Source organism: Pseudoalteromonas rubra (genome assembly GCF_005887115.1).
In the GTDB taxonomy this organism is placed as follows: domain Bacteria; phylum Pseudomonadota; class Gammaproteobacteria; order Enterobacterales; family Alteromonadaceae; genus Pseudoalteromonas; species Pseudoalteromonas rubra_F.
Genome location: NZ_PNCJ01000011.1, coordinates 1 through 105,024, shown reverse-complemented (window position 1 = coordinate 105,024; position 105,024 = coordinate 1). Strand labels below are relative to the sequence as shown.

General features: G+C 46.5%; 97 protein-coding genes and 2 pseudogenes. 37 read left to right on the top strand and 62 right to left on the bottom strand.

Going from position 1 to position 105,024, the window contains the following annotated elements:
• Positions 1-13: 13 nt before the first annotated feature.
• Complete coding sequence (locus tag CWB98_RS07725) at positions 14-196, bottom strand: helix-turn-helix domain-containing protein (RefSeq protein WP_138544336.1); 183 nt, start codon at positions 194-196, stop codon at positions 14-16.
• A 94-nt stretch (positions 197-290) separates the two neighbouring features.
• Here CWB98_RS07725 and CWB98_RS07720 point away from each other — a divergent pair, with 94 nt between their 5' ends.
• From CWB98_RS07720 to CWB98_RS07705, 4 genes are read left to right on the top strand one after another with little or no spacing between them, the layout of a single operon-like run.
• A complete protein-coding gene (locus CWB98_RS07720; protein ID WP_138544335.1) occupies positions 291-1,865 on the top strand; it encodes an Eco57I restriction-modification methylase domain-containing protein in 1,575 nt (524 codons plus the stop codon).
• Complete coding sequence (locus tag CWB98_RS07715; RefSeq protein ID WP_138544334.1) at positions 1,865-4,399, top strand: sensor histidine kinase; 2,535 nt, start codon at positions 1,865-1,867, stop codon at positions 4,397-4,399. Before CWB98_RS07720 ends, CWB98_RS07715 begins: the two co-directional genes overlap by 1 nt.
• A gap of 2 nt (positions 4,400-4,401) precedes the next feature.
• Positions 4,402-5,049: a response regulator gene (locus CWB98_RS07710; protein WP_138544333.1), complete on the top strand. Its 648-nt coding sequence runs from the start codon at positions 4,402-4,404 to the stop codon at positions 5,047-5,049.
• Positions 5,042-5,626 (top strand): HNH endonuclease, encoded by a 585-nt coding sequence (locus CWB98_RS07705; protein ID WP_138544332.1) that lies wholly within the window; start codon positions 5,042-5,044, stop codon positions 5,624-5,626. Before CWB98_RS07710 ends, CWB98_RS07705 begins: the two co-directional genes overlap by 8 nt.
• 443 nt (positions 5,627-6,069) lie before the next feature.
• Here the strand turns inward: CWB98_RS07705 and CWB98_RS07700 are convergent.
• The 3 genes and pseudogenes from CWB98_RS07700 to CWB98_RS07690 all read right to left on the bottom strand — a co-directional run bounded on the left by CWB98_RS07700 (position 6,070) and on the right by CWB98_RS07690 (position 9,241).
• Positions 6,070-7,197 (bottom strand): annotated as a pseudogene (locus CWB98_RS07700) (IS3 family transposase).
• 176 nt (positions 7,198-7,373) lie between these two features.
• Positions 7,374-7,880, bottom strand: coding sequence for a hypothetical protein (locus CWB98_RS24720; protein WP_138544331.1), 507 nt, complete (start codon positions 7,878-7,880; stop codon positions 7,374-7,376).
• A 461-nt stretch (positions 7,881-8,341) separates the two neighbouring features.
• Positions 8,342-9,241, bottom strand: a complete 900-nt coding sequence (locus CWB98_RS07690) for a sulfite exporter TauE/SafE family protein (RefSeq protein ID WP_138544330.1) — start codon at positions 9,239-9,241, stop codon at positions 8,342-8,344.
• A gap of 215 nt (positions 9,242-9,456) precedes the next feature.
• Here CWB98_RS07690 and CWB98_RS07685 point away from each other — a divergent pair, with 215 nt between their 5' ends.
• Positions 9,457-9,798 (top strand): hypothetical protein, encoded by a 342-nt coding sequence (locus CWB98_RS07685; RefSeq protein WP_138544329.1) that lies wholly within the window; start codon positions 9,457-9,459, stop codon positions 9,796-9,798.
• 208 nt (positions 9,799-10,006) lie between these two features.
• Positions 10,007-10,843 (top strand): hypothetical protein, encoded by an 837-nt coding sequence (locus CWB98_RS07680; protein WP_138544328.1) that lies wholly within the window; start codon positions 10,007-10,009, stop codon positions 10,841-10,843.
• 110 nt (positions 10,844-10,953) lie between these two features.
• Here the strand turns inward: CWB98_RS07680 and CWB98_RS07675 are convergent, their stop codons facing one another.
• From CWB98_RS07675 to CWB98_RS07665, 3 genes are all read right to left on the bottom strand, one after another.
• Positions 10,954-12,876, bottom strand: coding sequence for a GGDEF domain-containing protein (locus CWB98_RS07675; protein ID WP_138544327.1), 1,923 nt, complete (start codon positions 12,874-12,876; stop codon positions 10,954-10,956).
• Positions 12,877-13,022: 146 nt separating this feature from the next.
• Positions 13,023-14,066 carry a type III polyketide synthase gene (locus tag CWB98_RS07670; protein WP_138544326.1) on the bottom strand — a complete coding sequence of 348 codons (1,044 nt, stop codon included), beginning with the start codon at positions 14,064-14,066 and terminating at the stop codon, positions 13,023-13,025.
• Between the two features lie 404 nt (positions 14,067-14,470).
• Positions 14,471-16,705, bottom strand: a complete 2,235-nt coding sequence (locus CWB98_RS07665; RefSeq protein WP_138544325.1) for a hypothetical protein — start codon at positions 16,703-16,705, stop codon at positions 14,471-14,473.
• Positions 16,706-17,089: 384 nt separating this feature from the next.
• On the opposite strand from CWB98_RS07665, the gene CWB98_RS07660 reads away from it, so the two are divergent.
• Positions 17,090-17,275 (top strand): hypothetical protein, encoded by a 186-nt coding sequence (locus CWB98_RS07660; protein WP_138544324.1) that lies wholly within the window; start codon positions 17,090-17,092, stop codon positions 17,273-17,275.
• An 85-nt stretch (positions 17,276-17,360) separates the two neighbouring features.
• Here the strand turns inward: CWB98_RS07660 and CWB98_RS07655 are convergent, their stop codons facing one another.
• The 6 genes from CWB98_RS07655 to CWB98_RS07630 all read right to left on the bottom strand — a co-directional run bounded on the left by CWB98_RS07655 (position 17,361) and on the right by CWB98_RS07630 (position 25,063).
• Complete coding sequence (locus tag CWB98_RS07655; RefSeq protein ID WP_138544323.1) at positions 17,361-18,626, bottom strand: S41 family peptidase; 1,266 nt, start codon at positions 18,624-18,626, stop codon at positions 17,361-17,363.
• Positions 18,623-19,573, bottom strand: coding sequence for a GlxA family transcriptional regulator (locus tag CWB98_RS07650; protein ID WP_138544322.1), 951 nt, complete (start codon positions 19,571-19,573; stop codon positions 18,623-18,625). The genes CWB98_RS07655 and CWB98_RS07650 overlap by 4 nt, the downstream gene beginning before the upstream one ends.
• Positions 19,574-19,707: 134 nt before the next feature.
• Entirely contained in the window at positions 19,708-20,454 is a 747-nt protein-coding gene (locus CWB98_RS07645; protein ID WP_138544321.1) for a substrate-binding periplasmic protein, read from the bottom strand.
• Positions 20,455-20,618: 164 nt separating this feature from the next.
• Complete coding sequence (locus CWB98_RS07640; RefSeq protein WP_138544320.1) at positions 20,619-20,846, bottom strand: hypothetical protein; 228 nt, start codon at positions 20,844-20,846, stop codon at positions 20,619-20,621.
• Positions 20,847-21,036: 190 nt separating this feature from the next.
• Positions 21,037-23,487 carry a YbcC family protein gene (locus CWB98_RS07635; RefSeq protein ID WP_138544319.1) on the bottom strand — a complete coding sequence of 817 codons (2,451 nt, stop codon included), beginning with the start codon at positions 23,485-23,487 and terminating at the stop codon, positions 21,037-21,039.
• 1 nt (position 23,488) lies between these two features.
• Positions 23,489-25,063: an NADH-quinone oxidoreductase subunit L gene (locus CWB98_RS07630; RefSeq protein ID WP_138544318.1), complete on the bottom strand. Its 1,575-nt coding sequence runs from the start codon at positions 25,061-25,063 to the stop codon at positions 23,489-23,491.
• Positions 25,064-25,165: 102 nt separating this feature from the next.
• On the opposite strand from CWB98_RS07630, the gene CWB98_RS07625 reads away from it, so the two are divergent.
• From CWB98_RS07625 to CWB98_RS07610, 4 genes are all read left to right on the top strand, one after another.
• Positions 25,166-26,041 (top strand): LysR family transcriptional regulator, encoded by an 876-nt coding sequence (locus CWB98_RS07625; RefSeq protein ID WP_138544317.1) that lies wholly within the window; start codon positions 25,166-25,168, stop codon positions 26,039-26,041.
• Between the two features lie 73 nt (positions 26,042-26,114).
• Positions 26,115-27,587 carry a dGTPase gene (dgt, locus tag CWB98_RS07620; protein ID WP_212751127.1) on the top strand — a complete coding sequence of 491 codons (1,473 nt, stop codon included), beginning with the start codon at positions 26,115-26,117 and terminating at the stop codon, positions 27,585-27,587.
• Between the two features lie 277 nt (positions 27,588-27,864).
• Entirely contained in the window at positions 27,865-28,074 is a 210-nt protein-coding gene (locus tag CWB98_RS07615) for a cold-shock protein (protein ID WP_010385841.1), read from the top strand.
• 169 nt (positions 28,075-28,243) lie between these two features.
• Positions 28,244-29,380: a hypothetical protein gene (locus CWB98_RS07610; RefSeq protein ID WP_138544315.1), complete on the top strand. Its 1,137-nt coding sequence runs from the start codon at positions 28,244-28,246 to the stop codon at positions 29,378-29,380.
• Between the two features lie 90 nt (positions 29,381-29,470).
• Here CWB98_RS07610 and CWB98_RS07605 read toward each other — a convergent pair whose 3' ends face one another.
• The 7 genes from CWB98_RS07605 to CWB98_RS07575 form a co-directional block, all read right to left on the bottom strand.
• Positions 29,471-29,965, bottom strand: coding sequence for a GNAT family N-acetyltransferase (locus CWB98_RS07605; RefSeq protein ID WP_138544314.1), 495 nt, complete (start codon positions 29,963-29,965; stop codon positions 29,471-29,473).
• Between the two features lie 143 nt (positions 29,966-30,108).
• The gene (locus CWB98_RS07600) at positions 30,109-31,467 is read right to left on the bottom strand and encodes a DUF3526 domain-containing protein (protein WP_138544313.1); all 1,359 of its coding nucleotides are present in this window, start codon (positions 31,465-31,467) and stop codon (positions 30,109-30,111) included.
• Positions 31,454-32,893 carry an ABC transporter permease gene (locus CWB98_RS07595; protein WP_138544312.1) on the bottom strand — a complete coding sequence of 480 codons (1,440 nt, stop codon included), beginning with the start codon at positions 32,891-32,893 and terminating at the stop codon, positions 31,454-31,456. Before CWB98_RS07595 ends, CWB98_RS07600 begins: the two co-directional genes overlap by 14 nt.
• A 39-nt stretch (positions 32,894-32,932) precedes the next feature.
• Positions 32,933-33,655 (bottom strand): ABC transporter ATP-binding protein, encoded by a 723-nt coding sequence (locus CWB98_RS07590; RefSeq protein ID WP_138544311.1) that lies wholly within the window; start codon positions 33,653-33,655, stop codon positions 32,933-32,935.
• Positions 33,656-33,817: 162 nt separating this feature from the next.
• Positions 33,818-34,270 carry a hypothetical protein gene (locus tag CWB98_RS07585; protein WP_054015755.1) on the bottom strand — a complete coding sequence of 151 codons (453 nt, stop codon included), beginning with the start codon at positions 34,268-34,270 and terminating at the stop codon, positions 33,818-33,820.
• Between the two features lie 9 nt (positions 34,271-34,279).
• A complete protein-coding gene (locus CWB98_RS07580; RefSeq protein ID WP_249364638.1) occupies positions 34,280-35,539 on the bottom strand; it encodes an MFS transporter in 1,260 nt (419 codons plus the stop codon).
• Between the two features lie 11 nt (positions 35,540-35,550).
• Positions 35,551-36,372: a nicotianamine synthase family protein gene (locus CWB98_RS07575; protein WP_138544310.1), complete on the bottom strand. Its 822-nt coding sequence runs from the start codon at positions 36,370-36,372 to the stop codon at positions 35,551-35,553.
• A gap of 166 nt (positions 36,373-36,538) precedes the next feature.
• Between CWB98_RS07575 and CWB98_RS07570 the strand changes: the two genes are divergently transcribed.
• Positions 36,539-37,711: an efflux RND transporter periplasmic adaptor subunit gene (locus CWB98_RS07570; RefSeq protein ID WP_138544309.1), complete on the top strand. Its 1,173-nt coding sequence runs from the start codon at positions 36,539-36,541 to the stop codon at positions 37,709-37,711.
• Entirely contained in the window at positions 37,708-40,812 is a 3,105-nt protein-coding gene (locus CWB98_RS07565) for an efflux RND transporter permease subunit (RefSeq protein ID WP_138544308.1), read from the top strand. The genes CWB98_RS07570 and CWB98_RS07565 overlap by 4 nt, the downstream gene beginning before the upstream one ends.
• A gap of 140 nt (positions 40,813-40,952) precedes the next feature.
• Here CWB98_RS07565 and CWB98_RS07560 read toward each other — a convergent pair whose 3' ends face one another.
• The 5 genes from CWB98_RS07560 to CWB98_RS07540 all read right to left on the bottom strand — a co-directional run bounded on the left by CWB98_RS07560 (position 40,953) and on the right by CWB98_RS07540 (position 46,893).
• Entirely contained in the window at positions 40,953-43,076 is a 2,124-nt protein-coding gene (locus CWB98_RS07560; RefSeq protein ID WP_138544307.1) for a TonB-dependent siderophore receptor, read from the bottom strand.
• Between the two features lie 192 nt (positions 43,077-43,268).
• Positions 43,269-44,495: an NAD(P)/FAD-dependent oxidoreductase gene (locus CWB98_RS07555; RefSeq protein ID WP_283241198.1), complete on the bottom strand. Its 1,227-nt coding sequence runs from the start codon at positions 44,493-44,495 to the stop codon at positions 43,269-43,271.
• A gap of 5 nt (positions 44,496-44,500) precedes the next feature.
• The gene (locus tag CWB98_RS07550) at positions 44,501-45,889 is read right to left on the bottom strand and encodes an NAD(P)/FAD-dependent oxidoreductase (protein ID WP_138544305.1); all 1,389 of its coding nucleotides are present in this window, start codon (positions 45,887-45,889) and stop codon (positions 44,501-44,503) included.
• Positions 45,882-46,202 carry a 2Fe-2S iron-sulfur cluster-binding protein gene (locus CWB98_RS07545; protein WP_138544304.1) on the bottom strand — a complete coding sequence of 107 codons (321 nt, stop codon included), beginning with the start codon at positions 46,200-46,202 and terminating at the stop codon, positions 45,882-45,884. The genes CWB98_RS07550 and CWB98_RS07545 overlap by 8 nt, the downstream gene beginning before the upstream one ends.
• Before the next feature lie 331 nt (positions 46,203-46,533).
• The gene (locus tag CWB98_RS07540) at positions 46,534-46,893 is read right to left on the bottom strand and encodes a winged helix-turn-helix transcriptional regulator (protein WP_138544303.1); all 360 of its coding nucleotides are present in this window, start codon (positions 46,891-46,893) and stop codon (positions 46,534-46,536) included.
• Positions 46,894-47,001: 108 nt separating this feature from the next.
• On the opposite strand from CWB98_RS07540, the gene CWB98_RS07535 reads away from it, so the two are divergent.
• The 4 genes from CWB98_RS07535 to CWB98_RS07520 are packed head-to-tail and all read left to right on the top strand — an operon-like array spanning position 47,002 to position 49,626.
• Complete coding sequence (locus CWB98_RS07535; protein WP_138544302.1) at positions 47,002-47,583, top strand: NAD(P)H-dependent oxidoreductase; 582 nt, start codon at positions 47,002-47,004, stop codon at positions 47,581-47,583.
• Between the two features lie 9 nt (positions 47,584-47,592).
• The gene (locus tag CWB98_RS07530) at positions 47,593-48,141 is read left to right on the top strand and encodes a redoxin domain-containing protein (protein ID WP_138544301.1); all 549 of its coding nucleotides are present in this window, start codon (positions 47,593-47,595) and stop codon (positions 48,139-48,141) included.
• Between the two features lie 23 nt (positions 48,142-48,164).
• Positions 48,165-48,722, top strand: coding sequence for a carboxymuconolactone decarboxylase family protein (locus tag CWB98_RS07525; protein WP_138544300.1), 558 nt, complete (start codon positions 48,165-48,167; stop codon positions 48,720-48,722).
• A gap of 34 nt (positions 48,723-48,756) precedes the next feature.
• Positions 48,757-49,626, top strand: a complete 870-nt coding sequence (locus CWB98_RS07520) for a phosphotransferase family protein (protein WP_138544299.1) — start codon at positions 48,757-48,759, stop codon at positions 49,624-49,626.
• Between the two features lie 26 nt (positions 49,627-49,652).
• Here CWB98_RS07520 and CWB98_RS07515 read toward each other — a convergent pair whose 3' ends face one another.
• Positions 49,653-50,177: a hypothetical protein gene (locus CWB98_RS07515; RefSeq protein ID WP_138544298.1), complete on the bottom strand. Its 525-nt coding sequence runs from the start codon at positions 50,175-50,177 to the stop codon at positions 49,653-49,655.
• Between the two features lie 523 nt (positions 50,178-50,700).
• Positions 50,701-51,210, bottom strand: coding sequence for a hypothetical protein (locus CWB98_RS07510; RefSeq protein WP_138544297.1), 510 nt, complete (start codon positions 51,208-51,210; stop codon positions 50,701-50,703).
• A gap of 567 nt (positions 51,211-51,777) precedes the next feature.
• On the opposite strand from CWB98_RS07510, the gene CWB98_RS07505 reads away from it, so the two are divergent.
• The gene (locus CWB98_RS07505) at positions 51,778-52,005 is read left to right on the top strand and encodes a hypothetical protein (RefSeq protein ID WP_138544296.1); all 228 of its coding nucleotides are present in this window, start codon (positions 51,778-51,780) and stop codon (positions 52,003-52,005) included.
• A 28-nt stretch (positions 52,006-52,033) separates the two neighbouring features.
• Here the strand turns inward: CWB98_RS07505 and CWB98_RS07500 are convergent, their stop codons facing one another.
• The 5 genes from CWB98_RS07500 to CWB98_RS07480 all read right to left on the bottom strand — a co-directional run bounded on the left by CWB98_RS07500 (position 52,034) and on the right by CWB98_RS07480 (position 56,806).
• Positions 52,034-52,438 (bottom strand): GFA family protein, encoded by a 405-nt coding sequence (locus tag CWB98_RS07500; protein ID WP_171045607.1) that lies wholly within the window; start codon positions 52,436-52,438, stop codon positions 52,034-52,036.
• Between the two features lie 151 nt (positions 52,439-52,589).
• A complete protein-coding gene (locus CWB98_RS07495; protein WP_138544295.1) occupies positions 52,590-52,943 on the bottom strand; it encodes a DUF1428 domain-containing protein in 354 nt (117 codons plus the stop codon).
• A 677-nt stretch (positions 52,944-53,620) separates the two neighbouring features.
• Positions 53,621-54,412 (bottom strand): alpha/beta hydrolase, encoded by a 792-nt coding sequence (locus CWB98_RS07490; protein WP_138544294.1) that lies wholly within the window; start codon positions 54,410-54,412, stop codon positions 53,621-53,623.
• Positions 54,413-54,868: 456 nt separating this feature from the next.
• Positions 54,869-55,426 carry a hypothetical protein gene (locus CWB98_RS07485; protein WP_138544293.1) on the bottom strand — a complete coding sequence of 186 codons (558 nt, stop codon included), beginning with the start codon at positions 55,424-55,426 and terminating at the stop codon, positions 54,869-54,871.
• Between the two features lie 444 nt (positions 55,427-55,870).
• Complete coding sequence (locus CWB98_RS07480) at positions 55,871-56,806, bottom strand: LysR family transcriptional regulator (RefSeq protein ID WP_138544292.1); 936 nt, start codon at positions 56,804-56,806, stop codon at positions 55,871-55,873.
• A 93-nt stretch (positions 56,807-56,899) separates the two neighbouring features.
• On the opposite strand from CWB98_RS07480, the gene CWB98_RS07475 reads away from it, so the two are divergent.
• Positions 56,900-57,832, top strand: a complete 933-nt coding sequence (locus tag CWB98_RS07475; protein ID WP_138544291.1) for a DMT family transporter — start codon at positions 56,900-56,902, stop codon at positions 57,830-57,832.
• A 462-nt stretch (positions 57,833-58,294) separates the two neighbouring features.
• Here CWB98_RS07475 and CWB98_RS07470 read toward each other — a convergent pair whose 3' ends face one another.
• The 4 genes from CWB98_RS07470 to CWB98_RS07455 form a co-directional block, all read right to left on the bottom strand.
• Positions 58,295-58,702 carry a HEAT repeat domain-containing protein gene (locus tag CWB98_RS07470; RefSeq protein WP_138544290.1) on the bottom strand — a complete coding sequence of 136 codons (408 nt, stop codon included), beginning with the start codon at positions 58,700-58,702 and terminating at the stop codon, positions 58,295-58,297.
• A 630-nt stretch (positions 58,703-59,332) separates the two neighbouring features.
• Positions 59,333-60,496, bottom strand: a complete 1,164-nt coding sequence (locus CWB98_RS07465; RefSeq protein WP_138544289.1) for a serine hydrolase domain-containing protein — start codon at positions 60,494-60,496, stop codon at positions 59,333-59,335.
• A 78-nt stretch (positions 60,497-60,574) separates the two neighbouring features.
• Positions 60,575-60,913, bottom strand: a complete 339-nt coding sequence (locus CWB98_RS07460; RefSeq protein ID WP_138544288.1) for a hypothetical protein — start codon at positions 60,911-60,913, stop codon at positions 60,575-60,577.
• A 113-nt stretch (positions 60,914-61,026) separates the two neighbouring features.
• Positions 61,027-61,383: a hypothetical protein gene (locus CWB98_RS07455; protein WP_138544287.1), complete on the bottom strand. Its 357-nt coding sequence runs from the start codon at positions 61,381-61,383 to the stop codon at positions 61,027-61,029.
• 418 nt (positions 61,384-61,801) lie between these two features.
• Here CWB98_RS07455 and CWB98_RS07450 point away from each other — a divergent pair, with 418 nt between their 5' ends.
• Genes CWB98_RS07450 through CWB98_RS07430 form a run of 5 tightly spaced genes read left to right on the top strand, consistent with a single transcriptional unit; the run spans position 61,802 to position 68,871 of the window.
• Positions 61,802-63,049, top strand: a complete 1,248-nt coding sequence (locus tag CWB98_RS07450) for an HlyD family secretion protein (protein WP_138544286.1) — start codon at positions 61,802-61,804, stop codon at positions 63,047-63,049.
• A gap of 10 nt (positions 63,050-63,059) precedes the next feature.
• Positions 63,060-63,767, top strand: coding sequence for an ABC transporter ATP-binding protein (locus tag CWB98_RS07445; RefSeq protein ID WP_138544285.1), 708 nt, complete (start codon positions 63,060-63,062; stop codon positions 63,765-63,767).
• Positions 63,764-66,151, top strand: coding sequence for an ABC transporter permease (locus CWB98_RS07440; protein ID WP_138544284.1), 2,388 nt, complete (start codon positions 63,764-63,766; stop codon positions 66,149-66,151). The genes CWB98_RS07445 and CWB98_RS07440 overlap by 4 nt, the downstream gene beginning before the upstream one ends.
• 27 nt (positions 66,152-66,178) lie before the next feature.
• The gene (locus CWB98_RS07435; RefSeq protein WP_249364637.1) at positions 66,179-67,579 is read left to right on the top strand and encodes a sigma-54-dependent transcriptional regulator; all 1,401 of its coding nucleotides are present in this window, start codon (positions 66,179-66,181) and stop codon (positions 67,577-67,579) included.
• Between the two features lie 2 nt (positions 67,580-67,581).
• Complete coding sequence (locus tag CWB98_RS07430; protein WP_138544283.1) at positions 67,582-68,871, top strand: sensor histidine kinase; 1,290 nt, start codon at positions 67,582-67,584, stop codon at positions 68,869-68,871.
• 8 nt (positions 68,872-68,879) lie between these two features.
• Here CWB98_RS07430 and CWB98_RS07425 read toward each other — a convergent pair whose 3' ends face one another.
• From CWB98_RS07425 to CWB98_RS07410, 4 genes are all read right to left on the bottom strand, one after another.
• Positions 68,880-69,371, bottom strand: a complete 492-nt coding sequence (locus CWB98_RS07425; protein ID WP_432765879.1) for a lipocalin family protein — start codon at positions 69,369-69,371, stop codon at positions 68,880-68,882.
• Positions 69,372-69,447: 76 nt separating this feature from the next.
• On the bottom strand, positions 69,448-69,696 hold the full coding sequence (locus CWB98_RS07420; RefSeq protein ID WP_138544281.1) for a hypothetical protein: 249 nt from the start codon (positions 69,694-69,696) through the stop codon (positions 69,448-69,450).
• A gap of 317 nt (positions 69,697-70,013) precedes the next feature.
• Entirely contained in the window at positions 70,014-70,349 is a 336-nt protein-coding gene (locus tag CWB98_RS07415; protein WP_138544280.1) for a zinc ribbon domain-containing protein YjdM, read from the bottom strand.
• A gap of 115 nt (positions 70,350-70,464) precedes the next feature.
• On the bottom strand, positions 70,465-71,334 hold the full coding sequence (locus CWB98_RS07410) for a LysR family transcriptional regulator (protein WP_138544279.1): 870 nt from the start codon (positions 71,332-71,334) through the stop codon (positions 70,465-70,467).
• A gap of 94 nt (positions 71,335-71,428) precedes the next feature.
• On the opposite strand from CWB98_RS07410, the gene CWB98_RS07405 reads away from it, so the two are divergent.
• Positions 71,429-71,935, top strand: a complete 507-nt coding sequence (locus CWB98_RS07405) for a lactoylglutathione lyase family protein (protein WP_138544278.1) — start codon at positions 71,429-71,431, stop codon at positions 71,933-71,935.
• 43 nt (positions 71,936-71,978) lie between these two features.
• Here CWB98_RS07405 and CWB98_RS07400 read toward each other — a convergent pair whose 3' ends face one another.
• Positions 71,979-72,173 carry a hypothetical protein gene (locus CWB98_RS07400; RefSeq protein WP_138544277.1) on the bottom strand — a complete coding sequence of 65 codons (195 nt, stop codon included), beginning with the start codon at positions 72,171-72,173 and terminating at the stop codon, positions 71,979-71,981.
• Between the two features lie 136 nt (positions 72,174-72,309).
• Here CWB98_RS07400 and CWB98_RS07395 point away from each other — a divergent pair, with 136 nt between their 5' ends.
• From CWB98_RS07395 to CWB98_RS07375, 5 genes are all read left to right on the top strand, one after another.
• Entirely contained in the window at positions 72,310-72,993 is a 684-nt protein-coding gene (locus CWB98_RS07395) for a response regulator transcription factor (RefSeq protein WP_138544276.1), read from the top strand.
• Positions 72,986-74,368 carry a HAMP domain-containing sensor histidine kinase gene (locus CWB98_RS07390; protein ID WP_138544275.1) on the top strand — a complete coding sequence of 461 codons (1,383 nt, stop codon included), beginning with the start codon at positions 72,986-72,988 and terminating at the stop codon, positions 74,366-74,368. Before CWB98_RS07395 ends, CWB98_RS07390 begins: the two co-directional genes overlap by 8 nt.
• A gap of 269 nt (positions 74,369-74,637) precedes the next feature.
• A complete protein-coding gene (locus tag CWB98_RS07385; RefSeq protein ID WP_138544274.1) occupies positions 74,638-76,533 on the top strand; it encodes a DUF1800 domain-containing protein in 1,896 nt (631 codons plus the stop codon).
• Positions 76,534-76,543: 10 nt separating this feature from the next.
• Positions 76,544-77,896: a DUF1501 domain-containing protein gene (locus CWB98_RS07380; RefSeq protein ID WP_138544273.1), complete on the top strand. Its 1,353-nt coding sequence runs from the start codon at positions 76,544-76,546 to the stop codon at positions 77,894-77,896.
• 119 nt (positions 77,897-78,015) lie between these two features.
• On the top strand, positions 78,016-78,786 hold the full coding sequence (locus tag CWB98_RS07375) for a MipA/OmpV family protein (RefSeq protein ID WP_138544272.1): 771 nt from the start codon (positions 78,016-78,018) through the stop codon (positions 78,784-78,786).
• Between the two features lie 53 nt (positions 78,787-78,839).
• Here CWB98_RS07375 and CWB98_RS07370 read toward each other — a convergent pair whose 3' ends face one another.
• Positions 78,840-80,270, bottom strand: coding sequence for a glycerophosphodiester phosphodiesterase family protein (locus CWB98_RS07370; RefSeq protein WP_138544271.1), 1,431 nt, complete (start codon positions 80,268-80,270; stop codon positions 78,840-78,842).
• A 240-nt stretch (positions 80,271-80,510) separates the two neighbouring features.
• Between CWB98_RS07370 and CWB98_RS07365 the strand changes: the two genes are divergently transcribed.
• Complete coding sequence (locus CWB98_RS07365; RefSeq protein WP_138544270.1) at positions 80,511-81,062, top strand: hypothetical protein; 552 nt, start codon at positions 80,511-80,513, stop codon at positions 81,060-81,062.
• A gap of 230 nt (positions 81,063-81,292) precedes the next feature.
• Positions 81,293-82,279, top strand: a complete 987-nt coding sequence (locus tag CWB98_RS07360; RefSeq protein WP_138544269.1) for a hypothetical protein — start codon at positions 81,293-81,295, stop codon at positions 82,277-82,279.
• Between the two features lie 55 nt (positions 82,280-82,334).
• Here the strand turns inward: CWB98_RS07360 and CWB98_RS07355 are convergent, their stop codons facing one another.
• The 5 genes from CWB98_RS07355 to CWB98_RS07335 form a co-directional block, all read right to left on the bottom strand.
• Complete coding sequence (locus CWB98_RS07355; RefSeq protein WP_138544268.1) at positions 82,335-82,808, bottom strand: DM13 domain-containing protein; 474 nt, start codon at positions 82,806-82,808, stop codon at positions 82,335-82,337.
• 63 nt (positions 82,809-82,871) lie between these two features.
• The gene (locus tag CWB98_RS07350) at positions 82,872-83,318 is read right to left on the bottom strand and encodes a hypothetical protein (protein ID WP_138544267.1); all 447 of its coding nucleotides are present in this window, start codon (positions 83,316-83,318) and stop codon (positions 82,872-82,874) included.
• 147 nt (positions 83,319-83,465) lie between these two features.
• Complete coding sequence (locus tag CWB98_RS07345; RefSeq protein WP_138544266.1) at positions 83,466-83,906, bottom strand: hypothetical protein; 441 nt, start codon at positions 83,904-83,906, stop codon at positions 83,466-83,468.
• A 135-nt stretch (positions 83,907-84,041) separates the two neighbouring features.
• Positions 84,042-84,650 carry a TetR/AcrR family transcriptional regulator C-terminal domain-containing protein gene (locus CWB98_RS07340; protein ID WP_138544265.1) on the bottom strand — a complete coding sequence of 203 codons (609 nt, stop codon included), beginning with the start codon at positions 84,648-84,650 and terminating at the stop codon, positions 84,042-84,044.
• Between the two features lie 97 nt (positions 84,651-84,747).
• A complete protein-coding gene (locus CWB98_RS07335; RefSeq protein ID WP_054015711.1) occupies positions 84,748-85,212 on the bottom strand; it encodes an Lrp/AsnC family transcriptional regulator in 465 nt (154 codons plus the stop codon).
• 145 nt (positions 85,213-85,357) lie between these two features.
• Between CWB98_RS07335 and CWB98_RS07330 the strand changes: the two genes are divergently transcribed.
• Both CWB98_RS07330 and CWB98_RS07325 read left to right on the top strand, forming a co-directional pair.
• Entirely contained in the window at positions 85,358-86,398 is a 1,041-nt protein-coding gene (locus CWB98_RS07330; RefSeq protein ID WP_054015710.1) for a zinc-dependent alcohol dehydrogenase family protein, read from the top strand.
• Positions 86,399-86,704: 306 nt separating this feature from the next.
• Positions 86,705-87,649 (top strand): endonuclease/exonuclease/phosphatase family protein, encoded by a 945-nt coding sequence (locus CWB98_RS07325; protein WP_138544264.1) that lies wholly within the window; start codon positions 86,705-86,707, stop codon positions 87,647-87,649.
• Positions 87,650-87,695: 46 nt separating this feature from the next.
• On the opposite strand, the gene CWB98_RS07320 is transcribed toward CWB98_RS07325, so the two are convergent.
• Together CWB98_RS07320 and CWB98_RS07315 are read right to left on the bottom strand one after the other, a co-directional pair.
• The gene (locus tag CWB98_RS07320) at positions 87,696-89,123 is read right to left on the bottom strand and encodes an MATE family efflux transporter (protein ID WP_138544263.1); all 1,428 of its coding nucleotides are present in this window, start codon (positions 89,121-89,123) and stop codon (positions 87,696-87,698) included.
• A 168-nt stretch (positions 89,124-89,291) separates the two neighbouring features.
• Positions 89,292-90,332 (bottom strand): acyltransferase family protein, encoded by a 1,041-nt coding sequence (locus tag CWB98_RS07315; protein WP_138544262.1) that lies wholly within the window; start codon positions 90,330-90,332, stop codon positions 89,292-89,294.
• A gap of 367 nt (positions 90,333-90,699) precedes the next feature.
• Between CWB98_RS07315 and CWB98_RS07310 the strand changes: the two genes are divergently transcribed.
• Both CWB98_RS07310 and CWB98_RS07305 read left to right on the top strand, forming a co-directional pair.
• Positions 90,700-92,238: a choice-of-anchor A family protein gene (locus CWB98_RS07310; protein WP_138544261.1), complete on the top strand. Its 1,539-nt coding sequence runs from the start codon at positions 90,700-90,702 to the stop codon at positions 92,236-92,238.
• 182 nt (positions 92,239-92,420) lie between these two features.
• Complete coding sequence (locus CWB98_RS07305) at positions 92,421-93,077, top strand: VC0807 family protein (protein ID WP_138544338.1); 657 nt, start codon at positions 92,421-92,423, stop codon at positions 93,075-93,077.
• A gap of 93 nt (positions 93,078-93,170) precedes the next feature.
• On the opposite strand, the gene CWB98_RS07300 is transcribed toward CWB98_RS07305, so the two are convergent.
• The 13 genes from CWB98_RS07300 to CWB98_RS07245 all read right to left on the bottom strand — a co-directional run bounded on the left by CWB98_RS07300 (position 93,171) and on the right by CWB98_RS07245 (position 104,545).
• Positions 93,171-94,061 carry a DUF1444 family protein gene (locus CWB98_RS07300; RefSeq protein WP_138544260.1) on the bottom strand — a complete coding sequence of 297 codons (891 nt, stop codon included), beginning with the start codon at positions 94,059-94,061 and terminating at the stop codon, positions 93,171-93,173.
• A 40-nt stretch (positions 94,062-94,101) separates the two neighbouring features.
• A complete protein-coding gene (locus CWB98_RS07295) occupies positions 94,102-94,584 on the bottom strand; it encodes a hypothetical protein (protein WP_138544259.1) in 483 nt (160 codons plus the stop codon).
• A 425-nt stretch (positions 94,585-95,009) separates the two neighbouring features.
• Positions 95,010-95,759, bottom strand: coding sequence for a type 1 glutamine amidotransferase domain-containing protein (locus CWB98_RS07290; RefSeq protein WP_138544258.1), 750 nt, complete (start codon positions 95,757-95,759; stop codon positions 95,010-95,012).
• A gap of 147 nt (positions 95,760-95,906) precedes the next feature.
• Positions 95,907-97,175, bottom strand: coding sequence for an endonuclease (locus CWB98_RS07285; RefSeq protein WP_138544257.1), 1,269 nt, complete (start codon positions 97,173-97,175; stop codon positions 95,907-95,909).
• Positions 97,176-97,877: 702 nt separating this feature from the next.
• Entirely contained in the window at positions 97,878-98,285 is a 408-nt protein-coding gene (locus tag CWB98_RS07280; RefSeq protein ID WP_138544256.1) for a VOC family protein, read from the bottom strand.
• A gap of 71 nt (positions 98,286-98,356) precedes the next feature.
• A complete protein-coding gene (locus CWB98_RS07275; protein ID WP_138544255.1) occupies positions 98,357-98,776 on the bottom strand; it encodes a helix-turn-helix domain-containing protein in 420 nt (139 codons plus the stop codon).
• A 152-nt stretch (positions 98,777-98,928) separates the two neighbouring features.
• Positions 98,929-99,423 (bottom strand): hypothetical protein, encoded by a 495-nt coding sequence (locus CWB98_RS07270; protein WP_138544254.1) that lies wholly within the window; start codon positions 99,421-99,423, stop codon positions 98,929-98,931.
• 97 nt (positions 99,424-99,520) lie between these two features.
• Positions 99,521-99,841, bottom strand: a complete 321-nt coding sequence (locus CWB98_RS07265; protein WP_138544253.1) for a hypothetical protein — start codon at positions 99,839-99,841, stop codon at positions 99,521-99,523.
• A gap of 124 nt (positions 99,842-99,965) precedes the next feature.
• Positions 99,966-100,370, bottom strand: a complete 405-nt coding sequence (locus CWB98_RS07260; RefSeq protein WP_138544252.1) for an MAPEG family protein — start codon at positions 100,368-100,370, stop codon at positions 99,966-99,968.
• Positions 100,371-100,794: 424 nt separating this feature from the next.
• Positions 100,795-101,145 carry a hypothetical protein gene (locus tag CWB98_RS07255; RefSeq protein WP_249364636.1) on the bottom strand — a complete coding sequence of 117 codons (351 nt, stop codon included), beginning with the start codon at positions 101,143-101,145 and terminating at the stop codon, positions 100,795-100,797.
• An 892-nt stretch (positions 101,146-102,037) separates the two neighbouring features.
• Entirely contained in the window at positions 102,038-102,388 is a 351-nt protein-coding gene (locus CWB98_RS07250; protein WP_138544251.1) for a hypothetical protein, read from the bottom strand.
• Between the two features lie 1,077 nt (positions 102,389-103,465).
• Positions 103,466-103,612: a hypothetical protein gene (locus CWB98_RS23905; RefSeq protein WP_171045606.1), complete on the bottom strand. Its 147-nt coding sequence runs from the start codon at positions 103,610-103,612 to the stop codon at positions 103,466-103,468.
• Positions 103,613-103,621: 9 nt separating this feature from the next.
• Positions 103,622-104,545: a hypothetical protein gene (locus tag CWB98_RS07245; protein WP_138544250.1), complete on the bottom strand. Its 924-nt coding sequence runs from the start codon at positions 104,543-104,545 to the stop codon at positions 103,622-103,624.
• A gap of 153 nt (positions 104,546-104,698) precedes the next feature.
• On the opposite strand from CWB98_RS07245, the pseudogene CWB98_RS24400 reads away from it, so the two are divergent.
• Positions 104,699-104,863, top strand: a pseudogene (locus CWB98_RS24400) (IS4 family transposase); the annotation flags it as partial.
• Between the last annotated feature and the right edge of the window lie 161 nt (positions 104,864-105,024).

Genomic DNA, 105,024 nt, shown 5'->3' with positions numbered 1-105,024 from the left:
GATTAGTTGACCACTACAAACATTGCTTTTCTTGCTCTCTGATCCACTTCTCAATCTCAGCTTTTCGAAACCTCCAAGAACCTCCGACCTTAAAACCCGGTATTTCCCCTTTAAGCGCCAATCTATAGGTTGTTTTTTCAGCAATTTTTAAAAATTGAGAAACTTCTTGAACTGTGAATATTTCTTCGCTACCCATTGTCTGATTGCGCCCAAGTGCCGTGTGATATATATTGAAAATAAGTGAAAATTGAGGAAATGACAAGCATTGTTGTTTAAGTGGGATACGCTAATTGAATACTAAATTTAACGGTTCTTTCTACACACCGGTTGAAATAGCCGAGTGGCTAACAGAAAGAGTCAGCAAAAACTATACAGCGTATAAAAAAGTTAAAGTACTCGAGCCAAGTTGTGGTGATGGAGTTTTTCTTGATACGTTTTCTGCTGCCTTTGGTGATACAGTTTACACCGCAGACGCAGTGGAATTGAACTCACATGCGCACCAATTGGTGCTGGACAAAAAAACGCCAAACGTTAACGTGTATAATGGTGATTTCCTTTTTTGGGAAACCAGGTCCAGCTATGATTTAATAATCGGCAACCCGCCCTATATAGCAAGAAAAAGATTAGATGACAAACAGGCTGAGAAGTGTAAGCAAATACATATATCAAATGGCTTAGAAAACAAAGAAATTTCTAATATATGGACTTCCTTTCTAATAAAGTCCGCATCACACTTATCAAATAAAGGAATATTAGCGTTTGTTCTTCCAACAGAGCTTTTACAAGTAAATTATTCCAAAGAGATACGAAAATACTTATTGGATAGATTTGAACGACTCGAAATAATTTCATTTAAGTCACTTGCGTTTGAGGATATCGAGCAAGATACTGTAATTCTTATAGCATATAAAAAAACCGAAATGGAAAATGGCCTTTACTTCGCCGAAGTGTCTACTGTCAGTCAACTACGCTCTCAAAATTTGACTTTCACTCGCCACCATGGAGATCATAATGCGAAGTGGTCTTCATATATTTTGACTGAAGAGGATATGTCATTTTTAGAGGGAGTTTCAGAAAAATGCAAAAAAGTTTCAGATTTTTGCACCTCCGTAGCAGGCATAGTTACGGCTGCTAACTCTTACTTTATTTTGACTAGCGATGACGTTAAGAAATACAAACTGGAAAAGTATGCAAAGAAAATTGTTCAACGGGGAATATTTATAAACGGCTCTGTTGAAATATCCGAGTCTGACTATAATGAAATATCAAATAGTGGCAAGCCATGCTACTTGATTGATTTGAATAGTGTTAAAGAAAGCGAATTTTCGGATTCATTAATGCAATACCTAAAAAAGGGACGGGAACTAGAAATACATCAAAGATACAAGTGTAAATTAAGACCTCGGTGGTTTGATGTTCCTTCAATATGGAAAAGCGAAGGTTTATTCTTTAAGAGAGGTCACAAGTACCCCAAACTGGTCGTAAACAATGCCGATGTATACGTTACTGACTCTGCTTATAGAATAAAAATGAAAAGTGACTATAACATACAAGCATTTGCCTACTCATTTTACAACTCATTGACACTTTTATATTCCGAACTAAACGGACGGTATTATGGTGGCGGAGTATTAGAGCTAACCCCAAATGAGTTTAAAAGCCTACCCGTACCATATGTAGATATAGAAAAAGAAGAATTCTCTCTTTTTTCACAGAACTTCAAATCAAAGAAGACAATAGAAGACTTAATTAAAATAAATGATGAGAAAGTTTTATCTTCAATTAAAGGCCTGTCACCAGATGACATAATCAGGGTTCATAACATTTACCAAAAAGTTAAACGTAGAAGGCTAAGGGAAAGCTAATGCCTAAAGAAAAATTAGAAAAAAATTTTGTTGAGTTTAGAGTTTCTGCAAAAACAGCTAGATTAATAGGAAGGGAAAGTATTTCCTCGGCAGAGGGGGCTATTATAGAGCTTGTAAAGAACAGCTATGACGCAGATGCCTCACAATGTCAAATTTTCATTCTCAGCAAATTTGAGCAAATTCCCCCACTCTTAACAAACAAGGAGTTTTTAGATGTTGAGTCTACTTTAAATGCGGATATAGAACGCAACTGTTTAAAAAAAGCTTATGAGTATTCCGATTTAGATCAGACATACCTTTTGAAAGACACGCTATCTAGCGCTAACAGGGAACTTCTTTCATCTATCTTTTCTAAAGACAATATGATTGTCATTGCAGATGATGGAGAAGGAATGACATCCAAAATAATTGAAGAGCATTGGATGACCATTGGGACAAATGCAAAAGAACTTAGCGCAATTTCTGATAGAGGTCGTATAAAGTCTGGAGCAAAAGGGATTGGACGCTTTGCCTTAGATAAACTCGGCAAGTCATGTGAAATGAAAACGGTTCAAGAAAGCAACCAGCCTTGCATCTGGAATGTTAATTGGGATGACTTTGAAGACAAAGAAACACTAGACCAAGTACAAGCCTCTCTTGAAATAAGGGATTTTTCTTTTTCAGATAGTTTGGAGAGTCTAACAGAACTCAAATCCCACCTTTACAACAATCCCAGCTCATCAGGCACATTGATTTGCATCAGCAATCTGAGGGAGTTTTGGCCTAAAGCGCGGATATCGAGGTTATTTGAAAACTTAAAATCCCTACTCCCGCCACTGGAAGAGAGCGACTTTAAAATCTCTCTCTATGCGAACAAACATGAAGAAGACTATGGTGAACTGACTTATAGTGATTATAATGAATACGACTGGAAACTTTCAGCAAAAATAGCCAATGGTTCAGCTGAGTTAACTTTCTACCCTGCTGAATATGATAAACAAAGCTTTGATTATGATTTCTTTAAAACTCAGGGTTATATTAATGAGCCGCTATTTTCAGAAGAAGAGTTCAAGAACGGTGAGTACAAAAGAGTAGTAAAAGTTGACAACCTTATCCCAAACTCGAACGAAAGCTCAGAGCTAAAACAAACCCTTGATAATCTGGGCGACTTCGAATTTTCTGCCTACTTTTTAAAAAAAGCATCATCTAATGATGAGAAGCTCAAATATTTTTATAAATCAGTAAATCAAACCTTAAGGAATAAGTGGCTAAGCCTCAACGGTGGAGTAAAGATCTATCGTGACAATATGAGAGTCAGGCCCTATGGTATTGGCAGTAACTTCGACTGGCTCAAGCTTGATGAAAGAGCTGCTGCTAGCCCTGCTGCTCCAAGTAGAAAAGGACAATGGAGAGTTAGAGCCCATCAATTAGCTGGCATCGCTCATATATCTCGGTTGAAAAACGTAGGGATTGAAGATCAGTCCAACCGTGAAGGACTGATTGACAATGACTACCTGGCAGTTTTTAAAAACCTGCTGGTTGCTCTAGTTAAGGAACTCGAATATCAAAGAAGCTACGTTGCGTCAATTCTGGATAGTTTGCACAAACAAAAAAATGTAGAAGAGCAAATTGTCGAGCAATCTAAAAACATCATAAAGTCTCATAAGCCCACAAAGCCCAAAGAACCGGATTTATTCACAACTGACGAAAAGTCACAAGACGAGGAAAAAATCGATGTTTTAGTTCAGCATGCTAAGATCCAAGATGAGAAAATTGATAATCTAACAGAAGAGAATAAGCTGCTAAGGGTGCTTGCTGGCTCTGGAGCTATGATCGCATCATTTGCACATGATTTTAAAAAAATGAGCAATAACCTATCTGCGCGGCATAAGAAATTGATAAAAGTCTTAAACCTCTTCGATCTAGACGTTTCCAAAGTAGACCCTTCACTAGATCCATTTTCAATGATCGCTGACATGCAACAGCAAGACGATAAGTTAAATGCTTGGCTAAAATTGACATTAGATACTCTGAAGCAAGATCGCAGAAAAAGCAAAACCATTGATTTGGAAGATTACTTTTCTACATTGCATAACTTTTGGGAAGCTCATTTATCATCAAAGAATGCTGAGCTCTCTTTTGATATCATTCCAGGAACAGCCATTAAATGTTTTGAAATTGAGTTAGATGCTATATTCAACAATTTAATTTCTAATTCATACGAAGCCTTTAAAAACCTAGGTTTTAGAGGAGAAAAAATCATTAGTATCAACGTGCTACTTAACGGAGAGGAATTAGAGTTTATCTACAAAGATTCAGGTCCAGGCCTGTCAAAGACAATCTCCAATGCTAATAAAATATTTGAACCTTTATTTACAACTAAAACTGATAACCAAGGAAATATAATAGGGACTGGTTTAGGGATGTCACTGGTAAAAGGAAGTATTGAAGATTTAGATGGAAATATTAGCGTCCTTTCTAAGCCAGGAGAAAGCGGCTTTTCTGTCAAAATAAGTATTCCAAGTAAAGTTGAGCAACCTATTTCAAGGAAGTAAATATGAATATTGTTTATATTGACGATGAGCAAACTGAAATTAACTCTTTCAAAAGCTCAATCCTACTTGTAGATATGAATGTAACTATTACGGGTATTCAGCCACTCTATAGTCTAGAAGAAACATATGAGTTAGTCATGTCGGGCCGAGAGGTCGATGCTGTCGTTACAGATTATGAGTTATCGGATAGCTGTGATGTTTCATTTACTGGAGCTGATTTAGTTAAAGAGTTGAAAGAACGGCAACCTTTTCTGTCATGCTTTGTTCTTACTGCGTTTGAGGACAACGCCGTTAAGTCAGACTCTGTTGATGTTTATCAAGTCTATCCCAAATCTGTTTTAGACAAACTAGATGATACATCATTGGAACACGAAGTATCGTTTTATGACCGACTTCAACAGCAAGTTGAAAAGAATAAACGAAGATTAATTTCTTTAACCTCAGAGTACCAAGAACTCATCAAGTTAAGAGACTCAACAAGCTGGACTAGCGAAAAAGAATCTAGATTAATTGATTTAGATAGCCTCTTAGACTTGCACGCTGGAGGAGAGCAAATATCAAGGGTTTTAAAACAATCCAATTGTACATCTCAGATCATAGAACTGATTGAAGTAACAAAAGACTTACTGAGTGAGACAAAAAATGGTTAGCATCCATAGAGTAAAGCCTTCATATTCAGATGTTTCAAAAAAGAAAAACTATCGAGATTATAAGGACTCACTGAAAAGTGATTTTTCAGGCTGCTGCGGCTATTGCGGCTCTCCTGACTTTGTATTTGGCGGAAAAGCTGGCTTCCAAATCGACCATTTTGCCCCTCAAGATAAGTTTAAACATCTTGAAAACGAGTATAGTAATTTAATTTACTCATGCCCTATTTGCAATCGAGGAAAGTCAAATAAATGGCCTACGGATGACCCTAATATCCACACCAAGGATGACGAAGGCTTTATACACCCTTGCTCATTGGAATATGACGATAATTTGATGCGAAATAGAGACGGAACTATTGATGCTAATTCGGACGTTGGAACATACATGATACACGTCCTCAAGTTATATCTTTTTCGACACCAAGTCATCTGGATAAGGGAAGAACTGAGGGAGCTTATAGGTCAAGTAAAGCTGCGCATTGATGAGTCATCTGAACTTGGACAAAAGTACAATGCATTAACAGCAGCCTTTTATGAGTACGATGAAATACTTAGGGCAAATATAGATAAGCGGTGAACCACCCTGTACTATATGAATGAGTGTGATTACCAAACGATGTTGACGTAATCACACTACTACAGTAGCTAGCACATTAGATCAGAAGTAACACCTTTAGCTAACGTAGCGACTTCTTTTTGGCTCAAATCTACGCTTCTTATGACCAAGTGAAGTGTCCTGCAAAATGTCTTCGATTCTCGCCATTTCATCGAACAGTTGGTTCAACTCATTTTCCGTAAGTACCACCACTTTAAAGTGTTATAAAACAGACAGTTAGAGAGATAATCTTTAACTGGCTTTTTTGTACCTGATGGAAAGTGTCCTGTTGTTGTCCAGTTTTTTTCAGCTTATCAGGGGGCGAACCTACTTTTCTGTATCGATTAAAATCGGGCTATAAAGGAAGAGAGCTGGACCCCATTGGTTAGACACACTCAGCCATTTTTTAGATGAACAATCTTCCTTTATGCTGCGAACTTCTGTGTCGCATGGTATACCTCATCAGGCGTTTGCTTTTCCAAACTCTGATGTATTCGTTCCTCATTATAAAATACGAAGTAGTTGCCTATCTCTCGCTCGCTCCGCTTCTCTGATTGAGTCGTATGCTTTCAGGTACACTTCTTCATATTTCAGGCTTCGCCATAGCCGTTCTATCATGACGTTATCGACCCAGCGGCCCTTGCCATCCATGCTTATCTTGATGCCGTTCTCTTTCAGTTTGCCCGTAAATACATCGCTAGTAAACTGGCACCCTTGATCTGAGTTAAATATCTGGGGCTTACCGTAACGCTGTAGCGCTTCGTCCAATGCTTCGAGGCAAAAATGCGTATCAAGCGTGTTCGATAGTTTCCACGACAATACCTTACGACTAAACCAGTCTATGATCGCAACAACATACACGAATCCTTTGGCCATCGGGATATAGCTGATGTCTGTTGCCCACACCTGGTTTGCATACGTTACCTCTGTATCCCTGAGCAGGTAAGGGTAAATGCGGTGTGCTTTGTCAGGCTCGGTGGTTTTCGGTTTTGGATACAAAACCAAGATCCCCATTAAACGCATCAGTCTCGTCACCTTCTTACGGTTGACCTGGTAGTTTAACTTGGCCAGTTCGTCGACGAGCCGCCGGCTACCCATGAATGGATACTTCAGGTGTATGTCGTCAATCACCTTCATAATGTCGAGCGTTTCCTGCGATTCACCCTTGGGCTTGTAATAGGCAGAAGCACGGCTAATTTCCAGCAATTCACACTGGCGTTTTAATGCCAGCGAATGTGTTTTGTCGAGTTTATTTTTCTTATGTGCTCTTGCTAACGACCGAGCACTTTCGCCAAAAAATCATTCTCCATTGTCAGCTGACCGATTTTAGCGTGCAATTTCTCGACATCTTCATCTGATTGCTGACCAGAGTTAGATTTTCCGGTAAACAAGCTAGCGGCATTTTGTATCAGCTCGTTTTTCCAGGTAGTGATCTGGATCTGATGAATATTGTAGTGGGCTGCCAACTCAGCGGTTGTTTTATCGCCTCTGGCAGCTGCAAGAGCTACTTTTTCCTTGAATTCTGGTGAATGGTTTCTGCGTTTCTTGCTCATAATCTGCTCCAATTTGTATTGGTCTATTAATAACAGATTATTCATCTAAGTGCGTGTGCTAAATTTGGGGACCATTTCTATACGAAATTTTGTAAAAATAAGCAACGTGAGAAGCAAAAATACAAACGAGAATTCGCTGCCCATGATAATTCTTCTGTTTTATGAAATCCGCATGATTACTTCTTGGCCTGAGGGTAAATCAGAGCAGACAACGCTGGTCGTATAACAGCCAGTACAAAGACTATCATTACAAGTGCACCCATAAGCAACCTCTGGGACTGCATAAACCAGGGTTGCTCCCACAAAGGTTTCACTTTTTTCTCCCCGGCCTGCTCTTCCAGTAAGGTGCATGCCTCTGGTAATCCGGTGAATCGATCTTTTTCAGGGTACTCGAACACGAATCCGGCTCTGGCCAGTGCCAGGCGCGCCTGATCGGCATCTCGCTTAAGAACATATAAAATATGCTGAGACAGTTCTGCCCTGTAGGAAATATCATTCATTTCAAGGATGTCGACTATTTTAACGGCATCAACCACCCGCATATCCTGCACCAATGGCCTGTATTCAGGTGTGCGTGCCCAGCTAACAATGAATATGCATATAAAAATAGATACAGCCAATACTGCAAGTAGTAGATATTGCCTGGATATAGTAAACGTATGGGTGGGATTGGAGTGTTCCATGTTTAATCCTTGGAAAAATAAAAGCCATTTGCTTTGTTTGATATTTCACGGCGTTATTCGATTGACCCGATAGGTGGCTTACGTGGAAACCTGATGCTGTCTTTAGCACGTCTACCGCTATTTATCTGACCCCTCAGCTATGCGTCTGATTTCTATCAATGCTGCATCCTTAATGGAATCTGATATCTGCCTACTATCAAGATTGCCGTAAAATACCATCGTTGAGCGTTTTTCGCTATTGGGTCCTGCCTCATAAGAAGTAATGGGCGCTGGGTTAGGCTTCATTGCCTGATATTGGCTCGCTCTCGACGTCTGGTTAACCATAAGCGGAGATAGTTTTAAAAAAACCAGTGCACTTCCTTCTCACACTTATACTTACTGCCACTCAGCAGCTAAGTGTTTTATCAGTACATTCTCGTAGTACGAAACTCGTATGTCAGCTCTACACAGGCTATTTCTACCTACAAATACAGTCTGACACACTCATACGCTGTGAAGCCGGTCTCCAGTGCGATAAGCAGCAATAACATATTAACCACGCCGCGCTCAGGTAGTTTTGCACACACCAGTGCCCCCAGCGGTGCACCGAGGATCACCACGGGGATGGCTGCATGCACCATCAGCTGGATCTCGGGTGTGAGTGTGTCCAGTACCAGCATATTCGTCATCGTGCCCACAACAGAGGTGATGGCCATAATGATCACGCTGGTTGCCGTGGCAACCTTGATGTCTTTTTTCAGCATTAAAACCAGGTAGGCAAAAATAAAAATATCGGCTCCGGATCCCACCAGGCCACTTGCTAGCCCACCAATAAATCCAACCAAAGGGATAAACTGATAATCAGTCGAGCTCTCTGTCAAATGAGACTGAATACCAACTCTGAGCTGCTTTATCAGGGTCACCGCAAACAAAATCAGCAGTACGCTGAATAAGGATTTAATTGCCAGTCTTGGCAGCAGGTCGCCCAATAGGGTCAGGCTAATGATTACGCCAGGGATCGCCCCCAGCAGCGCCGAATATACAACCCTATGATAAAAACGGATCTTAAAAAACAAGATAGTCAGTGTCGCGGCAACCATGCCAAAGGACTGAATACCCAACGAAAACACCTTCGCAGTCGACGGCTCAACAGACAGTACTTTGGTCATGACGGGAAAGGCCACTGCCCCGCCGCCAAGCGCCGTGCCGCCGGCGATAAATGAACCAAACACCATGGTCAGCGCTATCTGTATCTGCTGATAAAAGTTACTCACAGCCAGATCCGGTCCAAGGCTTAACAGCCAGCAAAAAAGCAGGCAGGGGTAGACCAGCAAAGGTACAGAGCGTTTTGATATTTTCTGACGGATGGTGTTTTGCAGCATACTTTCTCCTTAAGCGGCCACATTGTATCCTTGATGTCTGCCAGATTGGAACAATCACGTTCAACGAAAACCAAAATATTCTGCGCAAGCAACAGGGTTTGTAACCACTGGCAAGCGCTTTGCACAAAAATTTAATGCCAACACAAACAACTGGGTGTTTTTTGAGCACAATATTTTGTGTATCATTGCTTATTTAACGCTAAAGAACTGACACAATGAAAACCTGGATTACCCTACTTTTAATCATACTTTGTACTTTCAGTAGCTTAACTTTTGCTGCGGTCAAGGGTTCAAGCAAAACAACGGTCGCCACCTTAATTACATACTCACAATATGGTCAGGGTGATGTGGTATTTAAACTCGCGGCCCCTGAGGAATCTTGCCCTGACGGATATTGGATGAAAAAGGCGGATCCTGGTTTTGAGGCCAATTTATCTGTTTTATTGTCTGCATATCACGCCAAATCAAAAGTAATTGCACGCGGCCATGACGATAAGGTTTGGGCCGGTTCAGCTGGTAAGTACTGTTTACTCTATTCAATTGAACTTTATCTTTAGCCTCCGGAACACTCAGCACCCGCGATGCAATTGAACATGCAATAGGGGCCTTATGGCTCCCTCACCTATCTCGTATTGAATGGCTTTTTGAAAATACGATGCTGCCAACTGTGACATAAAGCAAACTTTATACCCTTAAAGCCTTCTTAATTACTCATTTGTCCCTTAAAATGGGTTACTGGAAACAAGGATAATTTAAGGAATAACGATGTTTACCAATAAAAAAACCCAATTTTTACTGAGTGCGCTGGCACTGGTTGCCTGCTCTGCAACAGCGCAAAGCGATGGACTGATCCTCAAACAGGACAGCCTCAGAGACAACCTGCTGACTCAGGATAAACTGACAACCTTTACACCTGAGTTTCGTGGTACGCATTTTATTGCCACTGACAGCCAGGGCAGCATCGTCTCGGGCAGCCAGGTACACAGTGCTCAACCTCAGATCAATGCACCAGATAGCACTAAGTATATTACCTTTGATGTGATCAACAACGACGGAATAAAAGCCACCTACTATGGCACCCCGTCACTGGATTTCAACGGCTGGTACGGACACTGGGTCGATGTCACTGAACAAAGCGGCGATTTCGAGCTGACCATAGGAGATGGTACTGTGCCCAACCGCGCCTGCCAGCTGGCAGATGAAAAAGTTGATATCAGCGCATTTGAGGTCGCGACCACCAGCCATGGCAGCATTAATCACCTGAATGATGGGGTCGTGGTCTACAGCTACAACCACGTCTGGTTCTCCAAAGAAAATCAGGAATCTATTTATGTGACTTTGCCTCAGGCAGAAGCGGTATCAAAAATCGCACTTGCTCAGGGCTACAATCACACCACAACCTGGATCACCACCAGCTGGAAACTGTTTGGCAGTAACGATCAACAGGTTTGGACACCCATTGGGTCAGGTGACAAGCCCGACTTCCCGGCTATGTCTGAATACTGTCTGGACTCAAAGGCACACTATCAGTACTATCGCCTTGATGTCTCAAATGATCTGGGCAATTACCTGAGCTTAGGTGAACTGGAACTGTTTAAGTAACAAGTACAGAGTACAAAACTTGCTGGCCCCAGCCGCGTGGTCAGCAAGTCGTCAGGCCGTCAAATAGCTGCATTTTGACTTAGCCTGACATCTGCAACCTATTAACGACTCTATAGAGGCATCACAACTTGATCCCGGCCATTTTGTTTAGCCTGATACAAACATTGATCGGCACATTTAAATGCTGCATCTGATGTACCCAGCTGCTGTATCTTCATCGCATGGCTGACACCAAAAGAGGCGGTCACCTGGAGCGTGGTGTCCCCAAGTTTAAACGGTGCCTCTCTCAGTGCATTCACCATATTTTGAGTAAAAGCCCGAAAGTCATCACGTTCTTTAGCCACCATCAGGAATTCCTCGCCGCCCCAGCGTACAAACAACTCATCATCGGCAACAAACTTTTGTAGCCGGGTTGCGGATTCGGCTAGCACCGCATCTCCCTTGTCGTGGCCAAAATTGTCGTTGATCTGTTTAAAATGGTCGAGATCAATCACCACCAGACGGTATAGTGTATCGGTTTTCAGTCTTTTCGGTTTTGCCATTTCCTGCTGATATAAACGACGATTGGCCGCTTTGGTGAGGGGATCAACAAAGCTCAAATCGTACAAGCGGCGGTTATCTTTACTTACCGCTCTGGCCCTCAGTGCCAGCCATCCGGCCCCGGTGAGCGCCAGAACTAACCATAAGACCAGTAATCTGAAGCGTTGTTTATCAAGTAAAAGCTCAAGGTTAGATAACCGGCTTTGCGCACTTAACAGGTCACGCTCTTGAGCAATTTGTTGCACTTCCAGGGCTGTATCCAGCGCAATCAGCTCATTCATGATCATGGCTTTTTCCTCTACCCTCACCTCTTTAAGCAGTGCCAGTGCCGCTGCGGCCTCGCCCTGACTTTCCAGTACTTGTGCCAGAAAAAGCCGACTTTTGAGCAGCCAGCGCGTGTGTTTAAGCAAGCTAAAAACCGCTACCGCAGACTGAGTTGCCGATTGTGCAGCATCAATTCGCCCGCCTGCATAATGTGCCAAGCCCAGCTCCAGTAGGCAGATCCCATGCTGCATCGGGTATTGCTCAGTACTGGTCATACTGGTACAGCGGGTGGCTTTTTCAGTGGCTCCATCGAGATCTTTCTCCAGATTAAGTAGTCGGGCCTCATTTTTGAGTGCAACAACCCGATAGAAATCGCCGGAATTCTCGTTCAGGTAACTCAACGCCTGCTCAAATTTCTCTCTGGACTGGCTGGCTTGGCCGGCACGGTTGTGAGCAAAAGACTGATTAAACAAAATCATAGACATGTATTCAGGGGTGGCGCCGGCATAACTTCCATAGAGCGCTTCTGCCTGACTCAGATACTTTAACGCGTTGTGCCATTGCTCCAGGTGTACATACAAGAGCCCAAGGTTATTATGTAAAAGGCCATGCAGCCGGTTATCAGGCCATGCGTCGACCTGTTTAATCCCTTTGAGAAAATACTGCTGCGCTTTAACCAGTTCATTGGTTGCGTTAAGAACCACACCCGCCGTATTGTAAAGCTCTGTTAAAAGAAACCCCACACCGTGCTTTTGCGCGAGCGTCACCCCTTCGACAATCGCTGTACGCGCCGCTTCGAGGTCACCAAGCCTTAGCGCTACTTTTGCCCGAGTCTGTGCAACCCAGGCTTGCAGCCAGAAGAGCTGATGTTTTTGTGCCAGCTCAGAAAGCTGCTGGTCCAAGGCAGCACGTTCGTTATCGTCGCTCGCTGCGCGCCTGCGAATCCACATCACATACACCGTTTCGATTGGCTTTAAACCTGAGTTATCTTGTTGCCACTGCGCCAGTTGCTTTAACGCAGTCTTCGGTGAGTGAGCAGCCAAGCCATAAATGTCAAGCAGCGGGTGCAATGGGTCCTGCTGCTTTAATTGTTCCCCGGGTGGTAATACCGGGAGTTTGTGAGCTGGCCGCTGCGCATTGGCGCTGTGCAACCAAAAGGTATCCAGTGTTGCAACTATCAGCATAGAGACAAAAAATACACTCAGCGCGAGAAAGGCTTTTTTATACATGACCCAGGTCACTCAGGGATAATTGCTAAAGTATACAATAAAGTGACTGACTGGCCATGAAACCGCGCTGTCTGTTAGCTGATGGCCAAAGCCAACCTGCATTGCTTATCAAACAGGCGATTTTGGCTTTGTACCTTGAGTATCAATCAGTGCCACACCCCAACGCTCATCTCTGAGGTAAATCCGGGCCCAAATGCAGCAAGCAGGCTGGCATCGCCGCGTCTTGCAGAATCAAAAGTCCGCTTTAAAACATCAATGACAGCTACGCTGGAGGTATTACCCGTTTCAGCCAGGCAAGCCCGGGAGCGGGCCACCATATCTGGCTCAAGCGACAAACACCGCACCAGCTCATCGAGAATGCGTTTTCCACCGGTGTGAAAAATCGTACTATCAACCTGGTTGGCATCGCGCGACAGACTGCGTCTGCAAAATGATTGCAGATAAGGTGCAACATGGGGAATGGAGTGCATGACCTGCTTATCCAGAGAAAACTTAAAGCCCTGATGGGTAATATCATATTCGATGTAAGGCAGTGTATCTTTGATGGTAACACTTTGATTATTGGTCAGCTTCAGGCCAGATACCTGGCTGTCACCACGCATGACCACAGCGGCAGCGCCATCGGCAAACAGTGCATCACTAATAAAGTCCTGTAAGCGGTTGGCTTCTCGATGAAAACACAATGAGGAAGTTTCAACACAGACGATCAGCACATTACTGTTTTTACGGGTCTGGCAGTATTCAAATGCCCGACCAATCGCCGAGGCCCCTGCCACACAGCCTAGCTGTGCAATCGGGATTTGCTTGGTTTCATTAGGTAAACCCAGTCGATTGATCAAATGCGCAGTCAATGAGGGCATCATAAAACCAGTACAAGACGTGGCTATCACCATATCGACGTCTTCCGGCTGCACCTGCGCGTTTGCCATCGCTTCTAATGCAACGGCTTCGGCCATATCAATGGCTGCTTCTTTGTAGCGAGCGGCACGCGCGCCAAAGTCCCCGAGTTTCACGACTTCTGTGAGCGGCAGGATCAGGTGGCGGTTTTTGACCTCTGTATTTTGGATCATTTCAAAGGCCCGCTGCTTGTAAGGGCTATCGGGGTGACAAACTTCAATGACGGTCATGATGTCATCAGCATTGACTAGGTGCTCTGGGTAAAAAGTCGCGGGTTTGCATAATGTGGTCATGTTGTATCTCCTTTTGAATTCATACAAAAAGACCCGACCCACACAAATAAATTTCACAAAAATAAAAAATAAAATTAACAATTGCTTCTTTGAATAATTACTTTTACCATTTTAAATCAGATAATTAGACAGAAACACACAATAAATAACTTTTTCCAGTTAACAAGTAGGTACAATTCTAAATAGTACGAAACGTGCTGATTACAATGAATGATGTTGATCTGACTATTGATTGTCACAAATCCTGTCGTCTTTGTTTAGCAATCGGATTTTTCAATTCTTTGCAATGCCACATACAATAATGACTGGTTTTATCACGCAATACTGCTGCGTCATACACCTAAAAACGAGTACGGCGCCATCAAAAAATAGCGCCGATACTAAGCCACAAGTAAACTAAGTGACTACTTGTGGCCAAACTGAAGGTGGTCAAGCTCCAGATCATTTTCGGTGTTTTCAATAAAGATCCGGTAAATTCCCTGACTGCTCTCAATACCAAAGAAATGATCGTCTTCAACGGTACTGTAGAATGAGTCATCAGCAATTGATACATAACCCGAATCACCTATCATGTTCCCTTGTTCATCGTAGGCTATAAAGCGGGTTAGCCCTTTACCATCAACCCAAACCAGGCCTGCATAACTGGGGAGCTTGCCGAGTGAATTCTTATCAAATGTAAAGCTGACTCCCGCTTGCGTGGACTGGTTAACATAATAACTTCGACAGCCTGTACAGTACCCATCTATCTTTCCATCGTCCGCGTCCACAGAATCAACATACCGAGCAGTATTACGCACCAAACCACGGCTAGCACTCACGCCTGGTACACTAAGGTGACCCGATTCAAATGTTTCCAGATGACTGTAAAGCGCACTCTGAGCATAGGAGTAAAACGGACTGTCACGTTCAAAATCTCGATAAGATAATGGCTTAATGGCCTGCGGTGCCCCCAGATAACCATATTGCAGATGATCTATCTCCAGGCCATCGATTGTATTTTCAATGTACAGCCTGGCGATGCCTTTGTGCGCAGTCACGCCAAAAAAGTGATCATCTGCAACAGTGCCATAAAATGAATCATCAGCAATAGATACCTGACCAGAATCAGCAATCACATTGCCAAACTCATCATAAGCTTTAAAGCGTGTTTCGCCTTTGCCGTCAGTCCAGACAATTCCGGCATGAGTCGGCAATGTACCTAACTCTGCTTTATTGAAGGTAATCATCAGGCCCAGCTCGGCTGACTGGTCAACATAAAAACTTTTACATGACGCGCATTTGCCATCAACAACCCCATCGTCACCATCAACAGAGTCGACAAAACTAGCTGGTGCACGCACCACTCCGCGTGAAAAGCTCGCTCCTACAGCATCACCCATGCCATGCTCAAATGTTTGCAAATGAAAATACCCAAAAACATCTTTGAGCGCATAAAAAGGGCTATCCTGTTCAAAACTCAAATAAGGGGTTGGACCAAGCGGCAAGGCGGGTTGAAGGTTTTGGTAACCAAACTGAACATGATCAATTTCCAGATCATCTTCACTGTTTTCGATATAGATACTGGAAACACCTGTCTCTGAAATCACACCAAAAAATGTATCATCCGCCGTGGTGCCATAAAATGAGTCGTCAGCAATATTAATCAAGCCAGAGTCTGCTATGACAACGCCTTCGTTGTCATAGGCAATAAAACGCGTTAACCCCGCACCGTCTACCCAAACAACACCCACATGTGTAGGTAAGTGCCCCAGGCTCACAGCGTCAAACGTTATTGTCACACCCTGCTTGTTACTTTGGTTCACATAAAAGCTATGGCAGCTTACACACTGCCCGTCCAGTACACCATCGTCAGCATCTACGGAGTCGACAAAATTGCTGGGCGTACGAACATAGCCATCTGAGAAAATAGCGCCTTTTTCAAGATCTGTGCTGCTTTCAAAATCCAGCAGGTGGAAGTAGTCGAATGCACTCTGTTCGCTATAAAAAGGGCTATCCTGTTCAAAGCTTGCGTAATTCAGAGGCCCAATTGGCTCTTGGCGTTCCTGTAATCTATGGCCAAATTGCAGGTGGTCAAACTCCAGCGCATCAATGGTGCTTTCAATATAGATACGCGCGATACCCTGCTCATAAAAAGTACCAAAATAGTGATCATCTCCAGTGGTTCCATGAAATGAACTGTCCGAAATGTCCTGAGGCTCAGACTGAGCTATCACATTACCAGCTTCGTCGTAGGCAATGAATTTTGTCAGCCCCTTTCCATCGGTCCAGACCAGACCCGCATCTGTAGGTAGTGCACCAAGTGCATCGCGGTCAAACGTAATGTTGACCCCTAACTGGTTCTTCTGAGAGACAAAGTAACCACGGCAACCACCACAGCGACTGTTTATTACGCCGTCGTCACCGTCTACCGAATCCACATATTTCGCAGGTGCACGAATATAACCTTGATCAATTGTAACACCGGGTACTGACACACTACCTGATTCGAAATCATCGAGGTGGAAATACGATAAATGTGGTATGTGCTTAATTGGGCTATCTTCATCAGACAAGTAACGCTTGATAATCACTTGTTCCGAAGCAAAGGCGCGCAGCGATAGCATCAACAACGCAATCCCAAGAAGTTGAGTTAATTTCATTATTATTCCTTTTATTGAGTAGATACTGACAGCAGAATTCAGATATGCATGTCGGCCAACACTATAAATTGCAATTATATGGATGGCCACTTTTCCCCAATGGTAATCTCATTTTAGTAACTTGTTTTTGATCTACACCACCTCAGGGTTAAGCCCCCTTTAAGCATGCTGTTTCAAAAAATAATGCGATGAAATTCAATCGCAAAATGGTAGAGACCATAGTCGGCGCCAGTCAGCTAACGCCACAGAGCAATTTCAGGATGTCACCACATCAGTAACAGGCGGTGCTCTGCCACAATTGCATTTTTCTGTTGCACAATTACCTATTTAAGGTAATTTATTACTGTGTTCAATTGGGTGAGCACATAACTTAAAGGAATAATTATGAAACTTAACTTCAAAAAGAAAGCGGTTAAAAACCTGACGCACGCGGCAAACCAAATGCCACACCATGCAACACACCAGGTTGCAGGAGGTGCCTTGCCCGGACTGACAAACCATCACTGCTCTGCACTGGATCTGTGTATGACAACGGATTGCTTCACGCTGGAGTGTAACTTGCCTTTATAAACGTTTGCTTCAGCACTGCCTGTTGGGCGTGTTGTGAATACAAGGCACTGGGACACTGATCCCATGCCTTGCATAATCTTAGTGTCTATTTATTAACAGATGCAGGCCACTGAGTGTGTGCACTCAATTGTGATAGAAGATGTATCAACACGGTATCCTTCCCTGCGCGGTAGTCCTCCCAGCTCGGTGCTATATGTATGTCCGGATACACGGCATCACTTTGTACATCTGAAAATGGATAGTACCGTTTCGACAAGCTAAACCGACGCCCCGAGTTTGGTAGCGAGAACACGCTATTTTCTGAAAACTGATTTGGGTCTCCTCCGGTTGGGGTGCCAACCACTGTGGCATTGAGGATTTGTCTGAATTGCACGGTATTGGTCATGGCAGCAGAAAAGGTTTCTCCATCTGATAACACATAGACTCCCTGCATCCAGTCAATTTGGTCCAAAGGCTGCAAACATGCTGACAACGCCAGGCCCGAGTAGAAATTACCGCCACCATTACCTCTGAAATCTATAATCATGACACGCGAGCCAGCCGCCCTGAGGGTCGCTTGTAAGTCCTCACAGTGTGCTATCACCTGCTCAGGTTCGGGATAGGACCTAAAATCAAAGTAAGCGGCTTTGTGCTGTCTGAACAGGCTCAATGTGATCCCAGGCATGCCAGTATCGTGTGTGGTCAGTTCGGGCTCAGTGCGCGAATAAGCAGAGCTGAGCTTACCAAATTCACTCATACTGATGGGCGAAACCGGTACACTGCTCTCCTCTTTCCCTGTGACAAATTTGAACAACGCAGGCTGTTCCTCTTTTACTATCTCAAGCCCCAGCAATAATTTATGTAAAGACAGGTAGTACTCAAAGCTGGCTTTTTCACTGTACTGATTGTCTACGCCCGGCAAAGTAGCCGCCAACTGAGTGTACAGCTCAGCCACACTCACCCCGTTGATTGAGCTAAGCTGAGCCCCCAGTAAGTTGCGATATGCTGACGTGGTGTCGATAACGCGCAGGGTATCGCCAAAAAATTTAAACCGAAATGGAAAGTGCTGGTGTGGCCCAGACATCATAAAATAATTGCTGTGTCCGTCGCCTATTGCCCGGCTTATCGCCATTAGCCGGGTTTCTACCTGCGCTTCGGTGAGCCCTTGCAGTTGTGCTTTTAGGCGCTCAACCTTGCGGTCAAAGTCCGCTTCTGCCAGGGTATGAAATGGCTGAATGTGTTGCGTTTTCACCTGGTGGGCATAAAAGTCAATGTCTTCCAGCCAGGCTTGCTGCTCTGTCTGGGTAAGCGGTGAAGCGGCGCCACAAAATGTAAAACAGCCAAATATCAGCGCAATCAGCTTGTATTTCATCGGTTAATTCCTTTTGTATAGTGTGACGGGGATACCCCAAACTGCCTGATAAATGCACGCCTGAAACTGTCATAGCTGTTAAAGCCAAGCTTGCCCGAGACATGTTGCAGACTGATATTTTCTTCACAAAGCAGATCGCGTGCATGATTCAGTTTCAGGGTTTTAAAGTAGTGGCTTGGCGTACAATTCAGATGCTGCTTAAACAAGCGTGTCAGTTGCCGCTCGCTCAGATTGCAAAACTCTGCCATTCTGGATACCGTGACCGACTGATTAAGCTGGGTGCTCAACCAATCCATTAACGGAGAAAGCTTTAAACTATCGCCGGATTGCAGTGCCAGGGCATCTGAATACTGATGCTGGTTTCCTGAGCGTTGCAGATAAACCACCAGATCTTTCGCCACTTGCGCGGCAATACTGTTACCGTGATCCTCTCTCACAATGGCCAGTGCCAGATCAACGCCCGACAGTACCCCTGCCGATGACCAGACATGCTGGTCCTGTATATACAGAGGATCCGCAGAAACGGTGCAATGTTGATGTTGCCGGGCCAGGTTCTCGCAATAGCGCCAGTGCGTCGTCAGGGTTAATGCCTTGTCAGGAAAAAGCTGGGCCAGAACAAACGCGCCGGTACAGATGCTAAATACCCGTTCAGCTTTGTCTGCCAGCGCCGATAGCGCCCTAAGTTGCTGAGCCTCCAGCGTTAATGTCCGCATACCACTGCCACCACAAATGATTAAATCATCCAGGTCGACCTCATCACCCAGTCCAAAATCGGCATGAACCTGTTGACCATAAGCCGTCCTGACCAGGCCGGGTACTAAGCTCAATAGCTTGCTTGCATAGGCATTTGGCACACAGGCGTTAGCCTCCATAAAGGTGTCCAGCGGTCCAAATAGGTCCAGGGCCTGAAACCCATCCGCGATAAAATATACTTGTTTTCTGGTCATACCTTACTCCTTTGATGTACATCTTAACCGAACAAGCAGTGTCACTTAAGACACAAAATCGACAAAATCAGACATCATAACTGAACGTCAGTGACAACAACCGGATTGCGGACAGGCGTGAAAGGTGAGCAGGCTTATTGCAGGAATTGATATCGGCTCAGTAACTTTTGATAGGCGGGGCTGTTTTTGAACTGTACCATCTTGAGGTTAAAGGCCTCTTTAAGCTCGGGATCTCTGAATGCTATGCGATAAGGTGACGCGGGAAATAAATGATGCACCGATACGTTGACCATCTGGTCACGACCAAGGATAGCCTTGCTCAGATAGTTAAATATATTAATATCCATAACGACTACATCGACTTTGCCCTGCAAAAGCAGCTCAACCTGCTTTTGCTGATCGGGCAGCTCTATGTACAGAGGGCTATTGGCAGTTGCAAGCTGATACTCCATTCCCAGGACCAGCGATGCATTTTGAAATCCAATTACGGCGTAATTCTCCAGTGCACTGATATTGTGCAGCTTTACGTTACGACTTTTTAAGCTAATTGCGGTGTTGTGATAGGTAATGTAGGGCTCAGACAGGACTGCACCAGCTAAATCCATGCGCCGGTTCATGGTCAGTGCCGCATCAACTTTGCCGGTTTTCAGCAGAGAATTCGAACGACCGAACGGGACATAAACGAATTGCAGATCATGGCCCAGCGCAGCAAAAATCGCTTTCACCATATCCAGTTCAAAGCCGGTGTCTCCCTGTTCTATAACGTAAGGCGGTTTGGTCCATCCGACTGAAACATCGAGCATATCGGCCACCGCGACTTTGCTCAAAGTCAGCCCGGATACCAAGATGCTGCAGATTACAAGACATTGCGATATATTCATATCACCTACCAACTTCCTTCTATGTTTATTATTCTAGAGCCGTTTATACGAGCTGCAATGACAATTCAGGGAAAGATATGATCTTGTACAATCTGATTTTGCCTTATCCGCTTCAAACAAAAACGCCCCCGCATGGGCAGCGCTTAGGTTGAATTCCATACTGGTTATTTTGATTGTGGTACTGCTTCACCGTCTTTAGACAGCGCCTCTTTCAGACGTTGTGCCAGTGCCTGACGTTGACCCGCATCATAACTGCAGCTGTGTGGATCGAGCTGCTCGACCGCTTCCAGGATTAAAGGCTCCAGTGCGGCCATCTTTTCATTGAGTGCTTTTAATTTAAGCTGAGTTGCTGACCAGTGTTCAGCCTGAATTTTGACGATATCTCCCGCCATGCTCACTCCGTATTATTGCCTGTTGTTTTGTATGTTAAGTCACTCATACGCATAGTAAACTGTCTATGGTTACTGTAACTGTGGCAGATCCACACGAATATACCAAGCGCCGTGGTAATAAAAAAGCGGCAACCCGGAGGTTGCCGCTTCGTGCCCCACAGCTTTGTTCTGGTAGTCCAAATACCAGAAATCAAAGACACTGTACTATGTTTGATTCTTCATCTGATTCGGGCGACCCAGCCGACACCGGCCACCAGCGATTTTGATAAAAGCGACTTATCTCGCCCGTCTGTTGCCACTGAAATACGTACAACCACTCATTATCGATCAACTGCCTGACCACCTCATGACGCTCGGCAATGTTTTTAATCGCTGATTTAGGTGCCGCCAGATAAACAGACAGGCGTAACACCTGATGCATCCAGTCATATCCATTGTGCAGCGACTGCATTGCAAGACCAGTTCGCAAGTCGCCGCCATTGCCCTCAAATACCCCGATGTTACCGCCAACGGCGTTGTGCAACACCTTATTGCCACTGCCGAAGTGCAGATTATCTGTGGTCGAGGCGTTGTATTGCATGTTGATCCAGTGGGTCACCAGCATAGGGGCCGTCACAATGGCTTCCAGAATTTGATAGTCTGGATCCTGCTGATACTGATAATCATGCAAAAAGCTGCGCCCCTGTAAATCAATGCCCTGGGTCCAGCTGCGGGGTGCAACGATAAATGCAGCATTGTTTGCCAGCCCCCACTCTGGACGAGTCTGAGACCAATCCAGGCTGCGTGCTATCAGGGCCTGATCCAGCGCTTCCCGACTTGCATCAGCTAACTGAGTATCCAGCTTTGCCGCCCGCTCTTTTTGTGCCACCGCCGTAGCGCTCTCAAGCCATGACGTAATCTGAGCATCCGGCTGTTCATCATAACAACGAATATGATCTGTGGTGGTATTGTGCAGTGCCGCTACAAATTTTGTCTGCTCTGGGATCTCAATCCCCAGCTCAGGTAATGCCGCACGCACCGCTTTGTCATTGAGTAACCAGGCCAGCACTTTGACGTTTACTTCCCCACTTTGTCCACCGCACGCACCGCACCCAAGTCCCGCTTCCTGCAAGTTATTGGTAGAGTGGCTGCCATGCCCAACCAAGAGCACAGTGGGAGCGAACTGCTCAAACCCCATTGCCTTCAGCACGCCAGCGGCCAAGCCGGCCTTTTGTTGAGCGCTCAGCTCCTCTCCACCTTGTGTCAACGACCAGTCCTGACTGTTCGTCAGCTTATCAACCGGATGGGCCTGTTCAGATGCAAAGAAGGCTTTTTTCAGTAATTTAAAGGTATCCAGCCAGCCTGCCGACTCCACCATAGAGAATGAGGCCGTGGCCGACTTAGAAAATGCCTGCCAGCGGGCGCCTGCATTGAGCGAAGCGGCGCCATGTTTATCCGCCTGGCCATGAGACGCCACCAGACTTGGCAACAACAAACCCGGACATTGAGGGCGGTTCACATCTGCCTGTTGCACCTGGTATGAAATCGGCAGACCAAAGAAGCCCGCAAACCCCATCGTCTGTACCCCATCGCTTTGCGCTTCAAGCGCGCGACGATAAACCTCAGAACGTACATCGATACAAAATGCGGCTTGACACTGTATGGCCTTTGCCGGCTGATTTGCCCGGCGACTCAGTGCCTTGTGCAGTTGCTGCTGATAGCTCAGCTCTGCTGCTCTGGCCCAGATCCACAGGGGCTTTTGTTGCGATTGATGTTGCGCTGGTTGCGCTGACAGCATTGCGAGAGATTGCTTCCATTTATGCGCCAAAGTAGTAAAAAATGTTGGAAAATGGGCTTGCTGATATCGCCACAGTACCAGCTCCCACGCCATACGAATGGCAAGCAGATCCTGCATTTGTTCCTGGGGCTCGCCTTTGAGCTCGTTCTGCCAGCGCAAATAAGCGACCCAGGCGCCCCATCCGCTCACATCCAGCAACAGCGCATGTGCGTACAACTCAACCTGGTCGTCCTGCACCCCAAAGGTATCCAGCGCTTGCGCTATCAAAACACCCGGGTCGTCTGGTAGCTGTTTAAAATAGCGGTGCAGATCAGGCTCATCCAATACGATACTGAGACCGCGATCACGCTGACTAACCGCCAGCCAGTGCGTGTACAGAGCAGGCTGCGCATTGCTGTGTTCACGATGCAACATGGGCTGAGCTTGTTGAAAATGCGCAGCACAGAACTGGCTGATCTGATGAATGATTTCATCTCTCCAGGCCATTTTGTGACGCGCTCTGTGCTCATCCAGTAACGCTGACAATGACTGCCAGGGGACCTGCTCTGGCGCACGTTCCAGTGCCTGAATCAGCTCAGCAGCACTCATGCCTAGCCCTGACTCTGCCAGCGCCATGTTCAGTGCCTGCTCGCTGATCATGCCCCGTCGATACCAGTCCAGATAATCGCTGGCCGGCATCAGCATCGAAATACCCGCCAACGCGCTGAGCCGTGCGCTGACCTGTTCAATTCGCTCGTGACGCATTGGCCAGTAGGGGCTGACTGCTATCATCTGGTCCAGCGGCCAGCTGGGTGCCAACCTCTGGCAGGCAGCCTGGACAGACACCCGTTGTGCCTGAGTAAGTGTGCGAATATCACTTGCCATGTTAAGACTCCTGAATTAATCCATACGGGCGCTTGACGGCGCGTTGCGACTTGACTGGGTCCGGCAGTTTCACCGGCCACACTTTCAATGTCAGCCGGGTCCACCACTCATCCAGATACAATCCGGCAAACAGCACCACAGACAGGCTTTGTACCTTAGGGTGTGCTGCTCGGTAGGTTAGTAGCCAGTTCAGTACAAACAGGCTTGCAAACAGCGCCAGCACCACACTATCCGCCGCACTCAAAGGCGCTTCATGCAGCGCCACATTAGCAAAGACGGTCTGCGCCAGCAGGGTTTTCAGGGCAGCATAACTGGCCAGCAACAGCACACTGAGCGCCACCACACCAGCCCATGGCAAACTGTGGTGCGCACTGCTGCGCTGTGCCAGCAGCAAGGTCAGCGACATGGCCAGTAAGGCCCACATACTCAGGGCTGTACCCTGGCCCACCAGCCAGTAGGTTACAGCAACCAGACTGACACTCAGTAGTGCTGCGCCCAGCCAGCGTGTCAGAGACGGTGTGACAGGGACTGCCAGACGTGCCTGGAGGTTTTCGCGAACAGCGTTGCCTGAATTAAGAAAAGCATGGGCCTTGTAGGCAGAGTGGGCCAGCAAATGTAGCAGTGCCAGCTCGTACAGGCCCAGTGCACATTCAACCAGCATCAGACCCATCTGTGCACTGGTTGACCAGGCCAGGCGAACCTTTACACTCACCCGGGTTGTCATGATCAGCGCCGCCAGGACCGTTGTCAGACCGCCGGCAAGCAGCAAGATCCACTGTGCAATGGCGACCTGCATAACCACAGGCGCAAACACTATCATTAAAAAGCCACCCAGATTGATAACACCCGCATGTAACAAAGCACTGACTGGCGTAGGCGCTTCGACCACCTGCATCAGCCAGCCATGTACCGGCAACTGCGCACATTTGATAAGCGCAACGAGTACCAGCGATACTGCGGCAATCTGGGTGTAAACACTGACTTCAGGGTTGGGAGCCTGATAATGTGCCAGAATATCAGTCAACAAAAAGGTGCCGTGAGCCTGATATAAACACAACACGGCAATACACAGCGCCAGCTCGGCCAGACGTGCCAGAATAAATTTTTTGTGTGCGCCCAGGGCTGCCCGGGGACGCTCAGGATAGAAAAGTAACAACTGATGCAAAGCCAGGCTGATCAGCGTCCAGCCCAGTAAAAGCAGCAGCAAGTGATTGCTCAACACCACCAGAGACACCGCTGCCAGGGTGCCAAGCAGCCAGCGCCAGTAAACATTCAGGCGCGGCTCACCAGCCATATAGTTAAGAGAAAAGCGCATCAGAATGATGGCCATAAATATCACCAGGGCAAACATGAACAGTCCCAGTGAAGTGACATGAACCCATTGGGTGAAGGCACTGTCGGGAAGTATCTTCGTGTCAACGCCCTGCCCTGCAAGGGCTGCGACCCACAAAACCAACAGCCAGCCTGAGAAGACGGTTACAAACCGCTTGCCAATGCGTTCGGCACGACCACAGTACCAGGCACTGAGCGCAAAACTGAGCGTGATGACGAGCATCATCATTAATGATATTGACATAATTATCCCACTCCATTCAGAACGGGCTCAGTATGTCAGACGTTGAAAGATATAAAAAATATATATATTCTAACTAAATCATATATTTTTTATAACTATTGAATGAGCCGCCTCAACTATCACCACCTCTACTATTTCTGGCGTGTTGCCAAAGCTGGCAGCCTGACGCAGGTTGCTCAAGATGTGCACATTTCTCAGTCTGCCCTGTCAATCCAGATTAAGCGGTTGGAGCACACGATGGGCGTCTCATTATTCGAAAAACAGGGCCGCAGACTAATCCTGACTGATGCAGGCAAACAAGTGCTGGTGTACGCAGACGATATTTTTTACAAAGGCGAAGAGCTGGAGTCCTTTTTATTGAAAGGTGTAGCGACCGAACGACAACACCTGTCCATTGGCGTACAGACCACCTTGTCGCGAAACTTCATAGAGAGCTTTATCAGTCCCTTGCTCAGTGATCCTCACATCAGTTTTACCCTGACTACCCGGGATATGGATACTTTGCTGCAAGGGTTAAGTAATCATGAATTGGATCTGGTTCTCACCAATCGCCTGGCCAGTCAGGATGAAGCGCGCTGGCACACACAGCTGGTATCGCGGCAGCAGGTTGCCATCGTTGGCCCAAAAGGTGCCAGTATCAGCAGTGAATTTCCAACAGGATATGAAAAGGTTCGCTGGGTACTACCGGGACCCACCACTGAGATCCGCTCAGCTTTTAATGCCCTGTGTGCAGTACATGAGTATAAACCGGATATTCAGGCCGAAGTCGATGACATGGCGATGCTGCGACTGCTGGCCAGAGACAGTGGCGCCCTGGCGGTGTTACCCCCGGTGGTTGTCAAAGATGAAATTGCCCAGGGCCTGCTGGAGCAGTATCAAAGTAAACTGCCCATTTATGAGCACTTTTACGCCATTACCACATCCCGAAAATTTGTCCCTCAGGCCTTGCTGGACTTGCTCAAACAGCCTCTGGCATAACGAACTTAAGGTGTTGCTTTATGGATATAAAACAGACAACATAGCCATATCTACACAGTCATAAGGACAGATGATGGCGGCCTTAAGCAGTAAGATCCGAGCGGATCGTCCCTACAACTTTAAAAGCGAAAAGCTGTATAAACAATTTGAAAGCGACCGCAACCGCATCATCACTTCGGCTGCCGTGCGTCGGCTGCAACAAAAAACTCAGGTGTTCCCGCTTGAACGCAACGCCGCTGTTCGCTCCCGGTTAACCCACTCTTTGGAGGTGCAGCAGGCCGGTCGTTATATCTGTCAGTTGATCTGTGAATTACTCGAGCCACAAAGTAACCATCAGTCTTTGAGCAGCGAGTATCAGCGTATGCTGGAGTCCATTGTGGAAATGGCCTGCTTAATGCACGACATAGGTAATCCGCCCTTTGGCCACTTTGGCGAGGCTGCTATCAGTGACTGGCTGGACGGCCACATTGATGAGCTCTTCAAACAGCTTAGCGGACGTGCAATGCACCCCGATATACTGAGAGATCTGACCCACTTTGAGGGCAATGCGCAGGGGATCCGTCTGGTGCATACCCTACTTAACCTGAACCTCACCTACTCACAGGTGTCAGGCATTATGAAGTACACCCGTTGTGGTACCGAAGCACCGCCAGAACAACAGCAGCCACTGGGCTATCTTAAGAAAAAAGTGGGCTTCTACCTCAGTGAACAGGGTTATATTGACAAGCTTGCAGAAGCATTACAAATTGCGCCAGGATGTCGGGCACCTTTTTCCTATATCATGGAGGCCGCCGACGATATCTCATACGGTATGGCCGACCTAGAAGACGCTGTAGAAAAGAACATATTAAGTTATCCGCAACTCCAAACCGCTCTGCTCGACACCTATGCAGCGCTCAGTGCAGAATTACCCGAGTCAGATCGGGGACTAATGGCAGACATGATCCGGGTAGCTGCGCGCCGTAGTGAAAAAATCGCAGGCAATCAGGGTCAGTTCTTTGTCTTTTTGCGGGTTGAGGTAAACCAAAAACTGCCAAAGCATGCGGCTGAACAGTTCGTCAATAATCTGGATGCGGTGACAGCCGGGCACTTCAATCAGGCGCTGATTGAAGATGGCAGCGCCTGTCACCTGCTCATCAAAACCTTTAAGCAGGTTGCCAAAAAGTGGGCCTTTTCTCACCCTGAAGTCGAAGGACGTGAGTTGCAGGGCTATCGGGTTATCAGCGGTTTGCTCAATATTTATGAACCACTGCTTCATCTGAGTAAAGCGCAGTTTGCACAGCTGATGGACATTCCACTCCCCACAGATACGCAACTCCCTGCTATCTCAATCTATTCCGCCAGGCTATTTAAAAAGCTCCCCGAAAAACACAAGCAGGCATATCGAAGTGCGCTTAACAGCGACACCATGACTGCCGCCATACCCGACCCCGCAGAGCAGGAATTTTACCTCAGAGTCCGATTGGTCATTGACTATATCAGCGGCATGACCGACCAATTCGCCTTCGATGAATATCGGGCTTTTCAGGTTATTGACGAAATCTAAGTGGGGACCAATGTCCTGTACGCTCTTTGTACTGTTTTGTTATGGTCAGCCGAAGGTGCGCCACAAGATAAATTTAAAATTTGTACAAATAACACTAGACAGACTCAATGAGTCCCTGTAGAGTGAAGGCCGCTAGAAAGAAAGTCGATATTTACATCCTACAATTCGTTGTTTTACACCGCGTAACACAACCTGCAGTATTTAAGTTTCACCTCTACTTTTGATGCATTCACACCTATCGAAGGTTAATTTTTTATTTATATTACAGGTTAATACTATGTCTAACACAGTTACTGGTACAGTTAAGTGGTTCAACGAGTCTAAAGGTTTTGGTTTCATTTCTCAGGAAAATGGTCCTGACGTATTCGCTCACTTCAGCGCTATCCAAGGCGACGGCTTCAAAACTTTGGTTGAAGGCCAGAGCGTAGAATTCACAGTGTCTCAGGGTCAAAAAGGTCCTCAGGCTGACAAAATCGTAGTTCTTTAATTACTACGCATTTTGCAAGAAAAGCGAGCTAAGGCTCGCTTTTTTCGTTTCTGCCCTTTCTATCTTTCCCCTGTTACATGAAAAGCTGCATGAAAAATCTGCACCTTAATAAATTTGTCACACCCCTCTGAGCTGCTAGCCTTGAGAAGACAACTCAAGGAGAGACATCATGAAAGCACGGATTGCGCTCATTAGCGCTGCACTGGGTTTATGCTGCCCGGTTTTTGCAAATACCCCAGACACTTCAACCTTATCCAGCCAGTTTTATTATGATGGTTTGATCATGGCGCCTGATGGCCGTGGCTACTTTGGCCAGCAATGGTTCGAAAACGCCGCCGAGGTCACCCTGTACCCTAAAAATGGCAATACCGCCATATGGACACTCACGTTAACCAACGGCCAGGGCCTGCCCATCGTAGGCGAGCCGGTTAAGATAAGTTCAGCGCCTCACACCCTGACCACGCCACAATGGCGCGATCCGGCAGGTATGGCCGCCCGATTTAGCAGTAGCGTGCGCGCCAAAGTTCTGACCCGGATTGAACAAGGTCTGTTTCGTTTGAAAGCGCCCTATCACGTATCTGCTCCCCTAACGGATGCCAAAGGCCAGGTTGTTGTCTCGATTGACAATTTTCATAGCTGTGGCAACGACACTACGCCAGGCACAGACCAATTTATCGCTCAGACCAGCACCCAACAGCTCGAATTACAAGTAAAATGCGCGGTCACCGGGCTGGTTGCCATCCCGGACACGCCGTCGCAGGGTCTGACGACATCAGGGCTGGTAGGTCGCCATTTACACCCAGACTTACTCACGGCACTGAAAAACCTTGGACGAGCCTGGCATGCACAGCCCGATAAGCCAGCAAGTATGCCCGATCACTTAACCATTACTGGTGCCACCATGCGCTGGGGTGGTATAAATCCGCCGCACTTTACCCATAAGTTTGGTGGTACAGTGGACATTCGCCCGATTGGTACGCAAAGTGGCCCCATCAGTGTCGGCGATGCGGCGTATGACCGTCAGGCGACACAAAGCCTGGTAGATGCACTGATCCAGCTGGGCGCCACTCAGATCATCTTTGCCGATAACCTTACTGGTGTAACCCAGGTCAAAGCCAATCACAAAAACCACCTGCATGTAAGCTTTCTGCGCGAGCCACTGGAACCCTGGCATTATGACGAGTCAGATAGCGATGACGAAGGCCTGCACTGGCACGATTATGAAAGCATCTATGATACCCGATATTTCATTCCCGAGGTAAAACCGCTTAAACCTGACGCATTTGAATTCAACCTGAAGAGATAGTCAGCGAAGACGGGCTGCGGTTAATCCGGCCCGTCATTGCTTTATTATTGCCGATAGTATGTTGCCGATAGTATGTTGCCGATAGCGATTTCAGCAGATGAGCAGCTTGCCAAACAGGCGCGCGTCAGAAAAAGAACCGTTTTTGTAGATTGCCTTACGACGTACCCCTTCAAATTCAAAGCCTGCTTTTTCCAGTACCCGCTCAGAACGAGCGTTTTGTGCGAAAACCACCGCTTCTAATCGAACCAGGTCTGTGGTGGCTTCAATCTCGTCTGTCAGCAACTGCAATGCCCGCCCGGTAATGCCTTTGCCCCAGTATTCCTCGGCCAGCCAGTAACCGATTTCTGCACTGCGACAATACTCAAAGGTGCCCTGACGCGCACCGATGCATCCAACCAATGTACCGTCCAGAATAATCGCTCGGGTGATCCCTTCTTGACTGCCCGTGCTGATCCACCACTGCGCATCTTCCAGAGTGTAAGGAGAAGGGACTTTTGGTGACAAAAAGTGCACCGTCGCCGGATTATTTAAATAGCTAACCAGGCTTGATTCATCGGCAGGTTCAAATGGTCTGATTGATAACATGACAGTCCCTTAGCGAATGGATGAAAATTAGAAACATCCATCCTACTTTGCATTACCTGAGACGACAACTGTCTTTTTCAACAATTACTTATGCTGTTGGCCAAAGCATACGGGCGAGTGCCGCCCGTATTAACTAGGAGGGGTTACAGTGGCCTCACTTTTCGGATCCTGACAATCGCCAGTGCGGCAATAACCAACACAAATACAGCACTGACCAGCAATTTCCACAGACCATTTTGTGTCTCCATGGCTTGTGCTTTAAACAGCGGAAAGTCTTCCACATCCTGACGTGTCACCGGCTTATCGAAAAACAGGAAATCATAGAAGAAATGGCGAATAGTCTGATGATATTCAGCCACCTGTTGTCGATATTGCAGCTGATAACCACTACTGGTATTGGCAAGTTCGTTCAGTGTGAGCTGGAAAAACAGTGCCGGAGACAGCACGCTGAGTGATTGCAGGCGCGCCTGACGTGCCTGATTGTTTCTTATGTTCTCCTCAACAATACTCTGTACTGCAAGGTCACTCATGTGCTGCTGCGCGTAGTACCACTTCCAGTCAAATGCCTCACCCAGCGGGGCCGTATCCTGCCATGAGGGTTCGTGCGTCAAAAACTCATTAAGCGTGGCTTGTTTGTCTTTGTCCCAACCATCATTGAGCGTCATACGTTGTTGCAGTGTTATCTCAAGGGGTGCATCACTTTGGTACTGTGCAGACAAGTATAAGTGCACGGCTCCCGGCACCAGCAGCGCCAGAACGACCCAGCTGCTTAGATAGGCCAGGCTATTGACCACGCTGTTTTTGCCAAAGCTCATGATCAATGTAGCCAGCGCAAACCAGAACACCATATACAGGCTGGTTGCCCCCAGTACAATCCAGAATAAGGTATCAAAAGGCAAAGACAGTATCATAGCGGCACTGACCAATAGGATAACCACCAGCAACCAGATCACCACAAACCTCAGCGCGATTTGTTTGCCAAGCAGCCTGAAGGCGCTGTTAGGCAACGCATTGAGCAATCGCCAGCGGCCAGCATGCTGCTCGTCTGAGATCAGAGTAACCGTCAGTATTCCTATCACCAATGGCAGAAAGTAAACCAGTACAAAGCCAAGGTCCAATCCGCCAGCCCGTTGCTGAGCCGGGTTGACAATTTCGCGATTGAAGATCTGACTTTGCAGCGCCGTGGCACGCACTTTAGACGCCACCATAGAGGACGGTGTTTCCCCTACGAACAGCGCAGCCCAGGGGCTCAGCTTCCACTCTGTCGGAGCACTGGCGTAATATGCCAAAGAGCCCGCAGCTGGCAGAGTTTCTCGGCTGTTCACATGTTCACGCTCCTTCTGAAATACCACCATTGATTTATACTGATCGATGCGCACCGACTTGTAACCAAGCGCGCCCTGATAAATGGCAAATACACCCGATACGATAAATAACACCAGAACCAGCTTATTGATGGTACCGGCAAACAAGCGTTTGCATTCAAGTTTAAACAGCAGCATAAATCCTCCTCTGCATTCCATTTGAGTTCAGGAAAATATACAGCGCCATCACTGCCAGCAGCGGTAAAACCCAGGCCAGAGAAAAAGCACTCAGTGACCAGCTTAGAGTTGGCATAGTGTAGTGAAATGCATCAAACTCCTGCCAATAGGACTTATCAACGCGCTGTGCTCTGTCGTTGTGATGATGGATCTCATCGGTGTGCAACTGATTGAGTTTTTGAATTCGCGCGTATCTGTGTGCCTCAGCCTGCTGTTCAAAGTCCAGGAAATGGCGAGTATCAGTGCGCGTCAGTGCCATGGAAAAATCCCGCACAAACAGATAGGGATTAACCCAGTAAAACTGGCTGACAAACTGTCGCTGTGCATCAAACTGAGCAACCTGCTGTTGATAATGCTTTTTGTAAATCTCAGCGTTGAGTTTCTCTCCTTCTTGCATCACCAATCCTTTGTAGTTAACGGGTAGCTCTTCGATTGAAGACACACCATATTTTTTCAGCGTTTCTTCGCGGAATTTACTAAAGTACGGGTCGTCCGGGTTGTGACTGTCGCCCACTTTACGGTTATCCAGTTTAATCGCCAGCTCAAAATCATTACGCTTTTGATGAGGGTTTTGGTGGTGGGCGAATTCCGCCAGCATGCGCGGCATCAGAATAGTCAGGATAAACCACACCGAAGTTAACAGCACGAGTGCCTGCTTTGGGGCTTTCACCAAACTCGACACCAGCAAAGTCACGGCAATCCAGAACAGACAGTAAAGCAGATAAGCCCCCAATAGCAGCAACAGCCTTAACGGTGCTTCTGAAGAAAATTCCGCACCAGCGCTGGCCGCCAGGCCCAGTGCTAACACAAACACGGGTAAGATAAAGATCACAGATAACAACAAGTAACTGAGGCATTTTCCTGTCACCAGCGCACGGAATGACACGCCCATCGACATCAGCTGACGTAATGTGCCACTTTTTTGCTCGCCACTGACACTGGCAAAGCCCAGTGCAATGATAAGCAACGGCCAGATGATCAGCAAAATATTAGCACTGCTAAGTTCGGAAAAGCGCAGCAGGGTCCCGCCGTCCTGATCGTTTGCAAAGTTAGCACTATTTTGTTTATGTGCTTCTAAAAAGATACTGTCGCCAACCCAGGCGTTCACACCCAGATCAAAAAAACTCAGTGCGCTGGGCGGGCGAAATGCAAAGTGGCCAAAATGCGCAACCCGATGCGGGTGTCTGTCGGGCTGAGCATTCCACTGCTGCTCGACAATTTCCTGCGCTTTGGTTTGGGTTTGGACACTTTGCTGGTACTGCTGCCACCCTGTAAACAAGGCAACCGCCAACAATAGCTGAGTCATAACAAAGAGCAACCACAGGCTCGGGCTTTTGCGCTTACTGGCCAGTTCATGGCGACAGATCTGCATTATTTTATTATTCATGTGTCAGACAATTCCTGTTTATACATCGACAAGTCAGCCCTAGCTGGCTGCTCGCATGACGGCTTTCCCTGAAATGAGTTCATGGTAGGTGGTTTCTAAACTGCTCAGAGGCAATTTATTGTTATCCAGCAATGTCAGTAACTGACCCTTATCCATAATACCGATTTTATTTGCCAGCGTGTGGGCACAGTAAAAGTCATGCGTTACCATCAATATGGCCGCGCCTTTTTTTGCCAACCGCTCAATAATGCCGATGAATTCCAGCGTCGCACTTGGATCCAGACCAGAGGTTGGTTCATCCAGCAACAGAACTTTGGCCTGACGCATAATTGCAAATGCGATGCCGACCTTTTGTCGCATGCCTTTCGAGTAATTTTTTAATGATTGTTTGCGGGCATTTGGCTCCAGGCCTGTTTCATCCAGTGCTGCGTGGATCTGTGCGTCACTGACCGTTAATCCGGATAAGCTGGCAAGATACTTAAGATTATCGATGGCATTAAACTCCTGATACAGGTTTACCTGCTCAGGCAAGTAAACCAACTTGTCTTTACAGCTGGCACTTTGGTGCACATCGATACCATCGATCAGTGCCTGACCACTGTCAGGCTGAAGAAAATTAAGAAAAATATTAAGTGTGGTACTTTTTCCTGCCCCATTGGCACCCAGCAGGCACATGATCTCACCCTGTGCCACTTTAAAGCTCAGATCGGTGATCACCTGCTTATCCGCAAAGGATTTGTTTAACTGTATGGCTTCTAACACTAAGAATACTCCCTGATACGATAAAAACCGCGCACGCCCAAGCCAGCTAGTGTGTCAGCCTGGTTGAGCATGAACGGTTCGAATAGACGCAATCAACGCCACGTTTAGTTATAACATAACATCAAAACACTAAATAGGAACAGTTTTTATTTACTTGTCCCATTAACCAGTTGGAACCAGAAAGCTCGCTGTGCCTGTGAAGGCGCCGCCTTCAACATGGATCTGGCCATTCTTGTAATAGACGAGGTTGTCAGATAGTCGCTTCTTACAATGCTTAGGAAAGAACCCTTCAAAGCGGACTTCTTCAGTCGTATTGATAGTACGTTTAAACTTAATGTCTAAGTCTCTGAGGTAGACTTCCCCTACCTTTTCGGTCAACTGGTTATCCCAGCATCCGTAAATAATGCCCAGCTGGGAAATCCAGATCATGGCGCTTTGAGCACTAAAATGAAAACGGCCATCTCCGGGCATTTGAAAATGCTCAACATTAATGCGACCGTCAATATAACCGGGCTCGAGAGAAACAGAGCTAAAAGACATACGCTCTTCACGCCAGCCATTTTCGAGATAGTCTGACATATAAGCGCGCTGCTGCGCTTGGGTTAGTTGAATCATGGTTAATCCTTACTTTGATGTAGATGGACTGGTTGTTTGAATTTGAGAATTAGCGCCGGGCGCTGCCATGAACACAGTGTTTAGCACTGCAGTTAAGACACCGATGGCTATCAGGCAATACCAGGCGAGATTGGCATTGAGTGCCGCATAGTCAAATGCAACCCCGACCAGGGCGCTTCCTGCAATCAAGCCGATACCGGCAAACAAATAGAAAAAACCGTAATGCGTTGCAACAGATTTCCCCTCAGCCAGTACCGAAATCTGGCTCATGATAAACGGGAAGCTCACCATAGTACCGAGCGTAAATAGTATGGCCAGCAAGCTCATGGGCAGGTAATACAAAACGCCCGACTGATATGCCCAGTTTGGTATCAAGGTTACGAATGACAGTCCCATCAGGGCAATCCCTATGCTGATCCACTTTTGGGGTGACAACCTGCGCTCACACAGGCGTGTTACAGGAAATTGTAAAACAATGGCGATAAGTGCACACAAGGTCAGCACCCAGGCTACCTCTTTGGGCTCTCCTGACTGCGTCACCAGGTGCAGCGGTATAGCAAAAGAGATCTGATTAATCAGCATAAAATATCCGGACATGATGATGGAAAATAACAAAAACTTCCGATTCCCCAGTACACCTGCAATCATTGCCGATATGCCTCCCCCTTCAGATGCTGATTTGACATTGCTGCTGCTTGCCTGAGCCTGTTTGCCCGGCAGTAACACCACAAAGAGCAAGGCAAAAAGCGCAAAAGGCAGTGCAGATACCACACACAACACATCAAAGCTGACGCTCAATAGCATAAGTCCACATACGGGCCCCAATAGTTCACCACCATTTCTCGCCACCCCGACCAGGGCAAACATCTGGGCACTGCTGAGCTCAGTTTGCTTAGAAAAATAAGACTGCGCCGCGGGTGTAAACAGCGCCCCTGCAAAACCGGTTAAAAAGGCGGCTAAAAACAGTAACTCTGTCACCTGTGAAAATAAAAACAGGCAAAAACCCAGTGCTCTCAGCAAACAGCCGGCAACAATGGGCTTTTTTACCCCAAACAGATCGGCCAACAGTCCACCGACCAGAAACAGACCTTGCTGGCAAAAAGAGCGCACACCCAAAACCAGTCCAACCAGGGTGGCGCTCAGAAGCAAGTCTTGCTTAAGGTAACCCGCTAAAAACGGGATCAGCATGTAAAAGCCCAGATTAAATACGAATGCCGCTACGAGCATGCAGCGGTACTCAACACTGAGCTTGAGATAAGACGTAAACATGGCCATAGTCGCTAAACCGGTTTTTGCGCAATCAAAATAGAATGGAAATTATCGGCGTAAGTCTGGATTTTTAGTTTCAGTTGAAATGGCGCCAGACCTGCCTCATCGATACTCGGATACAACAAAGTGCGCAGATTGAACGCGGTGCGAACAACCAGCTGAGCCCCCGGACGCATTTGCTCGTACAAGTGCGCAATGATTTTGTCTTTTAGCTGTTCATCTCCGACCAAAGCAGCAAGCCAGATCACATCATATCGGGCCAAATCGGCCTGTTCACAGATATCATTGTGAATAAACCCCATCTGATTGCCAGCAGATAGCGCGCTACACACCTGCTTGCCAAGCATCAGGTCATCGTGCTGAATGTCCAGGTTATCGACCTCTAACCCGGCATCATGCAATGCCTTTGAAGTCAGCGGCAAAGCACCAGAGCCAACCATCAATACCCGCTTTACCGGCTCATCGGCCAATGAGTGTATAGCGTTAATTTCCAGACCTGTGGCACGCCGATAATGCTTGAAATAAGGGTACTCTTCTCGCAACACCTGTTGCGGCGTAGTGCTGGTCACAATACGCTGTGCCCAGTGCCGTTCATACATGCTGGATGCCAGACTAAACAAGTGCTGTATCTGAGGTTTGATGGCCTTGATGTTTGCCTGCGCAAGTACCTGCTCGGCAAATTCACTGCCATGTTCATTGGACAACAAACCTAAAAACCGATCGAAGACAGCCATTGACTCGTCATTGATGGTCAACCTCTCCATGGTATGAATTTGTTCATAAACGTCCACAATTTGCGAGGCGTGGATCCCTACCTGATTCGCTATAGTCATAAGTTAGTCACTGCTGTACTGTTCCGATTTTATGTTATAACATAACCCACAGGTTATTTATGTGTAAACCCATTTATTCAATAAATTTTAATTAACTTAGCCACTTAAAAAACCATTGAAACAAATAATTTACCATTACAGGCAAGTGACACCCCGAGAATTTATTATGGATGCAAATAAAAATAAGTCTTCTTTTCATCAACTTAAACGGCGTTATGCGGCCCTCTTAGCGGTACTAATTATTGGCGGTACCGCATGTGCAGCCTTGCTGACTCTGGCAAGCCCGGCAAAGAAAACTCAACCACAAGATGTGCAGCTCCCACTGGTATCAAGCACTCCGCTGGTACCAATAGATCATCAAACAACACTATCGTTGTCTGGCATTTTAAAACCCGCTGAGCAAACTGATGTCGCTTTTGAGCTGTCAGGTAAAATAGCCTGGCTCAATGAAGCATTTATCGAGGGGGGCATTATTAACAAAGGCGATATACTGGCCAGACTGGATCCCTTTGATTATCACACTCAGTTGCTGAACAAGCAGGCTGAACTGGCGCTGGCTCAGGCACATTTGTCTGAGCAAATCGCCCTTGCCGATGTGGCCAAAAAAGAATGGGCACACAGCCCCCATGTTACAGAGCTGGCTCTGCGCAAACCTCAGGTCGCCAGTGCCAGAGCACAACTTAAGGCGGCCGAAGCACAACTGGCACAGGCAGAAAAAGACCTGGCCCGTACTCAGTACTACGCGCCTTACGATGCACTGGTAACACAGCGTGATACTGGCCTGGGCCAGGTTATCTCTGCGGGCCAATCGCTTGGCCGACTGGTTAACCTGAGCTATGCAGAACTCCATGTGCCTGTTGCCCAGTTTGAGCGGCCTTTTCTGCCAGTGTTACCGGTACCAAACGTAAAGATCACAGCCGAGAATGTACACCGTACAGGCACACTTGTCCGTCATACCGGTCAGCTCAGTGACACAACCAGAATGGCCTACTATGTGATCCGAGTAGATGATCCGTATGCACTGCATAGCGCAATGCCCGCAGTCTATTTTGGCCAGTTTTTGCAGGCACAGGTTGCGGGGATCACCCTTAAGAATGTGCTGAGAGTGCCACAAGAGTGGATTAAGAACGACACATTCTGGTTGACAAGTCCACAGCAAAGACTGGTGCAGTATTCTGCCAACATACTCCGCCAGGAGCACAATTACATTGTGCTCAGCGCCCCACCGCTGTCAGATCACCAGGTTGTCACGCATTTACCTGATTACCCTCAAACGGGCATGCAGGTACGTAACAATTTGACTCACACTCAGCTGGCGGTCAAAGGAGAAAAGCAATGACCCAGCGACACGGATTAATCGGTTATTTTGTCCATCATCCGGTGGCTGCCAACCTGCTAATGCTATTTATCGTCTGCATGGGATTGCTCAGCTATCAGGGGATCCAACGACAAACCTTCCCGGTGTCTGACAATAACAGGATAGTTGTGACTGCTACCCAACTTGGCGCGTCAGCCAGAGAAGTCGAAGAAAACATCCTGCTTAAGATTGAACAGGCTTTAAAACCACAGGTAGGCATTAAACGCCTGACCAGCCAGGCAACACCATCACGCGGATTAGTCGATATTGAGCTGGAGCACGATCAGGATCTGGCATACCGGCTGGATGAAATTAAAATGAAGCTGGATGCCATTGCAACTTTCCCAGCAACCATGGAACCACTGCGCATTACCGAGCGTGCACAGCGCCAGCGTGCCCTCAGTGTTGTGTTATCTGGCCCTGATGACCCGCTGGCGCTGAGCAAACTTGGCAACGAATTAAAAGATGAGTTGCTGCAACTCGATGGAATCTCTCATGTTGACCTGTCAGCCATTCCCGACTACGAAGTTGCCATCGAGCTTTCTCCCATTCGCTTGCAGAAGTACAAGCTGAGCCTGTCTGACGTAGTAAGTGCAATCCAGACCCACGCCGATAACCTCTCCGCAGGCCAGATTAAAACCGCCCGCGGTAACATCTATCTCAGACTTGAGCAACGGGGCTATCAGGGCAGCGCTCTTGCCAATACGCCAATCATTACCGGACCTCTGGGTGAAACTGTGCTGCTCAGAGATATTGCCATCATCAGGGATGGTTTTCGCGAGACCCTGGATGCAGGTCGCTTTAACGGCAAACAGGCGGTTTATATCATGGTGCTGGCAGCAAAAGAGCAATCATTAACCGCGGTAGTTGCACAGGTAAAGGCCTATATTGAATACAAACGCAAGGCGTTGCCCGAGCACATTCATATCCACGAGTTTGTTGATGTAACCCATTATTTGCAGGGGCGTCTCAATATGATGCTGGAAAACCTCGCCCAGGGTGCCATTTTAGTGTTTATTGTACTGGCCGTATTTCTGCGCACCCGCCTGGCTGTCTGGGTGATGGTCGGTTTACCTGTTTCTATGCTCGGCGCTTTTTGGTTAATGCCACTCCTTGGTATTACCATGAATCTGGTGTCATTATTTGCCTTTATTATGGTGCTTGGGATTGTAGTAGATGATGCCATCGTGATTGGCGAAAGCGTCTGTGAGCAAGTTGAGTCCAATGGACACACACCCGTTCAGGTGATCCGGGGGGCACAAAAAGTCGCAATGCCAGCCACCTTTGGCGTGCTAACCACCATTGCCGTGTTTATGCCTTTTATGTTCAGCAGTGGGCCCAACTCAGGACAATTTATCGCCATCGCCGGGGTATGTATCTTATGTTTATTCTTCAGCCTGATTGAATCAAAGCTGATTTTACCGGCACACTTGGCCGCAACCCGGTTACCACCCAAGCCGAAAGATCACTGGCGTAACCGTTTCAATACCCGTCTTCAGTACCTGCTACACAGCTATTATGCGCCGTTGCTAAATCGCTGTATTCACTATCGTTATGCAGTCATCACTGGCTTTATTTGTATGCTTGCACTGACCGTCTGTTTACTTGTCAGTGGTTTGTTGCGCTTTACACCAGTACCCAAAGTGCCGCATGACTATCCGTCAATTAATATTCAAATGCATCACACAGTCTCTGAAGCACAAACGCTGAACGCCGTTGAACAAATAGAGAGCCTGATCAATCGGGTTGAACACACAATCCAGGCGGAAACTGGCAAACCTATGATGGACGTGATGTATACCCGCATCGATCACCTTACTGAGGCGGAAGTGGTTGTCCCGTTAGTACCAGAAGCACAGCGCCCCTTCGACACGTTCGAGCTGGCAAGGCGCTGGCGTGAACAGCTGCCCGACATTCCAGGCGTTAAAAAGCTCACCATTGAATCAGATGTCATCGACATCGCCGAAAAGAGCGATCTTGAATATCGCCTGTTCGCCAAAGACGCAGAAACATTGTCCCGGGCAAGTCGGGACTTTATTAATCAGCTCAACACTGTTCGCGGCGTACACAGTGTCTATTCTACGCTGGACAACGCTCAAACTGAGTACCAGATCCAACTTAAACCACTGGCCTACCAGCTTAAGCTCAGTGCGAAGGAAGTGACCCGGCAGGTCGGTGCCCGTTTCTATGGTCTGGAAATACAGCGCATTATGCGTGAGGGACAGGAAGTGGTGTTCAAGGTCCGTGGCACTCAGTCAGACCGCCAGCAACTGAGCGCACTGGCGCATACTTTAATCACTCTGCCAAACGGTGAACAGGTGTTTTTTGGTGATATTGCACAAACTGTTGCAGTACCTGGCTTTTCTAGTATCCAACGGGAGCAGGGCCACCAGGTCGCAACCATCAGTGCCAATATTGACGCGCAGTACACGGCCGTTGCCCACGTGGCAGATTACATTGAATCCCAGCTCCTGCCCGAGCTGACACACACTTACCAGGGGCTCACTACTCAACCAGGCGTGGCCCTGGAAGCACAAAAACAAGAGCAAAGCCAGGTGATGGCGTTTGGTATCATAGGCTTATTGGTGGTTTATTGCTTACTGGCACTGCCAATGAAGAGCTATCTGCAGCCGCTGATTGTGATGTCGGTGATCCCATTTTCTGCAGTTGGAGCGCTGTGGGGGCATTACTTGCTGGGATACAGTATAAGCATGATGTCCGTCTTTGGTATCGTTGCCGCAGCGGGGGTTGTTATCAACGACTCGCTGGTTATGACTGATGTCATTAACCGACAAAGAGCTGTCGGGCAAGATATGAAAGCTGCGGTAGTGCAGGCTGGTATTGGACGCTTCAGAGCCATCTTACTTACCTCGCTAACCACTTTTTTAGGGCTGGTGCCCATCATGTTTGAATCGAGCCTGCAGGCCCAGTTTGTGATACCAACCGCCATTTCACTGAGCTTCTCGGTACTGTTTGCAACCGCGGTAACGCTGCTAATGGTTCCATGCCTGTATGTGATGCTGGAGGATCTTAAACGGATCTTCACCTCATACAAACCAGCAGTGAAAACCCGTCAGCTTTAAATGTAAAAACCCGGCAGAGATGCCGGGTTTTATTCGTCAGTGCTTCATGCATTCGCTTGCAAGAATTCAGATAAAAAAATGTGCCCAGGCAGGGAGCGCAAGGGCACATTAAACACTTCTAACAAGTCGAAGGGCAAAAGTTAGAACTGATAGGAAGTCGACAATAAGACCTTGCGCGGCTCCCCTGGCTGCACCCACATCTGAGAGTATGAATTGGTAAAGTGTTTGCGATCAAAGGCATTGTGCACCTGCGCCTTCACCGACCAGCGATCGCTAATGGCATATTCGGCAAACACATTCACGGTTACATATGAAGGCAGATAAAAATCGGTGCCGCGCTGGCCCAGTCGCTCATCGACGTACTGTGCACCAACCCCAGCTGACAGCGCATTGCCATACAGGGTGTATTGCTGGCTGAGCTGAATACTGGCAGCATTTTCTGGAATATTCAGCAGGTCGTCCCCTTTTTTAATGGCTACGCCAAGGCCAGTATCAATAGAATCTTTATCTACCTGCGCATCCAGATACGTGTATGAGAACTGAACCTGGATATCTGCCGGCAGCTGACCAACAACATCCAGCTCTATCCCCTCACTCGTTGCTTCACCAATGGCGGCACTGAATCCGGGGTTAAGAATATCTGCAACTATAATATTGCTCTGCTCACTGTCAAAATACGCTAACGTAATATCCAGATGATTGTCTAACAACGACCATTTACTGCCGAATTCAATTGATTCGCTCTGGTTAGGATCAAAGCCGTCACCCTTATAATCGGTACCAAAGTTCAGGCGATAACCCTCGCCATAGGTTGAGTATAATGACCAATTATCGCTAAGCTGATAGACCACACCCAATTGCGGACTAAAGTGCTGTTCAGACTGATCGGCACTCTTCATTGCGATTTTGTCGTCGGTGGTTTGCTTCAGCCAGTCAAAACGGCCACCAATACGGACCTGCAGCGCATCAGTCAGGGCGATTTGATCCTGAATATACAGACCTGTAGCCCACTGATTTTGCTGGCGAATAATAACTGGATTAGGGGTTGGTGGCGTATGTTGACCATAGACTGGCTGATGAATATTAATGGCATAAAGCTGCGCATCGGTTGGATTCGTGCTCAGCTTAGGTGCGCGAGCAACCCGGTAATCTCGGTCAAATTCAAATCGGTCATAATCCAAACCCATAATAATATGATGCTTAATTGAGCCAGTGGTGATATCGCCCGCCAGTTCAAAGCGTGCCACATACTGATCGGTGTCATAAGCACGTTGTCTGTGCTGACGCGTCAGGGTCTGAAAGTCCAGGTAAAGTTTCTGCCTTGAAGGTGCAATATCGGCATCACTAGACAGACTGTCCAGCTCTGTTTGTCTGAAAGCCAGTGCTGAGCTTAACTGCCAGTCGCTGTTCACATCATATAACCATTGGACCTGATGACCATGGACCATAGTGGTTGTTGGGCCGTCCCCCGGCTCTCCCAGAAAACGCTCAATGGGCATAAAATCAAAGTTGCCATTCGGTGCAATGATACCACGGTCAAACGGGATCTCCTGCTCGGCATATTCAAAGTCATAGTGCCAGGTTGAATCGGCACTCTGGTCAAACACAAATGACGCCATCAGGCCGTGCTTTTGCGTTTCTATGGTGTCGCGAAAACTGTCTTCTTCCTGATAAAAACCAATAAAGCGGCCCGCAACTGAGTCCGACAGCACAGTGTTAATATCCCCCACAAGACGCCGGTGCGCACGGCTGCCAGCCGTCAGTTCAAACTCGCTGGATGACTGAAAGGTTGGCTTTTTAGTGACCAGATTGATTGAGCCACCCGGCTCTCCTCGGCCAAACAAAGCAGCTTTTGGTCCCTTTAACACCTCAACCCGTTCAATGCCCGACACATCCCGGGGACCAGAGAATCCACGACCTGCGTTAAAGCCATTCACCAGATATCCGCTGGGTACGTTTTCGTCCCCAAAAAAACCGCGGATAGCAAAACTGTCCCACAAACCACCCAGGCTATTCTGCCGGCTAACCGACGCAGACATATCCAACACCTGAGTTAATCCTGTTACGCCAGTTTGTTCAATCAGTTCAGAATCAAATTCGAACAATGCTTCTGGTGATTGCAGATGAGTGAAGTTACCGCGATATGCCTGGCGCTCCCCCGTTACTTCAATTTTTTCAATGGCACTGTCAGCATGCGAAGCAAACGCCGCAGCAAGAGACAAAGAAAGTACACTTAAACGACACGCAGAGTGTAAGGGTTTCATTATCAGTCCTTCATTATGATATATTATAACAACTATGCGCGTGGACTGTACCACGAATGTGGCCAGCTGTTAAGACATAAGCTATGAAGTTTTTCGACCGTTCAGTACTTTGTTTTTTATTAAGAATATCGACACTGTTAAGGTTAAAATCGGGAGCCTCCCTGCCCCTCGAGTTTCTTCCCGTAATCCGGTTTAACCAGCTTTTTGCTCGGCCTCGTCAAAACGCGTGACGCTGAACGGAGTCAGGTCCAGCGAAGGGGTTTTGCCGGTTATCAGCTCAGTCATCAACTGCCCTGTAATCGCAGACGTCAGAATACCAGTACGGAAATGACCACAGGCATTCAGATATCCTTCTATCCCTTCAACCGGGCCCAGAATTGGCAACTCGTCCGGCGTGCCCGGTCGCAAACCTGCCCAGCAACGCTTTATGCTCGACTCTTTGAGAATTGGCAGGCACTTCATCGCCCCCTGTGACAGCTCCTGGATCTTGTCCAGACTGTTAGTGGTATCAAAGCCCTTTTCTTCGGTGGATGAGCCAATCAAGATCTCGCCGTTGTCCTTTTGTGCAATGTAACAATCGCTGGTGCTGATACAGCCATTCATGATCTTCGGCATCCGCTCTGAGAGCACAATTTGTCCTTTCACCGGATAAACCGGCATAGTGCGTCCTGTTGCTTGTTGGTAAAGCTCATTTGCCCATGCACCGGAAGCATTGATCAGCGTATCGCAGAAAAACACTTGATCACGGGTTTTCACCCCTTCCACGACATTGCCGTTGCGGATCACGGAGGTGACTTCGGTATTCAGATATAAAGACACCCCATTCTGACGGGCCCCTTCCAGGTAAGCATCAACCAGACGATACGGGTTCACCTGGTGATCACAAATAAAGTCAATGGCTCCAATGGCATCGTCCGTCACATAGGGTTCTTCCTTTTTGAGCTCTTCAGCATCCAGCCAGCGCACCTGATCGGCCAGATGCGGGATCCCCTCAGTGATCTGCTCAGCGTATAACCTGTCTTCTTCGTTATACATAATGAATTTCAGACCCGTGCGCTCAAATTTAAAGTCCACACCGTGTTTTTCAAGCATCTCCTGATGTAATGCCGGATACATATTGTTAGAGGTCAGGGCAAATTCAAAAAAGCAGTCTGGTAACTGGTGCGGGCGCATCACGGGCACTTCTTTACCCTGAGCTTCGCTGTGCAACTTGGACAAGGTCTTAAAAAAGATCACACCACAGCCCAAACCGACGGATTCTCCGATAGCCCACAAACCACCGGCAGAAGCCCGTGAAGCATTGCCGGGTTTCTTTAAATCAATTAGCGCGATTTTTAAATCTGTATCGCGACTCAAAAAGTATGCGCACGCTGCACCTACTGCGCCGCCACCGGCGATGACAACATCATATTTTTTCATTGTATTCATTCCATTAAAGTAAAGGGGATAGGATCAAGAGGAAAACGGGGTTTGATCACACCGATGTTTTCCGTCAAACCTGCCTCGTGCAGGTAATCCAGCGCATATGAGCTGCAGGTTTTCCCCTGACAATCCCCCATGCCGATCCGGGTGCGCATCTTCAGGCTGGTGATGTCTTTCACACCCTGCGCAATGGCTTCGTCCAGTTGCTCACGGCGAACCTGCTCACAACGACACACCACAGTTTCAGGTGCTGCCAGCGACAATAAACCGGGCTGCCTGTCTGAAAAGCGATCAAAGCCAAAGCGGAACTTTTTGATCCGGGCAAGCTTATTCGTTACTCTAGTTGTACGACTAAGCATTTGAGATTCGGTAATTTTTCCGCATTGCCAGGCAAGACGTAGCGCTGCCAGCTGCCCCTCACAAATGGCCGCATCGGCACCCAGCAGACCATTACTGTCGCCCACCACAAATGCGGCATGATTTTGGCTCTGATGCCATTCATCAAGCACCGGTACATAGCCACTAACCTTACTGTAGTGATGCTCAAGACCCAGCAACATGGCTAGCTGGGTACGAGCGACAAACCCATAGCCAACCCCGATTGCATCCACTTCTACCTTAACTGCCAGGTCACGTTGAGGACGCCACTGACTGTCATAAGGCGCAACCTGGATGCTCTTAAGTTGCTCATCACCCTGAGCGCTGACGATACCCCAGCCATATTTGAAAGGAATTTTGTGTTTTTTTAGGTAACTCATCATGCTCATGCCTGAGAGCGTTAGCTTAGGCTTGTTAAGCAGCGCCACCGCTTCTTTTGCCAGTTTGGCAAACGGGCTGGCTTCATAGACACCCACTACATCAACACCCGCTTTGTGCAGCTGACAGGCAACCAGAGGTAATAAAGGCCCGGTACCCACCAGTGCCATGCGCTGCCCCGGCCTGACCAGACCACTTTTTAGTTGTAGCTGGACACCGCCAAGCAGCATAACACCCGGTAATTGCCAGCCGGGAAACGGTACACTGCGCTCGTGGCAGCCCGTTGCCAGGATCAGGTGCCCATAAGGCTGACGGCTCAAACCTGAGTTATCGCTCAGCAATAGCTGATTGCTGCCTTCCGGACCCAGTACCCGTGTTTGCGTTTTAACTTCAATGGAATCACTGTGGGCCTGATAACGTGTTTGCAAGGCGGTCATGGCGCGCTTCAGGTTGTCATCGAGGTGTGGCAATGAGTCTGTCTGACGCAATGGTCCGCGATAGATTACCCCACCCAGTTTAGGCGCTTCGTCGATGATCACTGACTTTAATCCATGTCGTGCCAACTCTGCTGCCGCTGCCGTGCCAGCCGGGCCGCCTCCCACGATCACAACCTGGTCATGTGTCTGACTATTCATGTTTGATCCCCTCTTCCTTGAAACGATTCGTCAGGGTTTCAACCGACATGCGTGGCTCTACTAATGTCTGGCAGGCCCGCTGCTTGTGCTTTGCATTGATTTTTACCTGACAACAATGACATACACCCATGCCACAATAGGCACCTGAGGCCACATTGCGGTCATTTTCCATCACTCTGGCATAGTTTGCCGCGAGTAACACAGACAACACGGTCTCACCTTCACAGGCTTCAACAGGTTGATCATCGACGGTAATTTTGAAATTGCGCGAAGGCAGAGGTGTAATGTCTCTGGTACGCTTAAGTGATTTCATAGCTTGTCTCTCTCGTGTAGTGATACATCATCAACCGCAAAACCAGTACGATTGATAAACAGGACAGGCGGAGAGCCACTGACGCTGAGGGTAACTTAAAATGATAATTAAAAGTTAACTGCTTAAAAGTGTGTAACCGTTTTCCCGGTTCCTTTCGCTCGTCTATGCCCTATTTTAGGCACATTTAGCTCATCTCCTGTGAACGAGAGAAGATTAACTCGGAATAAACAATTATTCCATATTTATTTACATTGAATAAACAAAACTTGATCTGGATCTGGGCATGCCGGTTTTTAAAGCACATGCCGTTGTGTTTTCCCGTACTTTAGCACTAGCTCACCTGGTGAGACTCAGACCAGACGCGCAGTTGCTCCAGAATATGCAATGCCGAGCGACCAAACTCAGTCAGTTCATAGGTCACTGCGACGGGTCGTTCATTCACAACGGTACGCAACACCATGCCCTGAGCTTCCAGCTCCTTCAGGCGTTGATCGATCATTTTTTTGCTGGCTCCTCCAAGCATTCTGGCCAGATCGTTAAACCGCACCGGCTCATCTTTGAGATGATAGATAATGGATCCCGTCCATTTTCCTCCGATCAGGCGCATGCCCTTCTCAATAGCACAAGGTTCCTCGCATGCATTTAGAACTTTTTTTCTTCCCTTACTATCTGTTTTAACGACACTTTCCACAATCTGCACTCCAAAATAAGGGTGGTTACTAAAAGTAAACTAATTGAATAATGATTACAGGTTACTATTATAAACCAGGTTAGTAATTAAGCCTATCGGAGAATTAACATGAACAAAGCCCTGATCATTAACGCCCATCAGTATTACCCGTTTTCTGAAGGAAAACTCAACGCAACCCTGGTGGATAAAATGGTGTCTCATCTCAATGCCAAAGGATTTGAGACTCGGGTTGTGACTATGGATGCGCCGCTGAATATTGAACAACAACTTGAGCTGCACCGCTGGGCAGATGTGGTACTGCTTCAGTCCCCCATCAACTGGATGGGCCTGCCCTGGTCGTTTAAAAAGTACATGGACGAGGTATACACCGCAGGCATGGGTGGTGCTTTGTGTAATGGCGATGGCCGCTCGGCAGACAATCCCAAAGCCAATTATGGCCGTGGCGGCACACTCACTAACACACGTTATATGCTGTCTGTGACCTTTAATGCCCCGGCTGAATCGTTTAATGACGAGCACGCGTTTTTTGAAGGCAAAAGTGTAGATGACTTGCTATTTCCGGCCCATATGAACTTTAAGTTCTTTGGCATGCAGTCTATACCTACGTTTAGCTGTTTTGATGTGATGAAAAACGCAGACATTGAGCGCGACCTTGCTCGCTTTGAGACCCATTTAAATACCTACTTTTAAGGAACACCTATGAGCCAAGCGTACCAGTACACTCAAAAACTTCACCCCGGTAGCCCGTTTCCGGCTATTCAGGTCACTCTAGCCGACGGCAGTACCCGCCCTCTGGCACAGGCCAATGATGACGACCGCTGGCAGCTGGTGCTGGTTTACCGTGGCCGCCATTGTCCTTTGTGTACTCGCTATCTCAATGAACTTGAGCAATTCAAAGACAAGCTCGCCGACATCAAAGTAGACATTGTCGCTGTCTCGGGAGATAGCCTGACGCAATTACAAAGCCACAGTGAACAACTGAACGTATCTTTTGCACTCGGCTATGGCCTGAGCCTTGAGCAAATGAAAACACTGGGCTTGTTTATTTCTGATCCGCGCTCCGCACAGGAAACCGATCATTCGTTTGCGGAACCCGGATTGTTTGTCATCAATGAAGCCGGCAATATCCAGGTGGCGGATATCTCTAACAACCCATTTGTTCGACCTGATCTGACCTCGCTGGTCAACGGACTGACCTGGATCCGAGACCCGGATAACCACTACCCTATTCGCGGCATGCACCGCTAAGCCGAATTGCGCAGGAGAAAACCATGTTTACCTATTATGAGCCCGATACGGCACCAGAAGAATCAAAGCCGCTGATGGAACAGTCATTGGCCAGCTTTGGCATGCTGCCTAATCTGCACAAAGTACTGGCTGAGTCGGCAGTTACCTATAAAGCGTATAACGACACCTTTAGCGCCTTTATGCAGGATAGCAGCCTGTCGGCGGTTGAACAGCAGGTGGTTTTTATGACCGCCAACTACGAAAATAACTGCCACTACTGTGTACCCGGCCATACCTGGATGATGAAATCTGCCTGTATGCCCGAGGCGCTGATCACCGCACTGCGCGAAGGCACATCGCTGCCCGATAGCAAACTTCAAGCGCTGCAGGACTTTGTAAAAGCCTTGCTGGCTAAACAGGGCCACATTGGCGATGACGCATTGAATGCGTTTCTGGCTGCCGGATACAACAGGCAGCAAGCATTGGAAGTATTGACCGGTCTGGCCGCAAAGCTTATCTCCAATTTTACCAATGCCCTGGCCAAAACCGAGTTGGATCCGCCTATGCAACCCTACCAGTGGACGCACCCGGATCTACGTTAATCAACAGCGCTAGTTTGCAAAATAAACCAACAGTGTGAATGCATTGCCAGAGCTGCGCGACAAGCGTACACAGCACAGGCCGCTGAGCGGCGGCCTGACACATAACAACACTCTGTTTAACAGAAGTGACGGAAGCCTTTGGGTATGTAAACGCTCACTAGGCCGCAATCATTCAGGGCTGGAAACGGAGGCCTTCGTATACACCTTGCTGACACCTACCCGCTTTGCGCAGCCGGTTGAACTCCACCAAAGTGAAAATGGCCATCAGATGTTATTGCGCCCTTATCTTGAAGGAGCAAGCATGACTGACTGGGCAGCATTAGATATCGAACAGGTGATCTGCCTGCTTAAACAAGTCCACCAGATAACTCATGCGCGTCACGGCAAAGTCAGTGCACCAACCGGCCTTACCCTGAACCCGGCAAAACACCTCACCGCTGTCTGGCGATACTTTCGCAACCGCACCACTGAACGTACCAAACTCACCGAGCTTTACCACAGCCTCTATTCGGTACTGCTGGCACATCAGCCCAATTTTGACAGGCTAAGCACCTTTGTGCTGAATCACGGCGACTTTCACCCCGGCAATCTCATTGTTACGCCTGCTCAGCAGCTCATCCCCATTGACTGGGAGCGCGCCCACTTTGGCGACCCCGCATTCGATCTGGCCCTGCTCAACTGGCACGGCCACGGCCCCATCGCCGACCCAGCATTACAAACCCACGCTATCGCGCTTTACAGCGACAATCCGGCAGAAAAAATACAACTGGAACAACGCGTAATCTGCTGGAGCTTACTGCGCCTGTTTAATGATTATTTGTATCTGACGCACAACAAATTGACAGTGGATAAGCTGACGCGGTTTGAAGAAGAGCTCAGCCTATACTTAGCGGTGCTAAACTGACCGTTTTTTATTATTACAGCTTCTTTTTAGTGTACGTCTTTAGATTCCAAAAAACGCTTTTCATACCTATACTTGACTGCTTCCATTCCCTTGGATATCAACTCACCATTTTGAAAGTTAAATATGAATACGTCTTGGTCATATCCTATTTGAACGCCATTTTCATGACGATAACTTTTCTCTCCTACCATAAGAGTGATCTTGCCTGTAAACCAATCTGCATGTATTGGGTATTCTTGAGTACCGAAAAAGTCTCCTGAACTCACTGGGTTAAATTTTCTCTCGCAAGGATTTTTTTGCATAGAGTTGAGCATGAGTTTTCCATCGAGAAGTTGCCAACGCGCTTTGTAACCCCGCCAACTTGCAGTACAGAAATCGGGCTCCAATATTAATCTAATGGTTGCATTATCAAATTTTTGGCTTAGGGGTCTTTCAGTTATAGGATAAGTTTTTCCTTTAAAGCCAATCGTAAATATGTCATCAATTTGCTCGGTTGCAAAGGAATGAAAGCTGAGTGTGACCAGGATAGAAAAAAGAAATAGTCTAATCATCTATAAATTTCCCTTAGACCGTAGGTGTTTGCTGGGCCCTACTTACACAATAAACCCAGTTCGCATTTTTTTGACACACAAACAGGCATAATAACTCTTACCACTCTATCATTTACTTTATAAAGCATTCCACCTGTAATTTTTTTAAAAAATTTATCTACCTGGACCGTAACTGTCACAGTATTTCCCGATATCGAAAGTAAGTATTCGAATGATTCAGGCTTCACTTCAAACTTACTTGAACAACCCTGATTCTCAACACACTTAAACTCGGCAATAGACCTTCCCTCAGAATCCTTATAGACCTCTAAGATCATCTCTTGAGAAGTTTCATCTGCATAACATAAGAAAGACAAAAACAAAGTACAAATTTGGATTAATATGCGCATTTCTTTACACTTCCCTAGGCCTTACGCCTCAAAATTCAAAGCAAAAATCAAAGGACATCCATTCAAAAACTTGTCCGCCATACTTCATGGGTTTCTTTGGTCTAATTTCAACACTAATTATTCTCAATAGTGAATTACCGCTTAAACGGAAGCAAGTCTAGCGCAAGAGAAATAAAAGAAAAAATTTGCTCAGATGACAGGTAGTTATATGGAGGCCTATTTTTCTCCGGAGCACCTGCGGGAAGAAAGCTAAAATGAGATTCAACTTCCTTTCGGTTTTTAATCTCCTTTGACCCCTTACACCCTTTAAATATGAGGTGTTCGCCTGATAGTACAAAATTATGAAACAACGGCTCTCTACCTTTAGGACTACCTTTAAACTTCAAAATTGCATATATTTCATTCCTACCAAAAACGATTTGATTTATATTCCCATGATACCCGACTGGCTTCCCGATGCTTTTATCTGAAAAATACAAAGTGGCATTAGTACTAATTGGATCAAAACTATATGCTTCACACGAGTTCCCAATACTCAAATGAACGAAATAGAAAAGATACTCCCCATTTACTATTTTATATTTTAGATCTAGTAACTTTTCTTTATTTACTGAATACTCATTGCTATCTATCCAAGCATTCAAAATTTCGCTAGACAGATAAGTAACAGTTTGCCTACTTGTACCCCAAATCTGGCTTGAACGATGCGACCACTTATTCCACTTTTTTTCTACTTCATCCGCAATCGCTGTAAGAGGCTTTACAGAAAATAAAAAAAATCCATATTAATAATAATTTATATAAGTATCTCATTCTAATACCTAATTAAGCTTGATAGTAAACACCTGCATCTGAGAGATTTAGAGATTTAGAGATTTAGAGATTTATATTTAAAATCAATATGATGGACGAGAAAATTGTCTACTCCAATTTATTTCGCCAAAAAATAACTAGATCGTAACTCCACGCGTGATACCGCAGTCCTACACTACAAACTCAGAAAAACGTCCTCTACTTTTAACTACCCCATCGGCATCACATCGGTTTGGTGCTGGGTGTCGACCAAAAAACAGCCTTAAAGGGACGACCAAAACGAGCGGGACACAACTAAATATTGAACAGACAACCCTCATGCTCAAGGGTATCCATCAGATCACGGCGACACGCAACGGTATAGTAAGTCACCCCACCAGCCTCTCTCTGAGCCCGCTATGCAGCTAAAAGCCATCTGGCGATATTTCAGCAACCGCACTACTGAACGCCACAAAATGACGAGTATCTATGGCAAGCTCTGCACTATGTTGCATGACCGCCAGATCCCCGTTAATACCCCCAGCACTTTTACACTTAACCATGCAGACTTCCGACCTGGCAACCTGATTGTTAAACTGGCGCGCTTTGACGAGATCACATCAATGCTTCTGAATGTGGCCAGCTGAAGATACATTGCCAGTACTACATGTTGGATTACGTTCGTGCGTTTTTAAAGGTTGGAATATCAGCCTGTAGCGAGCACCAATTCGCTTTGCTGCTGGTAAAAATCTGTGCATCCACCTTTACTGGAATATCTGTGTCGAATGTGGATATGGCGACTTCTATGCCTTCTGGTGGCACGCCCTTACTTCGAAAACCAAGACTAGAGCCACAGGTATAGCAAAAAGTACGCGTGGTGCCATTGGGAGCCGTGTACTCTTTTAAGTATTCTTTTCCCGATAACCAGTTTAAATCTGTCACAGACACCAAGGTACCAAAAGCAGCGCCGTGAAATTTACGACACATAGTACAGTGACAATTCGCCACTCTGGTACTGAAACCGGACACATTGAAGGTAACCTTTCCGCACAAACACGAACCACGATATTCATTTCTCATCCGTTTCAGTTTCCCGGCTACAAACCACCAAATTCAATTCAGACAATACCACAAAACTCAAGATTACACTGCGAAACCACTAGTTAGCTTCGTTAGTGGAGGGGTTTCACAATGTAAGTACTTTGCATGAGCTGTTTGCCTGGCCTGGTAACTATGCAGTAAGTATCGTATTAAACCCGCCGTAAATTAGGCGCTTGCCATCAAATGGCATCGGGTTATTTTCCGCAGACATTCTTGGGTCTTCCATAATGGCACGCCAACCTGCGTCACGTTCCTCTTTAGTCGGCCAGACTACCCAAGAAAAGACCACAACTTCATTATCCTTCGCCTTAACCGCCAGAGGCAGAGAAGTCACTTCTCCTTGCGGTACATCGTCACCCCAATTTTCTACAACTTCTAACGCACCATGCTCTTTAAATACGACCGCTGATACTGTTGCGTGCTCAATATATTTTTCTCTATTGTCATTCGGTACTGCTGCGACAAAACAATCTACATATGACATGTTTCTCTCCTTTACCCTGGTCTTTCACATACCCTGAACCTAAATCCAGATCTGGTATCGCGTTAAATCGCGTGCACTGCTACATCCAACCTTCTAATCATAGCAGGCCAGGATGAATGACAGAGCAAAACAATACACCATGCTGTTGACTGGAATGTTTAACTCACGCCCCGATAAAAATAAAATCAAATACTCATTGTTGAAACCCACGTTGCGTTACCGGTTGAATTCTATCGAAGTGAATATGAGCCGCAGACGTTATTACCCCCTTATATTGATGGGACAAATGTGACTGACTGGGCAGTATTAAATATCAGCCCCAGCTTAAACAAGTCCATCAGATAACTCACGCGCGCCAGGGCAAAGTCAGTGACCGACTGAACAGGCACAATTGAAAAAACGCGTAATCTGCAGGCGTTTACTGTGCTTGTATAGTGATTATTTGTATCTGACACACAACAAATTGGTAGCGGAGAAGCTGGAGCGGTTTGAACAAGGTGTTTCACAGGATCTGAATGCATAAAATCACAATTTGTAGCAGGCTGCAGCTAAGCATAAATTCAGCCCTGGTAGCATCTTGTCATTTACTTTTCATAAAAGAAACAAAGGATATCTATTCTAAGACGTGTCTGCCACACTTCGGCAGATTCAATTTGCAACGCTACCAGGCTGTTGCCCTATTCATATTTTCTAGCAATATTTAACAGCAGCGGCAGTGCAGGCTCTACCATGTTATGCCCATAGCCATCGAGTTCATAAATTTGAGTCGCTGTGTGACCGTTTACTTTCATCATACGTTCAAAGTACGCATTTTCTTCGTAGCGACCAAGCAGTTCTAGCTCCCTGTCACCGGTTATCAATGTGATGGGCGGTGCATCTTTACGTACGTGGTAGAGCGGCGCGAACGCATCTATGATGGGTTGTTCGCCTTTGATGCCGCGCTCATCGCGCACTGTAAAGTGAGTAATAGTATGGCCGCTAAACGGAACAAGCGCCGCAAGTCTGCTTGCATTTATATTATGCTTTGCCAGCCACTGGGTATCCATACCCACCATCAGTGCGAGATAGCCACCTGCGGAATAACCGGACAAGATGACTTTACTCGGATCGCCGCCGTAATTTTTAATATTTTTGAATACCCAGGCCACAGCTCTTGCAGCATCTTCGATGTAGCTTGGCGCTTTAATTCTTGGGTAAAGACGATAATTCGGTGAAACAACACACACACCTTGATTTAACAATCTTTTAGGCAGCGCTTTTTCGCCAGATCTTAAGCCCCCACCATGGAACCAGATAATAACGGGCTGGTTTTGTGTGCCTTTTGGACAATGAATATCAAGTACACCACGTTCGACTAAGTATGCATCGGTTTCATTTTGATTAACGTAAGGAATATTGAACCATTCTTTTGAATATACAGCACTACTCGCCACTAGAGTCGTAAGTAACAGGAAAAGATGTGTTTTCATTATTCTTCCAGGAAGTTAAAAGATTTAGTTATCCATAGAGCGCTTTGGCATATATGCTTGAACTCTACGCTTCATCGCTTGAGATTAACACCGATAGAATGTGACTCAATCCCTGCCTGAATAACGTATTTATGCTCACAAACAGACCTATTTTTTCAATTTGACAAGTTGCTGTGTTTTCCTAGCTCCCAGCTCGTAAGCGCCCAAATAGGGGCCATTTAGTAACTCAACTTGTGTGAAATCATAGACAAATTTGGCGCCTTTTTACCATCAATTATTACAGTGTAATAAACTGAACAAAATCTAATTTCAATTTCACCGCTCAACTCATATTGCATATTCAACTTTATTTACAATACCACAACATGTGGCGTATTAGACTTTGCTAAAATTAGCGAAAAATGAGCACCGGCCATGCTTTAGACGTCCGCTCATAATTACCTCATTACACATTACTTAACTATCAAAAGAAAAACTTATTTGAATTGAAAATAAGATCAATGCCTGTATCGGTGATATAAACTTAGGTTTATAAACTAATTTATGTATTGAGCTTCCATCCCGGCCAAGGATAGGGTCAAAAATGCTATCCCAACCTCTTGTTGCAGTTAAGGCAACTTTTCTTTCATTTCCGAAATGTATGGAGCGTTTATACTTATAATTAGAAAACAATTTCTTCATGTAATTTCTTTTAGAATAAAAAGAACCACAACTTAATAGTTCTATTTCATTATCAATTCGTTTTACCTTTCTCCCTTCAGAGTAAAGAAAGAAATCACTAGAGTAATTGCGTGGTATTGAAACCACATTTTTTATCTCTACGCCCTCTTCATTGTACAAATAAACACCACTTCTAATTGCAATAGCAATTAAACAGCTTCCTTTTAAAATACAGAGAGAGCCAGCGTACAGTTCAATAACTTTATATGGAAGCTGTTTACTAGATAAAATCGGTACGCATCCATATTTGTCGACAACTCCAACGCTTTTCCCTTTTAGACTAAAAAACTCCATAGAACTACTCTGGCATATAGCGCTTTAGTATTCATGCGTACGAATTACGCATAATCGCTTGTTGAACTGGGCCGCTACCTGCACGCCATATCTGGCTGTTGTGGTTTATGCTATGGGAATTCGCTTTTGATGAGTCACTTCTGCTGTGAACCGTGTGTGATTTAAACCGCTACAACCTGACTCACTCCCTGCCTGAACAACGTTATTTATGCATACAATTAGACCCATTTTTTCCCTATTTAGCAAGGTGTTGTGTTTAGGCAATGACCAGCCCAGAGGTGGCTAGAATGAAAATGGATACTGTAAGTCTTGCATTTTCACGGGATCAGCTGCCCCGTATTTGTTTGGCTCCCGGCTCGCAAGCGTTCGAGATAAAATTAGAGGAAGCGGGCCTGATGAGGTGCATCTAACTCCGCGACCAGGAGCTCGTCAAAGAACGCCTTCTCAATCAGGAATAACCAAATTTGCACCGCGCAGGTTTGGATTAACTGAGCCGTAGTGCTCAAGCATGTAATCAATAAATAAACGCAATCTGTGCGGCATATTATCGCGGTCGTGGTAGAGCATAGTCAGCTGTCTTGGCTGACCTGTCCAGTGGTTGGCCAATTGGATCATCTGGCCCCAAGCTATCTGGTACTGTGCAATAAAGCGGGGAATAAAGCCAATACCCAGTCCGTCAGTGACGGCTTGTGAAACCAGATTCAGGTCGTCGGCTTCCAGGCGGACCATTGCGCCGGGTGTGTAGCTAAACTGCTCGCCGCTCTGTTGGTTGTGTAATTTCCAGGTTCGCACCGGGTTACTTAGGATCACAGGTAAATCCAGCAACTGTTCGGGATGCACTATATCACCGCTGAGTGGCATGTTCGGACTGGCACAAATGATGGATTCTATGGACCCCAGTGGCCGGGCTATCCAATTCAGTGGGAAATGCTCGCTGGCACGAAATGCAATGTCGATGTGCTCCCCCTCAATATCGATATTTCGGTTTGACAGCGATAACTCGATCTTAATTGCTGGATACGCGTGTAAAAAAGCGCTAAAGATATGGGCAAGCTGGTGCTGAGCGAGGTTGTTTGGAGCTGAGATACGAATGCAACCTTGTGCTTCGTGTCTTTGCGCCGATAAAGCATCGCTGATGTCTTGGAGCTCACCCAGCAAAGGCCCGCAGCGTTGAGCGTATTGTGCCCCGCTGCCTGTCAGTGTTACGCGGTGAGCATCGCGGTTAAGCAGCCTCAATCCTAGGGTGTTTTCCAGCTGTTTGATCCGCCGACTCAGAGTTGAAACTGGCATGTTCAGGCTCTGCGCCGCCTGACTAAAGCTGCCGTGTTGTGTCACAACCCAGAACAACCGCATATCGTCCAGTGAATAGCTAGCTTTCATTATTGGAATTTAAAGTCTCAAAAAACGGCATTCTTTACCTTGAATGGAAAATATAAACTAGTGATTCAATAAGTCAATGAGAAGTAAGGACATATGAATACACCCATTCGGACCACAGTGATGATGCTGATCTGCGTATTTTGTTGGGGCAGTGTTTTCCCCGTTGCCAAGGACATTCTGGTACACATGTCCGGGCTTTCGCTATCAATCTGGCGCTTCACAATCGCAATCATCAGCCTGTTTATTTTTATGCGTCTAACCCGAATGCGCATGGTGTCTCTGTCGTTAAACAGGTATATCGTACTCGGCATAATAGGTATGATGGGCGTGGGCGGCCTGAATCTGGCGCTGTTTTCTGGACTATCACACACCTCGGCAACAAATGGCGCCTTGATTATGGCACTCAGCCCTATTGTAACAACCGTCATGGCCGCGCTGCTAAACAGAACAATGATAGCACGGGTTCAGCTTTTGCAACTGGCGATCGCTTTTAGTGGTGTATTGCTGGTTGTGGTAAACGGTGATCTGATGAGCCTTTTGAGCCTGCAGCTTAACAAGGGAGATCTCACCATCATGCTGGGCATGCTTGCCTGGTCGGGTTATACCGTGTGTGGGTCAAAAGTATCAGGCTGGCTGCCACCGCTGGAGTTTTCTTTGCTTACCATGGCTGCGGGTCTGATTGGGCTGTCTGTGGTAAGCATGTTTCAGGCCGAAGTGCATCCCGTGCAGGAGCTAATAGTGCTATCCTGGCCGCTACTGATAAGTATGCTGTACATAGGCGTGTTCGGTACTGTGGTTGGCTACTTGTGTTGGAACAATGGTGTAAAGACATTGGGCTCGGCCAATGCTTCATTATATTTTAACTTGGTGCCGGTATTCGCGGCTCTGGTTTCTGTGCTGATGGGACAGAACGTAACCATTATTCAACTTGCTGGTATGCTACTGGTACTGGCAGGCCTGACACTGCCATTAATAACAGAGCAGATAAAAAGAAATCGCGCTGTAACTTTATCCTCCAATGGCTGAAAGAACGGGTAATACGCAAGTGAGTGAGACACTTGCGTATTACCCCAAATTTAAGGGTTAATGATTATTTACCTGGCATTCACATAGTGAGGGAGTGACGGGCAGCTAATAGAGCCATTTTTTTATCAATTCAATGATTCCTATCTTTGGAGCTACATTGACCACACAGTTTATAATACGCAAACCAGCCCAACACAATCAGAATGAAAATAATTAACAACCAGGTGATAGCTGTTGCTTCTATTTGAAACTGAAAAGGTGAAGCAAAACCATTGAATTCCCTTTGTGCAAATGAGCAAGAGCCCGACCCGAACCGATTCTGAGTGAGAGTCCCTCCGCACAAGGTCACAGTTAGCGAGCTTACAATAGTTAATGTAAATATTATGACCATACACACCATGGCTTTAGCTTTGCTTTTGATATCCACCCCCCTACATAATGCAAATTTAACTTATGCTCTAATCACTTGTGGCTACCATTGTGAATTCTCTCCGATGCTTTATCAGAAATTTCACACCATGTATCGTTAAGGAGCAAGGTGAGCACCTTCAGTGTGGCTTTTTTATGACGCACGATAGACATGCGGACAGCTTCATCTGTATCAACTGCTAGCTTAAGCATAAGCGGCTCTTTGAGCTTATTTTTGCTCGCGACCATGCTACGTACCCGATTTTCAGAATGATCGGCAAGCAATTCAAGTATCTCGTAGGGTATTGTTTTATTTTGTGCCACCCAAACGGCCATATCTGGATAGTTTTCAATAACTTTAATCCACACTTCGAGCGAGGCCTCGTCATGTGCCGCACGAGTATATTCTGCTTGTTTCTCACTCATTCTAAGCCTGACAAACTCTTCCGCACTTTCAATCATGATTGCCCTCTAACGCCAAGTTCTGACTAATTCTCAGGTATTTAGCATCAAAGTGATGGATACCTGCCCCATTCTTTGCTGTTTCCTATCCAGTGCGTAGTGAATGTGTTGTACTAACATGTCTCCCCAAGTTTACTTCTAATTTAGAGTAATGTACTGCACCACACAACCGAACAGGTCGTCACCAATCTGTAAGACCGCTATTGGTCAGTTTATAGTTTGGGCTGTAAGTAAAGTAGTGTACAAAAGATCAGCCCCGGGGGGTCCTGATGGTATGATCACGTAAAAACCTGATTAAGTGTTACGGTTTAGAATTTCTTCATCTTCGGTTGCTCCAATAAGTCTTTTTCCTGATGACTCAACATAGAGCCTTTCAATATAAACATCGGAGTAATTGTCTGGAGTACAAACACCAGCAACACTATGTGTGATTCCAAGATTTTACACGATATGGTCAGAACAGCCTGCTGCACATTGATACTAAGATCCCTAATTCACCGCCGAGCGCTTCACCAGTTCTTTTATTTTGTAACTCTGAAGCCATTCACAAGTATCCTCTGGATTACCCCAAATAGTCATGGCTAACTTTGGATATCTCAGGATTGTTTGCTTTTACAGGTTTTAGCTTTTTTATAGTTCATTGTGCCAATTTGTTTCAAATAACGATTCCAACATTGGAGCCAATGGAGCCCAAGTGTTTCCAGTTACCCCAATAGTTAACTTTCTAGATGGAAAATAATATACAGCTGAAACATAGCCATTCAATGCTCCTCCTCGGGAGTACACGGTCTCGCCATTGATTTTAAAAACTTCAATGCCTAAACCAATATTTTGCTTTTTCTCATTAATGACTTCAGAACCATCCTTAAACCTGCACACGCTTTGCAGCATCGCACTTGAATCGCGGCTCAATATTTCACCTGAGACCAAGCTTTTGAACATGCGCAAATACGAAACCAAATCTCCTGCTAGTGCCCCCGCGCCTCCAACAACACGATATTCGACAGGTGATTCATACAAATTGGCTTTAAATCCATTTTTTTCGAACGAGGGAGCTAAGATTGGAGAATAAAAAGAGTCGCCCAGATAGTACAGATTTGCTTCTGGCATATTCGCAAAGATGTACTCTCTAAAGAAATCGCCCAGGCTTTGATGACTAACATGTTCAACAACCAGACCCAAAAGAAAGTATGCCGTATTATTATACCTATAACGCTCTCCCGCCATGGGTTCATGAGAATCTAAATTAAGCTTATCGATAAACTCTTTTTGAGATTTCGCTTTTTGCCATACATAATCTTCAAATCTTCCTACCCCAAAAACATCTGATAAATCAGAACTATGGCATAACATTTCCTGAAGAGTAATTTTTTCACTATGCTGTAATTTAAAAGGTAAGTGTTTTTCAAGTGGATCAGATAAGTTCAGTAAACCTCTTTCTTGAAGCAAGAGAATAGCTGACGCAGTCAGCGTTTTGGTATTTGAGCCAAGTGAGATGACTTTTTTGGCAGAGAATTTTTCTTTGCGATTCTGATCCGCATAGCCATAGGCACGGTCAAATACTACATCACCATCTTTAATTGCCGCAATTGAGAGGCCAACGTAGTCATGTTTCAACATGTAAGAGCTGACTATCTGCTCAAACTCATCTTTGTTAGATGGCTCCGTCTTTTCTGAGCAGCTTGCTAATAAGAATAATAAAGGAACTATAAAGTAACGCACGGTCTCTTCACTTAATAAATCGCTGCCGCCTGAAGGATACCCTAATATTAATAACCAAAATATGGGGAACACTCTGCACTGTTTTATCTAATATGATTCACCGCAAGCCAATCCGATAACAGTGACCGACTCAAAACCACCGTGTTAGATTTATAACAAATCAACACGATGAACCTGGCAACCTTCTGTGCCATGATTAATGTACAGTCGAACATTACCACCAGTTGCCTTTGCACTTAACAAAACACTGATCATTGTCTCAAAGGTATCGGGCGTAGACGACTTTTGTATATATGCAGTGTCATTGTTTGTAGGCAGAGCGCACATTTTCGTTTCACCAACAATACTAATCGTTAAATTTTTAGCTGAGCTTTTGGGGCTGTGCACTTCTATGCTCCCCACTTTCCCTGTAACTTGGCTGTCCCAGGCATAGACTAGGTGTGAGCCCAGAGAAAAGGCGCTAATTAAAATACTTGTCAGAGTTTTCATATTCTACCTCAGTGTTACGGCTCATCTAAACGGAATAGCCTCATTAGTTAAATCGCGAAGCATTAGCTGACAAGGCTGTATCCGTTTTGAACTATATTGCTATATTTTGATACTTATGAGCCTGGAGGACCGCTGTGAGTACCGCCAATAACCATTTCACCCACTTTACAGGTGTCGTCTGTCAAATACAGAGATACCTTTTTACCAGACATGTAAGCAGCCAGTAGGTTAGCTTGCATGGCGTTTAACGCTGGGTGATTAGGATAAACTGATGCGTATTTAGGTCCATATCCGCTTTGAGAAGTACATCCACTTAACTCAGGGGAAAGGCGGACATTTATACCACCATTAACAACACTGACAATCTTTATTACCTCTGATGCAACTGTCCACCCTGAACTACCTGCATGTGAAGAAATGGTCATTGTCAAAAGGACAAATGAGACAATGCCGTTTAAATATTTTTTCATCTAAAACTCCACTATTGAACTGAAAGATCATGCTTTTTTCTTCATACAGCAGTAGCATGCATATTCGTTTGTTGAACTTGGTCGCCTGCACACAGTATCCGACTAGTGTAGTTGGTGCCAAGGGGATTTGCTTTTGATGAGTGACTTTGTTTTTGGCTATTTGTGCCTTAAACCGATGAACGTGACTCATTCCCTGACCGAACAACGTAGCGTTCCTGTTATTAGACCAATTTTGCGTTGTGTTGAAGCAATTCCTGGTCCAGACTTCTTCTCCCATTTCCAAAAATCGTAATTTCAATTCCACAAATGACTACGCTGAACCCATACTAAAAAACACACAAACCAATATAATACAACAACTTAAAAATTGGCATATCACTTGTAATGACTCTATCCAAATGCCCACAGAGGAATTGGTATGGACATACAGGTCGAACAGAAAAACAACATAAAAGTAAACTGGTTATGGTTGGGTGGTATTGCTTTAGCCATTACGCTTGTTGGCTGGTTAATAACGCAACCTACAGCACGAGCGTCTTTACCTGCAGAGAGTGCCTGGATTGGCAAAGTCAGGCAAGGCAATTTGACCATTTCAGTGGCGGGGTTTGGTCAACTCAAGTCGCGTACGCCACGTCTGATCAGCGCCGCCAGTGAGGCCACTGTTGAGGAAATTATGCTGCGTCCAGGTGCTGAGGTCACGCCCAGCAGCGTGATTATGAAGCTCAAAGATGCCAACCTTGCTCAATCGCTTAAAGATGCAAAACGAGCACTGCAACAAGCCAAAGATCAGTATTTGCAATCCGATATTAATCAGCAGCGGGAAATGCTGTCGCACCAGGCGAGTCTGGAGATTTTAAAATCTGAGCTGGAAAGTGCTGAACTCGAGGTCTCAGCCCAGGCAGGGTTGGTCGAAGATGGTGCCGTATCTAAGCTGGATTATCAGCGCACCATACTGGAGCATCGCCAGCTGAAGCGGCGCATTGATATTGAACAGCGCCGTATCGCTCAGCTCAAAACCTTACATCAGGCCAATTTGCAACTGGCCAATTCCGATATAGAAGCCGCCGAAGAGGCACATCAGCTAATTCAGCACCGAGTGGACCAACTTACCGTGCGTGCGGGGATCACCGGCGTAGTACAACAACTCCATGTGGAACTGGGGCAAAGTGTGCCGCTGGGGGCGCAACTGGCACTGGTTGGCAGCACTAAAGATTTATATGCTCAGCTGCAAATCCCACAGGCCTATGCTGAACAAATAAAGCTTGAGCAGTCGGTACAAGTGAATACCCGCGCTGATCTTATTGCCGGCACTGTTTCACGGATCAACCCTATGGTGCAAAACGGCAATATTGAAGTCGAAGTGGCCCTGCCTGCCATGCTGCCTGACAGCGCCCGACCCGAGCTAAACATTGAAGGTACTATACAAATCAGCACCCTTGAGGATGCACTTTATATCGACAAACCTGTTGGTGCCAGAGCTTTCAGCACCGGCACTTTGTACCGTATCGAACCCAATACCCAACAAGCACACGCCATTGAGGTACACTATGGCGCCCAGACCGCACAGTATATTCAGTTGCTATCCGGCGCACAGTCAGAGCAGCGCTTTATTCTGTCGGATATGGCATCCTACCAGGATGAGCCGGTCGTGTACCTGAGTAAATAAGGAAACAACAATGAACAACCAATGCGTTATTGAACTCACAGATATCACCAAACACTTCCTGCTCAGTGGCTTAGAAACACAAGCCTTACGGGGCGTTAACCTGCGTATCAACGAGGGTGAGTATGTCTCTATCTCAGGCCCATCAGGATGTGGTAAATCGACACTGCTCAATATTTTGGGTCTGCTGGACACGCCAACTGGCGGCCGCTATCAGATTGCCGGCAACGATGTCAGCCAGCTCAGTGTCAACCAGCGTGCGACTTTAAGAAACAAGCACATTGGTTTTGTCTTTCAGTCATTTAATCTGATTGATGAGCTGAATGTGTTCGACAACCTGGCACTGCCCGTTAAGTACAGTGAACACCCTGTAAGCGGCTCACAACTTAAAGAACGCGTTATGCAATGCCTGGAACTGGTGCAAATGACCCACCGGGTGGATCATCAACCCAATCAACTCTCCGGTGGTCAGCAGCAGCGCATTGCCATTGCCCGTGCGCTGGTTAACAAGCCCGACATTCTGCTTATTGATGAGCCCACCGGAAACCTGGACTCCAAAAATGGTGATGCCGTTATGCAGATGCTGCACGATTTAAATGCACAAGGCACCACCATGTGTATGGTAACGCACGACCCCAGATATGCTGATATGGCTGGTCGTAAGCTGTTTCTGCTTGATGGGGTGATGGTCGACGAGGTGAATCTGGAGATGGCGGGATGATCAAAGAAGAACTTAAACTGGCCGCCTCCAACCTGAAAAAGTTGCCCGGCTTCAGTCTTACAGTGATCCTCACACTTGCGCTCACGCTTGCAGCGCTGTGTGTGGTGATCAATATCAATCACAGATTACTAACCAAACCTCTGCCCTACCCCAACGCTGACACTTTATGGGTCACCGACCAAAGTGAAACCATTAATGGCGAAACCCAGTATGGCTTTCAGATGTTACCCACCCAGTTTCTGATCCATCAGGATCAGCAGTTTATTGACGAAATGGCGATGCTACACCTGACATCACCGCGTTTGATGGATGTAGACCAACGCCCCACAGTTGATATTCTCCGTGTCTCTCCGGAGTTCTTCTCTTTGCTGGGCGTCCCTATGCATTTGGGTCGCACGCTGAACAGTAACGAGAGCGTAAGCGATGAGCAAAAGGTACTCGTACTGAGCTACCAGGCCTGGCAGAACAACTTTAACGCCGATCCTGAGGTTATCGGGTCCTTCACCCAACTCAACCGGGTTGCCTACGAAATCGTCGGGGTGACTGCCGCTGACTTTGAAGTACCTGAAATTTTCGGAAGCTTTCCCATCAGCGGATTTAGCAGTTTTCCTGAGCCGCTAAGTACCACCAGTCACTGGAACAGCATCAGCAGTCAGTTTAATGGAATTGCTCGTTTTAAGCCGGGCGTAAACCCTGAACAGGCGAACCATTCGCTTGGCGAACAAATCGATGCCTTATATCAGTCTCGTGACAATGTGGCACCCGACACTGCCATTGGTGCCCGCTTTACACCGCTACGCAGCAGGATCATCGCAGAAAGAGACACTTTGGCTCTAAGCTTGTTATTTTCAGCCGCGGTGCTAGTGTTGATCGCCCTGACCAATGTGACTAACCTGTTTTTGTCTCGTGGTGCCCAGAAACAAAGAACGATGGCCATTCAGGTAGCGCTGGGTGCCAAGCCACGACATATTTTTATCAGTATGTTTTGTGAAAGTATCTTGTTGATTGGCGTCGCAACGGTTTTGGGGTTGCTAGCCGCAGAGTGGCTCAACGTACTACTGGCCGACGACCTGAGTTACCTGTTTACTCGCATGCAATCCTTAACGCTTGATGCGCCAACCGTGATTATTGCAGTCTTGCTGGCACTGATCCTAGCCCTGGTAATAGCGGCCATCACCAGTCGCCAGGTTAACTACCAGGCCCTGACCAACGCCCTGCACGCCAGCGGTAAAGGCACCGGTGCACAGATCTCAGCCCGCACTCGCCATATTCTGGTCGCACTACAGGTGATGTTCGCCAGTCTGTTGTTATTTTTGGCTGCCAATAAGCTATTGCCTGCTTATCAGGAAATGACACATCCAACCGGGTTTAACACCGAGCACCTTTATTACGCCCGTGTCGACGGCAGCGCTACCGAAATTGAGCCATTTGAATTATCCAGACAGGTTAAAAACACCCTCAGTGCACAGTCCAATATTCAAACGGTTGCGGCCAGCGCCACCTCACCACTGGCCATGGGCTGGAAAAACTATCTATACGACGAAAAGGTTGCGCTGATCGGGATCATGAGTCTGGCATTTTTCGATCAGGATGCCTTCACCGCCCTGTCATTGCCAATCACGCAAGGCCGTAGCTTCACGCCTATCGCAGCATCCGGTGAAGACAATAATGAGATTGTACTCTCCGACTCTCTGGCCAGGCGTCTGTATGGCGACACCAACCCTCTGGGTCAGACGCTGTATATCGACCAGGAAACGCCCAGACAGGTGGTTGGTATTGTTGGTGACGTGTATGTGCCTACAGGCCCTTTAGGGTACGAGCTGGAACGCTACTATGTACCTCTGACCGAAGGCAGCAATGCGTTTATTATTAAAGCCAGTGGAGCGCTGTCGCACTCGCAACTGGGCAACGTCTTAAAGGACATCCATCCGACCTTAAACTTCTCGGATTTCAGGAAAGTGGATGATATGCTCAGTCAGCGACTCAGACAAACCTGGCTGCAGGCCATGCTTACGGTCGCGTTGCTCGTCCTGACACTCAGTCTGGCTGGTGCAGGCATTTATGGTGTACTCACTTACGGTGTCCAGATGCGTCGCTACGAGCTGGGCATTCACCTGTCTTTGGGTGCGCATACACATAAGCTGATTGCTATGATTGTAAAACAAAGTTTCGTGCCCATATTCACCGGCCTGGCTATGAGCCTGTTGTTTGCCGGTCTTGGCTATCTGCTGTGGTCGCGTATTGGCGATGGGCCTGTCGAAGTCAATTTACTGGCTGTGGTGAGTAGTATTCCGGTTATGCTATTGGTTGCGCTAATTGCAAGCTATCTGCCGGTGCAAAAGGTGATCCGCCAGGACCCTATCAAGGCACTGAGAAATGAATAACCATTCTAATAAAAAGTAAATGAGGAAATGCAGGCGCCGAACGGCGCCTGCCTGTTAACCATGCAAGGCACCTTACTTATCGTTGATGACAAGGCTGATATTCGCCTGAGTCTTCATATACTGCTGAAAAACAGCGGTTTTACCACCATTCAATGTGACACCCTGAGTGCTGCGGCACAGGCTCTGGCACAGCACTCAATCGATCTGGTGCTGCTCGATATGAATTATGAGCTGGATACCACCTCGGGTCAGGAAGGTCTCAACTTCCTCTCAAAACATGCTGCGCAGATACCTTCCAGCCCGGCGTTTATTGCCATGACCGCCTGGTCCAGTGTTAATCTGGCCGTCGAAGCCATGCAACGAGGTGCAGTAGATTTTTTTGCCAAGCCGTGGGACAACCACGCAGTGCTGATGATGATCAAAAAGCATCTGGGGTTACGACACATAGCCCATGCCAGACAAGCTGTCACTACGGTCATGCAAAAAGCGCCCGCCGACAACCCTCTGCTATGGATCAGCCCGCAAATGCAGGCACTTAAAAAACAGCTGGACCGGGTCGCCCCGACCGGCGCCAATATCCTGTTGCGAGGCGAAAACGGCACGGGCAAATCCCAGGTTGCACAATACCTCCACCAGCAAAGCCTGCAAACAGGTAAACTCGTCAGCGTTAACATGGCGGCAATCCCGGATACTTTGTTTGAAAGCGAGCTGTTTGGTCATGTCAAAGGCGCATTCACCGATGCCAGGCAGGACCGGGAAGGCCGCTTCAGTCAGGCAAGCCGCGGCACCTTATTTTTAGATGAAATCGCGACGCTAAGCGAATCTCAGCAGGCTAAATTGTTACGGGTGCTGGAAAATGGCGAATACGAACCGGTCGGCTCCGACACAACCTGTCACGCAGATTGCCGACTTATCAGCGCAACGAATGCAGATCTCGATACTCTGCAAGCGCAAGGGGCATTTCGTCAGGATCTGTATTTCAGGCTCAATACCATCGAGCTGACACTGCCACCTCTGAGACAACGCAGTGACGAAGTTATTCCGCTCGCCGAGCACTTTATATCGATTCACGCGCAGCGCTATGAACTGCCCGAACCGCCTTTATCAGAGTGTGCCCGTAAAGTACTGCAGGCCTATCACTGGCCGGGCAATGTGCGAGAATTAAGCCACATTACGGAGCGGGCGGTACTGATGTGTGACGAAGCCGAGATCACTGCCAGTCAGCTGAACATCAAACCAGCCAGCAGCGAGCTGAACAGCCCGGTAAAGGAACTGGTCACGCTGGAGCAGGCCGAGCAGAAACTGATCAAAATGGCACTCGCTCAGTGTCAGGACAACGTCGAAGAGGCGTCGGCATTACTGGGGATCAGCAAAAGTGCGCTGTACCGCCGCATGGACAAATTTAGCATCAAAACCCGGCAGTCTTAACCGTGATTAAATTAAATTACGAACACCTTGTCTCTGTATTTTGCCTGATAGTCTGGTTGCTGTTTGCCTTGCTCAGCACCGCACTGCTGCTCAGCCTTGGCAGTGGTTGGTTGGGCGTATTTACTAATTGTGTTGTGGTACTTTGTCCGGCAGCGCTGCTGCTACACAACTTTAAAACCCGTGTTGTTCAGCCCTTTTACCATCTGACGAACACGGTCGAAGCCATTCGTCTTGAAGATTATGGGCAACGGTTTTACACGCACGATCGAAGCGGTATTCTGGCTCAGCTGCAAACAGAAACCAGCCAGCTGTGTGAGCACTTGCAGGCATATAAATCGGCACGGGATCATCAGGCCATCTTATTGTTTAGGCTAATTGAACAGCTGCCTAGTCCCATTGTGGTGTTTGACGAAAGCAACGCACTGGTGCATGCCAACGAAGCCTTTTCTAACTGGACTGGCAAACCCTGGCAGACGCAACGACTAACCAGAGCACATCATTTTAGTCTGGCGCAGTCTAATGGTCAGTGGCAATTCAGCCACCCATCACTTGCTCAGCAGTGGCAGATCCGTCAAAGCCAGATCCCCATCAATGACAGTCATGCGCATTTATTGATCCTGACCGACGTACAATCGGTGGTGAGTCAGGCACAGCGTGACGCCTGGCAAAAGATGATCCGTATTCTGAGCCATGAGATCCACAACTCGCTCTCCCCCATCAAGTCGTTGGCACAGACATTACAAACCCTTAAGCCTGGTAAGGACACTCAGGCCGATTTCGAGCAGGCCCTGGCAGTGATTGTACAGCGCAGCGATGGGCTGATGTCGTTCGTTAATCGCTATGCCAGTGTTGCAAAACAGCACCAGCTGCACCCAAAAGAAATTACCATAAACGCCCTGCTGACCCCAATGCAGACTTTATATGAATCACAGGTTTGCTGTTCAATAGAACAGCACTATACGCTGCAGGTAGACGTCAGCCTGATGGAACAGGTGCTGGTCAATTTGATTACCAATGCACTGGAGGCGAGTACACAAGCAGCTGAAATCAAGATTAATGCCAGCAAAACAGCACAGTACGCCTTTATTGATATTCTGGATGAGGGTCAGGGCATTAATAACCCCGACAACCTATTTGTGCCTTTTTATACCACAAAAGCGAATGGTAAAGGCATTGGGCTGGTGCTGTGTAAAAACATCATTGAGCAACACAATGGTCGCCTGACACTGGTTAATCGCACTGACAAATCCGGTGCCAGAGCCCGTATTCAGCTGCCACTCGCCCTGGGCTGAGCAAGATTCTACTGCTCGACAAAAATCAGTGAGTTGGTATCAAAACCACGCTCTGCGGCCATGCGAACGAACTTGTCGATAATGGCCTGGTCTACTTCCGGAGTTCTTGAGAGCAGCCACAAATAGTCGGTATCTGGACCAGACACAAATGCATACTGGTAGTTTTGATGGTCCAGCTCAAACACCACATAGGCACCATAAAACGGACCAAAAAATGAGACTTTCAGATACGCCTCGTCGTTCTGGTTGACAAAAAACGCTTTGCCCTCAGCTTCGCGCCACGTATTTTCTTCGACGTTAAAACCACGATTAATCACTTTTACGCCACCATCTTCGCGCATACTGTATTGCGCCGTCACGCGAGTAAGTCCACGTTCGAAGGAATGATCCAACCTGGCAATTTCATACCACTTACCAAGGTAACGGTTCAGCTCAAAATTATTAACGGGCTGCACGCCCTGTGGCATACCCAGACAACTGCTGAGGATAAGCGCCATCATGATGATTAACAGTGTTTTCAATGTGTATTCCTTGTATAACCGAGTGTTAGTAGTACGCTCAGGAAACAGCGCAGGTTCACTGTTTTGTACGCTTTTCCCGACGCTCCACTATCCAGTAATACACATTGTAGCAGGCACCGGCAATGCAAAGCAGGGTGATCAGCAAAGCTGGCACAAATACCAGCAGCATATTGGCTTTGTAGCCTGCCATAGCAATAACGCAGCAGATTGCGCCTATGATGAGTTCAATGGCAACCGTTTCCCAATCCATCGTATTTGAGCGGCTGATTGTTTTCGCCGCGTAATGATTTACTTTGAATCCCATAACCTTCCTCCTTACTAACTGGTTAGTCCACTATAACATAACTAACAGTCAGGAAAGTCTGGGGGTTGGGATCCGTCAATCCCCTATCGTTGCATCGGATAACTGAGGTGGTGTTGAGAATCGTCATCCTGGCCCCTGAGCCGGGAACCACCAAGCGCAGCATATAAGCCAAGTTGAACTAAGACGTTGTTGGTGAGTAGATCCCGTGTCGCTGCACGGGATGACTAAAAGAGTGTTGGGATGGCCAAGAATATGTCGGGATAACTCAGAAGATGTTGAGATCCGCCATCCTGGCGCCCAAAGCCGGGATAAAACAATCAGGCTTTTTTGACGAACTTGGCAGTCACCATCATTTCGCCTACGCCGTCGACCTTACAATCCAGTTCGTGGTCTTTTTTGTCCAGTACACGGCGAACCAGCGCTTTAGTGCCAATTTTAATGACCTGAGAACTGCCTTTGATTTTCAAATCTTTAATCACGGTCACTTTATCACCGTCGGCCAGCAACGCACCGTTCGCATCTTTCACTTTTACCACGTCGTCATCATTGACTTCGTTAGGATTCCACTCATAGGCGCACTCTGGGCACACCAGATTGCTTTGGTCCTGATAAACATATTCAGAATTACATTTTGGGCAAGGAGGTAAAGACATGCTTACTTACTACTTTTTGATTCATTTGGCTGCATAGTAATGGCTCAGTTCCAGATGTGCCAGTCCTAAGCCAATATTTATTGATTTAGTGCAGCCATGAATAATATAAAGGGCCTTACAAGCTGGTTTTAGCATGCTCAATCACAGTGTCGACTCTGGCAGGCAAGACGCCACGGTTGGTCGTGCACAAATATATAGTTTCACTCACCGGGTGATCGAGCGCATGCTCCTGTATCTGTTCATGCCTTTTAAAAGCCTCAACGGCATAGGCAGGCAATACGGTAAACCCCAAGCCCCGGCTCACAGGCTCCAAAATCAGGCTGATCTGATTAGAAAACCCTTTGCGCTCAAATTCACTGCAGTTCTGAAACTGCGTGTAGTTAGCGCTGAGCAATAGTTGGGCATGATGTGCACCATCAGGATGATCAATAAAACCCAAAGATAACAACGTTTCCCAGCTCGGCTGACTTACCTCAGCGGGTGTCACCAGTAATAAAGGTTCCGTGGCGACCACCTCGCTGATGACATCGGCCGACTTTGCCTGCACGGTTGTGAAACCCATATCTGCATCGCCATCGGCTACAGCTTTTTCAATGGCCTGATTAGGTGCAAATCTGTGATCGATTATCAGCTTAGGATAACGCGTCTGTAGTGCCAGCAAATGCGGATATAACCGAAGCCCCACACTGCCCGGAGACATCACTTTGACCTCCCCCTCAAAAGCCGGATCTTCTCCTATACTAACCTCAAGATCCGATAAGCTTTGCAGTATGTGTTGTGCCTGTATACGCAGTCGTTTGCCCGCTTCCGTCAGCACCACTTGTTTGCTGTCACGCAGCAGCAAAGCAACACCAAAATGCGCTTCCAGTTTTTGAACATGCTGACTCACACCCGATTGCGTCATATGCAGCTGTTCAGCCGTCCGTGTGAAGTGTTCGACTTCGGCAAGGGTACAAAATGTTCGCAGCCAGCTGTTATTTACCATTACAAAATATGTTTATTGAGATAATTTTTAATAATTTTACTTGATGATGGAGTGTTTGTAACCTGTTCATCATTCAAACAGAGGAGAATATTCTATGAGCCAGATTTATCCACGTAATTTTTCGCATATCGGTATTTCGGTCCCCGATCTGGAGAAAGCCGTCGAGTTTTATACTCAGGTAATGGGCTGGTATGTCATTATGGCGCCGACTGAAATTAGTGAAGATGACAGCGCCATAGGTGAAATGTGCACCGACGTATTTGGTCCGGGCTGGAAACGCTTTCGCATAGCGCACCTGTCTACCGGCGATCGCATTGGCGTCGAATTATTTCAGTTCGACAATCAAACCAACCCCGACAACAACTTTGAATACTGGAAAACCGGCGTTTTTCATTTCTGCGTACAAGACCCCGATGTAGAAGGTCTGGCGGATAAAATAGTGGCCGCAGGTGGTAAAAGGCGTATGGAAAAACCCCGCTATTACTACCCGGGCGAAAAACCTTATCGCATGATTTATATGGAAGACCCGTTTGGTAACATAGTCGAGATATACAGCCACAGCTATGAGTTGATTTACAGCGCAGGCGCCTATCAGGAATAACAATTTGCAGGGCTGAACCTGTCGGCCCTGCTTACTTACCGGCTTATTTATCAGCTTGCTTGTTGGCGCCCCAAAACGCAACGCTCAGCGCCATGCCAGCCCCGGCGCACGGAGCAATGGTAAAAGCCAGAATGTCAAATGCGACCCCAAAAGTCACCCCCATTGCCGTACCGATCCCTGCACCAACCGCAATATACAGGCCCGGGTTAGGTCCTGATTCGGCTTGCTTGTCTGCCATATTTATTTCCTTATTCTGTACCTGAGTTGGTTTAATTTTATACACACACGCAGGCACAGTACAATACAAAATTGTATGCCAACCCAACGCAAAAATACGATATGCTTTAACTGAGTGACGATAACCTCAGGTTTGTATGCATATTTTATTAGTTGAAGACGACCCGGATACCGCCGATTTTATCTGTGCCGGACTGGCACAGCACAATGCCCGTGTACAGCATTGTGACAACGCAGAACAAGCCATGTTGAGCGCGTCTGCGACCCCTTTTGATGTCATTATTTTTGACCGCCTGTTACCTAATATGGATGGTCTGGACGCGGTCAGGGTTTTACGCGCCAGCAAAGTTAAAACGCCCATTATTATGCTCACAGCACTGAGCGATACAGCCGATCGGGTAGCCGGACTCGAAGCCGGAGCCGATGATTATTTGGTTAAACCCTTTGCGTTTGCTGAATTGTATGCACGTTTAAAAGCCCTGGCCAGACGCCAGCCCTTACGTGCTGACACACAAGAGTTATTTTTGGGCGAGCTCACGCTTAACCGCACTTCCCGTCAGGTGATAAGAGCAGGACAAGAAATAGAACTGATGCCCAAAGAGTACCAGATACTTGAATATATGATGCAAAACCCGGAACAGCTGATCACCAAAACGATGCTGTTGGAACAAGTCTGGGGGTTTAGCTTCGACCCCAAAACCAGCTTGGTACAAACCCATGTCAGCCGGCTGCGCAACAAACTGGATAAACCTTTTGCCTTTGACATGATCAAAACCATTCGCGGCAGCGGATACTTGCTGACAGGCCAGTCTGATGATTAGCCGTTATCACCTGACACAAACGACCCTGGTGGGTGGCACACTCTGGGCAGGCATGCTGTTGCTGCTATGGATCATCAGTCAGTTACTTGTTTGGCAGGACAAACAGGAGCAGCAGAGCGAATTTAGCGAGTTTCTGACCGAGGTTGAGATAATGCTGAATGAGCACGGCCTTGAGCACCTGTTGCAAGAGTTCGAACTGGATGAAGACGTAATCTGGTCTGACACTGAGGCACGGGCACATCTGCTTGATGACGGCTGGCTGGTTTCCATATATGAGCAGGACAAGCTGCTTTTTGGCGCCAACACGGAGCTGAGCGCTGCAACCTCTGCACAGTGGCAAAGTGTTTCCCTTGGCGAAGAGGGCGACACAGAGCTACTTTCTGCCAGGCTCGATTTACCCGACAACTTACATGTTCATTACTGGCAAAAACGCGACGACATGCACGCTCAAAAAGCCGAGTTTTATGAGCAGCTCTCAGGGTGGTTTGCTCTGTTGAGCCTGCCATTCATTTTGGCTGTGATTGTATGGCTGCAGCTCAAACGAACCCGCCCGCTACAGGATTTATCGGCTCAGTTAGAAAAAGTGGCGCACTCACCTGATTCAAAACGCACTGAAGCTTCAACCTCTCACCCCGATATTGTGGCACTCAGCCTTGCTATTAACCAGATGCTGGACGAAATAACCCGCCTGCACGGTAATATGAAAACCATGTCAGTGGGCATTGCTCATGACCTGAAAACCCCTTTATCGCGAATTTCCAACCGCCTTCAGAGTATGTATCAGGACCTCGACGACACGGCAGCACTGGAAGGCCATATTGATAAAGCAAGCAGTGAGCTGGCTCAGGTCATCAATACATTTAACAATCTGGTGCGACTCAATGCCATTGAGTCTGGCAAACATATACAGGGCTTTAAAACGTTTGATTTGTCGGCATTACTCGATGAACTGGCACAAAGCTACCTGCCCGTCTTTGAAGACAGTGGCCGCCGTTTTGATGTATCCATTGTGCCGTCAGTACACTGCCACGGCGACAGAGATCTGTTGGGTCAGCTGATCTGTAATTTGTTGGAAAACGCACTGGAGCATAGTCATGAACTGTCGCATGTCTGGCTGAGGCTGCAAAGTCATACCGACAGCGCCCTGCTACAAGTTGGTGACGATGGCCCCGGGATCCCACAAGGCGACCAGCACAAAGTCTTTGATAAGTTCTATCGTGCAGATATCAGCCGTGGTCGCCCTGGCAATGGCCTTGGGCTAAGCATAGTGCGGGCCATTTGCGACGTACACAAAGCGCAGCTATGCCTGCTTGAACAACAGCCAGGTGCCGTATTTAATATTGAGATCCCCACCCGCTCTGCACGGCGTGACTAGTTATAGCTGATGTGAGTCACTTATTTACCGCCAAAGCACACTTCGCTATGTCGTCATCCCGTGCCGGCGCACAAAATGGCCGAGACGGTATTGAGATCCGTCATCCCGGCCCCCGAACCGGAAACCACCAAACGTAGCGAACAAGCCACATTGAACGGAGGCGTTGCCGTTAGCATACAATTTTGTAAACAACCCGTATGACAACTGTATGACCGTTTCGGTGCGTTTCACTCTAGACTTACTCTATCCCTAAGTAAGAGAGTGAAACCATGTTTAGATTAACCCCGCTTAACATACTGCTGCTCAGCTTGTGTATGAGCCTGACCGGGTGCGGTGGCAGTGACGGCAACCAGAACACATTAAATAGCCCCGCACCTTCATTACCCGATTCAGGCAGTTCAGGTAGTGATGATACCGGTACAGGTAATCAAAACAATAACAATGGAAACAATGATAATAGCGGTAACAACGATGGCAGCATCGGTGACACACCCGACGACGATAGTCCATTGGCAGATCAAACCTTTGCAACACCCGTCAGTACATCCCGGTTTTTGCAGCAGGCCACCTTTGGCGCTCGACCAGAGGACCTGACTTCACTCACAGGCAAAAGTGCATCAGACTGGTTCACGGCACAGCTTCAATTGTCACCCAGCCTGATCATGCCCGTTGTATCCGAATTTACTCCTCCGCCCACCGCAGAAGATGATTTTAATGCTCTGTATATCGAATCAACCAGCGTCGCTTTCTGGCGCAATGCTATAGCCGGCGAAGATCAGTTGCGTCAGAGGATGGCTTTTGCCTTGTCGGAGATACTGGTGGTGTCAAACGCCGGCGGCGAAGAGCTCACGGATATTCCCGAAGCAGTCGCCTCGTATCAGGACATTTTGATCCAGCATGCCTTTGGCAACTACAGAGAGTTACTTGAAGCCGTAACCTATTCTCCTGCTATGGGGTTTTACCTGACCTACATGGGCAACCTCAAAGGAGATGAAGTTACTGGCCGGATGCCAGATGAAAACTATGCCCGGGAGTTACTGCAATTGTTTACAGTTGGCATTGTTGCATTGAATCAAGATGGTACGCCCCAACAAGATCAGAGCGGCGCAATTAAAGAGCTCTACACCAATCAGGACATCACCGGGCTGGCTCGGGTGTTTACCGGCTTAGACATGGACTACGAGACATCGGAAGAAACTGAGGTAAATGAATTTGCCCTGCCGATGGCCGTGTACCCACAAAATCACAGCGAGAAAAGCAAACGCTTTTTAGGCACCACCATTGCAGCGGGCACCGGGCCTAAAGCCTCTGTGACTCAGGCGCTGGACCATATTTTTGCCCATCCGAATGTCCCCCCGTTTGTCTCTAAACAACTTATCCAGAGACTGGTCATGTCAAACCCTTCACCCGACTATGTCGCCCGTGTGGCCAGCGCCTTTGGCAGTGGTCGCGCCACTTTACCCGATGGCACAACTGTCGGTGATGGTCGTCGTGGCGATTTGACAGCAACACTGGCAGCCATTTTATTTGATTCAGAAGCCCGAGCGGATGCAGGTGTTCATGGTGGTAAAATTCGTGAACCTATTTTGCGCTTTACTCAATGGGCTCGGGCATTTGCGATAAAAAACATTACCCCCGAATATCAGGAAATGCTCTGGGATACCCGAGATGCCAGCATGCTGGGCCAGCACCCCTACCGCTCACCCAGTGTTTTTAACTTCTTCCGCCCGGGCTATACCGCGCCAGGCAGCGTGAGTGCGTCAAATGGCATGGTGGCACCTGAGCTACAGATCACCAATGCCAGCACCATCACTGGCTATGCAAACTTTATGACTTACTACATCACAGGCCTGCAGCAGGAAGTAGATGTGGAAGACCTGCAAGCCGTTTACGACGAGGAAAATATTCCGCTGAATGCAGAAAACGCCGTGGAGAGCTTTCTGGCAAGCTATGACGCGGAACAAGCGCTTGCGAGTGACCCTGATGCCTTAATCAACCGCCTGGATCTGTTGCTGTGTGCCGGTCAGCTCAGTGCCACCAGCAAACAGCAGATTAAGCAGATATTGCAAACAGTGGCCCAAAACGACGAAGCTGAGCCCGTAAGACTCGTACACCTCGCCATTTTACTGGTGATGACTTCACCCGATTATTTAGTCCAAAAATAGGAGCGCAACCATGAACAGACGCGACTTTATCAAACTTAGCGGTGCCTCCTTAATGGCGTCATCGATGTTTCAGTTAGGCCAGGCTCTGGCGAATAGTCCGGCTCAAAGTGGTGATTATAAAGCACTGGTCTGCGTGTTTTTGTACGGTGGTATGGACAATCACGACACCATTATTCCCTATGACGAACCAAGTTATACGCAGTGGGCAACTCATCGCCAAAGCCTGCTGGGTAAGTATACAACGCCACGTACTATGGCTAACTTGCTACCTATTGCCACACCCGGGCGTTTTGGCTCACGCCGCTTTGCCCTGCCTGCGGAATTAGCTGGGCTGGCCAGTTTATATCAGCAAAATAAGCTGGCTGTCATTGGCAATGTCGGGCCCTTACTCAGCCCCGTTACAGCAACTATGATGGCCCAGGACACCGCCAGACTGCCGCCACGACTGTTTTCGCATAATGACCAGCAATCAACCTGGATGTCTGGCGCTGCAGAAGGCGCACAATTTGGCTGGGGAGGCTTAATGAATGATGCACTCATGGCTCAGGGTCTGACCAGCAACACTCCGTTTAATGCGATTACCACGGCAGATGGTGCATTATGGCTGACCGGCAAACAAACCGCCCCATATCATGTCAGTGGCGGCCAGGCAGCCACCATAGAAGCCCTGGAAGAATTTGATAACCACCCTGAGCTGGTCGCGCATTTCAGCAATCAGCCTCAAAATGCACAGAACTTTCTGCAGCAAGACGTCACCAATGTCATTAACAATGCCTATCAGGCAAATAGTCAGTTTAATACTGCACAGGCCAATACCACAGTGACACTGCCCGACTTTCCGACAACATCGCTGGGCAGACAATTGCAAACGGTCAGTAAAAGTATCGCCGCCCGCCAGCAGCTTGGGGCGTCAAGACAGGTCTATGTTGTGGCTATGGGCGGATTTGACACTCACTCAGGGCAAGCGCAAAACCTGCCCAAATTGCACAGTGCACTGGATGGCGCTTTGGTGGCCTTTAATACTGCGATTGAAAGCCTCAATCTGAGTGAGCAGGTCACAGTGTTCACGGCCTCTGATTTTGGTCGCACGCTGGCCATAAACGGAGACGGCACAGACCATGGCTGGGCCGGTCATCACTTTGTCATGGGTGGCGCAGTCAACGGGGGGACTATTTATGGTGATATCCCGCAAGCGACACTTAATCACGAGCTGGACGCAGGGGGTGGCCGTCTGATCCCAACCACGTCTGTTGATCAGTATGCAGCCAGTTTCGGGCAGTGGATGGGTTTGGATACAAGTACACTGAACACCATGTTCCCTAACCTAAATAACTTCAGTGGCCCACTTTCTTTGTTTAAATGACATCAAGACTAAACGATCCTTGTCTATAGTTCGTACCAGAGACTGCCTGAGTTAATGTTCAGGCAGTCTCTCTTGTGTCTTACATGGCAACAGAATATGAATTCGGATAAGGATACACTATGTTAAAACGCGCGCTTTGTATTTGTACCTTGCTTGCAGCTTCTGCCCAGCTCCAGGCGCAAACAGATGAACGGGGAGCCTTAAGAGCCCAAATGGAGCCTAAGGGGTTCTTGTACGGCATTGGGCTGGGAGTCAGTGAAGAAATCTACCAGGGCTACGACAGACGGGTGATCCCGTTACCCATACTCGGCTATCGGGGTGACAAACTGTCCATACTCGGCCCCTTCATCAGTTATGAAATTCTGGAAGTGAATGACATCGAGGTTGTGTTACAGGCTTCGCCCCGCTTTCAGGGATTCGATGAGTCCGACAGCGATGTTTTTAAGGGTATGGCAGAGCGCGACTTTTCCATGGATGCGGGCGTGGGCATAAAATACGAGCGTGAAAACTGGAAGTTCGGCGTCTCTGCCGTTCACGATGTACTGGATAAGTCAGATGGCTACGAGGTCTCGGCTAGTCTTGCCAAAGCCTTTAAGTCAGGGCCGTTTTTCTATGAACCTAGCCTGAGCGTCAGTTACCTGGATAGTCACCACGTTGATTATTACTACGGCGTGCGACTGTCCGAAGCCACCAGCGCCCGGCCTCAATATGTGGGCGACAATGCCACCAATGTGGCGCTGGGCTTTTCTATCTCAACGCCCATTTTCTTTGGCGGATTTACTCAGCTCGCGTTTGATTACACCTGGTTTGACGACAGCATTACCGACAGCCCCCTGGTCGACAGCGACGCCAGCTTTGCAGCGCGCTTGCTGTTCAGTAAGTTCTTTTAAACACAAAAAAGCCGCAGCTCAGACTCGAAGCTGCGGCCTTTACTTTAGTTGGATTAGATGCTCGCAGGCATGCCCATGCAGCTTGCGTAGTAAGTTGTTGTTGCAGGCCAGTCAGAGAATACACCCATTACGCCCACGTCTTTAGCCAGTACATCAAGTAGCTTAAAGGTGTCGCCATCATTGTCTATCATGCTTTCACCACGGTGTGCACCGTTGACGCTTTGGTAGTACCAGCCACCACCCGCGGCAAGGTGACCAGAGCGCTCCAGCGTCCAGGTAATGATCCCAAGCCCAGCTTCACGAGCAGCCTTAGCATAGGCTGAAGGCACCATCTCACCATTTTCTTCGGTGACCAGTACCCACATAGGAGGTGCGATGATCTTCACGCCATCAGCCGCCAGTTCAGCCATAGTTGGAACAAGCAACTCAGGGTTATTAACCAGCTGCTGTGGTGTGACCCCCTGCTCATTGGCAGCGGTTTGTGCGTCATAACGGTCATCCAGGTACACTGCCTGTGCACCAAACTCAGGGTTTTGCGCAATCCAGTAATTAATGTCATCACGATTAAACGACTGTGCCCAGACATGCTTAGGTTCAACACCTGCCGCCTTATATTCGTCGATCATCTTCTGCGCGTAGTCTTGCTGAGAAAAGCCATCGAAAGGCATGGTCACTGATGGTGACTTAAGTTCAGGTGTCATTTTTACACCCAGCTCTTTGAATAAGGCAATACTTTCAGCGTGAGTCATAAGTGTGCCACGGCTGGCATACAGGTCGGTGCGCCACTTAGACGTGCCATTCATATACTCAGCAACGGTGGTCCCATTTGGGTTCGACGCATCCATTTTACCTTCTAACGTTTTAAATTCCGCCAGAGTAATGTCACTGGTACAGCACTTAGCCTTTGCCACAACTCCATTTTCAGGATCTGCAGGTTCAAACGGCGTAGAGCAGTTCTGCGCTAAGTCAGTTTCAAGAATATTCGTGGTGGTATGCAAGTCGCACTGAGAGTGACGACATACCAGCTCTTTGTCTTTGGTAAAGGTAACGTCACACTCAAGAATACCTGCGCCCATTTTAGCTGCCGCAAGGTAAGACTCTTTTGTGTGCTCAGGGAATTGCATTGGTGCACCGCGGTGACCAATAGAAAAGTCAGTTTTATAGAATGGACCGTTCGAGCATTGCGCCAGTTTGTCTTTTAACTCGCCTTCATCCATGTCCTGGATCAGAAAGTCCGGGCGTGTGCCAACCTGCATATTATTAGCACCACCCGCTGGCACTTCAACCACAACCGGTACTTCAATTGTTTTGATTTCAGTGACCGTGTCGGTCACTACTACTGTTTTTTCGACTTCTACCACCTGAGTTTTAGTGTCTGTGGTAACAACTGCTTTTTCTACCTCAACCACTTCGGTTTTGTCGTCATCGCAGCCAGCCAAAAACAAAGCCGCGACAACAGCAGAGAGTGAAGTTATTTTTTTCATTGTTATTCCTAAGTTTACGTCAAAAGAAAGCGTTATTATTCTTAAGGGAAATAACAATAGAGGTGCACTATTACCGAAGTGGGAACACTCAATGACTATTTTGTGACGCTCTATCTCAAAATATAACTGAACATCACTACATTACGACAGCATTACACTATCTTTAACTTACGCTCCCGGAACGAGATACTGCGAATGAGCCTGGAGCTCTTATCAGCAAATAAATTAAGGTAACGTCAAATGGATACTGCTCAAAATAATAGCGCTGTCGATAACTTCTCTTTCTATATGTATGTGTCGAATTACAACAAGCCAAAGAATGACGGGTATCGTGACGGCCCCAGTCAGTACGCTGAATTTTTGTTCGAGTCTTTTCCAGAAGTCGCTAAAACAATTGCGAATGCTGGCGGATTTGTTACTTCAGTACTCAATGTTCAGTCCGATATTGATGACCAGCACGTGCTTTTCCTAGGTCTATCGTCTAACTTGGTGGTAAAAATAGTCTACGCCGACAGTGGCTTTGGCAGAGTCGAACAGGCAAAGCTGTTGCAAGATAATCCGACCGCCCCCGGCTTTTCTGGCGGCATTTTGTCACTGGCCTATGTCAATGGTTTTTTGTTTGTCGGAATGGGTGATCGCAAAATTGTGACTAAAAATCAGTTCGAATGGAAAGCGTTCTTTAACTCCTTGTGGGAGCTCAGCCCAAGCCTCGACTGGACCCATCAAGAAGACCATCTTGGTGGCGCTGTTGCCATCTATAATGATAAGCAAAAAAATGGCAACATGGTATAGATGCCTCTGAGGCTAAGGGCGCAGTTAAATCACTCCATGCCTTTACGCTTGGCGGAAAAACCTTTGCAATCTCTTATGCAAGTCAGGGGGAGTTACCACAAACCGTCTCTAAAGGATTTGAGATAAAACACAAAAACATTGGCGATGCGCCTGTTTTCTATGCCCTGCCCACAGCCTCCAAAGTGCAAGTATCCCGACTCCATTATGTAAATGAAGGTGTGCAGCTGGCCATGTATTGCGAAGAATTTGAATACTGGTCTCATGTTAATCTATTTCCCACGTTTTGGCCCGAGCTGCCCTTTAGTATCGTCGTTGGTGGCTCGGCAGAGCAAATACTGTATGCAGCGTTTGCAGATGGTACGATAAAAAGTCTGAATTTAAATAACATAGGTGATGTCAACAAAGGCTGGACCGACTACTGTCAGTTTCAAAAAGGGGCCATTACCAGTATTCATTTCGACCCCTATTCAGGTGACCTACTCATCGCAGCCAATGATGCCAAGGTCTACACAAGAAACTCATATAGTATCCTCGGAGAATTTGACTCCGCGGTTCAGTTCATCTCTATCGACAAAATAAATGACGATGTGTATATGGTGTTTGTAACAGAACACAATGGCATCTATGTGGAAAAGAACTACAACTCAAGCCGCATTACCACCGTAGAGGCTCCACAAACAAAATGGCATTCACCTGCCATGTATAATGAAAAAGTGACAGCCGTCAAACCCACTGCACTCAGTAATTTATTAGCACAAGACGATGGCACAGTGCTGTGCTTTGTAGGATTCAGTACGGCAGATCTGAAACAAATCAGCTTTAACAAAGAAGACACTAATGTATGCCGTAGCACCTTTATCAATACCTACCAACATGGCACCATTGATGGCATAGCATCGACCGATCATGACTATATGACAGCGCACAACGGTACCCTTATTTTCCACGACTATGATGGTAATGGCGCTAAACAAGACAATATCGCCGCTTATCCGGCTGATATTCAGGCCAGGTGGCATAATGGCAACATTGAATTGGTAGCGCAGGTCGCTCAGGTCGTGTTCCACTTATACAACGGCGACTATGGCAATCGTAACTATGATGGTCAGGGTAGCTTTACCACACAATTTAGTCCTGATTGGTCTGATGATGCCTTATTAAATGACGTTTACTGGAGTCTCTTTGCCCACAACACCCCAAGAACGGTAACTGATTAACTATTCTGAAAGGCGCCACAATGGCGCCTCTTTTTTCTGAATACAACGCTAAACACTACTGGTACTGAGCCGCCGTAATAAACTCGCCAAAAGCCTCGCACCAGACAATCACAGTGTTGTAATCCGCCGGGTTGATTTGCTCAGGTACATCGACCACAAAGTTACTAAACGTTTTGATATCACCGACCTCAACCATGCTGGCTTTAAGGCGATTAAAATCGGCTTCAGTTTCCACAAACTGAGGAGACAGGTATAAACGATAATCCGGGCCAGGGGCGAGCTCGCCAAGCAGGGTAATGTGATCTTTGCTGATAGAAACCATACCTTCTCCCCAATGCAGGGCATCGCTGCCTTGCAACGACTTTCGAAACTGTGCTGAATAATCAGCCCCAAGGGATGCCGCGGTGACCGCCCCCTCATTCGGCGCAGGAGGCGCGGTTAAAATGGGTAACATATAAATACCAGCTGCGAAGCCAGCAAATCCAACCAGGCCATGTGTGACCAGTAAAACCAGTGTACGTAAAGTCATTCATTGCTCCTCAAGATCCTTCGGCTGGGCTACGACTTTATGAAAACATGGACCAATTATTCGTCACCCAGGAGATGGTTGTGTCTCTTTTGTAGTATAAATATAACGATTGAATACGTAACGCCATGGTATGGCCAGGATCGGCAGTATCACCAGAATAAAAGCAAACGTGGTTTCTTCAAGCCCGGAGCCAACTAGCCTATCTGCCTGCCATAACGGATATGCAACCAGAACCAGCCATATTAATTTGTATACAATCTCCAGCAGCAAGACTGGGATCATGTGTACCGGGCGAAAAATCCCCACCAAAGCGAGTACAGAAAACGCAGCCCACACACTCCAGGCCATTGCTTCGTTCTCCTCCCATACTCCTTCATAAGTTAATATGTGTCCCCATACATCCAGCCCAAGTACAAATACCATCAGGATATAAATTAGACGCATAAAATAGATATTGAAAGGTCTGATCCCATCATAGTGTGGGCTTTTGGCAAATAGCGTTTTCCACATAGTGTGCTTCCTTATATTGTGAAAATTGACGAAACAGAACCGTTGGCTCCATTACATCATCAAAATACCGACTAATTTTTGAGCACACCTTTTATAATTACAAGTCTCAATTGTAAGATTTATTTACCAAAAGCGGTTACACCTTAATTAAAATGCGTAACCCACGTTGAATGTAAGCGCAGCCCCACTCTCGAACCTGTCTCCTGAAGACCAGGAGTTCTCTGTACGCTCATAGTAGCCTACACCTATGCCAAAGTCCCACCCCCGGCTCGCAAAACCATTGGCTCGATAATTAAGCGTCAGCCCCGTGATATCTGTATGTGAGCCAAAGATGCCAAAAAAGCGGCTAACGGCGGCACCCACGGCGACCTTTTTATCGTCTGAAAACGCAGTGCTAAAGCCTAGCCCAGCGCCCAGTATCCCCGCGGACACATAGTATTTAGTATCACCCTCTATGGCATTTAACTGCGCTCCTAAAAAGCCATATTGAGTCCCAATTCCAGTTGCGACTTGAAATTCAACAGCCTGTGCGTTTAATGCACCGCACAGCAATAAAGGAGCAAAGAAGTGGTGTTTTGTTATTTTCATCGTTGTAGAATGCTTAAGGTAAAACCTTATAATACAACAACTAAGAATTTCACCCCAGAGAAATCCCCCCTTTTTGGGAACTATTTGTTTTGCTTTTTTTGCAATACTATATGGTGTATTACTGTGACCCGACAATCACGCCTGATAATACGCCAGAAAGAAAGCCACTGTATCCTCCGTCAATTCCTCAATTTGCGCATTCGTTAATGCTGGTTGCTGGTGTAAGATCTGTGGCCAGAATGCCTGCCCTTTCAGCAGGCTGATCAACTGGGCATGTGCCTTTTGAGGTTCAACCTGACGCAGTCTACCTGCTGAAACCGCCTGCTTTATCCAGCGGATTAACGCAGTTTCCTGCTCGAAAAACTCGCTCATTTCAGCGGTAAAAATCTCAGGATTAAACAGGCAATACCCAATCGCTACCCGGATAAGCTCCTGCAAGTTTTGATTACTCAGAAAGTCCAGCTCATTTTTTAATAAGGCGGCTAGTTGCACATCCAACGCCATATCTGCCTGATACTCAAGCTCACAGGTGAGGATATTCTGACGCCAAATCTCTTTGATAATATGGGTAACTAACTGCTCCTTGCTCTCGAAGTGATTGTAAACAGTGCGCTTTGAGACCTGAGCTGTCTGTGCAATCTTGTCCATGCTGGTGTCACTGACACCATATTGCTGAAACGCGCTCAGGGCACCATCTATAATGGCCTGGCGCTTTAGCATACTGCGGGTAACTTTAACGGTCATGGTATTGAGTGATTTTCTAAGGTTAATACTGAGGGTATTTTTACACTAGCTAGTTTACTTTTCAATAAAGTGAGTAATCAAGCGACCTAGGACGACATCAAACTACCGGTAACTGTGAAGATCCCTTAACTTCTTTGAGTGAAATGCTCGATCGAATCGATGAAACCCCTTTGAGTTTTCTGAGCACAGAATCAACAAACTTACTGTAATCATCAAGGTCGCGTGCAACAACGTGTAGCAAAAAGTCCGCCTCCCCTGTTGTATTGTGGCATGACAGTACATAGTCACAATGTCGGATAACTTGCTCAAAGGCATAGGTTGTTTCCTCATCGTGTGCAATATAGGTTAGCTGAACGAATGCGACAACGCCAAAGCCCAGGCTCTGTCGATTCAGACGAGCCTGATATCCTTCGATCACGCCCGCTTCTTCCAGCTTTTTTACCCGACGCCAACATGGTGTTTCACTCAGCGACAGCTCATCCGCCAGCTTGGCGTTGGTCAGTCGACCATCTTGCTGCAAACGCGCCAAAATTCGCTTATCTATCTTATCTAAGGTGTACATAGAAAGAACTCTCTAATTCAACCAATCTTAATAGAAGAGTATTTCACAACTGATGTCTTTTCCACTTTCAAAAGCAAGGTAATTTCACATCGCTGACGTATAGTTTTTTAAACACTCAATCAGCTTGTCCTTACAGGAGTCACAAATGAAAGCCATTGTTTACGAGAGTTTTTCAGCTTTACCGATACTCACTCAAGTGCCAGACCCTGAGCCAGCCTCACACGGTGTTGTAGTTAAAGTAAAAGCGACTGGAATTTGCCGGAGTGACTGGCACGGGTGGATGGGACATGATCCAGGTATTGAATTACCCCATGTGCCTGGGCATGAATTTTCAGGTGTCATTGAAGCAGTGGGCAAAGAGGTAAGACATTTCAAGGTAGGTGAGCGCGTCACAGTTCCTTTTATCAATGCCTGTGGAACCTGTGTCGATTGTAACGCAGGTGACCATCAGGTCTGCCCAAATCAAACCCAGCCCGGATTTACTCACTGGGGCTCTTTTGCAGAATATGTCACGGTAGACCACGCAGATACGAATCTAGTCCACCTGCCTCAACAGATAGACTTTGCAACAGCAGCCAGTTTAGGCTGCCGATTTGTTACTTCGTTCAGAGCGGTTGTAGATCAAGGTAAGGTTCAAGCCGGACAGTGGGTCGTTGTACATGGTTGCGGAGGGGTTGGGCTTTCAGCAATAATGATAGCCAATGCAGCAGGCGCTAATGTCATTGCTGTCGATATCTCAGACCAAGCTCTATCGCTTGCAAAACAGGTAGGTGCTGCGATTACATTGAACGCAAGAACAACACAAAACCTACCGCAAGCTATCATTGAATTAACACAAGGTGGTGCGCATGTATCGCTCGACGCACTTGGACATTCAACCACCTGCATAAACTCAATCAACAGTCTACGTAACCGTGGCAAACATATTCAGGTAGGATTATTAATGGCTGACCATGCGAAACCAAACCTGCCAATGGACAAAGTGATCGCCCAAGAGCTTGAAATCATAGGCAGTCATGGTATGCAGGCATACCGCTATGAGGCAATGTTGCAAATGATCTTGTCAGGAAAATTACAGCCCGAACAGCTGATTGGCCGTAAGGTTGATCTGGCCAGTTCAATTAATATCCTGACGACCATGGATGAAATAAGGCTACCTGGTGTCACCGTAATCACTGAGTTTTAAATACGAGTGTATTTCACTCAGCTCCTGCAAGATGCGCATAAATATGGTTGTAAGAGTCGTGTTAATGCCAACTCCCACAATCATATTTGTATTCGTCATTAAGCTAAGTTTAACAAAGCCAGGCGCGTGCGGGTGCTGATTGACTTTTTATTGGCCCACTGTGGACGAACGACATGTTCGAAAACCCAGTAACAGAACGTCTGATTTTTTGATGAATTTAACGCAAATATTCTAACTTGTATCATCAAACAGCAATAATCTTGATACACTATAACACTATTGCAATTTTATGAATTTAAAAGCACGATGATCCCTTCAACCCACACCCCGATTATGGCACTTTGTGCACTGTTATTTGCCACACCGGCTCTGTCTCATTCTCATCAGGGCCATACAACGCCGAATCAAGCACTGCGTATCGCAACCTGGAATATTGAGCACTTATCGGCATCTGATGAAACCGGATGCAAACCAAGAAAGGCAAAAGAGATCAAAGCCTTAACAAAGTATGCGCAAGCCTTAAATGCAGATGTGATTGCGCTACAGGAAGTAGCCTCTGCGGCAGCCGTCAGTCAGGTGTTTTCAGATAAGCACTGGCATATCGTCATGTCGGACAGGGCCGACAGCAAAACCTATACTTGTCGAAAAAGTGGTAATGACTCAACGCAACAAAAAGTGGCTTTCGTGGTGAAAAAGCCCCTGACCATTGATAAAGTCGTCCAGCATAGTACTTTCTCAACTATTAAACCGGGCCTCAGAAATGGCCTTGAGATCCAGCTTAGCTATCAGGGAAAAGCACTTCACTTGTTGAACGTGCACCTGAAAAGTGGCTGCTTTGTAGATGACTACAAGCGCTCCGACAAAGAAGCTTGTAAGATACTTTCGCAACAAGCGCCTATTTTAGATAACTGGGTCGAGAAAAAAGCCAAAGCGCAAGCCAACTTCATCGTGCTGGGTGACTTTAACCACAGGTTGACTGCGCCTTACAACCGATTGAGCAGAGATCTGTATTACCCTCAGGGTGCTGCAAATGCCCATCCGAATAATATGGATAAAGCACCCGTGTTCAACGCAAATCAAATGCTAACCGGTTGCCACCCCTACTATCCGGCACCGATTGATCATATTCTTGTGGCTAAGTCCATGAAAGAAAACTATCAGGCAGGCAGTGCTCAGTTTCACTACTTTGCTGACATGACCCCAGACAATATGCTTGCAGATCATTGCGCTTTAAGTATCGACCTGAAGTAACACCGCTCGGTTACAGGGCCTGACTTATCAGGCCCTGCGTATCTTATCAGCCTGTGGCTACTCTTGGCTGCATACTGCGTGAATGCATGGTCCCATACAACAACCACGCTCCAACCAAAAAGTTTGCCAATGCCAGTGCCCAGACAATACCCTGAAAGCCGTTGAGCTGAGCGCCAATAAACGCCCCCGGCAGCGACAACACAAACAAGCGCACCAGCGTGACATTCAACGCTAACCCACTGCGACCTATGGCATTACAACAACTCACATACAGCATCACACCTGCCAGTGCCGCATAAGATATCGGCAGAATACACATCGCCAGCTCAATTGACTGGCTAACAAAAGACTGTTTACAGAAGCCAACACCCAGCATATCGGCCCCCCAGAATAAGGCAATTGCTATGGCGGCCTGCCAGACAATACAAACGGCCAGCGCCTGTTTTATTCCTCTGCGCACCCGCAATGATTTGTTCGCAGCCCAGTTTTGGCCGACGAAGATAGGCAGTGAAGTGGTCAGCACCATAGGCAACAGCAGCGCAAGCGGCTCTATGCGCATCACCACGCCAAAGGCTGCAACGGCGTCACTGCCCTGAGAGGCCACGATCATCATTAATAACGACTGGGCCAGCGGTGTTAGTAGTTGCATAGCGACAACTGGAATGAAGAGTCTGAACAAACGACGAAACGCCTGGCGACTTTGCTGTGACAACAGATGAACTTTCAGCGCTATATTTTCTTTAACACGCAGCAAGTAAAGAGCGTACAAACTTGCACTCATTGCCGCTATAAAATGGGCAACCCCAAGACGCTCCAGCCCACTTAAGGGTAAAGCTGATTGCGCCCAGGGCGTATATAGCGCAGCGCTCATCACTATCTGTAACCCGGCAAATAACACCAATAACTGTGCGGCGCCACGCATATTGCCAAAAGCACGAAGTACCCCAAACACAACCATCACGATGAAGAAAAACACCACCGCGCCAAGACGATACTGCATGTAGTGCTCAAGCGCAGGCCAGACTTGCTCCCGTGCGGTAAATTCTAAAAACCCCAGCATCGTCAACAACGGTTGTAAACCCAGCCAAATAAAAATCGCGAGAACGGCACCAACGAGTGCCGTGAATATCAGGCTCACAGCAGCCAGCTGCTCCACTTCTTTTGCTTGTGTCAGCCGGGTGGCAACCACAATGCCAAGGCCTATGGCAAATGCAAATAAGGTCGCCTGAATAGGCAAGGTAAAACTCATTGCGGTCAGTTCATCCACCCCCAGACGCGAAGCGAAATAGAGTTCTATCAGGTCGGCGCTGAATAAGGCCAGAATCGCCCACAGCATGGGTAAGGTCAGCTGCTTTAAGACCGCACTGGTTGAGCCGGTTAAGATCCAGCGCTTACGCACTGCCCGTTTTCTTTGCTTATCACATACCTGAAGCGGCTCGCCCAGGCTCAATGCAGGTGACTTATCTGATCCCATAATGAAATAACTTGCTCCCTGAATAACCAGTGTCTTGGGTGTACAAGCCGCGCAAAAACCAGCAATAAGCGGCTACCTGTAAACCTGACCCGAATTTGGGGCGAGAGTTCACAAAAAATGGCAAGGAATTCGATTAATCACCTGTAAAGTGAGATAAACGTTCAACCTTCATCGATCAGAGATAGCCATAGTCGCACTATGCTGTGCATGAGCTCTGTCACGAATAAGCCTGGCAAGCGGTTTTTCAAAGCAAATAAAGGAGAGGTAAGCGCACACAACACTCAGAATTAAAGACAGTATAAGCTTCAGTTCTACAGCCAGTTCGAAGCGGTTCACTTGCAGGATCACTGGCATATGCAACAGGTACAGGGAGTATGAGATTTTGCCAAAGAAATCTCCAACCGTGTTGGCAAGCAACAGGTTATTGTCTGGCACCAGAAAAACCACACAGAAAAACACTGTGCTCATCACCAGCAGTACTTCGTAACTCAGCCACATTCGGTTTTTGGCATCTGAAGTCACAGGCGATAATTCGGGGTACATAAGCGGAATTAAGCACAGCGCGGCAACAAACCCATGTTTTCTCAGATAATCAGGAATTACCAGAGTTTTGTAATGCAACCCAAATACGACACCAACAAAAAAGTAAGGCAGACTGCGCAGCACATTAAACTGGTTGTAAGGTACGCCGTTAAGGTCGCCGTAAATACGTGGGAAATTGGTAAAAAATAGTGCCAGCATGACTATCACGATCAGCAGGTAGATATAGCCACGTCTGTTCTTTGCCAGCAGCCAGAATAATATGAACAGACAGTAAAACTGCACTTCCGGCGGAATTGACCAGAGCACACTGTCACCATAGAGAAACAACACATGACCCAGCAAAGCCTCAGAGTCAGGGATATGATAAAGCCAGTCACTCCCGGACAAGGTGAGCAAATATGACGTGAGCACAACCAGCAAATAGAGTGGTACGACCCTGCCAACCCGGGCCAGTACGTAGTACTTAATACTGCGCCCATTTAATTCTTGTGCAAGGTAAAGGTGTGACATTAAAAACCCGCTGAGCATAAAGAACAACATGACACCATATGCACCTGCCCCGCCTCCGAGTGCGCCATCAAGCCACTGTGTAATATCACTGAAGTGGGTTACAAAAACGATTAATGCAGCTATCCCTCTCAGGGTATTGAGCTTTCTGATTTCCATGATGAGGTCCTGTAATTATTGTTATTGTCCTTGAGGGGCACTTTGATGTCCAACTGGTGCAGTTTATTGGATCCACTGAATTAAACAACTCAGACGCTTTATACACAAAAGCGCATCGGTCTGTTGCGAAACCTAACAGGGGATTTTTATCAGTATCAAAGTGGCACAGCACTGTTTGCTCCAGGCTTCTGACATAGCTCACTTTTTGTTCTCCTCCGGCTCACGCTGAACCTGAAAAGATCACAAATAAGGTACAAACACAAAGAAAAGTAGAGACAAATTAGTATAAAAGAACTAGAATAGGCGAATTTTTGACAAGGGCAGCTGCGCTCAAGTATCAGTGCAGGCCTAACTCGTGGAGAACTTAATGAAGAAAAAGCTGTTCGCAGGCGCATTGGCTGCCTGTGCATTTTCGGTAAGCGCATCATCTGAGCATGATCTAAATAAAGGCTATGCCGCGCTGGTGTTTGATGATTTTTATTCAACATCGGGAAATGCACTGGGTGCTGTGTTTGCAGGCGATGACGTCAGCCTCAATGGCTATTCTATCGGGTATGGCCATAGCAGTGCCCTGAACGCACACTACCTGGTTGCTGGTGGCGACATTCAGTACATCAATGGCAGACAATATGTCGGTCATATCATTGCGGGTGGCCAGACAGATAAAATCAGCGAAGCAGTACGTTTAGGTTTAGAAGCCGGCGCTCAGGTGACTGCCAACGCCACGACCCTGCCTGTTGACTTTGCTGATGCTCAGTCTGATATGTTGGCACTCTCAGCCAGCCTTGCAACCCTGCCGCAAACTGGTGACATCCTGAAGCAATGGGGTGGTCTATACCTGACAGGTGACAACAGCAGCGAATTGCAGGTGTTTAATTTATCTGGTCAGGACGTCCAGGCTAGCCACACCTTTGATGTATCGGGTATTCCAGACAAGGCCACGATTGTTTTCAATATCTCAGGTGATGGACACAACTTTGCGCCTCTGAATAACAAAAGCTACGCGACACTGACCCAGCATAGACATCGCACTATTTTTAACTTTGTGGATGCAACCACACTTAATCTGGCGGGTTTGCAAACGGAAGGCGTGATTTTAGCACCTCAAGCGGATATTACGGCTCCCCATGGAACAGCGACTATGCCCATTGTTGCGAACAGCTTCAGCGGCTCTATGGAATTACGCGGCGGATCCTTCATTGGTCAGCTACCAAGTGACAACGCTGTCTGTAAGGGCGGATTATATGCCATTAACTATTACGGTGACGCTGAACAGGGTTATGTCCACCAGATAGATCTAAGCTCAGGTCAGTCTGACAAAGTGATCAACCTGAACAATACAGCGTCGAATATCGCTTCACACAACGGCAAACTGTATTTTATTGATCAGCAGAGCAGTAAAACACGCGCTTCTCATATTTACAGCTATGACCTCAGCACGCAGACACAAGCACTGGAGTCTGTCACCGACGGCTATAAAGTGATCCGACTGGCTTATGATGTATCCGGTGACGTGCTAAAAGCCACCAGCCGTACTTACGCCTACGATTATGACGTAACAACGGGTGAAAAGCGCGTACTGGGCAAAATGAAAGCCTCAGATGAAAACTTTAAAAATGGCGATATTGCCTACTCAGCAGACGGCAACACGCTGTATGTTCTGACTGGTACTGCACTGTACAGCGCAGATGCAAACCTTGAACTGACATTGATAGGCAAGCATGGCGTAAACTGGGCTTCCGGACTGGCTATTTCACCTGAGGGGACACTGTACGTTTCAGGCCGTGAGCGCAATGCCGATGCAGCGATTTACGAGATCGACCCTCAAACTGCTGCCGCAACCAAACTGTTCCATGTTCCGCATCGAGTGAATGATCTAACCTGGGTTAAGAACTTCTGTAACTAACCCTTCATTCTCTTGCTATCAAGAAGCTGCTATATGCAGCTTCTTTTTTATCAGCGACTCGTATTACACCCAAAGTTGCCCTTTTGCCCCGCTTTGCCGTAAACTCAGGCCATTCGTTGTTTAGAACTACAGGGGACAAAGTGTCGTCGTCCAATAAGAAACAAAGTGGCTTTTTCAGCCAGATGATATTTAACATTATTATTCCAGTGGTCATCCTGACAAAATTTTCGGGCGAGCAATATCTGGGTCCGGCACTCGGTGTGGTCATCGCACTGCTTTTTCCTCTCGGATTTGGCCTTTGGGAGCGCAAGAATACCGGCAAGTTTAGTTTTATTTCCGGACTGGGGATTGTCTCTGTACTGCTCACCGGTGGGATCAGTCTGTTGGAGCTGGATGCTAAGTACATCGCCATCAAAGAAGCGCTGATCCCGGGTCTTATCGGTATTGGTATTATTGTCAGCCAATATACTAAGTACCCTTTGCTGAAAACTCTGATGTTTAACGACACGGTTATGGACATTGAAGGCATAGAAAAGGCACTGGCAGAAAAAGGCAACAGTGATAAGTTGAGCAAGGTTCAGATGGGCGCGTCAAAAATTCTCGCCAGCGCGTTTTTCCTGTCTTCTGCACTGAACTATATCCTGGCCAAAATGATAGTGGTCAGCCCTGCGGGTACAGAAGCTTACAATAATGAGCTGGGTCGAATGACCGCACTAAGCTATCCGGTGATCATGGTGCCGACGATGATCGTCTTTTTTATCGCACTCTATTACCTGCTCAATTCATTGAAAAAATTGACCGGGCTTAAGCTCGAAGAAATGTTTCACGATCAGGAGTGATTGCACGCTTAGTGCTATACCGAGCATAAATGCTTTGTATAGCACTTCATATTGCCAGCTGTAGAAAACACTCCTGACACACTGAGTATTAACTTATTCCTTTGACAAGTCAGGCGTGATCCTTATCCACTCTCCCTCCTGATAAACGTAGCCATGAGGTGAGATTGTATAGCTATACTCTGAGTAGACACCCACGGCTATCATATGTGCTTTTTGTACAGCAGCGAGCTCCGTTATATCGGCAATAATGACTATATTTCTTGCGGGTACGAAGATGATTGGCTCGCCTTTCAGATTCAATTTACTTTGCAAATGATCGAAGACAGTTAGCACTGAGGCTTCATAGTTATCATCAGCCACAAAGACATAGACGTCTCCCTCACCTTCGGTATCCAGCTTCTGTACCCCAGTATCAAAACTCTCAAAGTAACGACGCATATTTTGACCGGCAATATCCGAGATATTGGCTTCAATATCGTGCCGCTTAACATCATCCGGCGATACAAATCGCATGCTATCCTCAGAGTCAAAGGCAAACAGCCTGATTAGGTCCTCGTTGAGTTGCTGGTAGAAAAATGGCAGGGCCTCTCCCTCATAGCCAGCTTCCTTGAGCTGTCTTTTAACGCCTTCAAGATAATCAATTGGCTTAATGACAGGCATGATGGTCTGAACTTCTGTATTTTTCAGTGCAGTTAGTTGATTGTTTAACGCCGCAGAATAGCTCGTATAGACCTGCTCTAAGGTTTTGTGCCCAGAGCGGTAAGTATCGTAAGCACTTCCCATATAAATAATATGCTCACCACTCTTATCATCTTTCGCTCTGATTTTTAGTTCACTTTCAAATTCATAGTCCCTTTTACTCCCGTTCTTCTTAATATGTTTTATGAAATTTTCAGTAAACGCTCGCTCACTTAAGAGCGACTCTGTTGAAAATGCACTCGCCGATAAGAAAAATGCCACCACCATTATCAATATTTTATTCATTACCTTTCCTTTTATAAATTAGTCTTATACCGCATATCACCTAACTCTGTGTCCATTCTTCCCATGAGAGTGTTCTGCCCGGAAACGCGGCTTTTTCAAAGGGCCAGCACTCCTGCAACCAGTTTTGAACAGTGTTGAACAATAGCTCATCCTGCGATTGACAATCAGTACGGATCCACAAATACACTTCACAGTCGTAATGTGGCGACCGACTTGGGTCAATGTATACAGAGCCCAGACATTTACTCTGCGTGGGATCAAACACGGAATACGCAAACGCCTGACGCAATTCAAACTCACGCTCGTGCACTTTCAGGCTTTGCAGACTCTCATTCAAGGTCATGTCTGGCTTTGGCCAGTCAAAGTCTGGGCCAAATACCCCCGGTAAGCTGCTCAGACTCGACATAACCGCTTCGTAATCAGCTGTAGCTACGCTGCTATCTAAAGTACAAAAATAGAAATGCCGCGTCTCAAAGCGAACAGGCGGGTCGAATGAATCAGGAACAAAAGGGCATTTAGCCATTGTATCTTTCCATAGTTACTGCGCCTATTGCGCCAAGTTGGTTGGTAACGATATTTACATCCACCAAATAAAGGCGTCGGATTTTACACCAGATAGCAGGAAAAAACTTTCTCGACAATCTAATAAATTGAGAAGATAAATACAGCAGCCTGAATTTTGTATACCCACTTCCGCAGATGCAGATATTATTATATCTGGTACAAACCTGCCCATTTGCTTGTAAGTAAAGAACAAGGGGTGGAGTTACAGCATTTAAAGAGATAGATAAGGTTGAACAACAGTGGCTTATGGTTAATTCCTGTTGATAAAAGTCACGCGTAATAAATCAGTTTAAATCAATGCATTTTTTTGATGAAAGGTAACAGGCTGGAGTAGCTGGTATCTGCGATGGTAGCTGATACCAACCATGCCAAGACGGAGTATTTCTATTGTGTGTTTGCAATGATCATTTCTTTGGCAACCAACGCCGCAGAGGGCAAAAACATCGTTGATACTATCCGCTTATCGACAATCACAGCATGCTTATCCTTGAGCGTCTGTTTATTTTGCGCGAAAGCACCGTTTTTGTTCAGCTGACTTTCAATCAGAAAAGGCAACAACGTGCCCTGTTTAGCCCAGGATTTCGACTTTTCAGTCGAATTAGGGAAGCCGGCTACTTTTTTGCCTTTAACCAGGAACTCACCGTTCGATAGTATGACGTTTGCAATACCCGCCGCACCATGGCCACCCACTCCGACAATGCCGCCCGACTCGTAAACTCGTCTGATAATAGACTGTATGCCAGTATTATCTGCTACGTCGAACATTACCCCATAACCGCCACCGATAAACACGCCCCAGTAGTCACTTGGATTGACCTGGGCAGGTGTCAATGAGCGGTTTGCTCGCTCCAGAAAACCTTCATATTTAATGGTATAACTGCTGATCCCCAGCGGATCCATCATAAATTCTACTTTGCCCCCTTTGGGTGAGACAAAATCAACTTCAAAACCATGGCTCACAAAAATATGATATGGCGGTGCAAATTCCCATAAATTGTTTCTGGCGTCATGCTTTTCAGGGTCCCCCATGTCAACTTCACTCGACACCACAACCAGTACTTTCTTATTTGGTTGTGCAACAGCATGAGAAGATATTAGGAACAGGGCCACCAATACAAAGGTTATAATTTTCATTTCTTTCCTTAATTTAAATGGGTATTTTTTTGATAAGACGCAGGACATATTAAAAAGGTTTAAACAGATAAATCGTTGACGTTAAAAGCTGAATTCCATACTCAGTTCAAAGAAACTCCAATGCCCCCTTAAAGGGCGCGTATGGAATTACTTTCTTGCCCATATTTTTTCGGCGAAATCTGGGCGGTCAATAAACGGGTTTCGATTACCCTGTATGTTATAGATTCTGTCATTTCTTTCTTTTTCGTTGATGCTAACACCATCAGCCAAATGCCAGCCAAGAAGAATAGACAGTGGGCCAAATTTTGTGTCTCCTGCTTCAAAGGTTTCGCTATCTGTGAGTTCCAGATCGGGTTCACCACCTATGCCTTCATAGCGTACCGCCATATACATAAGTATCCTGGCCACATCGCCTCTTATGTCACCTTGCGTACTTGGCTCCAGTTGATAGAAACCGGCTCTAACGACATCACTAAAAGGCATATTTGTTCTTCTTGCATTCTGGCGCGGATCAGCTGGCACTATGTTAAACAGATCCGCTTTTGCAGCATTAGAAGAAATGGCGCCAAATGATTTTGGCCATATATACTCCTTATTCCAGCGTGCTTCGGAGCCTGAGCCTGGGCCAAACTCCTTGTTGACCATCTTAGCGTCATAAAAGACTCTCAACTGGTCTGTATCATACAGATCCTCATAAACATGACGGATAACATCGTTTAAATTTTTCTGTCCAAATATTCGATGATCCTGTCTAGTAAGTCGGGATAAACCGGCCTTGAGCTGATACCCGTCGAGGCCGTATACTTGTCCATAGTACTTGTCGATATCAATTTCTTTCTCAATAGCAGGTGCAGGGGTTACCTGAATAACAGAAGGTGTGGGTCTGTAGATACTGTAGACAATGCCAGAAACCAAGAGCAAGGTAACGACGACAAAGGGCCAAATACGCTTTGGAGGTGTAATATCTGTCAGCGTATTCACCAGTTTACTTGCATCACGGTGAAAATCGGGGTCAGGACGAACAACGATGCCATTTATAAGTGTGATTTCGCGAATGGACTCTGGCAGAATATTCGGATCAGGCATATTACCACCTCGCACAAAAACGGGCAGTATTGGCTTTCGATACCTTAATGCAGCTTCGACCTCAATGCGTATAAAGTCATCTTCACTTTTAATTCTTGGTTCATCGCCACCATCTTCAAAACCGCACCAATCCGGACCGATAATAAGAACTACTACTTTGGACTCAGATATTGAATCTGCGATCACTTTCCTAAAGTCTTGGGCATGGGGTATAGAGTCAACATCCTTAAAGACATGTCTTTTTCCAAATTTCTTTATCACTACATCATATAAACGGTCAGTGATATCTTGTGAGTCTTTGCGTCTGTATGATAAAAAAATGCGGCTCATCAGTTTTCCTTTTTATTTGATACCCGATCTGAAAGACAAGTTTTACCGGTGACGTTATGCCGTGTAACACAAATATAACCACAGTAAAATTTCTCCGACGGGACCAAGTGCTGGGGTTACCAAATTTTCCACCATGGCTTTATCTTTAGTTTTACCACCTTTTCCGTAGTTTGTGTTGTAGTAGCTTCGGATTCATGGGGCGCTTCAACCGCTACCGGCTGAACCCAGGAGGAAGTATCCACCCCATCTATTCCCATATCCAATGCTACAGAGTTATTGCATTTGCTCCGGTCGCTAAGGCTTGGGTTGGCATAGAATTCAACCACACCATAAGGTAAATGGCCTTGCTGGTAGAAAGATAACGATTCAATGCTCGGAAAAGACTGAGCAGTACCAGAGAAGCTCTTGGGCGAAACTATCTGTACGTAATGCTCTGTGATATCAGCGATGTATTAAAGCCGTTAGCCTTTAGATGTACATAAGATCCAAGAATTGCTGAAACAGCTAATACTATTTTTTATTCAAAGAAGCTGTGGCAATTTATGGGGGAGTGACCGGACTACTCATCACACCCTCATAAAAATTAATTGCGTTTGACAAGTTGTAAGTAGAGGAGTGAATGAAAGACTTAAAAGGTGGGATGCAACACCAGCGTCGTACAGCAAGGTCATTAATGACCCTGCCGAATTGTTGGAGTATGTGTTATCGCTGCACCAAGCTAAACCAGTTACCGGAGTTATCCAGCGCCATCGCCTCGATACCGTATAGCTGCTCTGTTGGTGGCTGGATAAACTCCACACCTTTGTCCACCAGTTCTTCATAGGTTTGTTGGCAATTTTCGGTTTCGAATACACCCGCCCCAAATGCGCCCTCTGCAATTAAACTGCGTATTTTTTCGGCAGCGTCTTTGCTGAACATTGGGCCTTCTTTGGGCTCAGCCAATACCAGCTGAAGCTGTGGCTTAGATTTCGGGTAAACAGTGAGCCATCGAAAATCTCCTTCCACCTTCATATCGTCACCCACCTCAAACCCGAGCTTATTTTTATAAAAATCAAGCGCTTCGTCCTGATTTAGTACATATACTGTGGCATGCGCTATAGATGTGATCATTTTCCTATTTCCTGTAGTTGATTTGTTCTTATTCTATAGAAACAATCAAAAAGATATTTCTCCAATATTGCTCATTTTGTCAGCTTACCCAAAAAGTGATAAGCATAACATGCCGGTATAGCCTGCGCGGGAAAACGATATGCCTCTGAAGACAAAGCCCAAAGCTTACGGCGATAGGAAGTCGGTGCCATACCCACTTGCTTTGCAAACAACGAAGAGAAGCTACCAAGGCTTGCGTACCCTACCTGTTCGCACACTTCAGAGACACTCAGATTTTCGGTAATGAGCATTTTCTTAGCTTGTTCGATTCTCAGGCGGACCAGAAACTCATTGGGGGTTTCTCCATACATATCTTTGAACACACGCAAAAAGTGATAAGGAGACATGTATGAACTCCTGGCGATATCGGATAGACAGAGCTGCCCCTGAAAATGATCGGCAATATAGTCCCTGCCAGCATTCAATTTTTTAATTTTGTTGTGTGTTGCCATAAAATATACCTGTCAGTCCATGCAGATATGAGGCCTTAACAATAGAGCATAGAGACCTTTCAAACTAACTCCGAAAGAAATTAACGCAGGTAAGAGCTAACAACAAAGGGGCGCACTTTGGAGAGCAGCCTTATAGTACCCTTGCTAAAATATTACTCTGCTCTCACTAACTCATTGCTTTTGAGTATTAGCTTACTTTTAGTATATGTGTCGAAAGCACTCGCTGAACCCGATTCAGATAAAGACAGTAAAAAGTAGTCGAGCTTGCCATCATTGTCTATATCTTCATACCCAGAAAACACGCCTGCATTTTTAACTTCAAGCTGATTGATGACCAGTAATACGTGACGATTTTCAGATGGTGGACTATTGCCCCCCATATAAGCTTTATAGAAAAACTCGTCGTTGCTTACTTTGGTTATCTTAGAGACATCATTAACAAAACTCTCGTACGCAATAAAGCTTTTATTTCCAGTTTTGAGGTGAACAGCATAAACATCGTAGACAGGAAAAGGAAACAACGCACCATCCACATTGTCTTCAGTACATAGATAAAAGTGTTCGTTTGAGTATATCTTCTTACAATCGCCGGCTTCGACAAAAAAGTTCAAAAACAAAGAGATTAGCGCTGTGGTTAAATATTTCATTTGTAAACAATGCTCCAACATGGGTATATTAATGCCTAACACTACCTATCTTAGTGAGAATGCAAGCAATCGATTTTTCATGCTAAACATAATCTTTTTACAATCCATGTCTGGAGCTATCAATCATAATAACTAAAGGCCATATCAGCAGAGATAGTAACGAAACATAAGTTAGTGGCCAACTTCGTGCTTTCACCCAACGTACAATGGCAAATACTATTATCACAGGATTAATTACAAGAAACACAACTAAAACAGGCAATGCCGTAAAAAACCAAACCACTGCGCTTCCAGCACTAGCCCCACCTACATCGACAAGTTCAGGATGAATCCAGGTTTTAGAAGCAATCCAGATAAAAGCGCAAGCTCCCAGCAAATTAAAAATCAAAAACTGCTTTTCTGTTTTAGAAACCCTCATTGGAGCCCTCGGTTTTTTATTAAAATGAACGCGTAGCGCAAGCAAAAAGATACTTGGTGAAATGGCCAGACAGCCCTATCGATTCATCTCTGATTTTCGTGTAAAAACTTCTATAAAACCTAATTTATATAATGCCCCTGTCAATGCAAAGCACGCCCCACATGGCCAATACCGCAACAAAGTTAATGGTAAACACAATACCGCGCATCCTGACATTGGATGTAAACACTTGAACGCAGCTGTGGACAGCACGACCAAGGACGAAGACCCACGCCAGATATCCCTGAATTGGGTTAATAGCTTCACCTGTAAAAATCAAAACTAAACAAACAACATAGAAAAATACAGGCCATTCAAACTGGTTGCTAAGGTTGGCACTGATCCTTGGCTGAATATCTTCGAAAGGGTTTGAGCCATCTTGCCTGGAACCCAGACCCCAAACAGCAGGCGCTCTGGCAAGCGTTAAGAGTACATAAAGTACTGCACACAACAAAATGTGCATAAGCATGGGTGTTAAAAGCGCATCCATTTTTAGTTCCCTCGGTCAGCTCATTTCAACATGAGCAGTCGTTATACACCTAACAGCTCAAGGCCAGGTTCATAAAGCGCCAGCCAGTACTACTGCCCATTGCTATATTCCAAACACATGATACAACATCCACAATGCCAAAAGCGGTAATAGCAACGCTAACACGCTTTGAGTTTTTGAACCTGAAAGTCGATTTAAACGCAAAATACGAGTACGAGAGACAAAATTATAGAGATGTTCTGCGCTAAAAACGATGAACACAACACCTGTCACCCACGCCCAAACAGGTTGCTTTGAGTGAATAAAAAACACAAAAACCACCAGCATCGAAACACTTATAACTGAAACCGCCCAGCGCAAAATTAGGCTATTTACAAGATTCCCAGACTTTGACATAAACCTGACACTCATTACCTATGATAGATTACGACTCATCCTTTAATAGTGGCAATCCAAGCTTATGTTTCAGATGGGAGAATTGCCGCTTGGTAAAGGGACCGAATACAAACTCGTTGTGCTCTGCAAACTGATGATCATTGACCTTATCTATATAAAAGTACGAGCAAGTGCTTGTTGGGCAAGCATACACCGAAATATATTTTGAGTTTGATGAAATAAGCTTTGGCTCATCCAACCGGCTGATAAAACCGCCACCACCCAGTGAGTAACCTAGCGTGTTAGTACCATCGATATAGTAAACTTCATATGGCGACTCTTTCCAACTTGGAGAACAGCCGGCAATAAATAACAACGCCAACGTTAAAATTACTTTCAAATATCTCCCTCCATGTTAACCCCTGAGGGCTTACCAGATGTGCCCAGAAACAACTGTCCATACCGGCCATTTTTAATACTTTTTAAATATGTCTGGCTCTCGCGCGCACTAAACCAACCTGAATCACATTGTGGGTTACAACCCACATTCTGGCATTGCCCGAAAGGTCAATGACAACGTTGCAGTTGAAACCTGGCAATGGCATGCCACTTTCAAAATCCACATGACTCAAACTTGTAGCATTTTGTACAAGCCAACGCTCGAGCATAGCAACAGCTTAGTAAAGCACAAACATGGCCCACTAACCCCTTGTATTCAAGCTTATTGGTGCACTAACAGGTTTAAAAGTGCCAATACCAGGACAATTAAAGAAATACTGTACAACAGCGGCCAGGGCCTAGGCTCCAAAAAGTTCGGATTTGGTTTATATTTTGAATTCCGATAAGCACTGAAAACCATTGAAATTGATGAAAAAACAATGAACAGCAATGATTTAATGTTTTCCAAAAACCAATCAAAACCACTTTTTGAAAAGCCACTATAGATAGTACCTGATAACAAAATAGCAGAAATACCTAAAACAACTACAATGATATATTTTTCTTTTTGCTCTTTAACAGGTGTACCACAAACAGGACATACATAACTTCTATGTCTTGCTTATGGGTTAAGGTCTTTTGCCACTATGGCGCTTTTACACTGTTTACATATTAGTCGGGACATACGTTCAAATCTCAACCGGGTTCACAACACCCTGCTCAGAGGGCCTGACAGATATTTGCCTTTTAGTTCAGATAGAAAGACAAGTAAATTTAAAAAGCACCGGGAACGCGTCACCCAATTAGATTTAGCGATTGACGCCATAGCCTCTTGTCATTTTTACGGGCCTAGCTTAATTCATCACCTCACTCAGTGTAAAACTTTCGCAAAGATTACCGCTTAGCTTGATAGTCAAATATAGCCCCGGCCTTTTCCACTTAAGAAGAGGTATAAATACCCTTATCTCACTTTTATCAATGCCAGAGTACTTAGCCCTGATAACACCTTTATTGTTTGCGTTCAAAAACTCATTCAGCAGTGTTTCATCGCCAGATGTGTATCTGCATTCACTTTTGCCGGGAGAGTAGTTTCGAACACTCTCCATAATGTACTGAAGATAAAAGAAATCGACATCTAACGCTGACTCTCTGGAGTGGGTATTTAGAGAAACAAAAAGTAATACTGAAATAATTAACTTAGTCACCAGCCCACCCAAATAACCCCCTCACCAGAGCAATTCCCAGAGTTTATAATTAAAGTCAATATGATAGCCACACATGGTGTTGCCTGCTCCAATTTATTTTGCCAACAAAAAATTAAATAACAACACCGAGTGTGATACACCCAGCCTACACGATGTGCTCTGCAAATACTGCTCTTCAATTCATCAATGCGGGTAACCGAAACTTTGCTCAATAACAACTAAATACAAGCAGATTAAACTTTATGGTGATCGGTTGACGACTTAGTCATTTTCAGCGCACACTACTTGATAATTTCTGCACGTCCAACTGTTAAACAAACCTCAGTTTCCCACATCACTGATACTTCTATGGAAAAGTTCTCTCGCCCTATAAGTCACTTGATATCCAGTCTACTGCTTTTTCCCAAGTGCTATTCAGAACTATTTCCTCGCGAATAACGTTTTGTGGGAAGCACGACAGCAGCGCCCCGTCACTAAGAGTTTCTTCCCTACATTTTTATCTGAATCTTCAGAAGAGTAGATTAAAGTAACAGTTGGCCAGCCACTAGAATTTTTAACGAGCCGCGGAACTGAGAGTTTATACGTATTTTCACCCTGCTGCTTTTCAATTTTAATTAACGCATCATATTCCTCTCCTAGCTCTGGAAACATGCAAGCGTAGACAAGCTGAGGAAGAAGCATGAATACCAAAAGTGCACTAGAAAATTTAATCATACAGAGATAACACATTGATAGAGTTTATAAAATAGTAGATATGCCAGACGAGGACTAGGTACGGCCTGTTTTTTCTCATTTCTCAATAGAATTACTTGGTGTTTTTTAACCAAAGTTCATCAGACTTAAATGCGTACATAAAAACGGGGTAAAGCATGAACAGTAGCAAGGCGAATGAGCCTGTTGAAAATACAAGCTGCACAACACTAAAATGCTGAATAGTAAAAGCAACCCCGAAAATAAGAGTGAAGCCACCAGGCACTACTGCAGTGAATACAAATATGGCAATCGCTATGGCTTTCCAATTGCCACATAACGCCGCGTTGCACCGGCTAGTAAGGTACAACGCGGCGTTATGAATCATTACTCAGGATAAATTGCGACAATTGTGTACTTCCCATTCGGCTGCCGCTTTGAGGTAACTTCAGTTGCACCATCCTGCTTAAGGATTTTAATTTGTGCCTCTAGCTCGTGTTCAGGAATGTCTTTTATTTCGTATCTTCTGCTCATAATAACCTCCTAATCTAATCTTGGGTTTCCATTTACTCTCAAGAATTCTACCGCTGTTTTCCACTGCTCTTTATAACCTCCTGACATTAAGAATATGCCCACAGGATCATTGATACCCTTAGAAGTCATCCAGTTCTGTAGTTGAGTATAGGCTGCGTTATCCTTAACCCCCCCCGGGAATGCATAGAATTTAAGAAGCAAACTATAAACATCAGAGTCATAGGTATGAGTACTTACATTAACTTGAGCAGCGTTTACGGAGACTTTAGGTGGTTCTCCAGTAGCTGGATTCCCGCTAGCGGCGACTTGAACTGCATTTTTAGCCGCATTATTTATCTCGGCCTCAATTGTAGATGGTAAGCACAAGGCTATATATTCTCTAATTACGGAAAAAGCGCCGGCTTGATCATTGTACCCTGTTAAAAGAGCTCCCCTGAACGCTTTTTGACTCCCTTCAACCAAAGACCTGATGGATGATGGCTCAAGATCAAATAATACACGGCTGCCTGAGTTGTTAATAGACTCCTCTGCATACCCAAACAATACAGCTGCAGCAGCTATTTCAGAAGCCGCTGATTTCGCGATCCCCATAACACCGGTGACAAGTGTTCCTGCAGAGTTAACATCTCTAACATCCGCTTTTAATTGTTTATTTACCCAATACAAGGATTCAACATAATCTGAGCAGCGTGCATCTGCATACTGCAAGCCTGCTGATATAATTTGGTCCCAACTAGGGCTAGTTACCCCCGTCAAAGTTTTAAGTTGAGCAACTACTGCGGTTTGATTAGTTGTGTATGCTGTTACCAAACCCGAATCTATATCAGATCCTGTGCCCGATTGAGCTAGTTGGCTTTGATCACTAGCTACCCAAGAGGCACACCCTGAAATAGCACTTAACGCTAAAACCGAAAATAGAAATTTTACAAGCATTATAAATCTCCCTATAAATTAAGTAGCGCGTGTGATTTTATGACACCTTACTCTGAAGAATCCCCAGATATTCATATTTAAAATCAATGCGATAGATACGCTTAGCATTGTTTAATCCAGTTATTCCGCAAAAACTCACCAGATAACAACACCATGCGTGATACCACCATCCTACACGATATGCTCAGAAAAAACTGCCCCCAAATTCATGCTCGGCGTCTTAACTCATTAATGAAAGCAACTGAAGCTTTGCTCGATAGCAATCAACTCTCAATTATAAAGCTTAGCCGAAATAGGAAGGGCCCTGTCGCTACCAAGCTCTAGGACGTCATTTAAAACAGTTTGTTAGGTCACTTACCCGAAATTAAAGTTATACTAAGCATAAAACAAATGAGTAACCAGCCTAAAAGCTTTACAGGGCGAAACCTATTTTGGAAAATGCAAATCAGAGGGGTGATCAGAACTAAAGAATAAATGGT

What these genes read in the sequence shown, in the direction of transcription:
- CWB98_RS07725 (WP_138544336.1), bottom strand. Translation starts at nt 196, where the DNA reads ATGGGTAGCGAAGAAATATTCACAGTTCAAGAAGTTTCTCAATTTTTA.
- CWB98_RS07715 (WP_138544334.1), top strand. Translation starts at nt 1,865, where the DNA reads ATGCCTAAAGAAAAATTAGAAAAAAATTTTGTTGAGTTTAGAGTTTCT.
- CWB98_RS07710 (WP_138544333.1), top strand. Translation starts at nt 4,402, where the DNA reads ATGAATATTGTTTATATTGACGATGAGCAAACTGAAATTAACTCTTTC.
- CWB98_RS07705 (WP_138544332.1), top strand. Translation starts at nt 5,042, where the DNA reads ATGGTTAGCATCCATAGAGTAAAGCCTTCATATTCAGATGTTTCAAAA.
- CWB98_RS24720 (WP_138544331.1), bottom strand. Translation starts at nt 7,880, where the DNA reads ATGGAACACTCCAATCCCACCCATACGTTTACTATATCCAGGCAATAT.
- CWB98_RS07690 (WP_138544330.1), bottom strand. Translation starts at nt 9,241, where the DNA reads ATGCTGCAAAACACCATCCGTCAGAAAATATCAAAACGCTCTGTACCT.
- CWB98_RS07685 (WP_138544329.1), top strand. Translation starts at nt 9,457, where the DNA reads ATGAAAACCTGGATTACCCTACTTTTAATCATACTTTGTACTTTCAGT.
- CWB98_RS07680 (WP_138544328.1), top strand. Translation starts at nt 10,007, where the DNA reads ATGTTTACCAATAAAAAAACCCAATTTTTACTGAGTGCGCTGGCACTG.
- CWB98_RS07675 (WP_138544327.1), bottom strand. Translation starts at nt 12,876, where the DNA reads ATGTATAAAAAAGCCTTTCTCGCGCTGAGTGTATTTTTTGTCTCTATG.
- CWB98_RS07670 (WP_138544326.1), bottom strand. Translation starts at nt 14,066, where the DNA reads ATGACCACATTATGCAAACCCGCGACTTTTTACCCAGAGCACCTAGTC.
- CWB98_RS07665 (WP_138544325.1), bottom strand. Translation starts at nt 16,705, where the DNA reads ATGAAATTAACTCAACTTCTTGGGATTGCGTTGTTGATGCTATCGCTG.
- CWB98_RS07660 (WP_138544324.1), top strand. Translation starts at nt 17,090, where the DNA reads ATGAAACTTAACTTCAAAAAGAAAGCGGTTAAAAACCTGACGCACGCG.
- CWB98_RS07655 (WP_138544323.1), bottom strand. Translation starts at nt 18,626, where the DNA reads ATGAAATACAAGCTGATTGCGCTGATATTTGGCTGTTTTACATTTTGT.
- CWB98_RS07650 (WP_138544322.1), bottom strand. Translation starts at nt 19,573, where the DNA reads ATGACCAGAAAACAAGTATATTTTATCGCGGATGGGTTTCAGGCCCTG.
- CWB98_RS07645 (WP_138544321.1), bottom strand. Translation starts at nt 20,454, where the DNA reads ATGAATATATCGCAATGTCTTGTAATCTGCAGCATCTTGGTATCCGGG.
- CWB98_RS07640 (WP_138544320.1), bottom strand. Translation starts at nt 20,846, where the DNA reads ATGGCGGGAGATATCGTCAAAATTCAGGCTGAACACTGGTCAGCAACT.
- CWB98_RS07635 (WP_138544319.1), bottom strand. Translation starts at nt 23,487, where the DNA reads ATGGCAAGTGATATTCGCACACTTACTCAGGCACAACGGGTGTCTGTC.
- CWB98_RS07630 (WP_138544318.1), bottom strand. Translation starts at nt 25,063, where the DNA reads ATGTCAATATCATTAATGATGATGCTCGTCATCACGCTCAGTTTTGCG.
- CWB98_RS07625 (WP_138544317.1), top strand. Translation starts at nt 25,166, where the DNA reads ATGAGCCGCCTCAACTATCACCACCTCTACTATTTCTGGCGTGTTGCC.
- dgt (WP_212751127.1), top strand. Translation starts at nt 26,115, where the DNA reads ATGGCGGCCTTAAGCAGTAAGATCCGAGCGGATCGTCCCTACAACTTT.
- CWB98_RS07615 (WP_010385841.1), top strand. Translation starts at nt 27,865, where the DNA reads ATGTCTAACACAGTTACTGGTACAGTTAAGTGGTTCAACGAGTCTAAA.
- CWB98_RS07610 (WP_138544315.1), top strand. Translation starts at nt 28,244, where the DNA reads ATGAAAGCACGGATTGCGCTCATTAGCGCTGCACTGGGTTTATGCTGC.
- CWB98_RS07605 (WP_138544314.1), bottom strand. Translation starts at nt 29,965, where the DNA reads ATGTTATCAATCAGACCATTTGAACCTGCCGATGAATCAAGCCTGGTT.
- CWB98_RS07600 (WP_138544313.1), bottom strand. Translation starts at nt 31,467, where the DNA reads ATGCTGCTGTTTAAACTTGAATGCAAACGCTTGTTTGCCGGTACCATC.
- CWB98_RS07595 (WP_138544312.1), bottom strand. Translation starts at nt 32,893, where the DNA reads ATGAATAATAAAATAATGCAGATCTGTCGCCATGAACTGGCCAGTAAG.
- CWB98_RS07585 (WP_054015755.1), bottom strand. Translation starts at nt 34,270, where the DNA reads ATGATTCAACTAACCCAAGCGCAGCAGCGCGCTTATATGTCAGACTAT.
- CWB98_RS07580 (WP_249364638.1), bottom strand. Translation starts at nt 35,539, where the DNA reads ATGTTTACGTCTTATCTCAAGCTCAGTGTTGAGTACCGCTGCATGCTC.
- CWB98_RS07575 (WP_138544310.1), bottom strand. Translation starts at nt 36,372, where the DNA reads ATGACTATAGCGAATCAGGTAGGGATCCACGCCTCGCAAATTGTGGAC.
- CWB98_RS07570 (WP_138544309.1), top strand. Translation starts at nt 36,539, where the DNA reads ATGGATGCAAATAAAAATAAGTCTTCTTTTCATCAACTTAAACGGCGT.
- CWB98_RS07565 (WP_138544308.1), top strand. Translation starts at nt 37,708, where the DNA reads ATGACCCAGCGACACGGATTAATCGGTTATTTTGTCCATCATCCGGTG.
- CWB98_RS07560 (WP_138544307.1), bottom strand. Translation starts at nt 43,076, where the DNA reads ATGAAACCCTTACACTCTGCGTGTCGTTTAAGTGTACTTTCTTTGTCT.
- CWB98_RS07555 (WP_283241198.1), bottom strand. Translation starts at nt 44,495, where the DNA reads ATGAAAAAATATGATGTTGTCATCGCCGGTGGCGGCGCAGTAGGTGCA.
- CWB98_RS07550 (WP_138544305.1), bottom strand. Translation starts at nt 45,889, where the DNA reads ATGAATAGTCAGACACATGACCAGGTTGTGATCGTGGGAGGCGGCCCG.
- CWB98_RS07545 (WP_138544304.1), bottom strand. Translation starts at nt 46,202, where the DNA reads ATGAAATCACTTAAGCGTACCAGAGACATTACACCTCTGCCTTCGCGC.
- CWB98_RS07535 (WP_138544302.1), top strand. Translation starts at nt 47,002, where the DNA reads ATGAACAAAGCCCTGATCATTAACGCCCATCAGTATTACCCGTTTTCT.
- CWB98_RS07530 (WP_138544301.1), top strand. Translation starts at nt 47,593, where the DNA reads ATGAGCCAAGCGTACCAGTACACTCAAAAACTTCACCCCGGTAGCCCG.
- CWB98_RS07525 (WP_138544300.1), top strand. Translation starts at nt 48,165, where the DNA reads ATGTTTACCTATTATGAGCCCGATACGGCACCAGAAGAATCAAAGCCG.
- CWB98_RS07515 (WP_138544298.1), bottom strand. Translation starts at nt 50,177, where the DNA reads ATGATTAGACTATTTCTTTTTTCTATCCTGGTCACACTCAGCTTTCAT.
- CWB98_RS07505 (WP_138544296.1), top strand. Translation starts at nt 51,778, where the DNA reads ATGCAGCTAAAAGCCATCTGGCGATATTTCAGCAACCGCACTACTGAA.
- CWB98_RS07500 (WP_171045607.1), bottom strand. Translation starts at nt 52,438, where the DNA reads ATGAGAAATGAATATCGTGGTTCGTGTTTGTGCGGAAAGGTTACCTTC.
- CWB98_RS07495 (WP_138544295.1), bottom strand. Translation starts at nt 52,943, where the DNA reads ATGTCATATGTAGATTGTTTTGTCGCAGCAGTACCGAATGACAATAGA.
- CWB98_RS07490 (WP_138544294.1), bottom strand. Translation starts at nt 54,412, where the DNA reads ATGAAAACACATCTTTTCCTGTTACTTACGACTCTAGTGGCGAGTAGT.
- CWB98_RS07485 (WP_138544293.1), bottom strand. Translation starts at nt 55,426, where the DNA reads ATGGAGTTTTTTAGTCTAAAAGGGAAAAGCGTTGGAGTTGTCGACAAA.
- CWB98_RS07480 (WP_138544292.1), bottom strand. Translation starts at nt 56,806, where the DNA reads ATGAAAGCTAGCTATTCACTGGACGATATGCGGTTGTTCTGGGTTGTG.
- CWB98_RS07475 (WP_138544291.1), top strand. Translation starts at nt 56,900, where the DNA reads ATGAATACACCCATTCGGACCACAGTGATGATGCTGATCTGCGTATTT.
- CWB98_RS07470 (WP_138544290.1), bottom strand. Translation starts at nt 58,702, where the DNA reads ATGATTGAAAGTGCGGAAGAGTTTGTCAGGCTTAGAATGAGTGAGAAA.
- CWB98_RS07460 (WP_138544288.1), bottom strand. Translation starts at nt 60,913, where the DNA reads ATGAAAACTCTGACAAGTATTTTAATTAGCGCCTTTTCTCTGGGCTCA.
- CWB98_RS07455 (WP_138544287.1), bottom strand. Translation starts at nt 61,383, where the DNA reads ATGAAAAAATATTTAAACGGCATTGTCTCATTTGTCCTTTTGACAATG.
- CWB98_RS07450 (WP_138544286.1), top strand. Translation starts at nt 61,802, where the DNA reads ATGGACATACAGGTCGAACAGAAAAACAACATAAAAGTAAACTGGTTA.
- CWB98_RS07445 (WP_138544285.1), top strand. Translation starts at nt 63,060, where the DNA reads ATGAACAACCAATGCGTTATTGAACTCACAGATATCACCAAACACTTC.
- CWB98_RS07440 (WP_138544284.1), top strand. Translation starts at nt 63,764, where the DNA reads ATGATCAAAGAAGAACTTAAACTGGCCGCCTCCAACCTGAAAAAGTTG.
- CWB98_RS07435 (WP_249364637.1), top strand. Translation starts at nt 66,179, where the DNA reads ATGCAGGCGCCGAACGGCGCCTGCCTGTTAACCATGCAAGGCACCTTA.
- CWB98_RS07425 (WP_432765879.1), bottom strand. Translation starts at nt 69,371, where the DNA reads ATGATGGCGCTTATCCTCAGCAGTTGTCTGGGTATGCCACAGGGCGTG.
- CWB98_RS07420 (WP_138544281.1), bottom strand. Translation starts at nt 69,696, where the DNA reads ATGGGATTCAAAGTAAATCATTACGCGGCGAAAACAATCAGCCGCTCA.
- CWB98_RS07415 (WP_138544280.1), bottom strand. Translation starts at nt 70,349, where the DNA reads ATGTCTTTACCTCCTTGCCCAAAATGTAATTCTGAATATGTTTATCAG.
- CWB98_RS07410 (WP_138544279.1), bottom strand. Translation starts at nt 71,334, where the DNA reads ATGGTAAATAACAGCTGGCTGCGAACATTTTGTACCCTTGCCGAAGTC.
- CWB98_RS07405 (WP_138544278.1), top strand. Translation starts at nt 71,429, where the DNA reads ATGAGCCAGATTTATCCACGTAATTTTTCGCATATCGGTATTTCGGTC.
- CWB98_RS07400 (WP_138544277.1), bottom strand. Translation starts at nt 72,173, where the DNA reads ATGGCAGACAAGCAAGCCGAATCAGGACCTAACCCGGGCCTGTATATT.
- CWB98_RS07395 (WP_138544276.1), top strand. Translation starts at nt 72,310, where the DNA reads ATGCATATTTTATTAGTTGAAGACGACCCGGATACCGCCGATTTTATC.
- CWB98_RS07390 (WP_138544275.1), top strand. Translation starts at nt 72,986, where the DNA reads ATGATTAGCCGTTATCACCTGACACAAACGACCCTGGTGGGTGGCACA.
- CWB98_RS07385 (WP_138544274.1), top strand. Translation starts at nt 74,638, where the DNA reads ATGTTTAGATTAACCCCGCTTAACATACTGCTGCTCAGCTTGTGTATG.
- CWB98_RS07380 (WP_138544273.1), top strand. Translation starts at nt 76,544, where the DNA reads ATGAACAGACGCGACTTTATCAAACTTAGCGGTGCCTCCTTAATGGCG.
- CWB98_RS07375 (WP_138544272.1), top strand. Translation starts at nt 78,016, where the DNA reads ATGTTAAAACGCGCGCTTTGTATTTGTACCTTGCTTGCAGCTTCTGCC.
- CWB98_RS07370 (WP_138544271.1), bottom strand. Translation starts at nt 80,270, where the DNA reads ATGAAAAAAATAACTTCACTCTCTGCTGTTGTCGCGGCTTTGTTTTTG.
- CWB98_RS07365 (WP_138544270.1), top strand. Translation starts at nt 80,511, where the DNA reads ATGGATACTGCTCAAAATAATAGCGCTGTCGATAACTTCTCTTTCTAT.
- CWB98_RS07360 (WP_138544269.1), top strand. Translation starts at nt 81,293, where the DNA reads ATGTATTGCGAAGAATTTGAATACTGGTCTCATGTTAATCTATTTCCC.
- CWB98_RS07355 (WP_138544268.1), bottom strand. Translation starts at nt 82,808, where the DNA reads ATGACTTTACGTACACTGGTTTTACTGGTCACACATGGCCTGGTTGGA.
- CWB98_RS07350 (WP_138544267.1), bottom strand. Translation starts at nt 83,318, where the DNA reads ATGTGGAAAACGCTATTTGCCAAAAGCCCACACTATGATGGGATCAGA.
- CWB98_RS07345 (WP_138544266.1), bottom strand. Translation starts at nt 83,906, where the DNA reads ATGAAAATAACAAAACACCACTTCTTTGCTCCTTTATTGCTGTGCGGT.
- CWB98_RS07340 (WP_138544265.1), bottom strand. Translation starts at nt 84,650, where the DNA reads ATGACCGTTAAAGTTACCCGCAGTATGCTAAAGCGCCAGGCCATTATA.
- CWB98_RS07335 (WP_054015711.1), bottom strand. Translation starts at nt 85,212, where the DNA reads ATGTACACCTTAGATAAGATAGATAAGCGAATTTTGGCGCGTTTGCAG.
- CWB98_RS07330 (WP_054015710.1), top strand. Translation starts at nt 85,358, where the DNA reads ATGAAAGCCATTGTTTACGAGAGTTTTTCAGCTTTACCGATACTCACT.
- CWB98_RS07325 (WP_138544264.1), top strand. Translation starts at nt 86,705, where the DNA reads ATGATCCCTTCAACCCACACCCCGATTATGGCACTTTGTGCACTGTTA.
- CWB98_RS07320 (WP_138544263.1), bottom strand. Translation starts at nt 89,123, where the DNA reads ATGGGATCAGATAAGTCACCTGCATTGAGCCTGGGCGAGCCGCTTCAG.
- CWB98_RS07315 (WP_138544262.1), bottom strand. Translation starts at nt 90,332, where the DNA reads ATGGAAATCAGAAAGCTCAATACCCTGAGAGGGATAGCTGCATTAATC.
- CWB98_RS07310 (WP_138544261.1), top strand. Translation starts at nt 90,700, where the DNA reads ATGAAGAAAAAGCTGTTCGCAGGCGCATTGGCTGCCTGTGCATTTTCG.
- CWB98_RS07305 (WP_138544338.1), top strand. Translation starts at nt 92,421, where the DNA reads ATGATATTTAACATTATTATTCCAGTGGTCATCCTGACAAAATTTTCG.
- CWB98_RS07300 (WP_138544260.1), bottom strand. Translation starts at nt 94,061, where the DNA reads ATGAATAAAATATTGATAATGGTGGTGGCATTTTTCTTATCGGCGAGT.
- CWB98_RS07295 (WP_138544259.1), bottom strand. Translation starts at nt 94,584, where the DNA reads ATGGCTAAATGCCCTTTTGTTCCTGATTCATTCGACCCGCCTGTTCGC.
- CWB98_RS07290 (WP_138544258.1), bottom strand. Translation starts at nt 95,759, where the DNA reads ATGAAAATTATAACCTTTGTATTGGTGGCCCTGTTCCTAATATCTTCT.
- CWB98_RS07285 (WP_138544257.1), bottom strand. Translation starts at nt 97,175, where the DNA reads ATGAGCCGCATTTTTTTATCATACAGACGCAAAGACTCACAAGATATC.
- CWB98_RS07280 (WP_138544256.1), bottom strand. Translation starts at nt 98,285, where the DNA reads ATGATCACATCTATAGCGCATGCCACAGTATATGTACTAAATCAGGAC.
- CWB98_RS07275 (WP_138544255.1), bottom strand. Translation starts at nt 98,776, where the DNA reads ATGGCAACACACAACAAAATTAAAAAATTGAATGCTGGCAGGGACTAT.
- CWB98_RS07270 (WP_138544254.1), bottom strand. Translation starts at nt 99,423, where the DNA reads ATGAAATATTTAACCACAGCGCTAATCTCTTTGTTTTTGAACTTTTTT.
- CWB98_RS07265 (WP_138544253.1), bottom strand. Translation starts at nt 99,841, where the DNA reads ATGAGGGTTTCTAAAACAGAAAAGCAGTTTTTGATTTTTAATTTGCTG.
- CWB98_RS07260 (WP_138544252.1), bottom strand. Translation starts at nt 100,370, where the DNA reads ATGGATGCGCTTTTAACACCCATGCTTATGCACATTTTGTTGTGTGCA.
- CWB98_RS23905 (WP_171045606.1), bottom strand. Translation starts at nt 103,612, where the DNA reads ATGAGCAGAAGATACGAAATAAAAGACATTCCTGAACACGAGCTAGAG.
- CWB98_RS07245 (WP_138544250.1), bottom strand. Translation starts at nt 104,545, where the DNA reads ATGCTTGTAAAATTTCTATTTTCGGTTTTAGCGTTAAGTGCTATTTCA.